This is a genomic window from Actinomadura vinacea (genome assembly GCF_039532545.1).
Classification (GTDB): domain Bacteria; phylum Actinomycetota; class Actinomycetes; order Streptosporangiales; family Streptosporangiaceae; genus Spirillospora; species Spirillospora vinacea.
This window is the reverse complement of the sequence record NZ_BAAARW010000002.1, coordinates 459348-553500: the sequence shown is the minus strand read 5'-3', so window position 1 is coordinate 553500 and position 94153 is coordinate 459348. Positions and strand designations below refer to the sequence as shown.

Annotated in this window: 91 protein-coding genes, 1 tRNA gene and 2 pseudogenes (1 of these 94 running past the window's edge); 41 read left to right on the top strand and 53 right to left on the bottom strand. The window is 72.9% G+C overall.

From position 1 onward, the window contains the following. From glpK to ABD340_RS04445, 5 genes are all read right to left on the bottom strand, one after another. Positions 1 to 1082 (bottom strand): glycerol kinase GlpK (glpK, locus tag ABD340_RS04465; RefSeq protein ID WP_344587132.1); only part of this gene is annotated, 1082 nt, incomplete at its 3' end. Positions 1083 to 1109: 27 nt separating this feature from the next. Beyond that, the gene (locus tag ABD340_RS04460) at positions 1110 to 1937 is read right to left on the bottom strand and encodes an MIP/aquaporin family protein (protein WP_344587131.1); all 828 of its coding nucleotides are present in this window, start codon (positions 1935 to 1937) and stop codon (positions 1110 to 1112) included. A gap of 275 nt (positions 1938 to 2212) precedes the next feature. Further along, a complete protein-coding gene (gene alc, locus ABD340_RS04455) occupies positions 2213 to 3370 on the bottom strand; it encodes an allantoicase (RefSeq protein WP_344587130.1) in 1158 nt (385 codons plus the stop codon). Between the two features lie 68 nt (positions 3371 to 3438). Continuing rightward, complete coding sequence (locus tag ABD340_RS04450) at positions 3439 to 5172, bottom strand: thiamine pyrophosphate-binding protein (RefSeq protein WP_344587129.1); 1734 nt, start codon at positions 5170 to 5172, stop codon at positions 3439 to 3441. Further along, positions 5169 to 5942 (bottom strand): cyclase family protein, encoded by a 774-nt coding sequence (locus tag ABD340_RS04445; protein WP_344587128.1) that lies wholly within the window; start codon positions 5940 to 5942, stop codon positions 5169 to 5171. The genes ABD340_RS04450 and ABD340_RS04445 overlap by 4 nt, the downstream gene beginning before the upstream one ends. Before the next feature lie 152 nt (positions 5943 to 6094). On the opposite strand from ABD340_RS04445, the gene ABD340_RS04440 reads away from it, so the two are divergent. Next, positions 6095 to 7264 carry a serine hydrolase domain-containing protein gene (locus tag ABD340_RS04440; protein WP_344587127.1) on the top strand — a complete coding sequence of 390 codons (1170 nt, stop codon included), beginning with the start codon at positions 6095 to 6097 and terminating at the stop codon, positions 7262 to 7264. Here ABD340_RS04440 and ABD340_RS04435 read toward each other — a convergent pair. Next, positions 7259 to 8167, bottom strand: coding sequence for a PaaX family transcriptional regulator (locus ABD340_RS04435; protein ID WP_344587126.1), 909 nt, complete (start codon positions 8165 to 8167; stop codon positions 7259 to 7261). The two genes, ABD340_RS04440 and ABD340_RS04435, sit on opposite strands and share 6 nt — an antisense overlap. A gap of 150 nt (positions 8168 to 8317) precedes the next feature. On the opposite strand from ABD340_RS04435, the gene ABD340_RS04430 reads away from it, so the two are divergent. The 8 genes from ABD340_RS04430 (at position 8318) to ABD340_RS04395 (ending at position 16606) form a co-directional block, all read left to right on the top strand. Further along, complete coding sequence (locus ABD340_RS04430; RefSeq protein WP_344587125.1) at positions 8318 to 9868, top strand: acyl-CoA synthetase; 1551 nt, start codon at positions 8318 to 8320, stop codon at positions 9866 to 9868. A 199-nt stretch (positions 9869 to 10067) separates the two neighbouring features. Then, on the top strand, positions 10068 to 11240 hold the full coding sequence (locus tag ABD340_RS04425) for an ABC transporter substrate-binding protein (protein WP_344587124.1): 1173 nt from the start codon (positions 10068 to 10070) through the stop codon (positions 11238 to 11240). A 4-nt stretch (positions 11241 to 11244) separates the two neighbouring features. Further along, on the top strand, positions 11245 to 12006 hold the full coding sequence (locus ABD340_RS04420; protein ID WP_344587123.1) for an ABC transporter ATP-binding protein: 762 nt from the start codon (positions 11245 to 11247) through the stop codon (positions 12004 to 12006). After that, a complete protein-coding gene (locus ABD340_RS04415; RefSeq protein ID WP_344587122.1) occupies positions 12003 to 12674 on the top strand; it encodes an ABC transporter ATP-binding protein in 672 nt (223 codons plus the stop codon). The genes ABD340_RS04420 and ABD340_RS04415 overlap by 4 nt, the downstream gene beginning before the upstream one ends. Further along, positions 12667 to 13527, top strand: coding sequence for a branched-chain amino acid ABC transporter permease (locus ABD340_RS04410; protein WP_344587121.1), 861 nt, complete (start codon positions 12667 to 12669; stop codon positions 13525 to 13527). Before ABD340_RS04415 ends, ABD340_RS04410 begins: the two co-directional genes overlap by 8 nt. Beyond that, on the top strand, positions 13524 to 14546 hold the full coding sequence (locus ABD340_RS04405; RefSeq protein ID WP_344587120.1) for a branched-chain amino acid ABC transporter permease: 1023 nt from the start codon (positions 13524 to 13526) through the stop codon (positions 14544 to 14546). Before ABD340_RS04410 ends, ABD340_RS04405 begins: the two co-directional genes overlap by 4 nt. 16 nt (positions 14547 to 14562) lie before the next feature. Then, on the top strand, positions 14563 to 15687 hold the full coding sequence (locus ABD340_RS04400) for a 5-methyltetrahydropteroyltriglutamate--homocysteine S-methyltransferase (protein ID WP_344587119.1): 1125 nt from the start codon (positions 14563 to 14565) through the stop codon (positions 15685 to 15687). A 76-nt stretch (positions 15688 to 15763) separates the two neighbouring features. Continuing rightward, positions 15764 to 16606, top strand: coding sequence for a siderophore-interacting protein (locus ABD340_RS04395; RefSeq protein ID WP_344587118.1), 843 nt, complete (start codon positions 15764 to 15766; stop codon positions 16604 to 16606). Between the two features lie 20 nt (positions 16607 to 16626). On the opposite strand, the gene ABD340_RS04390 is transcribed toward ABD340_RS04395, so the two are convergent. After that, positions 16627 to 17994, bottom strand: coding sequence for an ABC1 kinase family protein (locus tag ABD340_RS04390; protein ID WP_344587117.1), 1368 nt, complete (start codon positions 17992 to 17994; stop codon positions 16627 to 16629). 103 nt (positions 17995 to 18097) lie between these two features. Here ABD340_RS04390 and ABD340_RS04385 point away from each other — a divergent pair, with 103 nt between their 5' ends. Beyond that, positions 18098 to 18625: a PadR family transcriptional regulator gene (locus ABD340_RS04385; RefSeq protein ID WP_344587115.1), complete on the top strand. Its 528-nt coding sequence runs from the start codon at positions 18098 to 18100 to the stop codon at positions 18623 to 18625. A 28-nt stretch (positions 18626 to 18653) separates the two neighbouring features. Here ABD340_RS04385 and ABD340_RS04380 read toward each other — a convergent pair whose 3' ends face one another. The 13 genes from ABD340_RS04380 to ABD340_RS04320 all read right to left on the bottom strand — a co-directional run bounded on the left by ABD340_RS04380 (position 18654) and on the right by ABD340_RS04320 (position 30329). Continuing rightward, entirely contained in the window at positions 18654 to 19268 is a 615-nt protein-coding gene (locus ABD340_RS04380; RefSeq protein WP_344587114.1) for a QsdR family transcriptional regulator, read from the bottom strand. Positions 19269 to 19600: 332 nt separating this feature from the next. Continuing rightward, entirely contained in the window at positions 19601 to 20722 is a 1122-nt protein-coding gene (locus ABD340_RS04375) for a serine/threonine-protein kinase (protein WP_344587113.1), read from the bottom strand. A 114-nt stretch (positions 20723 to 20836) separates the two neighbouring features. Further along, positions 20837 to 21997: a 4-hydroxybenzoate 3-monooxygenase gene (locus ABD340_RS04370; RefSeq protein ID WP_344587112.1), complete on the bottom strand. Its 1161-nt coding sequence runs from the start codon at positions 21995 to 21997 to the stop codon at positions 20837 to 20839. 75 nt (positions 21998 to 22072) lie between these two features. Continuing rightward, entirely contained in the window at positions 22073 to 22924 is an 852-nt protein-coding gene (locus ABD340_RS04365) for an IclR family transcriptional regulator (RefSeq protein WP_344587111.1), read from the bottom strand. 14 nt (positions 22925 to 22938) lie between these two features. Further along, entirely contained in the window at positions 22939 to 23376 is a 438-nt protein-coding gene (pcaC, locus tag ABD340_RS04360; protein ID WP_344587110.1) for a 4-carboxymuconolactone decarboxylase, read from the bottom strand. Next, positions 23373 to 24140 (bottom strand): 3-oxoadipate enol-lactonase, encoded by a 768-nt coding sequence (gene pcaD, locus ABD340_RS04355; protein ID WP_344587109.1) that lies wholly within the window; start codon positions 24138 to 24140, stop codon positions 23373 to 23375. The genes pcaC and pcaD overlap by 4 nt, the downstream gene beginning before the upstream one ends. Further along, entirely contained in the window at positions 24137 to 25363 is a 1227-nt protein-coding gene (gene pcaB / locus ABD340_RS04350) for a 3-carboxy-cis,cis-muconate cycloisomerase (RefSeq protein ID WP_344587108.1), read from the bottom strand. Before pcaB ends, pcaD begins: the two co-directional genes overlap by 4 nt. Beyond that, entirely contained in the window at positions 25353 to 25901 is a 549-nt protein-coding gene (gene pcaG, locus ABD340_RS04345) for a protocatechuate 3,4-dioxygenase subunit alpha (protein ID WP_344587107.1), read from the bottom strand. Before pcaG ends, pcaB begins: the two co-directional genes overlap by 11 nt. Continuing rightward, positions 25901 to 26563 carry a protocatechuate 3,4-dioxygenase subunit beta gene (gene pcaH, locus ABD340_RS04340; RefSeq protein WP_344587106.1) on the bottom strand — a complete coding sequence of 221 codons (663 nt, stop codon included), beginning with the start codon at positions 26561 to 26563 and terminating at the stop codon, positions 25901 to 25903. The genes pcaG and pcaH overlap by 1 nt, the downstream gene beginning before the upstream one ends. Next, positions 26560 to 27243, bottom strand: coding sequence for a CoA transferase subunit B (locus ABD340_RS04335; RefSeq protein ID WP_344587105.1), 684 nt, complete (start codon positions 27241 to 27243; stop codon positions 26560 to 26562). The genes pcaH and ABD340_RS04335 overlap by 4 nt, the downstream gene beginning before the upstream one ends. Continuing rightward, positions 27243 to 28025: a CoA transferase subunit A gene (locus tag ABD340_RS04330; RefSeq protein ID WP_344587104.1), complete on the bottom strand. Its 783-nt coding sequence runs from the start codon at positions 28023 to 28025 to the stop codon at positions 27243 to 27245. Before ABD340_RS04330 ends, ABD340_RS04335 begins: the two co-directional genes overlap by 1 nt. Before the next feature lie 140 nt (positions 28026 to 28165). Further along, the gene (locus ABD340_RS04325) at positions 28166 to 29149 is read right to left on the bottom strand and encodes a sigma-70 family RNA polymerase sigma factor (RefSeq protein WP_344587103.1); all 984 of its coding nucleotides are present in this window, start codon (positions 29147 to 29149) and stop codon (positions 28166 to 28168) included. A 133-nt stretch (positions 29150 to 29282) separates the two neighbouring features. Beyond that, on the bottom strand, positions 29283 to 30329 hold the full coding sequence (locus ABD340_RS04320; protein WP_344587101.1) for an alcohol dehydrogenase catalytic domain-containing protein: 1047 nt from the start codon (positions 30327 to 30329) through the stop codon (positions 29283 to 29285). Between the two features lie 266 nt (positions 30330 to 30595). On the opposite strand from ABD340_RS04320, the gene ABD340_RS04315 reads away from it, so the two are divergent. The 3 genes from ABD340_RS04315 (at position 30596) to ABD340_RS04305 (ending at position 32876) form a co-directional block, all read left to right on the top strand. After that, entirely contained in the window at positions 30596 to 31150 is a 555-nt protein-coding gene (locus ABD340_RS04315) for a universal stress protein (protein WP_344587100.1), read from the top strand. Positions 31151 to 31266: 116 nt separating this feature from the next. After that, complete coding sequence (locus ABD340_RS04310) at positions 31267 to 31917, top strand: adenylate kinase family protein (protein WP_344587099.1); 651 nt, start codon at positions 31267 to 31269, stop codon at positions 31915 to 31917. 125 nt (positions 31918 to 32042) lie between these two features. After that, positions 32043 to 32876 carry a glutamate ABC transporter substrate-binding protein gene (locus ABD340_RS04305; protein WP_344587098.1) on the top strand — a complete coding sequence of 278 codons (834 nt, stop codon included), beginning with the start codon at positions 32043 to 32045 and terminating at the stop codon, positions 32874 to 32876. A 2-nt stretch (positions 32877 to 32878) separates the two neighbouring features. On the opposite strand, the gene ABD340_RS04300 is transcribed toward ABD340_RS04305, so the two are convergent. Continuing rightward, the gene (locus tag ABD340_RS04300) at positions 32879 to 33835 is read right to left on the bottom strand and encodes a LysR family transcriptional regulator (RefSeq protein WP_344587095.1); all 957 of its coding nucleotides are present in this window, start codon (positions 33833 to 33835) and stop codon (positions 32879 to 32881) included. 73 nt (positions 33836 to 33908) lie between these two features. On the opposite strand from ABD340_RS04300, the gene ABD340_RS04295 reads away from it, so the two are divergent. Continuing rightward, positions 33909 to 34091 (top strand): hypothetical protein, encoded by a 183-nt coding sequence (locus ABD340_RS04295; RefSeq protein ID WP_344587094.1) that lies wholly within the window; start codon positions 33909 to 33911, stop codon positions 34089 to 34091. Between the two features lie 41 nt (positions 34092 to 34132). On the opposite strand, the gene ABD340_RS04290 is transcribed toward ABD340_RS04295, so the two are convergent. The 5 genes from ABD340_RS04290 to ABD340_RS04270 form a co-directional block, all read right to left on the bottom strand. Beyond that, the gene (locus ABD340_RS04290) at positions 34133 to 35215 is read right to left on the bottom strand and encodes an acyl-CoA dehydrogenase family protein (RefSeq protein ID WP_344587093.1); all 1083 of its coding nucleotides are present in this window, start codon (positions 35213 to 35215) and stop codon (positions 34133 to 34135) included. Next, positions 35212 to 36402 (bottom strand): acyl-CoA dehydrogenase family protein, encoded by a 1191-nt coding sequence (locus tag ABD340_RS04285; RefSeq protein WP_344587092.1) that lies wholly within the window; start codon positions 36400 to 36402, stop codon positions 35212 to 35214. Before ABD340_RS04285 ends, ABD340_RS04290 begins: the two co-directional genes overlap by 4 nt. 295 nt (positions 36403 to 36697) lie before the next feature. Then, complete coding sequence (locus ABD340_RS04280; protein WP_344587090.1) at positions 36698 to 37999, bottom strand: M1 family metallopeptidase; 1302 nt, start codon at positions 37997 to 37999, stop codon at positions 36698 to 36700. A 17-nt stretch (positions 38000 to 38016) separates the two neighbouring features. Next, positions 38017 to 41928 carry a Pls/PosA family non-ribosomal peptide synthetase gene (locus tag ABD340_RS04275; RefSeq protein WP_344587088.1) on the bottom strand — a complete coding sequence of 1304 codons (3912 nt, stop codon included), beginning with the start codon at positions 41926 to 41928 and terminating at the stop codon, positions 38017 to 38019. 245 nt (positions 41929 to 42173) lie between these two features. Further along, positions 42174 to 43535: a M28 family peptidase gene (locus ABD340_RS04270; RefSeq protein ID WP_344587087.1), complete on the bottom strand. Its 1362-nt coding sequence runs from the start codon at positions 43533 to 43535 to the stop codon at positions 42174 to 42176. Positions 43536 to 43821: 286 nt separating this feature from the next. Here ABD340_RS04270 and ABD340_RS04265 point away from each other — a divergent pair, with 286 nt between their 5' ends. Then, on the top strand, positions 43822 to 44598 hold the full coding sequence (locus ABD340_RS04265) for an ATP-binding cassette domain-containing protein (protein WP_344587086.1): 777 nt from the start codon (positions 43822 to 43824) through the stop codon (positions 44596 to 44598). A gap of 172 nt (positions 44599 to 44770) precedes the next feature. Here the strand turns inward: ABD340_RS04265 and ABD340_RS04260 are convergent, their stop codons facing one another. The 3 genes from ABD340_RS04260 to ABD340_RS04250 form a co-directional block, all read right to left on the bottom strand. Beyond that, entirely contained in the window at positions 44771 to 46543 is a 1773-nt protein-coding gene (locus tag ABD340_RS04260) for an ankyrin repeat domain-containing protein (RefSeq protein ID WP_344587085.1), read from the bottom strand. A gap of 44 nt (positions 46544 to 46587) precedes the next feature. Further along, positions 46588 to 46659 (bottom strand) — tRNA-OTHER (locus ABD340_RS04255). A gap of 74 nt (positions 46660 to 46733) precedes the next feature. Then, positions 46734 to 46859 carry a hypothetical protein gene (locus ABD340_RS04250; RefSeq protein ID WP_344587084.1) on the bottom strand — a complete coding sequence of 42 codons (126 nt, stop codon included), beginning with the start codon at positions 46857 to 46859 and terminating at the stop codon, positions 46734 to 46736. 260 nt (positions 46860 to 47119) lie between these two features. Here ABD340_RS04250 and ABD340_RS04245 point away from each other — a divergent pair, with 260 nt between their 5' ends. The 6 genes from ABD340_RS04245 to ABD340_RS04220 all read left to right on the top strand — a co-directional run bounded on the left by ABD340_RS04245 (position 47120) and on the right by ABD340_RS04220 (position 54293). Beyond that, positions 47120 to 47710, top strand: coding sequence for a TetR/AcrR family transcriptional regulator (locus ABD340_RS04245; protein ID WP_344587082.1), 591 nt, complete (start codon positions 47120 to 47122; stop codon positions 47708 to 47710). 155 nt (positions 47711 to 47865) lie between these two features. After that, positions 47866 to 49425 (top strand): RtcB family protein, encoded by a 1560-nt coding sequence (locus ABD340_RS04240; protein ID WP_344587081.1) that lies wholly within the window; start codon positions 47866 to 47868, stop codon positions 49423 to 49425. A gap of 94 nt (positions 49426 to 49519) precedes the next feature. Continuing rightward, positions 49520 to 50704 (top strand): acyl-CoA dehydrogenase family protein, encoded by a 1185-nt coding sequence (locus tag ABD340_RS04235; RefSeq protein WP_344587080.1) that lies wholly within the window; start codon positions 49520 to 49522, stop codon positions 50702 to 50704. A 154-nt stretch (positions 50705 to 50858) separates the two neighbouring features. Next, positions 50859 to 52199, top strand: a complete 1341-nt coding sequence (locus ABD340_RS04230; RefSeq protein WP_344587079.1) for an MFS transporter — start codon at positions 50859 to 50861, stop codon at positions 52197 to 52199. A gap of 10 nt (positions 52200 to 52209) precedes the next feature. Further along, positions 52210 to 52932 carry a response regulator transcription factor gene (locus ABD340_RS04225; protein ID WP_344587077.1) on the top strand — a complete coding sequence of 241 codons (723 nt, stop codon included), beginning with the start codon at positions 52210 to 52212 and terminating at the stop codon, positions 52930 to 52932. Further along, the gene (locus tag ABD340_RS04220; RefSeq protein WP_344587076.1) at positions 52929 to 54293 is read left to right on the top strand and encodes a sensor histidine kinase; all 1365 of its coding nucleotides are present in this window, start codon (positions 52929 to 52931) and stop codon (positions 54291 to 54293) included. The genes ABD340_RS04225 and ABD340_RS04220 overlap by 4 nt, the downstream gene beginning before the upstream one ends. Positions 54294 to 54299: 6 nt before the next feature. Here the strand turns inward: ABD340_RS04220 and ABD340_RS04215 are convergent, their stop codons facing one another. Beyond that, complete coding sequence (locus tag ABD340_RS04215; protein ID WP_344587075.1) at positions 54300 to 55241, bottom strand: TAXI family TRAP transporter solute-binding subunit; 942 nt, start codon at positions 55239 to 55241, stop codon at positions 54300 to 54302. Between the two features lie 109 nt (positions 55242 to 55350). On the opposite strand from ABD340_RS04215, the gene ABD340_RS04210 reads away from it, so the two are divergent. Continuing rightward, a complete protein-coding gene (locus tag ABD340_RS04210) occupies positions 55351 to 55785 on the top strand; it encodes an SRPBCC family protein (protein WP_344587074.1) in 435 nt (144 codons plus the stop codon). Positions 55786 to 55825: 40 nt separating this feature from the next. Here the strand turns inward: ABD340_RS04210 and ABD340_RS04205 are convergent, their stop codons facing one another. Then, a complete protein-coding gene (locus ABD340_RS04205; protein ID WP_344587073.1) occupies positions 55826 to 56635 on the bottom strand; it encodes an enoyl-CoA hydratase/isomerase family protein in 810 nt (269 codons plus the stop codon). Positions 56636 to 56746: 111 nt separating this feature from the next. Then, positions 56747 to 57499: a gamma-glutamyl-gamma-aminobutyrate hydrolase family protein gene (locus ABD340_RS04200; RefSeq protein WP_344587072.1), complete on the bottom strand. Its 753-nt coding sequence runs from the start codon at positions 57497 to 57499 to the stop codon at positions 56747 to 56749. A 592-nt stretch (positions 57500 to 58091) separates the two neighbouring features. On the opposite strand from ABD340_RS04200, the gene ABD340_RS04195 reads away from it, so the two are divergent. Continuing rightward, positions 58092 to 59339 carry a globin domain-containing protein gene (locus ABD340_RS04195; protein ID WP_344587071.1) on the top strand — a complete coding sequence of 416 codons (1248 nt, stop codon included), beginning with the start codon at positions 58092 to 58094 and terminating at the stop codon, positions 59337 to 59339. Here the strand turns inward: ABD340_RS04195 and ABD340_RS04190 are convergent. The 6 genes and pseudogenes from ABD340_RS04190 to ABD340_RS04165 all read right to left on the bottom strand — a co-directional run bounded on the left by ABD340_RS04190 (position 59254) and on the right by ABD340_RS04165 (position 63847). Then, positions 59254 to 60063 carry a helix-turn-helix domain-containing protein gene (locus ABD340_RS04190; RefSeq protein ID WP_344587146.1) on the bottom strand — a complete coding sequence of 270 codons (810 nt, stop codon included), beginning with the start codon at positions 60061 to 60063 and terminating at the stop codon, positions 59254 to 59256. The genes ABD340_RS04195 and ABD340_RS04190 overlap by 86 nt on opposite strands. Positions 60064 to 60367: 304 nt before the next feature. Beyond that, positions 60368 to 60853, bottom strand: a complete 486-nt coding sequence (locus tag ABD340_RS04185) for a molybdopterin cofactor-binding domain-containing protein (RefSeq protein WP_344587070.1) — start codon at positions 60851 to 60853, stop codon at positions 60368 to 60370. Beyond that, positions 60850 to 61458, bottom strand: a complete 609-nt coding sequence (locus ABD340_RS04180; RefSeq protein ID WP_344587069.1) for a molybdopterin cofactor-binding domain-containing protein — start codon at positions 61456 to 61458, stop codon at positions 60850 to 60852. Before ABD340_RS04180 ends, ABD340_RS04185 begins: the two co-directional genes overlap by 4 nt. Before the next feature lie 37 nt (positions 61459 to 61495). Further along, complete coding sequence (locus tag ABD340_RS04175; RefSeq protein WP_344587067.1) at positions 61496 to 62779, bottom strand: cytochrome P450; 1284 nt, start codon at positions 62777 to 62779, stop codon at positions 61496 to 61498. 203 nt (positions 62780 to 62982) lie between these two features. Continuing rightward, positions 62983 to 63575, bottom strand: a pseudogene (locus tag ABD340_RS04170) (mycofactocin-coupled SDR family oxidoreductase); the annotation flags it as partial. Positions 63576 to 63649: 74 nt separating this feature from the next. After that, positions 63650 to 63847: a ferredoxin gene (locus tag ABD340_RS04165; RefSeq protein ID WP_344587066.1), complete on the bottom strand. Its 198-nt coding sequence runs from the start codon at positions 63845 to 63847 to the stop codon at positions 63650 to 63652. Positions 63848 to 64107: 260 nt separating this feature from the next. Here ABD340_RS04165 and ABD340_RS04160 point away from each other — a divergent pair, with 260 nt between their 5' ends. Both ABD340_RS04160 and ABD340_RS04155 read left to right on the top strand, forming a co-directional pair. Continuing rightward, complete coding sequence (locus ABD340_RS04160; protein ID WP_344587065.1) at positions 64108 to 64821, top strand: TetR/AcrR family transcriptional regulator; 714 nt, start codon at positions 64108 to 64110, stop codon at positions 64819 to 64821. Between the two features lie 130 nt (positions 64822 to 64951). After that, positions 64952 to 65605, top strand: coding sequence for a TolB-like translocation protein (locus ABD340_RS04155; RefSeq protein WP_344587064.1), 654 nt, complete (start codon positions 64952 to 64954; stop codon positions 65603 to 65605). 482 nt (positions 65606 to 66087) lie between these two features. Here the strand turns inward: ABD340_RS04155 and ABD340_RS04150 are convergent, their stop codons facing one another. The 6 genes from ABD340_RS04150 to ABD340_RS04125 form a co-directional block, all read right to left on the bottom strand. Beyond that, a complete protein-coding gene (locus ABD340_RS04150; RefSeq protein WP_344587063.1) occupies positions 66088 to 67503 on the bottom strand; it encodes an MFS transporter in 1416 nt (471 codons plus the stop codon). A 348-nt stretch (positions 67504 to 67851) separates the two neighbouring features. Next, a complete protein-coding gene (locus tag ABD340_RS04145) occupies positions 67852 to 69105 on the bottom strand; it encodes an ABC transporter substrate-binding protein (protein WP_344587062.1) in 1254 nt (417 codons plus the stop codon). Between the two features lie 2 nt (positions 69106 to 69107). Then, positions 69108 to 70094 (bottom strand): hypothetical protein, encoded by a 987-nt coding sequence (locus ABD340_RS04140; protein WP_344587060.1) that lies wholly within the window; start codon positions 70092 to 70094, stop codon positions 69108 to 69110. 432 nt (positions 70095 to 70526) lie between these two features. Further along, complete coding sequence (locus ABD340_RS04135) at positions 70527 to 71672, bottom strand: RNA polymerase sigma factor (protein WP_344587059.1); 1146 nt, start codon at positions 71670 to 71672, stop codon at positions 70527 to 70529. Positions 71673 to 71678: 6 nt separating this feature from the next. Next, positions 71679 to 72086 (bottom strand): YciI family protein, encoded by a 408-nt coding sequence (locus ABD340_RS04130; RefSeq protein WP_344587145.1) that lies wholly within the window; start codon positions 72084 to 72086, stop codon positions 71679 to 71681. 123 nt (positions 72087 to 72209) lie between these two features. Further along, positions 72210 to 72713: a pyridoxamine 5'-phosphate oxidase family protein gene (locus ABD340_RS04125; protein ID WP_344587058.1), complete on the bottom strand. Its 504-nt coding sequence runs from the start codon at positions 72711 to 72713 to the stop codon at positions 72210 to 72212. 266 nt (positions 72714 to 72979) lie between these two features. Between ABD340_RS04125 and ABD340_RS04120 the strand changes: the two genes are divergently transcribed. Both ABD340_RS04120 and ABD340_RS04115 read left to right on the top strand, forming a co-directional pair. Then, positions 72980 to 73486 (top strand): MFS transporter, encoded by a 507-nt coding sequence (locus ABD340_RS04120; protein WP_344587056.1) that lies wholly within the window; start codon positions 72980 to 72982, stop codon positions 73484 to 73486. 90 nt (positions 73487 to 73576) lie between these two features. Beyond that, positions 73577 to 73795, top strand: a complete 219-nt coding sequence (locus ABD340_RS04115) for a hypothetical protein (RefSeq protein WP_344587148.1) — start codon at positions 73577 to 73579, stop codon at positions 73793 to 73795. Positions 73796 to 73819: 24 nt separating this feature from the next. Here ABD340_RS04115 and ABD340_RS04110 read toward each other — a convergent pair whose 3' ends face one another. Both ABD340_RS04110 and ABD340_RS04105 read right to left on the bottom strand, forming a co-directional pair. Next, positions 73820 to 74554 (bottom strand): FadR/GntR family transcriptional regulator, encoded by a 735-nt coding sequence (locus ABD340_RS04110; protein ID WP_344587055.1) that lies wholly within the window; start codon positions 74552 to 74554, stop codon positions 73820 to 73822. A gap of 89 nt (positions 74555 to 74643) precedes the next feature. Next, complete coding sequence (locus ABD340_RS04105) at positions 74644 to 74784, bottom strand: hypothetical protein (RefSeq protein WP_344587054.1); 141 nt, start codon at positions 74782 to 74784, stop codon at positions 74644 to 74646. Positions 74785 to 74848: 64 nt separating this feature from the next. Here ABD340_RS04105 and ABD340_RS04100 point away from each other — a divergent pair, with 64 nt between their 5' ends. The 4 genes and pseudogenes from ABD340_RS04100 to ABD340_RS47875 all read left to right on the top strand — a co-directional run. Continuing rightward, positions 74849 to 75046 (top strand): hypothetical protein, encoded by a 198-nt coding sequence (locus ABD340_RS04100; RefSeq protein WP_344587053.1) that lies wholly within the window; start codon positions 74849 to 74851, stop codon positions 75044 to 75046. 129 nt (positions 75047 to 75175) lie between these two features. Continuing rightward, on the top strand, positions 75176 to 76363 hold the full coding sequence (locus ABD340_RS04095; protein WP_344587052.1) for an amidohydrolase family protein: 1188 nt from the start codon (positions 75176 to 75178) through the stop codon (positions 76361 to 76363). A 290-nt stretch (positions 76364 to 76653) separates the two neighbouring features. Continuing rightward, positions 76654 to 77703: an ABC transporter substrate-binding protein gene (locus ABD340_RS04090; RefSeq protein WP_344587050.1), complete on the top strand. Its 1050-nt coding sequence runs from the start codon at positions 76654 to 76656 to the stop codon at positions 77701 to 77703. A gap of 33 nt (positions 77704 to 77736) precedes the next feature. Next, positions 77737 to 78033 (top strand): annotated as a pseudogene (locus ABD340_RS47875) (ATP-binding cassette domain-containing protein); the annotation flags it as partial. A gap of 50 nt (positions 78034 to 78083) precedes the next feature. On the opposite strand, the gene ABD340_RS04085 reads toward ABD340_RS47875, so the two are convergent. Beyond that, a complete protein-coding gene (locus ABD340_RS04085) occupies positions 78084 to 78410 on the bottom strand; it encodes a hypothetical protein (RefSeq protein WP_344587048.1) in 327 nt (108 codons plus the stop codon). 302 nt (positions 78411 to 78712) lie between these two features. Between ABD340_RS04085 and ABD340_RS04080 the strand changes: the two genes are divergently transcribed. From ABD340_RS04080 to ABD340_RS04055, 6 genes are all read left to right on the top strand, one after another. After that, complete coding sequence (locus ABD340_RS04080) at positions 78713 to 79282, top strand: hypothetical protein (RefSeq protein ID WP_344587047.1); 570 nt, start codon at positions 78713 to 78715, stop codon at positions 79280 to 79282. Then, positions 79282 to 80058 carry an SDR family NAD(P)-dependent oxidoreductase gene (locus tag ABD340_RS04075; RefSeq protein WP_344587144.1) on the top strand — a complete coding sequence of 259 codons (777 nt, stop codon included), beginning with the start codon at positions 79282 to 79284 and terminating at the stop codon, positions 80056 to 80058. The genes ABD340_RS04080 and ABD340_RS04075 overlap by 1 nt, the downstream gene beginning before the upstream one ends. A gap of 712 nt (positions 80059 to 80770) precedes the next feature. Then, the gene (locus tag ABD340_RS04070) at positions 80771 to 82120 is read left to right on the top strand and encodes an FAD-dependent oxidoreductase (RefSeq protein WP_344587046.1); all 1350 of its coding nucleotides are present in this window, start codon (positions 80771 to 80773) and stop codon (positions 82118 to 82120) included. Positions 82121 to 82297: 177 nt separating this feature from the next. Then, complete coding sequence (locus ABD340_RS04065; RefSeq protein WP_344587045.1) at positions 82298 to 82687, top strand: PaaI family thioesterase; 390 nt, start codon at positions 82298 to 82300, stop codon at positions 82685 to 82687. Positions 82688 to 82755: 68 nt separating this feature from the next. Next, positions 82756 to 83841 carry a WD40/YVTN/BNR-like repeat-containing protein gene (locus tag ABD340_RS04060; protein WP_344587044.1) on the top strand — a complete coding sequence of 362 codons (1086 nt, stop codon included), beginning with the start codon at positions 82756 to 82758 and terminating at the stop codon, positions 83839 to 83841. Continuing rightward, complete coding sequence (locus ABD340_RS04055) at positions 83838 to 84122, top strand: ubiquitin-like small modifier protein 1 (RefSeq protein WP_344587043.1); 285 nt, start codon at positions 83838 to 83840, stop codon at positions 84120 to 84122. Before ABD340_RS04060 ends, ABD340_RS04055 begins: the two co-directional genes overlap by 4 nt. Positions 84123 to 84128: 6 nt before the next feature. Here ABD340_RS04055 and ABD340_RS04050 read toward each other — a convergent pair whose 3' ends face one another. After that, complete coding sequence (locus ABD340_RS04050; protein ID WP_344587042.1) at positions 84129 to 84845, bottom strand: dienelactone hydrolase family protein; 717 nt, start codon at positions 84843 to 84845, stop codon at positions 84129 to 84131. A gap of 73 nt (positions 84846 to 84918) precedes the next feature. Further along, positions 84919 to 85716 carry an FAD-dependent thymidylate synthase gene (thyX, locus tag ABD340_RS04045; RefSeq protein WP_344587041.1) on the bottom strand — a complete coding sequence of 266 codons (798 nt, stop codon included), beginning with the start codon at positions 85714 to 85716 and terminating at the stop codon, positions 84919 to 84921. Between the two features lie 142 nt (positions 85717 to 85858). Here thyX and ABD340_RS04040 point away from each other — a divergent pair, with 142 nt between their 5' ends. Genes ABD340_RS04040 through ABD340_RS04030 form a run of 3 tightly spaced genes read left to right on the top strand, consistent with a single transcriptional unit; the run spans position 85859 to position 89720 of the window. Beyond that, a complete protein-coding gene (locus tag ABD340_RS04040; protein ID WP_344587040.1) occupies positions 85859 to 86356 on the top strand; it encodes a hypothetical protein in 498 nt (165 codons plus the stop codon). Positions 86357 to 86361: 5 nt separating this feature from the next. Continuing rightward, positions 86362 to 88419 (top strand): molybdopterin-containing oxidoreductase family protein, encoded by a 2058-nt coding sequence (locus tag ABD340_RS04035; protein WP_425547311.1) that lies wholly within the window; start codon positions 86362 to 86364, stop codon positions 88417 to 88419. A gap of 47 nt (positions 88420 to 88466) precedes the next feature. Then, entirely contained in the window at positions 88467 to 89720 is a 1254-nt protein-coding gene (locus ABD340_RS04030) for a DUF1266 domain-containing protein (RefSeq protein ID WP_344587037.1), read from the top strand. Between the two features lie 18 nt (positions 89721 to 89738). On the opposite strand, the gene add is transcribed toward ABD340_RS04030, so the two are convergent. Beyond that, a complete protein-coding gene (add, locus tag ABD340_RS04025) occupies positions 89739 to 90770 on the bottom strand; it encodes an adenosine deaminase (RefSeq protein ID WP_344587036.1) in 1032 nt (343 codons plus the stop codon). 78 nt (positions 90771 to 90848) lie between these two features. Here add and ABD340_RS04020 point away from each other — a divergent pair, with 78 nt between their 5' ends. Further along, on the top strand, positions 90849 to 91829 hold the full coding sequence (locus ABD340_RS04020; protein ID WP_344587035.1) for a helix-turn-helix transcriptional regulator: 981 nt from the start codon (positions 90849 to 90851) through the stop codon (positions 91827 to 91829). A gap of 9 nt (positions 91830 to 91838) precedes the next feature. Here ABD340_RS04020 and ABD340_RS04015 read toward each other — a convergent pair whose 3' ends face one another. From ABD340_RS04015 to ABD340_RS04005, 3 genes are all read right to left on the bottom strand, one after another. Beyond that, entirely contained in the window at positions 91839 to 92798 is a 960-nt protein-coding gene (locus ABD340_RS04015) for an SDR family oxidoreductase (RefSeq protein WP_344587034.1), read from the bottom strand. Between the two features lie 74 nt (positions 92799 to 92872). Next, entirely contained in the window at positions 92873 to 93019 is a 147-nt protein-coding gene (locus tag ABD340_RS04010) for a GPGG-motif small membrane protein (protein ID WP_344587033.1), read from the bottom strand. A 79-nt stretch (positions 93020 to 93098) separates the two neighbouring features. Beyond that, positions 93099 to 94153, bottom strand: partial view of an anthranilate synthase component I gene (locus ABD340_RS04005; protein WP_344587032.1) — the 3' portion only. 1138 nt of this gene lie beyond the right edge of the window; 1055 of the gene's 2193 nt are visible here — the last part of the coding sequence; its start codon lies off the right edge, out of view; its stop codon occupies positions 93099 to 93101.

Genomic DNA, 94153 nt, shown 5'->3' with positions numbered 1-94153 from the left:
CAGTACGGCGCGAACAGCCCCGAGAACGCCGGCACGAAGTACACGCCGCCGTTGTCGTCGACCTCGCGCGCCAGCGTCTCGCTCTGCGCCGCGCCCGAGATGATCCCCAGCTGGTCGCGCAGCCACTGCACCGCCGACCCCGTCACGGCGATCGAGCCCTCCAGCGCGTACACCGGATCCTGGTCGCCGAACCGGTAGCAGACGGTGGTCAGCATCCCGGCCTTGGACCGCACCAGCTCGGTGCCGGTGTTGAGCAGCAGGAAGTTGCCCGTCCCGTAGGTGTTCTTGGCCTCGCCGGGCGCGAAGCACACCTGGCCCACGGTGGCGGCCTGCTGGTCGCCCAGGTCGCCGGACAGCGGCACCTCGCCGCGCAGCGGCCCGGACGCCCGGGTCACCCCGTACGGGTCGGGCGCCGACGACGGCCTGATCTCCGGCAGCATGGCGCGCGGGATGCCGAAGAACGACAGCAGCTGGTCGTCCCAGTCCAGGGTCTCCAGGTGCATCAGCATGGTGCGGCTGGCGTTGGTGACGTCGGTGACGTGCACGCCGCCGTCGACGCCGCCGGTCAGGTTCCACAGCACCCAGGTGTCGATGTTGCCGAAGAGCGCCTCGCCGCGCTCGGCGGCCTCCCGGACGCCCTCGACGTTCTCCAGGATCCACTGGATCTTCCCGCCGGAGAAGTAGGTGGCCGGCGGCAGGCCGGCCCGGTGCCGGATGATGAGGCCGCGCCCGTCCCGCTCCAGCGCGGCGGCGATCCGGTCGGTGCGGGTGTCCTGCCACACGATCGCGTTGTAGTACGGCCGGCCGGTGCTCCGGTTCCACACGACCGTGGTCTCGCGCTGGTTGGTGATGCCCAGTGCGGCCAGGTCGTGGTGGTGCAGGTTCGCCTGGTTGAGGGTGGTCTGGATGACGGCGCGGGTCCGCTCCCAGATCTCGGTGGGGTTGTGCTCCACCCACCCCGCCTGCGGCAGGATCTGCTCGTGCTCCAGCTGGTGCCGGGCGATCTCGTTGCCGCCGTGATCGAAGATCATGAACCGGGTGCTGGTCGTGCCCTGGTCGAGCGCTGCGACGAAGTCGGGCATCGGGCCACCCCTTTCTGCCGGGTCGGGTCAGGAGGCCGGGTCGTATTCCGGCTTGTGCTCGTCTTCGGGGCCCGCCGCCTCCTCCGGCGGCAGGTGGCGGCCGACCAGGAGCAGGTAGAGGCCCGCGCCGATCACGCCGCCGATCAGCGGCCCCGCGATCGGCACCCAGTAATAGGGATCGCCGTACTGGTCCCGCCACGCGCTGTCGTAGCCGGTGAGGTACTGGGCCAGCCGCGGGCCGAAGTCGCGGGCCGGGTTGATCGCGTAGCCGGCGTTGGTCCCCCACGCCATCCCGATCCCCACCACCAGCAGGCCGATCACGATCGGGGTGAGGTTGGCCAGCGGCGGGTTGTTGCGCAGGTCGGTGAGGGCCATCACGACGAACAGCAGGATCGCGGTGCCGATGATCTGGTCGCGGAACCCGCCCCACATGCTCACCGGCAGCACGCCGTTGCCCGGCAGGGTGGTGAAGACGCCCTGGGTCTTGAGCGTGTGCCCGGGGTCGGCCTTGGCCAGCACCTCGGTGTAGTTCCAGCGCACGATCAGCGCCGCCACGAACGCCCCGGCGAACTGCGCCAGGATGTACGGGGCCACCTTGACCCAGGGCAGCCGTTTGTACGCCGCCAGCGCGAGGGTCACGGCGGGGTTGATATGGCCGCCGCTGAGCCGGGCGGCGACGTACACCCCCATCGTGACGCCGATGCCCCACGCCCAGGCGATGCTGTCGTGGTCGCCGAGCTCTCCGGCCACGACCTGCGCGACCACTCCGACCCCGAACAGGATGAGGATCATCGTGCCGGCGAACTCCGCGGCCATCTCACGGACCAGCGGAGGAAATCCCAGTCGTTCCGCCATCTCTCCTCCTCGGCGGTCCGGCCGATCTCACGGCCGGATGGCGTCGGAACGCGCCGAGAAAGGGTCAGGTACGGTGTGGCGTCCCCGGCCCCCGCGAAGGTGCGCTCACCTCCGGGAACATGCCCCACGGCGTCGCCTTCCTAGCGGACCGTGACGATCTTTTTGCGGACCCGATGGACAGGGCCACACTCGGTGCCCGGAGAGTGACCGCAGGTAGCGGTGGGCGGCGCCGTCGCGGCAGGGCCGCCCACCCACCTGGGGCGTGGCTCGACCTGTCAGCGTCCCGTGAGCAGCGTGCGTACCGCGATCGCCGTGTCGTCGTCGACACCGGCCGCGGCGAGCGCGCGCTCGACCCCCGCGCCGTCCAGCAGCGGGCGGGCGGCGGCCACGCGCAGGGCGGCGGCCTGGGCCAGCCCCGCGTCCTCGGTCAGCACGGCCGCCGCGCGCGTGGCCGGCAGTGCGTCGTACCAGCGCAGCCCGACCCTCTCCCGCCCGCCGGCGGTCAGGTCCCCGTAGACGCGCAGCCGGGCGAATCCGCCGTCGGGGTAGACGTCGACCCGGATCTCGCGCACCGGCGCGGTGGGCGGCACCCGGTACACGTGCCGGGTGTCGGGCTGCAACCGGGTCCGCGGCAGCAACTCCGTGCCGCCGTCGCCGGTCAACCGGAACCAGCCGGGTGCGTTGCCCTTGAAGTGCGTCGTGTCGATCTCCACCTGGCGAACGATGCCCTCTTCGACCAGCCGCACGTTGACCCAGTCGTTGCCGCCGCCGCGGCGGCGCGCGGTCTCCCAGCCCTCGCCCATGACCCGGGCCTGGCCGGGCAGCAGCAGGTTGTTGGGGGCCGAGTAGAACCTGTTCGAGCAGTCGGTCACCACACCGCCGTTCTGCAGCGCGGCCAGGTCCAGCGGGATCCCGGCGAACCACCGCGGGTCTGGCAGCACCTCGCCGTGCACCCGGAGCCGCGCGACACCCCCGTCCGGGAAGATGTTCAGCCTCACGTGGGTGAACCGCTGCCCGGACGTCGCCGCGAACACGTTGCGCGTGTCGCCCGCGAGCGGTGAACGCGGCACGACCTCGACCCAGTCGGCCGCGGCCAGCTCCTCGGGCGAGGGGTAGCCGGCGACCGAGGCGGCCTCCACCGAGCACGCCTCCGGGTAGTTGCCGGTGAAGAACGCGGTGTCCACCACCACACCGCGGATGACGCCCGGCGTGCCCAGCCGGACGGTCGCCCAGTCGTGGCCGTGGTCCCGGCGGCGGCGCGTCTCCCAGCCGTCGTACACCTGGCCCTTGTGCCCGAAGGTGTGCGGGGTGAACACCGCGGGCTCGGGCTTGATCAGGTTCTCCCGTTCGGCGAAGAACTCGTCATTGGCGGCGACGACGCCGCCGCCCAGGTTTCGCGCGGCCAGATCGGGCAGTTCGGTGAAGTCGGTCATCGTCTCTCCTCGGTGGCCCGCGATCAGCGTGCCGCCGGTGATACTAGGTCACCTGCCGTGATAGGCGGCTAGTGGCCGCGGAACGCCTCTTCCAGCCACCATGACGGGGCGCCGGACGTCACCTTGGCGTCCACCACCATCGGACGGTCGCGCGGCCCGGCCAGCCAGTCGGCCACCGCGCCCAGGTCCTCGCGCTTGCGGACGGTGACCGCCCGGCAGCCGAAGCCCTGCCCGATCGCGGCGAGATCGGCGGGCGGGAAGGTGACGGTGCCGAGCGGGTGGCCGTCCGGGCCGAAGTGGTGCACCTCCGCGCCGTAGGCCTCGTCGTCGTAGACCACCACCAGCAGGCCCAGGCCCAGGCGCACCGCGGTCTCCAGCTCGGCGATCGACATCAGCGCGCCGCCGTCGCCGAGCGCGGCCACGGTGAGCCGGTCGGGACGGGCCAGCGCCGCGCCGATCGCGGTGGCCAGGCCGAGCCCGACCGACTGGAACGCCTGGGTGAACACCAGCCCGTCGGCGTCCGGGACGTCCAGGAACATCGCGGGATAGCCCATGAAGTTGCCGGAGTCGACGGCGACGGTGCGCTCGGCGGGCAGCAGGTCGTCCAGGGCGATCGACAGCGTGCGCGGGTCGAGCCGGGACCCGTCGGAGTCGTCGTCGTAGGGGTGGTCGCGCCAGCGGCGCTCGCGCGACAGCCGCTCCGCCAGGCCGGACGAGCGGTAGCCCGGGGAGGCGTGGTCGCGGGCCTCCAGCTCGGCCGCGGCGGCGCGGGCGGTCTCGGCCACGTCCCCGATCAGGCTGAGGTCGACGGTGCGGTGCGCGCCGAGCGCCTGCGGGTCCAGGTCGACCTGGACGACCGTGGCGCCCTTCCCGACCAGGGCGCCGTGCCTCAGCGTCCACATGTTCAGCGACGCGCCCCAGCCGACCAGCAGGTCCGCCCCGGCGATCAGCTCGGCGGCGGCCGGGGTGGCGAACCCGCCGCTGACGTCCAGGTCGTAGGGGTCGCCGAGGAACATCCCGCGGGCGACCGCCGAGGTGGCCAGCAGCGCGCCGCAGCGTTCGGCCAGGGCCCGCAGCGGTTCCCGGGCGCCGCTGAGCCGGGCGCCGCGCCCGGCGATGAACACCGGGCGCTCGGCCGCGGCCAGCGCGTCGGCCAGCCGCGAGATCGCGGCGGGCGACGGCACCGGCAGGAACGGCACCCGCGCGGGAGAAGCGAAGACGTCCCGCGGCGGCGCGGCGGCGGGCGTGGAGCGCACCGCCGGGCGGGGCACGGGACGGTCCACCGCCTCCGCGCCGGTGTAGGCGGCGGCCTGGACGTCCAGCGGGAGGCCGAGGACCACGGTGCGGCGCTCGGCCACGGCCGTGCGGCAGGCGCGGGCGACGTCGGCCAGCGCGGTGCGCGGCGAGTGCACCCGTTCGGGGACCGCGCCGACCCCCGCGGCCAGGGCCGCCTGGTCGACGCGGAAGTTGGAGCGCACCGCCCCCGCGGCGACCTCGCCGGTCAGCACCAGCAGCGGCGTGCGGCTCTTGGCCGCCTCGGTGATCCCGGTGAGCGCGTTGGTCAGCCCCGGTCCCTGGTGGACCGACAGCACGCCGAGCCCGCCGGAGACCCGCGCGTACGCGTCGGCCATCGTGGCGGCGCCGCCCTCGTGCCGGGCCGCGACGAACCGCGCGCCCCCGGCGATCAGGGCGTTGGTGACGTGGAAGTTGCCGCTGCCGACCACGCCGAAGACGGTGTCCGCGCCGAGCCGGACGAGCGCGGCGCCCACCGCCTCGGCGACGGTGGTCGCCCGCTCCGTCATCGTTCCACCAGCGCCAGGACGCGGGCGGGGCTGCCGGAGCCGCCGACGATGGGCAGCGGGGCGGCGACCAGGACCGCACCGCGCACCGGCAGCGCGTCGAGGTTGCGCAGCTGGGTGAGGCCGTACTTGCCCGCGCCCAGGAAGTAGGAGTGGCACGGGAAGGGCGGCTCGAAGGAGTGCGCGGCGCCCGCGTCGGTGCCCACGGTCTCCACCCCCAGCCCGATGATCGGCGTCTCCTGCGCCAGCCAGCGCGCGCATTCGGCGGAGATCCCCGGCGTGTGCGGGCCGTTCTCGTCGGCGTTGAGGAAGGTGTCCTGGTCGGCGCCGCGGGCGTCCCAGCCGGTGCGGTAGAGCAGCCAGCCGCCCTCGGGCAGCGGGCCGTGCCGCTCCTCCCACTCCCGCACGTGGTCGACCTGGAGCAGGAAGTCGTCGTCGGCGCTCACGTGCGCGGAGGCGTCCAGCACCACCGCGGGCGCCACCAGGCGGCGCGGCGCGACCTGCGAGACGTCCTCGCCGTCGCGGCCGGTGATCCAGTGCACCGGGGCGTCGAAGTGGGTGCCCACGTGCTCGCCGGTCCGGATGTCGTTCCAGTACCAGGCCGGACCGCGGTCGTCGTAGCGGCTGATCTCGCTCAGCGAGAACGGCACGGTGTTGGCGAACGGCTCGGGCAGCTGGAGGATCGGCGTCGACTCCGACAGCGGCGCGGTCAGGTCGACCACCTCCGCCGATCCGTCGGCGAGGGCGGCGAGCAGTTCGGCGAGCACGGACATCGGTGTTCCCTCCACGGGCACGGGGCGGCGCTGCCCCGAACGTACCGGGTGATCGTGTGCCCGGCCACAGAACCCGGCACGCGGATCGTCGCACACGCGCCTTCGCTCTCCGGAGTCATCCGCGCGCGACCTGGGCATGATCATCAGCACTGATGATCATGCCCGGGAGGTCCACGTTGCGCCGCAGAGCACTCGCCGCCGGAGCCGTCGCCGCCGCGACGGCTCTGGTCTTCAGTACCGCACCCGCCGTCCAGGCCGGTCCGCCGCCCGCCCCGCCGTCCAGGGCCACCATGGAGGCGACGCGGGGCTTCGACATGCTTCACCCGTCCCGGCACCCGGTGGTGCTGCGCGACGCGCCGCGCAGGCTGAACGTCACTTACACCCACAAAGGGCGGAAGCGCACGCTCGAACAGTTCCTCGCCACGACCGGCACCCAGGGGTTCGTCGTCCTCGACGCCGCCCGCGGCCAGGAGGTGGTCTTCGAACGCTACTCGCTGGCCGACCGCGACACCCGCTTCCAGTCGTGGTCGGTGGCCAAGTCGTTCACCTCCGCCGCGGTCGGCGTCGCGCTGGGCGAGGGTGCGATCGACTCCATCGCCGACCCGGTCACCAAGTACCTGCCGGAGCTGGCCGGGTCCGGCTTCGACGGCGTGTCCATCCGCGACCTGCTGCGGATGTCGTCCGGCATCGCCTGGAACGAGTACTTCGACGTGCCGCCCGTGCACGTCGCCGCCAGCCTCGGCTCGCCGCTTCCGGCCATGGCCAAGCTCCGCAAGCGCGCCTGGAAGCCGGGCAGCCGGTTCGAGTACACCTCGATGAACTCCTTCGTGCTGGCCTGGCTGGTCAGCCGGACCACCGGCGTCCCCTACCACCGGTACGTCGAGCAGAAGCTGTGGCAGCCCGCCGGCATGGAGGCGACCGTCCAACTGGGCAACGACTCCAACGGCAACAGCATGGGCTACTGCTGCTACTACGCCACCGACCGCGACTACGCCCGGTTCGGGCTGCTCTACCTGCGCGGCGGCAGGGCCGACGGGCGGCAGGTCGTACCCGAGTCGTGGGTGAGGGAGTCCACCCGGCCGTCGGCCTCCTTCAACAAGGACTACGGCCTGCACTGGTGGGTGGGCGAGAACGGTGATTTCATGGCCACCGGCCTGGCCGGGCAGCACATCTACGTCTCCCCCAAGCGCGAGGTGGTCATCGTGAAGTCGACGCTGGCGACGATCATCGGCGAGGACGAGACCGAAGCCGCGTTCCGCGCCGTGGCCGCGGAAGTGGCCCGCACCCGCGCGTCCTCAAGGCCGGGGGTCCCGCGGTCATGATGGCCCGCGTGCCGCGGGCCGCGCCGCCCCTGCCCGTTCCGGAGCCGCGAGCCGCGGGCAGGGCACCGGGACGTACTCGATGACCTCGTCGGCGACGGCCCTGGCGCCGCGCTCGTACCGCTCGCGCAGCCGGTGCAGCACCTCCTGGGCGCGCACCGCCGGCCACTCTTCCGGCAGGTGCTCGACCGGCAGCCGCGGGTCGACCCGGACCAGGCCGAGCCACTCGGTCATCATCCACAGGAAGCGGGCCAGGTCGTCGGGCGCGCCGGGAAGCGGCTCGGGACGGTCCCAGCGGTCCAGGAACGCGCGGTATCCGGCGGCCAGCCCGTCGAGGTCGAACGCGTCCCGGATCATCGCGCCCACGTCGGTCGGCTCCTCGGCGGTGCCGTGGAAGACCTTGACCCGTCCGGTGAGGCCGAGGTCCTCGCCGCCGGGCGCGATCACCTGGTCGACCCCGACCAGGGACGGGGCGATCCAGATGCCGTTGCCCAGCGGGCCGAAGCCCGCCCAGACCAGTCGGGAGCGCAGGTCGTGCCGCTGCCGCTGCCACGACTCCGGCATGGAGAACGACAGCACGGTCCAGCGGCCGTCCCAGTCGTCGTTGACCGCGCCGCGCCGCCACACCCGCGCCTCGCCGTCCAGCAGGATCCGCTCCGAGCGGCCGGTGAGCCCGAAGTGCATGCGGCGGCCCCGCCGGTGACGCGCCAGCAGCCCGCGGCCGGCCATCCGGGTGAGGGTCGAGCGGATCGCGTGCTCGCCCACCCCCAGGCGCCCGAAAACCTCGATGAAACTGCCGGAGAACACCGCGATGTCGCGCCTCAGGACGTAGTTTCCCAGAAAGGTCAGCATCAGCGACTGGGGCCGCGGGGACGGGGCGGGACGGTCCAAGGATTCGGCTCCCATGCGGTCAGGGTAAGGGCGTGGCAACGATGTTGTGCAGATTATTGACTGCTGCAATTAATCCGCCTATTTTCGCACTACTCCAGCCCCGCCCAGCACACCGGTCTCAGCCCGTTTCGCCCCGACTCCTGATCGTTGATCCAGGGAGCTCCGATGCACAACGAGGGACTCGGTTCCTGGCCCGCCCGCCGGGCCCGCAAGACGCCCCGCCGCACCGCCCTCGTCCACGACGGCCGGACCCTCGCCTACGCCGACCTTGACGAACGCGTCACCCGCCTGGCGCACGGTCTCCGCTCGCTCGGGGTGCGGCGCGGCGACCGGGTCGCCTACCTCGGCCCCAACCACCCCTCGTTCCTGGAGACGCTGTTCGCCGCCGGGGCGCTGGGCGCGGTGTTCGTTCCCCTGAACACCCGGCTGGCCGCGCCGGAGATCGCCTACCAGCTCGCCGACTCCGGCACCTCGGTGCTCGTCTGCGGGCCCGCGCACGCCGGGCTGGCGGACGAGCTGCGCGCCGGGGCGCCGGTCCGGTCCTTCGTCGCGGTGGACGGCGCGGGCGCACAGTACTTCCAGGACTACCAGGACCACCAGGACTACGAGGACCTGCTGGCCGGGGGCGCCGCCGACCGGATCGACGAGGCGGTCGGCCCGGACGACCTCTGCATGATCATGTACACGTCCGGTACCTCCGGGCGCCCCAAGGGCGCCATGCTCACCCACGGCAACATCATCTGGAACGCGGTCAACGTGCTCATCGACCACGACCTGGTCGCCGACGAGGTGGCGCTGGTGTCGGCGCCCCTGTTCCATACCGCCGGGCTGAACATGCTCACCCTGCCCGTGCTGCTCAAGGGCGGCCGGTGCGTGCTGGTCGCCGGGTTCGACCCCGAGGCCACCTTCGACCTGATCGAGAAGCACCGGGTCACGTTCATGTTCGGGGTGCCGACGATGTTCCAGCAGGTCGCCCGCTCACCCCGGTGGGAGGGCGCGGATCTGTCGTCGCTGCGCATCCTCACCTGCGGCGGCGCGCCCGTGCCGCCCACCCTCATCGCGGCCTACGGCGAGCGCGGGCTGACGTTCCTGCAGGGGTACGGCATGACCGAGGCCGCGCCCGGGGTGCTGTTCCTGGACGCCGAGCACGCCGAGAGCAAGGCCGGGTCGGCGGGCGTGCAGCACTTCTTCAGCGACGTGCGAGTGGTCGCGCCGGACGAGCCGGGGCTGCGTCCCACCGGGCCCGGCGAGATCGGCGAGGTCGTCGTCCGCGGCCCGCACGTGTTCCGCGGCTACTGGGGGCTGCCGGCGGAGAGCGCCGCGGCTTTCACCGACGGCTGGTTCCGCAGCGGCGACGCGGCCCGGGTCGACGAGGACGGGTACGCCCACATCGTCGACCGGATCAAGGACATGTTCATCTCCGGCGGGGAGAACGTCTACCCGGCCGAGGTGGAACACGCCCTGCTCACCCATCCCGACGTGCTGGAGTGCGCGGTCATCGGGGTGCCCGACGACGAGTGGGGCGAGGTCGGCCGCGCCGTCGTGGTGGCCCGTCCCGGCTCCGCGCCGACCGCCGAGGACCTGCTGGCCGCACTGGCCGGACGGCTGGCCGCCTACAAGATCCCCAAGTCGGTGGTGTTCACCGGAGCACTGCCCCGCAACGGTGCCGGCAAGCTGCTCAAGCAGCCGCTGCGCGCCGACTTCGGCAACCCCTGAGCAGGCCCGGATCCACCCCCGAATCCACGTCCGGACCGACCGAGAGAAGGTGCAGAGCACCGTGGGCAGAATCTTGACCGGGGTAGGGAGGGTGCCTAGATTCAGGAGGCGCCCGGTGAGCCGCGCCACTTCCCCGGAGGTAGCCGTGCGACGTCCCGCCCCCCGCCGATCCCGTGAGAGGGCGGCACCGCTCCGCGCGGTGGCGCTGGTCTCCGTCCCCCTCCTGCTCTCCCTCGCCGCCGCCTGCGGCGACTCCTCCGGGGGCGGCTCCGGCCCGATCAAGGTCGGGCTGATCACCTCGCTCACCGGCAACTACGCGCCGCTGGGCACCGAGGACAAGAAGGCGGTGGAGCTGGCCGTCGAGCAGTTCAACGCCAAGGGCGGGGTGCTCGGCCGCAAGATCGAGATCGTGTTCCGGGACGACAAGACCCAGCCCGACCAGGCGGTGCTCGCGCTCAACGCGATCAAGCGCGACGTCGACGCCGTGCTCGGCCCGGTGTTCTCCAACTCCGCGCTGGCCGCCGAGCCCATCGCGCAGCGCGACAAGATCCCCTACCTGTCGCTGGCGCCCGCCACCGAGCAGGTCAAGCCGATCAAGTCGTACGTGTTCGTCACCCCCGCGCTGTCGGCCATGTACGCCGAGCGCTACCTGCAGTACTTCCAGCACGAGAAGATCACCAAGATCGCGGTGGCGCACGACAGCAAGAGCGGCTATTCGGTGGCCGGGCACGAGTCCACCCTCCAGCTCGCCCCCAAGTACGGGGTGCGGGTGGTCAAGGACGAGTCGTACGAGACCACCACCGGCGACTTCAGCCCGATCTTCACCCGGATCAAGGACTCCGGGGCGCAGGCGTTCCTGTTCTGGGGCACCGGCGCGCCCGGCGTCACGGTCACCAAGCAGTACGTCGCGTCCGGTGTCAGAATCCCGCTGATGCTCACCGCGTCCCAGGCCAGCACGCTGTGGCTGAAGCCGGTGGGCGCGGCCGCCGAGGGCATCACCGTGCAGAGCGCGATCGGCGTGGTCGGCGACCATCTGCCGGCCGGCCCGCAGAAGCAGATCATCGACCAGCTGGCCGGGCCGTACAAGCGGAAGCACGGCTACGCCCCGCCGCAGTTCGCGCAGGACGGCTACAGCGCGGCGCTGCTGCTGTTCGAGGCGATCAAGAAGGCGGGCGGCACCGACGCCGCGAAGGTCCAGAAGGCGCTGGAGACCATGGACCTGGTCACGCCCAACGGCCGGTTCCGCTACTCCGCGACCGACCACTCCGGCCTGTCCCCCGAGTACATCTCGGTCAACACCGTCAAGAACGGCCAGTTCGTCCCCACCGACTGGGCCAAGGAGCAGCTGGCCAAGACCGTCGGCGGCGGGTGAGGGGGTGCTCCGGCTCGAAGGGGTCTCCCGCCACTTCGGCGGCGTCTACGCCGTCCGCGACGTCGACCTGACCGTCGGCCAGCGCGAGCTGCGCGGCATCATCGGCCCCAACGGCGCGGGCAAGTCCACGCTGTTCAACCTGATCGCCGGGCATCTGCGCCCCGACCAGGGGACGATCGCGCTGCGCGGCCGGCGGCTCGGGCGGCTGCCCGCGCACTCCCGGGCGGCGCTGGGCATCGCGATCGTCTTCCAGGCCGCCCGGGTGTTCCGCGGCATGTCGGTGCGCGAGAACGTCATGGTCGGCGCGCACGCCGGCACCCGCGCCGGGTTCTGGACGGCCGCGCTGCGGCTGCCCGGGCACTTCCGGGAGGAGCGGCTGATCCGCGCCAGGGCGGACGCGGCGCTGGCCAGGGTCGGCCTGTCCGGCTGGGCGGACCGTCCGGCCGAGTCGCTGCCGCTGGGCCAGCAGCGCTCGATGCAGCTGGCCCGCGCGCTGTGCGCCGAGCCCGAGCTGCTGCTGCTGGACGAGCCCGCCTCCGGGCTGCGCGCCGCCGAGCGGGAGGCGCTGGCCGACCTCATCGCCGAGCTCCGCCGGGCCGGGCTGACGATCATGCTGGTGGAGCACGATGTGGCGATGGTGACCCGGCTGGCCGACCGGATCACGGTGCTCGACCTGGGCCGGGTGATCGCCGACGGCGCCCCCGAGGAGATCCGGTCCGATCCGCGCGTCATCGCCGCCTACCTCGGCGAAGAGGTCGCCACGTGATCGAGGTCGAGGAGCTGACCGTCCGGTACGGGTCGGCCACCGCGCTGGACCGGGTGTCGCTCACCGTGCGCGAGGGCGAGATGGTCGCCCTGGTCGGCCCCAACGGCGCCGGGAAGTCCACGCTGGTCGACACCCTGTCGGGGATCGTGCCGCCCGCCTCGGGAACGGTCCGGGTCACCGGCCGGTTCGCGCACGTGCCCGAGGGCCGCCAGCTGTTCCCGGACCTGACCGTGGAGGACAACCTGCGGCTGGGCGCCTGGCGCGTCAAGGACCGCGACACCGCCGCGGTGTACGAGCTGCTGCCCGGCCTGAAACGGCTCCGGGACCGGCGCGGCGGCACCCTGTCGGGCGGCGAGCAGCAGATGGTCGCGGTCGGCCGGGCGCTGATGGCCCGGCCCGAGGTGATCGCGGTGGACGAGCTGTCGCTGGGCCTGGCGCCGCTGGTCATCGCCGATCTGGCCCGCCATCTGCGCGAGCTGAACGCCGAGCACGGCACCGCCGTGCTGCTGATCGAGCAGAACGCCCGGCTGGCCTTCGACCTGTGCTCGCGCGCATACGTCCTGGAGGCCGGGCGGATCGTCGCCGAGGGGCGCTCGGACGAGCTGGCCCGCAGCCCCGAGGTGGAGGGCGCCTACCTCGGCGGCCCCATCCAGGAGTCCCATGAGTGACTTTCTGAGTTACCTGATCAACGGGCTCGCGGTGGGCTGCGGGTTCGCGCTGATCGGCAGCGGGCTGGTGGCGATCCACCGGGTCACCCGGGTGGTCAACTTCGCCCAGGCCATGTTCGCCGTCGTCGCGGGGCTGAGCGCGTCCTCGTTCCTGGAGGCCGGCCTGCCGCACGGCGTCGCGGAGATCGCCGCGGTGGCGGTCGCGGTCGGGGCGGGGCTGCTGGTCGGGCTATTGGCGATCGGCCGGCCCGGCACCTCCCCGCTGTCCTCGCTCATCATCACGCTCGGCATCGGCATCCTCGCCTACGCCGTCGAGGTGATGATCTGGGGCGACCAGCCGCGCTCGTTCCCCGGGCTGCGCGGGTCGTTCACCATCGCGGGCGCGACCGTGCAGAAGCAGTACCTGCTGGTCATCGCGGTCACGGCGGTGACGTTCGCGGCGCTGGCGCTGTTCTTCGGCCGCACCTACGCGGGCAAGGGGCTGACCGCGTGCGCGTCCAACCCGTACGCGGCCCGGATCGTGGGCATCGACGTGCGGCGGATGGGGCTGCTGGCGTTCGGGCTCGGCGGCGCGCTGGGCGGCATCGCCGGGGTGCTGGTGACGCCGCTGCAGCCGATCTCGTTCGACTCGGACGTGACGCTCATCGTCAACGGGTTCGCCGCGGCCGTCTTCGGCGGGCTGCTGCGCCCCGGCGCGGCGCTGGCCGGCGGGCTGGTGCTGGGCGTGGCGGAGGCGATGGTGGCCGGGTACGGCAAGGCGTCCTACCAGATCGAGGTCGCGCTGGGCCTGATGCTCGCCATCATGATCTGGCAGGCCGTCCGCACTCCCGCGCTGCAGGAGGAAACCCCATGAGCGGAGGGCTGCCGGGCCTGCTGGCGCGGCTGCGCGGGCAGGGTGAGGAGGCCGGGATCCGGCTGCCGCACCTGGCGGGGCTGTTCGTGCTGACCATGGTGCTGTCGGCCACGCTCGGCGAGGGCCGGCTGTCGGTGTTCATCCTGCTGGGCCTGGCCGCGATGGTCACCGTCGGGGTGTCGCTGCTCATGGGGTACGCCGGGCAGGTGTCGCTCGGGCAGGCCGCCTTCTACGCGATCGGCGGCTACACCGCCGGGCTGACGAGCGTGCACGGGATGCCGCGGCTGCTCGGGCTGGCCGCGGCGCCGCTGGTGGCCGCCGCGTTCGCGGTCGTCATCGGGATCCCGCTGCTGCGGCTGCGCGGCCACCACCTGGCGTTCGCGACGCTGGCCACCCAGCTCATCCTCCTGTCGCTGGCGGGCGAGCTGGGCTTCCTCGGCGGCAGCATCGGCCTGCAGGGCATCCCGCGGCTGGGCGCGGGCTCGGCGGAGCTGGAGAGCGACCGCGGGTACGCGTTCATCACCTGGGCCGCGGTGGCGGTGGTGGTGCTGATCGCCCGCAACGTGATCGAGTCCCGGCAGGGACGGGGCCTGCGCGCGCTGGCGACCAGCGAGGTCGCGGCCGAGTCGGCGGGCGTGGCCGTGGGCCGCGCCAAGCTGGCGGTGTTCGCGCTGTCGGCGGCGTTCGCCGGGCTGGCCGGCGGCATCTACGCCTACTACGTGGGCTACATCGCGCCCGGCTCGTTCCCGGTGCTGCTGTCCATCGAGTACGTGGTGATGGCGGTCGTCGGGGGGCTGGGCACGATCTGGGGCGCGCTGGCCGGCGCCACCGCGATCACCCTGCTGGTCCAGCTGCTCAACAACGTCGGCACGATGGAGGGAATGCCGAGCTACGCGCCGAGCGTGCTGTCCTACGCGGTCTACTCGGTGCTGCTCATCGCCGCCGTGCTGTTCATGCCCGGCGGCCTGGTGCCGGCCGTGCGGGCCCGGTTGTCCTCCCGGGCATCGGGAGCCGCTTGAAACGAGAGGGAGCATCATGGCCCTGAGAGACACGCCGCCGTTCCGGGCGGACCACGTCGGGAGCCTCCTGCGGCCGCGGGAGCTGCTCAGCGCCCGCGCCGACCACGCGGACGGCAAGATCAAGGACGAGGAGCTGCGCCGGGCCGAGGACGAGGCGGTCCGTTCGGTGGTGGCGGCCCAGCGCGCGGCCGGGCTGCGGTCGGCCACCGACGGCGAGTTCCGGCGCACCTCGTGGCACATGGACTTCATCTACCGGCTGGGCGGGATCAGCCCCGCCGACGAGAAGATCAAGGTGCGGTTCCACAGCGGCAAGGGCGACATCGAGTTCACCAGCGCGGCGCTGCGGGTGCACGACCGGATCCGGCTCGAGGAGACCGTCTTCGCCGACGACTTCGCCTACCTGCGCGACCTGACCGAGGGGACGGGCGTCACGCCGAAGCTGACGATCCCCTCCCCCAACATGGTCCACTACCGGGGCGGCCCGGCCTCGATCGACACCTCGGTCTATCCGGACGTCGAGGAGTTCTGGTCGGACCTGGCCGCCGCGTACGCCGAGCAGGTCCGCCGGGTCGGCGAGCTCGGCTGCCGCTACCTGCAGTTCGACGACACCAGCCTGGCCTACCTCAACGACCCCGAGCAGCGCGCGATGATCAATGCGCGCGGGGACGACGCCGACCACCTGCACCTGCGCTACATCCAGCAGATCAACGGCGCGCTGGCCGGGCGGCCGGAGGGCATGCGGGTCACCACCCACATGTGCCGGGGCAACTTCCGCTCCGCGTGGACGGCGCAGGGCGGCTACGACTTCGTCGCCGAGGCGCTGTTCGGGGAGTTGCAGGTGGACGGGTTCTTCCTGGAGTTCGACGACGAGCGCTCGGGCGGGTTCGAGCCGCTGCGGTTCGTGCCGGAGGGGAAGACGGTCGTGCTCGGGCTGGTCACGACCAAGACCCCCGTCCTGGAGAGCAAGGACGAGCTCAAGCGCCGCATCGAGGAGGCGAGCCGGTTCGTGCCGGTGGAGCGGCTGTGCCTGTCGCCCCAGTGCGGCTTCTCCTCCACCGTCGAGGGCAACGAGCTCAGCTACGACCAGCAGATGGCCAAGCTGGCCCTGATCGTGGAGACCGCGGCGGAGATCTGGGGCTGAAACAAGATCGAGGATCTCGACAACACCACCCCCTGGGAGGTTAGGCTTACCTAATAACGCGTGATCGGAGGGACCTATGGCGAACGAGCCGGCGCGCAGGCGTCCGCTGAACACCGGCACGGTGCTGCGCACCGAGCGGCTGACCCCGCACATGATCCGGGTGGTGCTCGGCGGCGGGACCCTGGCGGGCTTCGGCGCGGGAGAGTACACCGACCACTACGTCAAGCTGCTCTTCCCGCAGCCGGGGGTGACCTACCCCGAGCCGTTCGACATGGAGACGATCCGCGCCGAGCTGCCGCGCGAGCAGTGGCCCGCCACCCGCACCTACACCGTGCGCGCCTGGGACCCCGAGGCGGTCGAGCTGACCATCGACTTCGTCTACCACGGGGACGAGGGCCTCGCCGGCCCCTGGGCCGCGGCCGCGCGGCCGGGCGACGTGCTGCGGTTCATGGGGCCGGGCGGGGCGTACGCGCCCAGCCCGGACGCGGACTGGCACCTGCTGGTGGGCGACGAGAGCGCGCTGCCGGCGATCGGGGCCTCGCTCGCACGCGTCCCGGAGGGCGCCCCGGTCCGGGTCCTGCTGGAGGTCGCGGGAGCGGAGGAGCGGCAGGACCTCCCCACCCCGGGCGACGCCGAGATCGTCTGGTTGCACCGCGACGGCGGCCAGGTCGGCGACGCCCTCGTGCCTGCGGTGCAGGGGCTGGAGTTCCCCAAGGGGGACGTGCACGCGTTCGTGCACGGCGAGGCGAACTTCGTGAAGCGGCTGCGCCGCCATCTGCGGGTCGAGCGCGGCCTGCCGATGGAGCGGCTGTCGATCTCCGGCTACTGGCGGCGCGGCCGGGACGAGGACGGCTGGCGGTCGTCCAAGCGCGAATGGAACCGCCAGGTGGAGGAGGAAGAGGCCAAGGCCCTGGCCTGACGGCGGCCGATCGCCACCGCTCAGGCGGTGGCCTCGCCCTCGGCCGGTCCGGGGAGGGCGCCGTCGGCGTCGCCCGCGGCGAAGCCGGGCAGCCAGCGCTCGGCCTCGGCGCGGAAGGCGCCCTCGGCCTCCAGCTGGCACAGCACGCCGCCGCAGCCGGTCAGCGCGCGGGTGACGGCCATGTACTGCGGCGGCACCCGCAGGTGCCGGGCCAGCCCGCCGGGCCGCATGTCGGTGGCGACGCCGAAGCCGCGGGCGGTCTCCTGGCGCATCCACTCGCGGGTGTAGCGGAACCGCTCGGTGGAGAACGGGAAGGCGTGCGCGGACACCAGCGCGGCCAGCTGCTCGGGGTCGACCTCGCCCTCGGGGGCCAGGAAGCCCTCCTCGCGCATCGCCTCGACCATCTCCTCGGGGGTGCCGAGCGTGCCGATCCGCAGCAGCCGCCCGATCGACCACTGCAGCTCGGCCGGGACGCGGGCGGCGCCGCCGAAGTCCATGACCCCGAGCCGGCCGTCGTCCAGCATCCGGAAGTTGCCCGGATGCGGATCGATGTGGATCATCTCGCAGCGCGCCGGGCCGGACAGCAGGAACCGGAACAGCAGCAGTCCCGCCCGGTCGCGCAGCTCCTGCGGGCCGTCGGCGATCACCTTGGACATCGGGGTGCCGTCCAGCCACTCGGTGACCAGCACGTGGCCCGACTGGGCCACCACGGCGGGAACGGCGAAGTCGGGGTCGCCGGCGTAGGCGGCGTGGAAGGCGGCCTGGGCGCGGGCCTCGTCGTCGTAGTCGAGCTCCTTCTCCAGGCGCCGCTTGAGGTCGGCCACGAGGGGCTTGACCTCGACGCCGGGGAACAGCGGGTTGATCATCCGGCTGAGCCGGGAGATCTGGTTGAAGTCGCTCATCAGGGCCTTGCCGGCGCCCGGATACTGCACCTTGACGGCGACGGTGCGGCCGTCGTGCCAGACCGCCTTGTGCACCTGGCCGATGGACGCCGCCGCGGCGGGCCGGTCGTCGAACTCGGCGAAGCGCTCCCGCCACTCCTTCCCCAGGCCCTCGGCCATGACCTTGTGCACGGTCACCGCCGGCATCGGCGGCGCGGCCTCCTGCAGCCTGGTGAGGCTGGCGCGGAAGGGTCCCGCCACCTCCTCGGGCAGCCCCGCCTCGAAGATCGACAGCAGCTGGCCGACCTTCATCGCGCCGCCCTTGAGCTCGCCGAGCACCCGGAAGAGCTGGTCGGCGGTGCGCCGCTGGACCTCCAGCGCCACGGTCTCGGCGGGCCGTCCGAAGGTGCGCTTGCCCAGGCCGAGCGCGGTCCGCCCGGCGAATCCCAGGGGGAGCGTGGCCAGCTTGGCACCACGCGTCACGGCACGGCGGGGGATTTCGCTCACGCATTCAGTACTACCAGCATTGGACGGCGTCCGTAAGTGCTCCGCGTTCACCTTCTGACATGTCACTAATGACATGTCATCATCGATAGATATACTTCGGAAAATGAGCCTTCGCCATGCCGTGCTGGGGCTGCTGGCCGAGCTTGACCGCGCCAGCGGCTACGACCTGCTGAAGACGTTCGAGATCTCCCTCGCCAACGTGTGGGTGGGCACCCAGAGCCAGATCTACGGCGAGCTCGGCAAGCTGACCGCCGACGGCTTCATCGAGGTCCTGGAGGAGGGGCCGCGCGGACGCAAGGCGTACGGGATCACCGAAGCCGGCCGGGCGGAGCTGCGGCAGTGGCTGCTGGAGACCGAGCCGCGCAACGTCCGCCGGGACGAGGCGCTTCTGCGGGTCTTCTTCCTCGGCCAGCTGGAGCCCGAGCAGGCCGTCGCATACCTGCGCAAGCAGGCCGAGCACGTGGGCGGCTGGGAGGAGGAACTGGACGGGGTCGAGCGGAGGGTCCCCTGGGACGACGGCAACCTGTCGAGCTACGGCCGGGTCGCGCTCGAATACGGCCGGCGCTACACCCAGATGCGCCGCGAGTGGCTGGAGTGGGCCGTCCAGCAGGTAGGGGAGCGGCAGCGCTGAACCGCCTCAGGCCGTGTCACGAACCGCCTCAGGCGGCGTCGCCGGACGGGCGCAGCAGCAACTCGATGACCTCCAGCGCGGTCTCGATCTCCGGCTCGCCGCCGCCCAGGTAGTGCGCGTACATGAAGGAGTCGGAGATCCGGACGATCGCCTGCGCCAGGGTGCGGGTGGGCAGCGCCACGCGCAGGGCGCCGCGGTCGATCTCCCGCTGCAGCTCGCGGGTGAGCAGCGCGATGGCGCGCTCCTCGACCGGCCCCGGCGTGGTGGCCAGCCGGACGAACAGCCTCGGCTCGCGCTCGGTGAACGCCTTGAGCGGCGCGGCGTCCACCACCGCCCGCATGAACCGGTCGAGCGCGTCGAGCAGCCGCTCTGGGCCGCTGCCGCGCACCTCGCGCAACGCGACCCGGTAGGTGGCCTCGGTCATCTCCGCCAGGACCGTTCCGAGCAGCTGCTCGCGCCCGCCGACCCAGCGGTAGAGGGTGGCGCGGCCGACCCCCAGTTCGGCCGCGAGCGCCGACATGTCGATCGGGTCGCCCGCCAGGTAGTGCGCGATGGCCGCGGCGACGGCCGCGTCCGGCCCTGCCGCGCGTCCGCCGCCGGCACTCCGGTCGCCTGTGACCGAGGCGCGTCGAACCCGACTCACCCGCAAAGCATCGCACAGTCCGGCGGGCTCGGCCGAGGGAAAAAGCAAAGGTCGCCCGGTGTGCAGGCTGCTTGACGGCGGCTCCGCACGCGGTCAGCACGGCCGTCAGCACGGCGCTTCCGGGGGACGCCAGCCGCGTCGCCAGCGCCCGCAGCGTGCCGAACTCGGTCCCGGAGTCCACGGCCAGCGACCGGCTGGCCGCCCGCAGGAAGGCGTCCAGCTTGAACGGGCTGGTCAGCGTGCCGGAGCTGACCGCCTTCTCGGCCAGTGCGCGGAGGAAGGCGTGCCCGGACGTACCGGAAAGGCCGGGCGGGAAACGCGGGAAAAGGCGGTCAGGCGAACGCGACGAAGGCGGCCGCGCCGACGACGGCCAGCGCCGCCACCACGGCGGCCGTCACCACGAGCCATCGCCGCCGGGACGGCGCGGGCGCGCCCACCGCGTCCCTGGCCCCGCCCGACCTCTCTTCGGTGCCCTCGGCGGCGCTCTCGTCCGTGTCCCGCACGCCGCCCTGCCCGGTGCCGGGCCCGGTGCCGCTGGAGGGCGACGGAAGCGAAGGCTGCGAGGACGGCGCCGCCCGCCGCGGCCCGCCGGCCGGTCCGTCCGGCAGGGACAGCAGGAGCCGCCCCGTCCGGGCGGTCTCGGTGAAGTCCAGCAGCCGGTGGCCGAGCGTCTCGGCGTCCGGACGCTCCCCGGGGTCCTTGGCCAGGCAGCCCTCGATCACCGACCACAGCGCCGCCGGCAGCCCCGCGACCGGCTCGGGTGCCTTGGTCAGGTGCGCGTTCATCACCGCGCCGAAATGCTCGCCGCGGAAAGGAACCCGGCCCGCGACCAGCTCGTACAGGGTGACCCCGGCCGCGTAGACGTCGGCGGCGGGCCCGAACGGATGCCCCTCCAGCGTCTCGGGCGCCAGGTAGGCGGGGGTCCCGGTGATCCGGCCCGCCGAGGTGACCGTGGTGTCGTCGAAGACCCGGGAGATGCCGAAGTCGGCCAGCCGCACCGGCCAGGAGGGGCGCTCGTGGTCGAGCAGCACGTTGGCGGGCTTGAGGTCGCGGTGCACCATGTCCGCGCCGTGCACCGCGGCCAGCGCCGCGCAGATCTGCGCCATCAGCCAGGCGGAATCGACGGGGGGCAGCTTCCCGCCGCGGCGCAGCCGGTAGCCGCGCAGGTCCTCACCGCGGACCAGGTCCATGACCAGCGCCAGCCGGTCCCCCTCGACGATCATGTCGTGCACCGCGACGATCCCCGGATGGCGCAGCCGGATCAGCGCGTTGCGTTCGCGCACGAACCGGGTGAGCGCCGCCGGATCCCCGGCCAGTTCCGGCCGCAGCAGCTTGATCGCGTACACATCGCCACTGGCATGGTCGTGGCCGCGCCACACCACGCCCATGCCGCCTTCGCCGATCGGCTCGTCCAAGCGGTACCGGCTGCCGAGCGGCGCCCCGTCCTCGCTCATCCCGCCCCCGCTCCAAGGTGATCGCGTGCCCCCGAAGATGCGGCACGGCTCCAGGGCCGCGCTGCCCGGCGCGCCCTGCGATCACGACATTAGGGGAATCGGGTCAACCCGAGGTCACGGTGCCGCGGGAAGGCCCACGTAATTCTCCGCGAACGAGGTCGCGGCGGCCTCGGAGGACACCACGTACTCCAGGTGCGAGCGCTGGAGGCGGCGGGCGAAGTCGTCGGCCGCCGGGTCGGCGTGCAGCAGCGTCGTCATCCAGTACGAGAAGTGCTCGGCCCGCCACACCCGGCGCAGGCAGGACGCGGAGTAGCCGTCCAGCGGCGCCTCCGAGCCGGAGGCGTAGCGCTCGGTGAACGCCGCGGCCAGCATGGTCACGTCCGACACCGCGAGGTTGAGGCCCTTGGCCCCGGTCGGCGGGACGATGTGCGCGGCGTCCCCGGCCAGGAACAGCCGGTCGTGCCGCATCGGCTCGGCCACGAAGCTGCGCATCGGGGTGATCGCCCTGTCGGTGATCGGGCCCTCGCGCAGCTCCCAGCCGTCGCCGGTGGCGAACCGGGCGGCCAGCTCGCTCCAGATCCGCGCGTCCGGCCAGGCGGCCAGGTCCTCGTCCGGCGCCACCTGGAGGTAGAGCCGGCTGACCTTGGACGAGCGCAGGCTGTGCAGGGCGAAGCCGCGGTCGTGGTTGGCGTAGATCAGCTCGTCGGTGGACGGCGGCACGTCGGCCAGCACGCCCAGCCAGGCGAACGGATAGTCCCGGACGAAGGTCCGCAGGCCCGGCACCGCCGGCCGGCTCACCCCGTGGAAGCCGTCGCACCCGGCGACGTAGTCGCACTCGAGCGTACGGGTGCGGCCGTCCTGGACGTAGGTGACGCCGGCCGCCGCCGGGTCGATCTCCACGACCCGCGCCTCGAACCGGACGTCGCCGCCGTCGGCCAGCCGGCGGGCGACCAGATCCTTGACGATCTCGGTCTGGGCGTAGACGGTCACCGTGCGGCCGGTCAGCCCGGTCAGCGGGATCCGGTGCCCGGTGCCGCCGAACCGCAGCTCCAGCCCGTGGTGCACCAGGCCCTCGCGGTCGAGCCGCTCCCCCACGCCGCTGCCGCGCAGCACGTCGGTGGTGCCCTGCTCCAGCATCCCGGCGCGCTGCCGGTGCTCGACGTACCGGCGGTCGCGGCTCTCCAGCACCACCGAGGCGATGCCCTGCCGGTGCAGGAGGTGCGACAGCAGCAGTCCCGCCGGCCCTCCGCCCACGATCGCGACCTGGGTGCGCATGGTGCCTCCTCCTGCTCCCGAGCTGCTCCCGGTCCGGGCTTGTCCCGAACGATCCTCGCGGGCATCGGCGCAGGCTCAGGGGCTGACTTTCCGTTCATCGGAAGGCAGGTCGTCGGGCCGGGGCCCCGGCTCCCCGCCCGAGCCGCCGCGCCAGTGCACGGCGACGTCCCTGGACAGCGCGCGGGCCGCGGTGGCCAGCGGCGGCAGCAGCCTGCGCATGTCGGCGCTGCGTGTCCGGGACACCAGCGACAGCGCCGCCACGACCGCGCCCCGGCCGTCCCGCACCGGCGCGGCCGCCGAAGCGGCCCCCGTCGTCATCTCGTCCCGGGTCAGCGCGAACCCGTTGCGGCGCACTTGCTCCAGGCAGCGGCGCAGCTCGCCGGGATCGGTGATGGTGCGGGCCGCGTGCCGGGGCAGGCCGGCGGCCAGGATCTCCTCTCGGACGTCCTCGGGCGCGTACGCCAGCAGCACCTTGCCCACGCCGGTGGTGTGCAGCGGGAGGGTGTTGCCGACCTGTGTGACCGTCGGCACCGACCGGGTGCCGCGCAGCCGCTCCACGAACAGCGCCCGGCCGTCGCGCAGCACGGCCAGTTGCACGTTGTCGTGCGTGGCCTCGTACAGGTCCTCCATGTGCGGCAGGGCCAGCTCGCGCAGCCCGGTGACGGCCGGGGCCTGGCTGCCGATCCGCCAGAGCCGGGTGCCGATGCGGTACGTGCCGTCCGGCACCCGTTCCAGGAAGCCGCCCGCCACCAGCTCGCCGACCAGGCGGTGCCCGGTGGCCAGCGGCAGCCCGGCGCGCCGGCAGATCTCGCTCAGGTTGAGCCGGACGCCGCCGAGCGCGAACGCGTCCAGGATCGCCATCACCTTGCCCGCCACGCTCGGCGGACGGCCGCGGCCCGGCATCCGGTCTGGCACCCGGTCTGGCACGCGCTCTGGCATCGTCACCCCGGTCCGGTCGGCCTCTGCTCCCCCGCGGCTTCTTCGTCCAGTTCGTCCAGCACCCGCTGCGCCACGGCGAAGGCCGAGTTCGCCGCGGGGACTCCACAATAGACGGCCGTCTGCAGCAGGACCTCTTTGATCTCGTCGGGGGTGAGGCCGTTGCGGAGCGCGGCACGCACGTGCATGGCCAGCTCGTCCAGGTGGCCCAGCGCGACCAGGGCGGTCAGGGTGACGCAGCTGCGGGTCCTGCGGTCCAGCCCCGGCCGGGTCCAGATCTCGCCCCAGGCGTACCGGGTGATCATGTCCTGGAAGTCGGCGGTGAACCCGGTGGTGCGGTCCCGGGCGCGGTCGACGTGGGCGTCGCCGAGCACCTCGCGGCGCACCTTCATGCCCTCGGCGTGCCGGTGCTCGTCACCGGTCCGGCGCGTCCGCTCGCTCACCGGGGCGATCCCTTCCAGGTGCGGTCCAGGTGCGCGGTGATCGCCGCGGCGACCGGCCCCGGCCGCTCGGCCACCGCCAGGTGCCCGGCGCCTTCCACGACGGTCAGTTCGGCGCCCGGGATTCCGGCGGCCAGCCGGTCGGCGTGGCCCTCCGGCGGGGTGGCCGCGTCCGCCGCGCCCGCGATCACCAGCGTGGGCGCGGAGATCTCGGGCAGCCGCGCGGTCGCGTCGAACAGCGCCAGGGCGTCGCAGCACGCCGCGTAGCCCTCGGGATCGGTCGCGCGCAGCATCCGCAGGTACGGCCCGCCGCCGGTGAAGCCCGGCGCGAACCACCGCTGCGCCGCCATCGCGGCCACCGGCCCGACACCCTCGCGGCGCACCAGTTCCGCCCGTTCCCACCACTGCTCCGGCGGGCCGAACCGCGGCGAGGTGCAGATCAGGACGAGGGCGCCGACGCGATCGGGGGCGTTGAGCGCCAGCGCGGTGCCGACCGCCCCGCCCATCGACACCCCGGCGTGGGCGGCCTGCCGGATCTCCAGCGCGTCCAGCAGCCCGGCGAGCGCCCCGGCGATGTTCTCCACGGTGAAGCCTTCGGCCGGGGTGGGCGATCCGCCGTGTCCCGGCAGGTCGTACCGGAGCACCCGCCACCGCTCCGCCAGCTGGGGCAGCACCGGGTCCCACAGCTCGATGCCGGTGCCCACGGACGGGCCGAGGACCACCACGGGCGCGTCGCCGGGGCCGTCGAGTCGATGGTGCAGGATCATGCTCCTCCGTTCTGTGGGCGGCCCGCCCGGCTCGCACGGTAGGCGGCGACGGCGCGGTCGGCGAGCTCGGGGGCAGCGCCCGGCCCGCCGGAGCCGTGCCCGTGCTCTTTGAGGATCTCCAGCAGGCCGGCGAGATTGGCGGCCATCCGCTCCGGGCGCACCTCCAGGCCCCCGGCCAGTTCCGCGGCCGTCTCCGCCGCGCCGCCGGTCAGCCGCAGGCACTCGCGCAGCGGCTGCCACTCGGCGTGCCACTCCCCCGCCGGCCGCTCGTGCGGCGCGGCCAGGGACGCCAGCAGCACCTGCGCGTACGCGGGCACCTGCAGCGCCGCCGAGCGGATCATCGTGGCCAGCGCCGGGTTCCGCTTGTGCGGCATCGCCGACGACCCGCCCCGGCCCGGTGCGGCGGGCTCGGCGACCTCGTCCACCTCGCTCTGCGCGAGCAGCACCACGTCGGTGGCGAACTTGCCGAGCGCCCCGGCGGCCAGCGCCAGCGCCGACCCAAGCTCGGCCACCGGCGTGCGGCGGGTGTGCCAGGGCGCGGCGGGACGGTCCAGCCCGGCCTCGTCGGCGAACACGTCCGGCAGGTCGAGGGCGTGCGCGCCGTACCCGTCGAGGGTGCCCGCCGCGCCGCCGAGCTGCGCGGGCAGCGGCACCGCGGCCAGCCGCTCCCGCGCCTCCAGCACGCCCAGCAGCCAGCCCCCCGCCTTCGCCCCGAACGTCGTGGGGACGGCCTGGCGGCCGAGCGTGCGGGCCGCGACCGGCGTGTCGCGGTACCGGGCCGCGAGCCCGGCCAGCGCGTCCATCGCCTGGTCGAGCCGGCCCAGGACGACGCGCCTGGCCCGGGTCGCGACGATCATGGCGGCGGTGTCGACGATGTCCTGGCTGGTCGCGCCGCGGTGCACATGCCCGCCCGCCGGGCCCGCCAGCTCGCGCAGCGCGGCGACCAGCGGCACCACCGGGTTGCCCGCGCCGCGCGCGCGGCGGGCCAGGTCGACCAGGTCGAACCGGTCCGGCACCGCCGCCCGCACGATCGCCGCGGCGGCCTCCTCGGGCACGATCCCCAGCCGGGCCTGCGCCCGGGCCAGCGCCGCCTCGGCGTCCAGCAGCGCCGCCAGGTAGGCCCGGTCACCGGTGGCCGCCTCGGCCTCCGTACCGGCCCGGACCGGCGACAGCAGCCCCGCGTCGGGCGAGACCACGGCGCCCGGCGAGACCTCAGACCGCAAGGAAGACCGTCTCCCGCTCGCCCTGGAGGCGGACGTCGAAACGGTACACGCCGTCCCCCTCACGCTCGGCGATCAGCGTATCGCGCCGCTCCCCCGGCACCTGGGCCAGCAGCGGGTCGGTGCCGTGCGCGGCGGTGTCCTCGGGGAAGTACAGCCGGGTGAACACCGGCTTGAGCAGGCCGCGGGCGAACACCAGCACCGCGATGTAGGGGGCGTCCGCGCCGACCGCGGCGGGCCTGAGCGTGCTGAACCAGTAACCGCCCGCGGCGTCGGTGGCGCACCGGCCGTAGCCGGAGAAGCCGTGCCCGTCGCGCACCAGCCCGCCCGGCCGCCGCGGGATCTCGCCCGAGCCGTCGGCCTGCCGGATCTCCACCAGCGCTTCGGGCACGGCATCGCCGGCGCCGTCCAGGATCCGGCCGCGCACCGTGATCGCGCCGGACCGCCAGCCGGGGACGAGCCGCGGGCCGGCCGCGTAGGGCAGCGCGTACCCGAAGAAGGGGCCGACGGTCTGCGAGGGCGTCGGGGAAAGCTCGGTCATCACGCCTCCACCGGGGTGTCGCCGAGCACGATGTCCCACTGGTAGCCCAGCGCCCACTCCGGCTCGGTGGTGTCCATGTCGAACCGGGCGACCAGGAGGTCTCGGTCCTGCTCGGGGACGGACTGCATGATCGGGTCGTAGGCGAACAGCGGGTCGCCCGGGAAGTACATCTGGGTGACCAGCCGCTGGGTGAACGCCGTGCCGAACACCGAGAAGTGGATGTGCGCGGGCCGCCAGGCGTTGGGATGGTTGCGCCACGGGTAGGCGCCCGGCTTGATCGTGACGAAGCGGTAGCGGCCCTCGTCGTCGGTGAGGCAGCGGCCCGCGCCGGTGAAGTTCGGGTCCAGCGGCGCGGGGTGCAGGTCACCGGCGTGCGCGTAGCGGCCCGCCGCGTTCGTCTGCCAGACCTCCACCAGCGTCCCGCGCACGGGGCGGCCCGCGCGGTCCAGCACGCGGCCGGCCACGATGATCCGCTCGCCTTGCGGCTCGCCCGCGTGCCGCCGGGTGAGGTCGGCGTCCAGCGGATGCAGTTCCTCGTGCCCGAACACCGGGGAGGTGAGTTCGACGCTGTCGGGCCCCAGCTTGGGCATCACCGGCTCCTGGGCGGGCGCCCGCAGCACGGTGCTCTTGTAGCGGGGATACAGGTACGGGGGGTGTGTCATGCCCGGGCCCCTTCTTCGTCGGTCTCCGCCGCGGCGCCGCCGGCGGCGGGCGCGATCTTCACTTCGGGTTCGGTACGGGCGCGGACCTCCTCGACCGGGACGCCCGGCGCGGTCTCCACCAGCAGCAGGCCCTCACCGGTCACCTCCAGCACGCCCAGCTCGGTGATGATCAGATCGACGCAGCCGGTCCCGGTCAGCGGCAGATCGCACTCGTTCACGATCTTCGGGGCGCCGTCCCGGCCGGTGTGGTTCATCACCACGATCACCCGGCCGGCCCCGTGCACCAGGTCCATCGCCCCGCCCATGCCCTTGATCATCTTGCCGGGCACCGACCAGTTGGCCAGGTCGCCGCGGGCCGAGACCTGCATGGCGCCCAGGACCGCGATGTCGATGTGGCCGCCGCGGATCATGCCGAACGACAGCGCGGAGTCGAAGCAGGCCGCCCCCGGCAGCACGGTGACCGTCTCCTTGCCGGCGTTGATCAGGTCGGGGTCGACCTCGTCCTCCGCCGGGTAGGGGCCCACGCCGAGCACGCCGTTCTCCGCGTGCAGCACGACCTCGCGCCCCGCCGGGACGTGCCCGGGGATCAGCGTCGGCAGCCCGATCCCGAGGTTGACGTAGGCGCCGTCGGGCAGCTCGGCCGCCGCGCGCGCCGCGATCTCGTCCCTGGACCAGGCCATCAGCCCTCCCCCGTCCCGCGCGCCGCGGGCGCGGACACCGTACGCCGCTCGATCGGCTTGTCCGCCGCCTGCTCCGGCGTCAACCGCACCACCCGCTGCACGAACACGCCGGGCAGGTGCACCGCGTCGGGGTCGAGGACGCCCGGCTCGACCAGCTCCTCGACCTCGGCCAGGGTGATCCGGCCGGCCATCGCGCACAGCGGGTTGAAGTTGCGGGCGGCCTTGTCGAACACCAGGTTGCCGTGCCGGTCGCCCCGGGCCGCGCGGACCAGGGCGAAGTCGGTGGTGATGCCCTCTTCCAGGACGTGCTCGCGGCCGCCGAACTCCCGCACCTCCTTGGCGGGCGAGGCCACCGCGACGCTGCCGTCGGGCGCGTACCGCCAGGGCAGCCCGCCCTGCGCGACCAGCGTGCCGACGCCCGCGGGCGTGTAGAACGCGGGGATCCCGGCGCCGCCGGCCCGCATCCGCTCGGCCAGCGTGCCCTGCGGCATCAGCTCGACCTCGAGCTCCCCGTTCAGGTACTGGCGGGCGAACTCCTTGTTGTCGCCGATGTAGGAGCCCATCGCCCGCGCGATCCGCCCGGCGCCCAGCAGCCGTCCCAGCCCGCGGCCGTCCAGCCCGCAGTTGTTGGAGACGACCGTCAGCCCGCCGGAGCCCCGGTCGTACAGGGCGTTGATGAGCACCGCCGGGACCCCGCAGAGCCCGAACCCGCCGACGGCCAGCGACGCCCCGTCGGCGATGTCGGCGACGGCCTCCGCCGCCGTGGCCACGACCTTGTCCATACCTGGGTGCGCCTCCCCTCCCGCCCCCGCGGCCTTGCCGCCCCGGGGAACTGGATCTCCCCCACCCTGGCACTCGTCACCCCCGCTGACAGGCCCGAGTTTCCGCCCAATGGAAACCTCGGCCGGCGGGCGCCGCGGGGTCAGGCGGGAGCGTTCTCCGGGAGGGCGAACTTCGGGAACAGCGTGGTATCGAAGAAGATCGACGCGCGGGTGATCCCGTCGGGGGTGATGGTGAGGACCTGGATCTGGTACGGGCGGTGCACACCGTCCTCATCGCGCTTGTACAGGCCGAACGCGGGCTGGCCGTTGGCCGCGGTCGGGACCAGGCGCAGGTCGCCGGGCTCGGGGCCGCACTGGGCGATGATGAGGCGGGCGATCGCGTCGCGGCCGACGAACCACTCGGGGAACGGCGGCATCTCCCAGACCGCGTCCTCCTTGAACAGCTCGACCAAGCCCTTGATGTCGGCGTTCTCGAACAGGGAGGCGTAGCGGTCGAGCAGCTCGCGCTGGCCGGGGTCGGCGGGCTCGACCAGCTCGTCCTCGCTGGGGGCGACCTTCTCGAGCTGGGCGCGGGCACGCTGCAGCGCGCTGTTGGCGGACGCGATGGAGATCTCCAGCAGCTCGGCGACCTCGGCCGCCTTCCACTTCAGGACGTCCCGCAGGATCAGCACGACGCGCTGGTTGGGCGGCAGGTGCTGGAGCGCGGCGACGAACGCCAGCCGGGTCGTCTCGCGGGAGGCCACGATGGTGGCGGGATCGGCGGCGTCGCCGCCGAGCACCGTGTCGGGGACGGGCTCCAGCCAGGGCACCTCGGGCGCGGCCACGACCGGGCGCTCGGGCTCGTCGCTGGGCGCGCCGAGGCCGGAGGGCATCGGCCGGTTGCCGCGCTGGTCGATCGCGGTCAGGCAGCAGTTGGTCGCGATCCGGTAGAGCCAGGTGCGCAGCGACGAGCGGCCCTCGAAGTTGCCGTAGGACCGCCAGGCCCGCAGGTAGGTCTCCTGCACCAGGTCCTCGGCGTCGTGGATGGAGCCGAGCATCCGGTAGCAGTGCGCCAGCAGCTCCCGCCGGTACGGGTCGGCGAGCCGCTGGAAGTCCTGTTCCTGCTCGATCGTGCTGTTCGCCATGGGTCGTCACCTTCGTCGGGGCGGCGGGCTGAGCCGTCCTCCGACGGTAAGCGACGCCACCGACAGAACTTGCGCGAAGCCACATCATAGGCCCTTGACCTGCGAAATCAGGGGCGGGCGGGCCGGCCGGGGTTCAGCGCGGAACGACCACCGTCATCCCGGCGGTGCCGCCCGTGCCCGTGCCCATGCCCGCCAGCGCCGCCGGGGCGTCCGCCAGCCCGACGATCCGGCCCACCAGTGCGTCGGGGCGCAGCGTCCCGGCCCGCACGAGCTCCAGCATCGGCCCGTAGGCGTGCGCGGCCATCCCGTGGCTGCCGAGGATCTCCAGTTCCAGCGCGATCACCCGTTCCATCGGCAGGTCCGCGCGGCCCGCCGCGGGCGGCAGCAGGCCGACCTGCACGTGCCGACCGCGGCGGCGCAGGCCCTCGACCGAGGCGCGGGCGGTGGCGGGACCGCCCAGCGCGTCCAGGGAGACGTGCGCCCCGCCGCCGGTGATCTCCCGGACGGCGGCCGCGGCGTCGCCGGAGGAGGCGTCCACGGCCGCCGCGGCGCCCAGTTCGCGGGCCAGGGCGAGGGCGCCTTCGGCGATGTCGACGGCCACGACCCTGGCCCCGGCCGCCACCGCGATCATGACGGCGGACAGGCCGACGCCGCCGCATCCGTGCACCGCGACCCACTCCCCCGGCGCCGCCCGGCCCCGGGCCAGGACGGCGCGGTAGGCGGTCGCGAACCGGCAGCCCAGCGCGGCGGCGGTGGGGTAAGGCGTCCCGTCCGGGAGTCCGACCAGGTTGACGTCCGCGGCGCCGATCGCCACCAGTTCGGCGAACGATCCCCAGTGGCTGAAGCCGGGCTGGGTCTGCTCCTCGCACACCTGCTGGTCGCCGGACGCGCAGGACGCGCACCGCCCGCACGCGCACACGAACGGCACCGTCACGCGGTCGCCGGGCCGCCATCGGGCGACGCCGTCGCCCACGGCCTCCACCACGCCGGCCAGCTCGTGCCCGGGCACGTGCGGGAACGCCCGGATGTCGGGATCGTGGCCCTGCCAGCCGTGCCAGTCGCTGCGGCACACGCCCGTGGCCTCGACCCGGATCACCGCGCCGCCCGCCGGGACGGGCGGATCCGGGACCTCCCTGACCTCCATCGGCCCGCCGAACGCCTCGTACACCACGGCCCGCATGATCACGCTCCCTTCCGGAGCGGCAACGCTAGCGCAGGCCGGGGCTCAGAACTCGAAGCCGCCCGGACGCCCGTTGCGGTCGGCCGGCAGCCCGGCCGGCGGCCCCCTTCCCGGCCCGTTTCCTCCCGGCTCGGGCATTCTTGCGGCCCTCCCCGTCCTAAGAAGGACCCAACCTGCCCCGAACAGCTGTGAAACTCTTCCGCCAGAGCGGGTATACCTGCACCCTGGAGTGCACACATCCGTGCACGTCCGGCTCGGGAGGGACAGTGAACGCGAGACCGGAGGGCGGCCCGCGCGTGGTGGTCGGGGTCGACGACTCCGCCGGGGCGCGGTGCGCGCTCTCCTGGGCCATCGGCGAGGCGCGGCTGCGCGGCCTGCCGCTCATGGTGGTGCACGCCGCCCCGCTGCCGCCGCACGTGTCGGCGGCGGGCCAGCTGGGCTGCGGGGTGACCGAGGCACTGCGCGCGGCCGGCGCCGAGTTGATCGCCCGGCAGTTGGAGGAGGTCGCGGGCGGCGCCCCGCACGGTGTGGAGATGACCGCGCTGGCGCTGGTCGGCGAGCCCGGCGCCACGCTGGTGCGGCTCTCCCGCGAGGACGACATCCTGGTCGTGGGAAGGGGGTCGCGCGGCCTGCTGTCCCGGTTGCTGAGACCCTCGGTGCGGCTGCACTGCGCGCGGCGGTCCAAGGCGACGTTCGTGTGCGTGCGGCCGCCCGTCCTCGACACGCTGCTGGAGTCATTGACGGCTCGGGAGGGGGCGCCCGCCCACGCCTCCGACCGTTCGAGGCTCCGCCGCCTCGGACGCCGCCCGCGCCACATCTGACCCTGCTGTCGTGCGGGCGCCGCGAGCACGGTGGCGCCCGCCTCGCCGCGGGCGGCCAGGGCCTCCAGGGGCTCCCCGGGTGCCGCCCCGGACCCCGGGCATGCGAAGGTTCGGTCATGCGCAAGTACGTCATCATCGGCGTGCAGGGCAGCGGCAAAGGGACCCAGTCGCTCCTGCTGGCCCGCGACCTGGACCTGGTCCACATCAGCGTGGGCGACATCTTCCGCTGGCACGTCCAGCATCACACCAAGCTGGGCGCCCAGGTCCGCCGGATCATGGCCGCGGGCAAGCTGGTCGGCGACGACCTGGTGGAGGGCGTGGTCAGGGGCAGGCTGGAGCAGCACGACTGGAACTTCGGCTTCGTCATCGACGGCTTCCCGCGCAACCGCAGGCAGGCCGAGTTCTTCCTGGAGAGCTACGACATCGACGGGGTCATCCACCTCGACCTTCCCGACACCGAGGTCCGCCGCCGGGTGCTGGCCCGGCGGCTGTGCTCGGGCTGCGGGATGGACTACAACCTCATCTTCGACCGTCCCGAGGCCGAGGGCCGCTGCGACGTGTGCGGCGGCGAGCTGGTCGCCCGCGAGGACGACACCGAGGAGGCCCTGGCCGAGCGGCTCCGCACCTACCACGAGAAGACCGACCCTGTGCTGGAGCTGTTCCGGCGCAAGGAGTACGTGGTGACCGTGGACGCCCGCGCCGACATCGGCACCGTCCAGCGGAACCTGCGCCGCGAGCTGGGCCTTCCACCGCCCGAGAAGCCCTGAGAAGCACCGCGCGGCCGCACCCGGGCGGCCGGGCCCGGCACCTGGCCGTTTGAGGTCACCTGGCCGCCCCTGGACGACGGCGGGCGTTCATCTCACGGCCGCCTGCGGCTGCTACCTGTAGCGCCGTGAGAAACGCCCTCCCCCTCGCGGGCCTCCTCGCCCGGGTCGCCGCCGTGGGCCTGCTCCTGGCGCTGCCGGGCTGCTCCGCCGCAGCGGGCTCGGACTCGATCGCAGGCCGGGACTCCCTCGTGGTCGGGGTCAAGGCCGACCAGCCGGGGCTCGGCCTGGCCGGGCCCGGCGGCACCTTCCGCGGTTTCGAGGTGGAGGTCGGCCGGTACATCGCCCGGCACATGGGCGCCTCCCGGGTCGGGTTCAAGGCGGTCACGTCCGAGAACCGGGAGCGGCTGCTGGACGCGGGAGAGGTCGACCTGGTGCTGGCGTCGTACTCGATCACCGCCGACCGGTCCACCAAGGTCACCTTCGGCGGCCCCTACTACGTGGCCCACCAGGACATCATGGTGCGCCGCGGCGACGACCGGATCCGGACCGTCCGCGACCTGGCCGGACGGCGGATGTGCCAGGCCGCGGGCTCGGTCTCCACCGAGCGCGTGATCGAGGGACTGGGGGTGCGCACCGGGCTCGTCCCCGCGCCCTCGTACGCCGCCTGCGTCGACCGGCTGCTCGACGGCGGCGTGGACGCGGTGTCGACCGGCGACCTGGTGCTGGCCGGGTTCGCGGCGCGGTCGCGGGCATCGCTGCGGATCGTGAACGCGCCGTTCACCGAGGAGCGATACGGCGTCGGGCTGCGCAAAGGCGACATCGACGGGTGCGAGGCGGTCAACAAGGCGATCACCGAGATGTACCAGACCGGGTCGGCGCAGCGGATGCTGCGGGTCTGGTTCGGCTCGACCGGCCTGCGGCTCACCGGCTCGGTGCCCGAATTCGAGGGCTGCTCGTAGGCTCAGCCGGCGGTCACGGCCCCCTCCCTGCCCGCCGGGACGGACAGCGCCGGGGACGCTTCGACGACCTCGCGCAGCGCCCGCAGGCCGTGCTGGACGAGCGGGTGGTCGCGGCCGCCGCGGCGGACGCAGGCCAGCACCCGCCGCACCGGCAGCGGGTCGCCCGTCAGCGGGACGCGCACCACCGGGCGCTCGGAGGAGATCTCGGCCAGCCGCGGGATCAGGGACACGCCCAGGCCGTGCCCGACCAGCGCGGAGATCGTCGGCCATTCGGTCGCGTAGTGCGCCACGCGCGGGTTGTAGCCCGAGGCGGCGCAGTAGGCCAGGATGCGCTCGTGGTGGTGGCAGGTGCCGCGCGCCGGGATGATCCACGGCTCGTCGGCGGCCTCGGCCAGCCGGACCGCGGGCCGCGCCGCCAGCCGGTGCCCGGCCGGGACGAGCAGGTCGTGCGGTTCCTCCACGAGCAGGTGCTGGTCGAAGCGGCCGTCGCCGGGCGGCGGCGCGTCCTCGTTGGGGTCGACCACGGCGATGTCGGCGTCGGTGGCCAGCAGCAGGTCGAAGCCGTCGGCGGTGCCGCACTCGCTCACCTGGACGGTCAGCCCCGGACGGTCGGCGCGCAGCCGGGCGGCGGCCGGGGCGAGCAGCCCCACCACAGCCGTGGCGAAGCCGCACATGCGCAGCAGGCCCGCCTCGCCCGCCCGGTGCGACTCCAGCGCGGCCTGGGCCTCCTCCCAGCGGGCCAGCAGCGCGTCGGCGTGCTCGACGACCACGTAGGCGGCAGAGGTGAGCCGGATACCGCGGCCGCGCGGCTCCACCAGGGGCACGCGCAGTTCCCTGGCCAGTTCGCGCAGGTGGTGGGAGACGGCGGAGGGGGTCAGGTGGAGTACCTCCGCTGCGGCGGTGACCGTGCCGTACTGGTGGACGGCCCGCAGCACCTGGAGGCGGCGCAGATCGATCATGCAATAGTTTTTCACATATGACTGCGGAAATGTGAAATGGACTAGAACGCTCGCGGGGCCGCAGACTGCCTTCATGACCTCCACCGAGACCTCCACCGGGAAGATCGTCTCCAGCCACCCGACCAGCGACGGCGTCGTCGTCTGGAGCCGCTGCGCCTGCGGGCGGCTGCGCATGACGCTGGTCCCCTACGACCCCTCGCCGGACGGCGGCGGGCGGCGGCTCACCGCGGGCGCCCGCTGCCCGGTGTGCGGCTGAGCGGGCACTGAGCGGGCACCGGCCGCCTCCACCCGGCACGGTCAGGCGGGCGGCAGGTCCACCAGCGCGGCCAGGGCCGCACGGTGGCGGTCGGGGGTGCCGAGCGCGATCGCGGAACTCTTGGCCCGCTTCAGGTAAAGGTGCGCCGGATGCTCCCAGGTGAAGCCGATACCGCCGTGCATCTGGACGCACTCCTCGGCGGCCTTCACCGCGACGGCCGAGCAGTGCGCCTGCGCGACCACCACGGCGACGGCGGTGTCGGCGTCGCCGGTCGCGGCGCACACGGCGGCGTGGCGGGCCACCGCGCGGGCCTGCGTGATCGAGGTCCACAGGTCGGCGAGGCGGTGCTTGAGCCCCTGGTACGAGCCGACCGGGCGGCCGAACTGGTAGCGGGTCTTCAGGTACCCCACGGTGGTGTCCAGGCACCGCTCGGCCAGGCCGAGCTGCTCGGACGCCAGCATCGCGGCGCCGATCGTCAGCGCCGAACGTACCGCGGCCTCCGCCTCGGCACCGGCCGCCACCGGCCGTGCGGGGGCGTCCGACAGCGTCAGGTCGCACAGCCGCCGGGTCATGTCCAGCGAGGTGACCGGAGCGCGCACGGCGTCGGCGGCGTCCACCGCGTACAGGCCGCCGGAGGCGGGGACCAGCAGGACGTCGGCGGCCTCCCCGCCGGCGACGCCCGCGACCTCCCCGGTGAGCCGCCCGCCCGCCGCGCGCACCGTCCCGCCGAGCGGGGCGTCCGGCGCGGTGCCGAGCGGGACGGCCGGCACCGCGATCCGCTCGCCCGCGGCCACGGCCGGGAGCAGTTCGCGGTCGCCGGCGGCGCTCAGCGCGGCGACGGCCAGCACCGAGGAGCCCAGGTACGGCACCGGCGCGACGGCGCGGCCCAGCTCCTCCATGACCACGGCGGTCTCCCGCCAGGTGGCGCCCGCGCCGCCGAGGTCCTCGGGGACGGGCAGCCCGGTGACGCCCATCCGGGCGAGCGCCGTCCAGAGCGCGGCGTCGTAGGGGTCGTCCTTCTCGGTGCCGGCGAGCACGTCGGCCCACCCGCACCGGTCGTCGAGCAGTTCCCGGACGCCGGCGCGCAGGTCGTTCTCGATCTCGCTGTAGAGGAGGTCGTTCACTTGGGCAGATCCTTCCACGCCACGTCCTTGTCCACCCGGATCTCGCCGGGCAGGCCCAGGACCCGCTCGGCGATGATGTTGCGCAGGATCTCCGAGGTGCCGCCCTCGATGGAGTTGCCCTTGGCGCGCAGGTAGCGGTAGCCGGGCGAGCGGCGGGTGAAGTCGACCTCGGCGGGACGGCGCATCGTCCAGTCGTCGTAGCGCAGCCCGTCCTCGCCGAGGATCTCCAGCTCCAGCCCGGCGATCTCCTGGTTGAGCCGGGCGAAGGCCAGCTTGGCGGCCGAGCCCTCCGGCCCGGGGGCGCCGGCGGCCAGCGCCTGCCGCAGCCGGGCGCCGGTGAGGCGCGCCGCCTCGGCCTCCACCCACAGCCGCAGCAGCGCGTCGTGCAGGCCGGGGGTGCGCAGCTCGGGACGGTCCCGCCACAGCGCGGCGACCACGCCGATCATGCCGCCCTCGCGCGGGGAGGCGCCGCCGCCGATGGCGACCCGCTCGTTCATCAGCGTGGTCGTCGAGACCTTCCAGCCGTCGCCGACCGCGCCGAGCCGGTGCTCGTCGGGGATCCGCACGTCGGTCAGGAACACCTCGTTGAACTCGGCCTCGCCGGTGATCTGCCGCAGCGGCCGGACCTCGACGCCGGGGGCGCGCATGTCGCAGGCGAAATAGGTCATGCCGCGGTGCTTGGGCACGTCGGGGTCGGTGCGGGTGACCAGCAGCGCCCAGCGGGCCTCGTGCGCCATCGACGTCCAGACCTTCTGCCCGTTGACGATCCAGGCGTCGCCGTCGGGCACGGCGCGGGTGCCGAGCGCGGCCAGGTCGGAGCCGGCGCCGGGCTCGCTGAACAGCTGGCACCAGATCTCCTCGCCCGTCCACAGCGGGCGCAGGAACCGCTCGCGCTGCTCGTCGGTGCCGGCGGCCAGGATGGTCGGCGCGGCCATGCCGAGCCCGATGCCGTTGCGCTCGGGGTCGTTGCGCGGCGCGCCGGCCGCGGCGAACGCGGCGTCCACGGCCGGCTGCAGCTCGCGCGGGGCGCCGAGGCCGCCGAGCCCCTCGGGATAGTGCACCCAGGCGAGCCCGGCGTCGAACCTGGCGCGCAGGAACTCCAGCGGCTCCGCGGCGGCGGGGTCGTGGCCGGCGAGGAACTCCCGGACCCGCCGGTCCAGGTCTCCGGCGTCGGGTGCTGTGCTCACAGGGCGGAACCTCCGCGGGACGGGTCGGCGGCGGGCCGCCGGACGACGGGACATGCCAACCGGTCGGTGAGCACTCCCACCCTAGAAATCCCGCGGGAGGCCGTCAACGGCGTCCCCCGGCGCGGGCGTGCGGCACCCGGTACCGTGCTGTCGATCCGCACGGCGGCGGGCAGGGTTCGTCCGCGGGAGCGGCGAGGTCTGCCCGGTGGCGCGGCGGCACCGGCTGTCGACGCTGGTGCTGGACATCGAGCCCGACGGGACCTTCGCCCCCTGCTGAAAGCCCCGTGCTGAAAACTCAGGGCAGGCGGGGCAGCGGGCGACGGTGCACCCAGGCGGTCATCAGCTCGCGGACGGGCACGAGCGCGTGCGCCTGGGCGAACAGGATGAAGCGTTCGGTCGTCACCGAGCCGTACCGGTTCTGGGCCGTCCAGGCCCGCAGCATCGGGAAGAAGCGCGCGTCGCCCATCGTGCGCCGCAGGGCGTGCAGCGCGAGCGCGCCGCGCTTGTAGACCCGGTCGTCGAAGATCCGGCGCGCGCCCGGGTCGGACAGCACCAGGTCCTGCGGGCGCCGGGCGACGCGGCCGTGCCAGCGCGCCGCGTGGGCGTCGGCCGGCTCGCCGCCGGAGGACTCCGACCAGAGCCACTCGGCGTAGGTGGCGAAGCCCTCGTGCAGCCAGATGTCGCGCCAGTCCGCCAGCGTCAGGCTGTTGCCGAACCACTGGTGCGCCAGCTCGTGCGCGACCAGCCGCTCCTCGCCGCGGGCGCCGTCGGCGTGGTTGGTCCCGAAGATCGACATGCCCTGCGCCTCGACCGGGATCTCCAGCTCGTCGCCGGTGACCACGATCGTGTACGCGGGGAAGGGGTACGGGCCGAACAGCTCGGTGAACCGCTCGATCATCTCGCCCTGGCGGCCGAAGTCGTGCCGGACGCGGCGCTCGGCGTCGGCCGGGAACACCAGCCGCTGCGGCACCGGCGCCCCCGGCACCTCGACGCTGCGGTAGCGGCCGATCTGAACGCCGGCGAGGTAGGGCGCCATCGGCTCGTCCTGCTCGTACACCCAGGTGGTGGTGGCCCCGGACGACCGGCGGCCGGCCGGCCTGCCGGTGGCGACGACGTGGTACGCCGACCCGGTCGTCACCGAGATCCGGTGGCGCGCCTTGTCCTGGACGCGGTCGTTGCAGGGGAACCAGGACGGCGCGCCGGTCGGCTGGGAGGCGACCAGCGACCCGTCGGTCAGCTGCTCCCAGCCCAGCCCGCCCCACGGGCTCGACAGCGGCCGCGGGTTGCCGGAGTAGCGGATCTCGACGGTGCTCGGTTCCCCCGCAGGCAGCCGCCTGGCCGGGGTGAGGTGGAGCTTGTCGCGGCGCTGCCGGAACCGGGCGGCGCGCCCGTCCACCAGCGCCTTCCCGATCCGGAACGGCCCCAGGTCCAGTTCCAGCCGGTCCAGCGGGACGCGCGGCACGATCTCCAGCCGCGCGGCGCCCGCGAGCCGGTTGGGCCCGACGCGGTAGTCCAGGTCCAGGTCGTAGAACGTGACGCGGTACTCGTCGCTGCCGCGCTCGGGGAAGTAGGAAGGCCGGTCGCCGGTCTCGCTCATGCCTCGGTCACGCCGGGTCAGGTCCTCTTTCTCGTCCAGGCCGCGACCGGGTTGCCGAGCCATGCGGTACGGGCGGGCAGCTGCTCGCCCCGCATCACCAGGGAGGCGGGCCCGACCGTGGCGTCCTCCCCCACCGTGGCGGCGGGCAGCACGACGCCGTTCGAGCCTAGCGTCGCGCCGCGCTCCAGCACGACCGAATCCACGCTCATGATCCGGTCGTGGAAGAGATGGGTCTGCAGGACGCAGCCCTCGTTGACGCTCACGCCGTCGCCGAGCCGCACCAGGTCCGCCTCAGGCAGCCAGTACGTCGCGCACCACACCCCGCGGCCGACGCGCGCGCCGAGCGAGCGCAGCCACACGTTGAACGGCGCGGTGCCCGGCCACGCCTCGGCGAACCAGGGCACGGCGAGCAGCTCGACGAAGTTGTCGGCCAGCTCGTTGCGCCAGATGAACGCGCTCCACAGCGGCCGCTCCCCGGCCCGGATCCGGCCGACCAGCGCCCATTTGGCCGCGGTCGTGACCGCGGCCGCGACGGCGCCCGCGCCGGCCAGGACGGCGCCGCCCAGGAGCGCCGCGACGCCGAAGCCGTACGCCGCGGCCAGCGCCTCCACGGCGGCGGCCGCGAGCACCCCGACCGCGACCGTGGCCATGGCGGGCACGATCCGGCAGGCCTCGACGGCGGCGCGGGCGGCCTTCAGCCTGCGCGGCGGCCGGTAGGTGCGGGACTGGTCGCCGGCCCCGGCGGCGCGGTGCAGCCGCACCGGCGGCATGCCCAGGTAGGACGCCCCCGCCTTGGCCTTCTTGGGCGCGGCCGACAGCACGCCGATCAGCCCTCCCTTGGGCACCTTCCGCCCGGGGGCGGCCATCCCCGAGTTGCCCAGGAAGGCCCGCTTGCCGATGCGGGCGCGGGCGATCCGCATGCGGCCGCCGCCCAGCTCGTAGGGGGCGACCATGGTGTCGTCGGCGAGGAAGGCCCCGTCGGCGACCGAGGTCATGGTCGGCAGGGCCAGCACGGTGGACGCCTCGACGTCGCGGCCCACCCGCATGCCCAGCGCGCGCAGCCAGGCGGGGGTGAGGATGCTGGCGTACAGCGGGAACAGCCAGACCCGGGCCATCGCCATCAGCCGGCTCGTCGCCCACGCCTGCCACGCCCGGCGGCTGTGCACGGGATGGTCGCCCTCGTCGAGGCCGAGGGCGAGCGACCGGACGCACAGGAAGGTCAGGGCGGCGAAGGAGAGCATCGCGGCGATGGTGGCCGGCGGCACGGCGAGCAGCGCGGCGCCGAGCGCTTGCGGGAGGGTCGCGGTCCCGTCCAGGAAGGCGGCGAGGACGGCGAGCCCGGGCAGGGCCGCGATCAGCGGGAGGGCGCCGAGCAGGACGGCCGAGGCGCCGTAGGCCAGCGACCAGCCGCGCCGGCGCTGCGGCCGGGCGGTGGGGTGGGCGCGCGCCTTGCCGCGGCGCACGGCGGGCGCGCCAGCCCAGCGCTGCCCGCCGGGCACCCGTCCGGTGACCGCCGCCCCCGGGGCGACCTGGGCGTTCTTGCCGATGCGTGCGCCGGGGAAAAGGACGGCACGGGCTCCGACGGTGGCGCCGGCGCCGACCCGGATCACGCCGATGTGCAGCACGTCGCCGTCCAGCCAGTGGCCGGTCAGGTCGACCTCGGGCTCGATCGCGGCCTCCCGTCCGAGCCGGAGCATGCCGGTGACGGGCGGCGGGGAGTGCAGGTCCACCTCCTTGTCGACGCGGGCGCCGAGCGCGCGGGCGTAGAGGGCGAACCACGGCGCGCCCGACAGTTCGGCCGCGCCGAGCCGCCGCGCGATCTGCTCGGCCGTCCACAGCCGCAGGTGGACCGAGCCGCCGCGCGGGTAGGAGCCGGGGCGCAGCCCGCGCAGAAGCAGGCGCGCGGCGACGGCCGACAGGGTCATCCGCCCGGCCGGGGTCACGAACAGCAGCGCCCCCGTCAGGACCCACCACCAGGAGACCACGGGCGCCCAGGGCGGTCCGGCGAGGTTGTTGAAGGCGGCGAGGCCGACGACCCAGCGCATCGCGCCGAGCGTGAGCAGCGGCCCCATGAGGACGGTCTGCAGGAGGGCGGCGCGGCGCGGGACCGGACGGACCTCGCGCTCCACGGCCACGGGCTCCTGCGGCGCGGTGCCGTTCTGAGGGCCGTTCTCGGGCACGCCCAGGTGGGCGGCCAGGCCGCGAAGCGTCGGGTGCTCGTAGACGTCGCCGACCGCGACCGTCGGGAAGTGCGGGCGCAGCGCGGACACCAGTCGGGCGGCGCCCAGGCTGCTTCCGCCCAGGGCGAAGAAGTCGGCGTCAGGGCCGGCCGGCGCCTCGCCGAGGATCTCGGCCCAGCGCTCGGCCAGCCACTGCTCGGCCGCCGTCAGCGCTTCCGCCGGGCCCGTGTCGCCGCCGGCGCCCCCGCCCGCGTCGCCGCCGGGCGGCGGCCACGGCAGGGCGTCGCGGTCGACCTTGCCGGAGATCCGGGTCGGCAGCGTGTCCACGACCGCGAGCCTGGGCACCAGCGCGGCGGGCAGCGCCCGGCCCAGCCGCTCGCGCGCGGCGTCCCGGTCGAAGGCCTCGTCCGCGACGACGTAGCCGACGAGCAGCGGGTGCCCGGCCGCGGTCGTCCGGACGGCCGCGGCGGCGCCGGTCACGCCCGGCAGCGCCTGCAGCGCCGCGTCGACCTCGCCCAGCTCGATCCGGCGCCCGCCGAGCTTGACCTGCTCGTCGGCCCGTCCGACGAAGACCAGGCCGGCGCGGTCGGCGCGGACCAGGTCGCCGCTGCGGTACGCGCGGTCCCAGCCGAGCGCGGGCAGCGGCGCGTACTTCTCGGCGTCCTTGACCGGGTCGAGGTAGCGGGCCAGCCCGACGCCGCCGATGACCAGTTCGCCGGTCCCGCCGACCGGGACGGGCTCCCCGGCGGCATCGACGACGGCCAGGTCCCAGCCGTCCAGGGGGAGGCCGATGCGGACCGGCCCGGGCCCGCCCAGCGGCGCGGCGCAGGCGACGACGGTGGCCTCGGTGGGGCCGTAGGTGTTCCAGACGGTCCGGTCGGGCCCGGCGAGTCGCTCGGCCAGCCCGGCCGGGCACGCCTCGCCGCCGAAGATCAGCAGCCGGATGCCCGCCAGCGTCTCCACCGGCCACAGCGCGGCCAGCGTCGGCACCGTCGAGACGACCGTGATGCCGCGCCCGGCCAGCCAGGGCCCCAGGTCCATGCCGGTGCGCACCAGCGAGCGCGGCGCGGGGACCAGGCAGGCGCCGCCGCGCCAGGCCAGCCACATCTCCTCGCAGGAGGCGTCGAACGCCACCGACAGCCCCGCCAGCACCCGGTCGGACGGGTCCGCCGGGAACAGCCGCGCCTCGGCGTCGGCGAACGCGGCCGCGCTGCGATGGGTCACCGCCACGCCCTTGGGCCGTCCCGTCGAGCCGGAGGTGAAGATGATCCACGCGTCGTCGTCCGGGCCGGGGCGCCCGGTGGCGCCGCCGGGCTCGCGGTGCATGACGACCTCGCGGCCCTCCCCGATGACCGCGCACACCTCCGCCTCGCCGAACACCAGCGCGGCGCGCTCCTCGGGGTCGTCGGCGTCGACGGGCACGTACGCGGCGCCGGAGGTCAGGACGGCCAGGATCGCCACGTACAGGTCCACGGTGCCCGAGGGCACCCGGACGCCGACCCGGTCGCCGCGGCCGATCCCGGCCTGCTCCAGCTCCTTGGCCAGCTGCTCGGCCTCGGCGCGCAGGCCGGTGTAGTCCAGGACGGTCGTGCCGTCGTCGAGGGCGGGCGCGCAGGGATGGCGCAGGGCCGTCGCGTCCAGGACGTCCAGGAGGGTCCGCGCCGGGGGCGGCCCGCCGCGCGATCGGAAGACCGCGCGATCGGGCGGGGCCGGAACCGGACACGAGTCATGACGCACGCCTTGCCGCAAGCCCTGATGCAAGCTATCCCCCGAGTCCGGGCGGTCGGGCGGCCCCCTGCCGTCGCAGCACCGAGCCGCACCGTCCCCTGCCATGGGAAGGCTTCCGGAATCGGTGTCCGCATGCCGCACGAAGGCGCGCTCGGCGCGCCACAAACGCAATACCCTACTCGAAGCGGGCAAACGCGAGCGCCGCCCGGGGACCGGAACGGTCGCCGGGCGACGCCTCTTCTGTCCGGCTTGTGCCGGGGCCGGGGCTACTTCTGGCGCGCCACCTCGTAGGCGGCGCAGCCGATCAATTCCAGCGACACCTGAAGCCGCTGGAGGCTGATGTTCTTGGCGATGGTGTCCTCGGGCGTGTGGTAGATCGGCTCGAGCTGGCTGGGCGCCTCGCCGCCCCGCCAGCTGAAGTTGCCCGCCGCGATGCCGCGCTCGTGGAACGCCTCGTGGTCGCTGGAGCCGCGGGCGACGGGGCCCTCGGCCTGGTCGGCGTACCCGAGCCGCTCGGCGGCGGCGTTGACGGCGGCGGTGGTGGTGTTGTCGCCGCCGTCCACCGACAGCAGCCAGTACGTTCCCGCGGGCGGGTGGCTGGTGGCGACCATGTCGTTCTGGAAGCACCCGGTGATGCGGGCGACGCCGGCGTCGTCGAGCTGCTTGACGTAGTGCCGGGCGCCGATGAGGCCGTACTCCTCCGAGCCCCACAGGCAGATGCGGATGTCCTGCTGGGTCGGCAGCCGCTTGAGGACGCGGGCCAGTTCCAGGCACAGCACGGTGCCGCTGCCGTCGTCGTTGGCGCCGGGCGAGCCGGGCACGCTGTCGTAGTGCGCGCTGACGATCACGGCTTTGCCGCCCGGGTTGGGCAGCGTCGCCTTCCGGCTCGCCAGCACGTTGTAGGAGGTCAGCCCGGAGTGGTGGGTGACCTTGAACGACAGCCTGCGGGCGCCAGCACGGATCCGCGCGCCGTGGTACTCGGCCAGGCCGAGCACCGGGACGGAGACGTTCTCGTTCAGCGTGGGCGTGAACGTGGCGGCCTTGCGCTCGGGGAAGGCCGCCGTCCGCACGTTGGCGATGAGCACCGCCTTGGCGCCCCGGGCGACGGCGGCCTTGACCTGCTCGGTCTCCTTGCCGGTGACCCGGTCGAACAGCGCCAGCCGTCCCTTCAGGTCGGCGGTGACCTCGGTGACGGCGCCGAGGTCGACCACCTGGCCCTCGGCGGAGGCGACGGCGGCCTGCGGGGAGGCGCTGCTCTGCCAGCGCGGCTCGCCCTTGGCGCGGATATCGGCGAGGTGCCTGTCCGCCACCGGGAACGGCTGCAGCTCGACCTTGTAGCCGAGGTCGCGCAGTACTCCGGCGATGTAGCGGGCGGCACGGTGCTCGGACTCGGTGCCGGCGATGCGCCAGCCGATCTCGTCGCTGAGGACCTTCAGGTGCCGCAGCGCGCGGCGGGCGTCGACGCGGGCCACCACGGCCTTGTCGCCGGTGGTCAGGGACGGCGGGCGCAGCGCGCCCGGCCGCTGGCGGGTCGCCGCGGCGGCGGTGCCGGGCAGCAGGCCGACGGTCGCGAATCCGGCGAAGGCCGCGGCTCCGGCCAGTAGGTCGCGGCGTTGGACCTCGGGCATGTAGATCTCCTCGAGCTCGGGCAGGTAGCCGCGACCGCCCGGCCCGGATCGCGAGCGCGGCGGCGGGCGTCGGCCACCGCGGTGAACTGATCCCCCGTTCGCCGCGAACCTACGGAATCGCCGGATATGTCGACAAGATTCCCTAACACCGCAATCGAAACGTGATCATGAAACCCGCCGCCCGGACCGCCCGGCCGACCCGTTGATCAACGCCGCGCCGCTCGGTATCGTGAACGCCCCCAGTGATGCGGATCACACTTTCCGCGGCCGCGTGGAAGGGAGGCCGATGGGCATGATCACCGCCGACGGGCTCCGCGCGACCGGCGTCACGGTCCGGTACCGAAAAGGCACGGCCGCCCTGACGGCCCTGGACGGCGTCTCGCTGACCGCCCCGCCCGGCCTGGTCACCGGGCTGATCGGCCCCGCCGGCGCAGGCAAGACCGCGCTCCTGGACGTCGTCTCCGGGCTGCGCCGCCCCGCGCACGGCACCGTCCGCCTCGACGCCGACGACCTCACCGGCAGGCCGGCGCACGCCCGCGCCCGGCTCGGAGTCGCCCGCACCTTCCAGCGGCCGCGGGCGTTCGGGTCGCTGACCGTCCGGCAGAACGTCCAGGTGGCCGCGGAGGCCCACGCGATGACGCGCCCGACGGCGGGCCGGAACGTCCGCGACCGGAGGCGGCGGCGCCGGGACGCGCGGCGGGAGGCGGGCCGTACCGCGGACGCCCTGCTGGACCGTGTCGGCATCGGCCGCCACGCCGACGACTCCCCCGAGCGGCTGCCGGCCGGGGTGGTGCGGCTCATGGAACTGGCCCGGGCGCTGGCGACACGCCCGCGGCTGCTGCTGCTCGACGACCCGTCCGCCGACCTGCCCGAGGCCGAGTCGCGCGCGCTGGAGGTGCTGCTGCGCGACCTGGCGGCCGAGGGGGTGGCCGTCCTGCTCGCCGAACGGGAACTCGAGCGGGTGATGGGCGTGTGCGACGAGCTGTACGTCCTGGAGTCCGGCCGGACGGTGGCCTCGGGACCGCCCTTCCAGGTGCGCGCCGACCTGCGCGTCCCGGCCTAGGCCTGTCTCGACGTGGCCTCAGGTGCCGCGCGAATGCGTTACCTGGCCGGTGGGGCGACGCCGGAGGCGAGCGTCACCGGGCAGATCGCGAAGCGATGCCGCGCTCGCACCAAGCACGGTCAGGGTGCGAGCCGCCAGGCGAGCCCTTGGGCCGGGATTGCAAAAACACAGCCTAGTACTCCATCAGCTCGGGATGCTCGGCCTCGACGCGATCCTCCAGGAATTGCAGGTCGGCGCGCCTGGCCCGGTGGATGAGCCGCGGGATGGTGGTCTCCTCGTCGTCGAGGAGGTCGATGCGGGCGCCGGCGTCCAGCAGCGCACGGATGAGCTCGACCGACCCGTCGAGCTCGATGGCCTTGTGCAGCGCCGTCCGGGGAGCCGGAGGCACGTTCCCCCGCACCTGGTCCTCGGCCTCGAGGTCCAGGCCCGCCTTCAGCAGCCGGGGCAGCAGCGGTTCGAAGTCGACCAGGTGGAGCAGGTGCAGCAGCGTGCGCCCGGCATCGTCGCGCACGTGCGGGTCGATGCCCAGGTCCAGGAGCCGGATCACTCCTGCGGTGTCGCCGTGGTGGGCGCGGTCGAACAGCTCCTGCCGCTGCTCGCGCAGCGCCTTGGGCAGCCTGCCCTTCCCGGTGCGCCACGCCCGTCGTACGGCGAAGCAGCCGCCGACGTCGCCGCCCAGGACTTCGAGGGCCTTCTCGCGCTGCTGCTCCTCCGGGCTGTGCGGAATCGCGAGAACACCGTCCTGGAAACGGACCTCGTGCCACTCGCCGCGGCAGCGGACCCGTACCGGAGCGGGCGCCTCTGGCCCTGGCGGCCCCCACGGCAGGTCGTCCCGCCCGGACCGGGCCTCGCGGGCCGGGAACAGGGCGTCGTGGACGAGCGGATGCAGCCACTCCGGCGGGACGCGGCCGGCGCGCAGCAGGTCGATGTCGGGCGGGCGCCGCCAGACCGCCTCCGCCAGGACCTCGGCGGTGCCCAGCTCCTCCTCCACCTCGTAGTAGCCGTCGAACTCCACGACGTCCACGCGCAGGCCGCGGTCGCCATCGTGGTCGAACAGGACGGCCGAGTGCTCCGTCCACGGGATCTGGAAGCGGCCGCCGCCCAGGCGCCGCATCTCCTCCTCGAGCCGGGTCAGGGCCAGCGGCATCCGCGCGAGCTGGTCGAGCGGCCCGACGGTGTACCACTTGCGGAACTCCTCCGACCGGGGCCCGGGCGGGAGCAGTTCGATGCCGGCTGCGGCGAGCGCGGCCTCGACCTCGCCGCTCTCGTGCAGCATCGTGACCCATTCGGCGTGCCCGGCGGGGTCGCCGCGGCCCGGATCGGCGGCGGGCAGGTCCCCGGCGGCGCGGGGCGTGCCGTCGGCGTTGAGGAACGGGACCCGTTCCGCGTCGCCGCCGCAGCGTTCGCGCAGCTCGGCGGTGCGGCGGTCGTCCCACAGATGCCTGGCCTCGGTCCAGGACTGGACGACGCCGCGCCAGAAGCCGGTGTGCGTGTAGTCGGTGCAGATGTGCGTGTCGTCCCGCACGATCGGGCCGAAGCGCAGCGCCATCCGCTGCGTCGCCTGGAACAGCCACTGGTGCGGGGTGACGTACAGCCGGGGCGCGTCCTTGCCGCGCAGGCCGTAGTCGTTCAGGACGAGCGTCTGGCCGGGCGTGAGCGTGGTGCGCGTCGGGCCGACCCTGGGGGCGTGCCAGCGCACCAGGTCGGGCACCAGGTGGCTCAGGTCGTCCTCGACCGCGGCCGCGACCTCGGCGCCGTGCTCGGCGGCGATCCCGTCCAGGTCGAAGGTCACATCGAGGCCGGCGGCGGCGCAGGCGCCGCGCCAGTCGCCGGCCTGGCGGCGCTCGGCGGCCTGTTCGATCATCCAGCGCGGGACGGCGAAGCGGCGGATCCGGCGCAGCCGCGCCGCCTGCTCGGGACGGTGCCCGGGGAACCCCTGCGGCAACGGCGCCCCCGTCCGATCGAATTCCGCTCCGTTGAAGTAGGCGGCAAGGCCGGTCGGATTCGAACCGACGTCCTCCAGCCCGCTGCAAGGCGCGACGACCGCTGCGCTACAGCCTTGCCTGGCCCGGAGTATAACGATCACCGGTGGTCCCGCGCCGGCGAACGCCTCAAGACCGAGATGTCGCGGAAAGTCACCAGGTGTCGATCCAGCGCCGCGGCCCGTCGCCCGCACCGGCCGGCGGCGGGGCCTCCGCGAAGGCGGCGGTGATCCAGCGGCGGGTGTCGGCGGGGTCGATGACGTCGTCCAGCTCGAACACGGAGGCGGCGTTGCCGGCCGAAGTGCCGCACGGTCGCGGTCCGCTCCGCCGTTCCGCGGAGGCGCCCGCCCCGGGCGTCCCCGCCCCTGCTTGCCATCCCGGGCCGAACGCCGTTCAGTCCCGGGTGGCCCGCACGGCCTGTTGAGCGTTCGACAGTCGTCGTCGGCCACGCCCCGGAGGATAATGACCGGGGGGCGGCCCGGCGGTCGTCCCGGACGCGTGAAGACCCGCCTTCAGCCCCGACACCTGGAGGAACACCGATGAGCACCGCTCGCCCTTCGCACCGCGACGCCCTGCTGGACGCCGCGGCCGAGCAGATCGTCCAGCGCGGTTACCGGGGCGTCCGGATGCGGGACGTGGCCGCGGCCGTCGGGGTGAGCCGGCAGACCGTCTACAACGAGTTCGGCGACAAGTGGGGCATGGCGCAGGCGGTGGTGCTGCGCGACAACGAGCGCTACCTGGAGGGCATCAACCGCCTGCTGTCCGAGCACGACGACGTGTACGCGGCGGTCGAGGCGGCGGTGCTGTTCACGCTGGAGACCGCGGCCGACGACCCGATCACGAAGGCGGTCCTGACCGGCGCGGGCGGCGACGAGCTGCTGCCGCTGCTGACCACCCGGGCCGAGCCGGTGCTGTTCACCGCCAGCGCCCGCATCGTCGAGCACGCGCTGCAGCAGTGGCCGGAAATGGAGCGCGACGAGCTCACCGAGATCGCCGACGCCGCGGTGCGGCTGACGACGAGCCACTGCATGCTGCCGGCGGAGCCGCCGGAGCGGGTGGCGCGGTTCATCGCCCGGCTGGTCACCCGCTATCTGGGGACCTCCACGGGCGCCGGCACCGGCGAGTCCTGAGCCGAGGCGCGGAAAACCGCTGGCCCGGCCGGTGCGGGCGGCGCTACTCTCGTCCCCACCTCGCGGCTGCTGAACCGGAGGCCCACGGCGGGTCCATCCCCGTCCACTTCTTCATGCCCTCAGGCCGTTCATCAGCAGCGAAGGACATCCCTCTCATGCACGCACGCCAAGACCACCGTCTGGAACGCCTCGACGACCACTGGCTCCGCCTGCCCAACCGCTGGAACATCCCCGTCGAGATCTGCGCGGGTCCCGACGTCCCGCTCGAGCCGGCGGCCGTCGACGAGGTGCTCGCCGTCCTGGAGACCGCCGACACCCTCCAGCGGCTCGCCGAAGCCACGCCCGGCTACGACGGCGCCGAGCCGCGCATCACCCGGGTCGCCCTCACACCCGACTTCCACAAGGGCGCGGGCATCCCGATCGGCACGGTCGTCGAGACCCGCCACGCCCTGCTGCCCCAGGCCGTCGGGAACGACATCAACTGCGGCATGCGCCTGGAGGTCACCTCCCTGGACGTGGACGCGGTCAGGCCGCACCTGGACGCCCTCGAACGCAGGCTGCGCCACCTGTTCTTCGAGGGCGGCCGTGCGATCGCGCTGACGCCCGTCCAGCGGGAGGCGCTGCTGCGCGACGGCCTGCCCGGGCTGCTGCTGGCCGGCGGCCCGGCCCGCTGGGCGGGGCTCGAGCCCGACGATGCCGACGACGCCGTGGACCGCGTCCACGCCTCGGGGTTCCCGGCGGGCACGGCCGAGGCGTTCGCCGACTGGATCGGCAGCGCGGGCGCCGCGTCCGGGGAGGCCAGCAACGACGGGATCATCGGCGGCATCGGCGGCGGGAACCACTTCGTCGAGCTGCAGTACGTGGCGCGGGTGCACGACGCCGCGGCGGCGCACGCGTGGGGGCTGGCTCCGGGCAGGGTGGTGACGATGGCGCACAGCGGGTCGCTGTCGCTGGGCCACCAGGCCAACGGCACCGCGCTGGAGCGGCTCCGCGCGGGCTGGCCCGCCGGGCTGCCGCGCCCGCGCAACGGGATCATGCCGTTCCTGCCGGACGGCCGGCCGGAGGCCGGGGCGGCCCGGCGGCGCTACCTGGACGCCTTCGCCAACGCCGCCAACTTCGCGCTCGGGAACCGCTTCTTCCTGTCGCTGACGATGCGCGCGGGGCTGGCGGCCGAGTGCGGCGGGGCGTCCGCCCGGCTCCTGTACGACGCGCCGCACAACCTGTTCTGGCAGGACGGCCTGTTCGGCCCGGACGGCGGGGACGGTTCCGGCCGTGTCGTGCACCGGAAGGGCGCGACCCCGGCGGGCGGGCACGCCGACACCGAGGGCGGCCCGTTCGCGATGTGGGGCGAGCCGGTGATCGTCCCGGGGTCGATGGGGGCGGCCAGTTTCGTGCTGCGCGGGCAGGGCAGCGGGCGGACGCTCGGCAGCGCCTGCCACGGGGCGGGCCGCCGGGTGCCGCGCGGCGCGTCGGCGCGGGCGGACGACGCGGAGCTGGAGGCTTTCCTGCGGGAGTTCCGCGTGGTGACGCCGCTGGACCACCGCGACCCGGTGGTGGCGCGCCGGGCGGACGTGCTGGCGGCCTGGCGGCGCGACCTCAAGCAGGAGGCGCCGTGGGCCTACAAGGACATCGGCCCGGTGGTGTCGGCGCTGGCCGGGGGCGGGGTCGCCGCGCCGGTCGCCGAGCTGCGCCCGCTGCTGACGGTCAAGGGCTGATCATCCGCCCGTGTCAGCATGCACTTACAGGTGGGCTACGGTAGGGCCGCCAGGACCGTTCAGAGGTGCGTTCAAAGGTACGCGGGAGGCGCGCGTGGACTTCGACCTGCCGGAGAGCGCGATCGCGGTGCGCGAGGGCGTGCGGGCGATCGCCGGGAAGTACGGCCAGGACTACTGGGACGAGTGCGACACCGGCAAGCGGTGGCCCGAGGAGGTCTGGCGGGAGCTGGTGCAGGGCGGCTGGCACAGCCTGGCGATCCCCGAGGAGCACGGCGGCGCCGGTCAGGGCCTGCTGGAGCTGGCGGTGGCGCTGGAGAGCCTGGCCGCGGGCGGGGCGGGCGGCGCCGCCTCGTTCATGTACCTGCTCACTCCCGCCTTCGGCGGTCTCACGATCGACCGGCACGGCACCGAGGAGCAGAAGCGCGAGTTCCTGCCCGCGATCGCCGCCGGCCGGTTGGAGACCTGCTTCGCCATCACCGAGCCGGACGCGGGCAGCAACGCCATCGAGATCACCACCCGGGCCCGCCGCGAGCCCGGCGGCGACTTCCTGGTCGGCGGCCAGAAGATCTGGATCTCCGGGGTGGAGCGGGCCGACTTCATGGTGCTGGTCGCCCGGACGGTCCCGGCCGCCGAGGCCCGGCCGCGCACCGCCGGGTTCACCGTGCTGCTGGTGGACGTCAAGGAGGCGGTGGCGGACGGCACCCTCGCCTACCGGCCGATCCCCAAGCTGGGCACCAACACCGTCGCCTCCAGCATGGTCTTCCTGGACGAGGTCCGGGTGCCCGCCGACCGCGTCCTCGGCCAGGTCGACCAGGGCTTCGCCGTCCTGTGGGACATCCTCAACCCGGAGCGGATCCTGGCGGCGGCCGGGGGCGTGGGCTCGGGCGAGCTGGTGCTGGAGATCGCCTGCTCGTACGCGCGCGAGCGGGCGCCCTTCGGCAAGCCCATCGGGGCCAACCAGGGCGTCGCGTTCCCGCTGGCCAAGGTCAAGGCGCAGCTGGAGCTGGCCCGGCTGATGACCTACAAGGCCGCCTGGCTCTGGGACCGGGGGCGGCCGTGCGGCTCGGAGGCCAACATCGCCAAGCTGACCGCCTCCGACGCCGCCTGGCAGGCGGCCGACCGCGCGTTCCAGACGCACGGCGGCATGGCCTACTCGCTGGAGTACCCGGTGGCACGGATGTTCCGGGACGCCCGCATCGCCAAGAACATCCCGGTCGCCGAGGAGATGGTGCTGGCCCACATCGCCCAGCACGAGCTGGGGCTGCCCAAGTCGTACTGAACGGGCGCCCCTTCCCGCCGCCCGCACGGCGGAAACGGCAGGCCTTCGTTTCCGCCGTGTTAAGCGGACGTTAGAAATCGGGCCCTCCCTCTTTACGGGGGCCTGGTTGCCGGAGAGGCTCCCACCTGCAACGACTCCCGCAGGAGGTCTCCCCGTGACGACTCAGGCACCCCCGGCGCGCACCCCGTGGAAGGCGGTGCTCGGCGGTTCGGTCGGCAACATGGTGGAGTGGTACGACTGGTTCGTCTACGCCAGCTTCGCCACCTACTTCGCCGCCTCGTTCTTCCCCAAGGGCGATCCGACCGCCCAGCTGCTCAACACCGCCGGAATCTTCGCCGTCGGGTTCTTCATGCGTCCGGTCGGCGGCTGGCTGCTCGGCCGGTACGCCGACCGCAAGGGCCGCAAGGCGGCGCTGACGCTCACCGTGACGCTGATGTCGGGCAGCGCGCTGCTGATCGCGATCGCCCCGACCTACGACTCGGTCGGCTACTTCGGCGCCGCGGTGCTGCTGGTCGCCCGGCTCATGCAGGGCCTGTCGGTGGGCGGCGAGTACGCCGCCAGCGCCACCTACCTCACCGAGGCCACCCCGCCGGGCAAGCGCGGGTTCGCCTCCAGCTTCCAGTACGTGTCGATGACCGCGGGCCAGCTCGTCGGCCTGGGCCTGCAGATCGTCCTGCAGCGCACGATGTCGGAGGAGGCGCTGAACTCCTACGGCTGGCGGATCCCGTTCATCATCGGCGCCCTCGCCGCCGCCGTGGTGTTCTACCTGCGCCGCAACCTGCTGGAGACCGAGGCCTACGACGAGGAGGCCGGGGACGGCGCCGGGCACGCCCGCGGCGAGCGCGGCACGCTGCGCCAGCTGATGGTCTACAAGCGGGAGGCCGCGCTGGTCATCGCGCTGACCATGGGCGGCACGCTGGCGTACTACACCTACACCACCTACCTGACCAAGTACCTGTCCAACACCGCCGGGCTGGAGAAGTCGACCGCGACGCTGGTGAGCTTCTGCGCGCTGTTCATCTTCATGTGCGTCCAGCCGCTGGCCGGGGCGCTGTCGGACCGGATCGGCCGCCGCCCGCTGCTGATCACCTTCGGGGTCGGCGCGACCCTGGGCACGGTGCCGCTGATGACCGCGCTGTCGGGGGTGAACGGGTTCGCCGGGGCGCTCGCCCTGTCGCTGCTCGGGCTGATCATCGTCACCGGCTACACCTCGATCAACGCGGTGGTGAAGGCGGAGATGTTCCCCACCCACGTGCGGGCGCTGGGGGTGGCGCTGCCGTACGCGATCGCCAACGCGCTGTTCGGCGGGTCCGCCGAGTACGTCGCGCTGTGGTTCAAGAAGGCCGACATCGAGTCCGGGTACTACTGGTACGTCGCGGGCTGCGCCGCGGTGTCGCTGGTGGTGTACCTGTTCATGCGGGAGACCCGGGACGCGGCGCTGACCCGCAGGGAGCGCGGCCGGCACGCCGCCGATCCGGTCACCGCGCGCGTCTAACCTGGGCGCCATGCGCGTTCTCCTGGTCGAAGACGACGACCGGCTCGCCGGGGCGCTCACGACCGCGCTGGCCCGTCACGGGCACGAGGTCGAACGGGCCCGCCTGGCCGTCGACGCCCTCCGCCTGGCGGGGGGCGTCGACTTCGTGCTGCTCGACCTGGGCCTGCCGGACATGGACGGGCTGGAGGCGCTGCGCCGGGTGCGCAGGGTGTCGGTGGTGCCGATCATCGTGGTGACGGCCCGCACCGGGGAGCGGGACGTGCTGCGCGGGCTGCGCTCGGGCGCCGACGACTACCTGGTCAAGCCGTTCCGCACGGCGGAGCTGATGGCGCGGATGGAGGCGGTGGCCCGGCGCGGCACCCGCCCGCTGCCTGTGCGCGACCAGGTGGTCGCGGTCGGGGACGTCCGGATCGACCTGGAGACCCGGCGGGTCACGGTCGCCGGGCGGCCGGTGCCGCTGACCCGGCGGGAGTTCGACGTGCTGGCGCTGCTGGCGCGGGAGCCGGGGGTGGTGCGCAGCCGCGAGGAGATCCTGGACGCGGTGTGGGGCGATCCGCTGCTGGCCGCGTCGCGCTCGCTGGACGTGCACGTGGCGGGCCTGCGCGCGAAGACGTCCCGGCCGGGCCTGGTGGAGACGCTGCGCGGCACCGGCTACCGCCTGGGCCGCCTTGCCGCCCCCGGTCCCGGCCCCGATCCCGGGGACGGCGGGCCGGAGGGCTCCGGGGCACCATGAGACGGCGGCTGGTCACGACGTTCGCCGCGCTGATAGTCCTGGTGATCGCGGGCCTGGCGGTGCCGCTGGGCCTGGCCTACTCCTCCCACCGCACCGGGCGGCTGCTGCTGGACCGGCGCGCCGACGCGACCCGGTTCGCCGAGCTGGCCGACCAGTCGGTCCGGGAGGGCGACCTGTCCGGGCTGTCGGCCGAGATCTCCCGCTACGCCCAGCTGTACGGCGCGGCGGTGCGCGTCCGCGACCGGGACGGGACCGTCTTGGCCGAGGCCGGCGCGATAACGGGCGACGACGGGGCCGCGACCCGGCTGGCGCTGTCGGGCCGCACCACCGAGGACCTGCCCGCGGTGACCCCGTTCGGGCCCGGCACCGTGCTGATCGCCGAACCCGCGGGACGGGACGCCCAGCTGTCGGGCACGGTGCTGCTGCGCGCCCCGACCGACCACGCCCGCCGCGACGTGGGGCTGGTGTGGGGCGTCCTGGCGCTGGGCGCGCTGGCCGCGCTGGCCTGCTCGACGCTGGCCGCGCGCGGGCTGGCTCGGTGGATCCTGCGCCCGGTGACCGAGCTGGACCGCACGACCCGGGCGCTGGCCGGAGGCCACATGCAGGCCCGCGTCGGCCCGGACGTGGGCCCGTCGGAGCTGCGGCGGCTCAGGGAGCGGTTCAACGCGATGGCCGACGCCGTCTCCGCCGCCCTGGAGCGGCAGCGGGCGTTCGTCGCGGACGCCTCGCACGAGCTGCGCACCCCGCTGACCGTGCTGTCGCTGCGCCTGGAGAACCTCCAGCCGCATCTGGAGCGGGCGGGCGCGGCCGAGTACGAGGAGGCGCTGGCCGAGGTGGACCGGCTGGCCGCGCTCGTCGAGGACCTGCTCGCCCTGGCCAGGGTCGAGGCGGGCGCGGTCGTCCGGGACGTGGAGGTGGTGGCCGAGCTGCGGCCGCGGCTGGCGGCCTGGCGGGAGGTCTTCGCCGCCAAGGGGCTGACCCTGGTGACCGAGCTGCCGGAGTCCGCGCAGGTGACCGCGGTGCCGGACGCGGTCGCCCGGATCGCCGACATCGCCCTGGACAACGCGCACAAGTTCGTGCCCGCGGGCGGGACGGTGACGGTCCGGCTGGACGGCCGGGTGCTGCGGATCGCCGACGACGGCCCCGGCCTGACCGCGGCCGAGCGGGCCGAGGCACCGGGCCGGTTCTGGCGGTCCGGCGGGCACGCCAACGTCCCGGGCAGCGGCCTGGGCCTGGCGATCGCCGCGGAGCTGGCCGGCCGGTCGGGCGCGACCTTCGAGCTTCTCCCGAACGAGCCGCGCGGGCTCGCCGTCCGGCTGACCCTGCCCGGCGGCGACGGCGACGGCGCCCCCAGGCTGTAGGGGCCCTCAGCCGTAGACGGAGCGGTAGTAGCGGGCGGCTCCCGGGTGGAGCGGCACCGAGCCGGTGCCGATGGCGTACCGCTCGTCGAGCCTGCCGCCAGGGGCGTCGGGCGCCTGGAGCCGCTCCCGGCTGGAGAACAGGATCCGGGTGACCGAACGCACGTCCTCCGTCCCCATGGCGTCGCGGCAGACCAGGTAGCTGGGCGTCCCCACCGTGAGGACCCGGGCGGCCAGGCCGTACGAGCGGGCCGGGACGGACGCCTCCTCGTACATCGGCCCGTGCGCGCGGCGCAGCGGCCCCACCAGCTCGTCCAGGGCGATCAGCCGGATCGGCGTCACGCGGCGGAAGGCCTCCAGCGCGGGGGTGGGCACCCCGCCCGACCAGAAGAACGCCTCGATCTCACCGCGCCGCAGGGCGCCGAGCGACTCGTGCAGGCCCCGCCGGACGATGTGCGGGCGGCGGGCGCCCCGGCCGGTGGCGGCCACGGCCAGGATGCGCTCGGCGGTGACGGCCGTCCCGGACCCCTCGCCGCCGATCGACACGGTACGGCCCGCCAGATCGGCGGGGGCGGTGACCTGCGAGTCCGCCCGCACGATGAGGTGGACGTAGTTCATGTACAGGCGGGCGAGCGCGGCGACGGGCAGCCGCCGGGCCCGCACCGCGTCCTCGGCGCTGTCTGCCAGCGCGAACCCGAGGTCGGCACGGCCCTCGGCGAGCAGGGTCAGATTCGCCACGCTGGCGGCGGTCGGGATGACCCGGACCGCGAAGCCGTGCCCGCGCAACTCGGCCGCGAGCCGGGCGCCGAGCGCCTCGTACGGGCCGCCCGGCCCGCCGGTGGCGAGCCTCAGCACGCCCTTCCCGCCGCCGGACGCGCATCCGGCCGCCGCCGCGGGCGCGAGCGCCGACAGCGCGGCGGCGCGCAGCAGGGTCCGGCGTGACGGGGCCATCACCGCAGGCTACCCATCCGGGAGTGTTGCCCGGATCACAGCGAGGGCGCAGCATTGGAATGATGATCTCCCACCCCCGTCCCGCCCCTCAGCGCCGAGGAGACCCCCCATGCCCCAGCCTTACGCCAGCGCCGTGCTCAACGCCTCCGCCGACGACGTGTGGGCCTACCTGCGCGACTTCGGCAACCTCGCCGAATGGATGCCGGGCGTGCAGACCGGCATGATCGAGGACGGCGGCCCCGCCGACCGGATCGGCTGCGTGCGCCGGCTGATCGGCCCGGGCGACTCGGTGTTCCGGGAGCGGCTCAGCACCCTGGACGACGCCGGCCGCGGCTACGCCTACGAGATCCTCGAATGCCCGCTTCCGGTGCGCGACGCCCGGGGCCGGATCCGGGTGGCGCCGGTGACCGAGACCGGGCAGGCGTTCGTGGAGTGGTCCGGCGAGTTCACCGCGGACGCCGCCGACCGGGAGGCGATGGAGAAGACCTTCGCCAAGGGCATCTACGCCACCGGCCTCGGCGCCCTCCGCAAGCGCTTCGGCTGACCCGCTCCGGCCGCCCGGCCGTCCGGGCCCGCGGCCGGGGTCAGGTGAACCTCGGCGGGCGCTTCTCGCGGACGGCCGCGACGCCCTCGCGCACGTCCGGGCCCGTGAAGCCGAGGAACTCCAGCGCCAGCGACGCGTCGAAGGACGGGCCCGCCATCCGCAGCCAGTTGTTGAGCGCGTGCTTGGTGTGGCGGATCGCCTCGGCGGCGCCCGCGGCCAGGCGGCCCGCCACCTCCAGCGCCCGCTCGTGCACCTCGCCGTCGTCCACGCACAGGCTGACCAGGCCGATCCGCTCGGCCTCCGCACCGGTCAGGGTGTCGCACAGCAGCAGGTAGTACTTGGCCTTGGCCATCCCGCACAGCAGCGGCCAGACGATCGCGGCGTGGTCGCCCGCCGCCACCCCGAGCCGGGTGTGCCCATCGATGATCTTCGCGGTGCGGCCCGCCACCGAGATGTCGGCCAGCAGCGCCACCGCCAGCCCCGCCCCCACCGCCGGGCCCTGGATCGCGCTGACCACCGGCTTGGAGCAGTTGATCACGTTCATCACGATGTCGCGGGCCTCGCGCATGATCCGGGCGCGGGCGGCGTGGTCGGCCATCATCTCCTCGATCATGGCCAGATCGCCGCCGGCGGAGAACGCGGTGCCCTCGCCGCGCACCAGCACCGCGCGCACCCGGTCGTCGGCGTCCACGTCCCGCCAGATCTCCGCCAGCTCGCCGTGCCCGGCGGCGTCGACGGCGTTGAGCCTGCCCGGCGTGCTCAGCGTTATCCGCAGCACGCCGGGCCCCGCCCAGTCGAGCTTCAGCCGTTCGTAGGCTCCGTACCGGCCGCCCAGGACATCCCCGCTCATGCCGTGTCTCCCGCTCGCCTCATGCCGCCCACTCGCCTCATGCCGCGCGCAATCGTCGCACAGCGGAGGCCGTGGCCTCGACGCCGGCGAAGCGGTGCGGGGCGCCCCGCGTCAGCGCCCGCCGGCCTCGGCCACCAGCGCCTCGAACAGCCGGCGGTCGTCGCCCTCCTCCGGGTGCCACTGCACGCCCAGGCCGAACCGGTGCCCCTGCAGCTCGACGCCCTCCACCACGTGGTCGTCGGCTCGCGCCACCGGCGTCAGCCCCTTGCCCAGGCGGTGCACCGCCTGGTGGTGGTAGGTGGGCACCTCGGCCGAGTCCCCCATGATCTTGCCCAGTGCGCTGGTCGGGTCGATCTGCACCCGGTGGTGGCCGATCATCCCGAACTCGGGGGCGTGCCCCTCGTGCCCGACCGCCTCCGGCAGGTGCTGGATGAGCGAGCCCCCGCGCGCCACGTTCAGCACCTGCATGCCCCGGCAGACCGCCAGGAACGGCAGGTCGGCCTCGATCGCCGCGCGGACCAGCGCCAGCTCGAACCGGTCGCGCTGCGGCTGCGGCGGCCCCGTCTCGTGGTGCCGGCCGGCCCCGTACAGGTCTGGGTCGACGTCGCCGCCGCCGGCGAACACGATCCCGTCCAGCCGGGCGACCAGCGCGTCCACGCCGCGCAGGCCGGCGGTGGGCGGCACCATGACCGGGAAGCCGCCCGCACGCTCCACCGCGCGCACGTACGGCACGGGCAGCAGGGCGGCCTCCCGCACCCACACGCCCCAGCGGGCCGGTTCCAGATAGGTCGTAATGCCGATCAGCGGTGGAGTCTGGGCGGCGTCGCCGGGGCCGCCCGTAGCCCCTCGGGTCGCCTCTCGCATGCCTGTGTCCTCCCGTAGTGCGCTGGCCACGGCTCGGTTCCGAGGTGCGGTGGTCGCACCGCCTTCGCGGGTCATCATGACGTATGGCCCGACTTTCGGACCGGCCCTCCCCCGGCCTTGTCCCGGCCAGCTTGCCGCAAGCCCTTGACGCGCGCAGGCCGAAGGGCGTGGATCGCGGACCGTGGCCGGCCCCTCCCCTCCCGGTGTCCGGGACATCGACCCGCCACGACCGATGAATCCGAAAATCTTCCCCAAGGGTAGAGAATTTTGCACCACGGCGACAGGGGCAAGTCATCGCGGGACATGTAACGCTCGACACCCCATTCAGCCGCCCATTCACGGCCTTTATCGGCGTTTGATCAACGACAGCGTCGATACCGACGAGTATTCTTCGCCCGATCAAATCGGGACTCGTCACAGAGAATCCGGAATCAATCACCCAGGGTGATAGTGAGGTGATCCTTCCCTCGAACCTGTTGAGGACCAGGAACTTCTGGTGCGAGAATCTCAGCGAGCCGGGCACCCCGCACGCGCCGGAACCAGCGGAACCCGCGAGCCGATGACCGTAAAGGCCGGGAGGCGAGCTTGGCGAATGTCCTGGGAACCGCGCATCATCAAAGAAAGCTTTACCTGGCTCGAACCGATCGCCGATGACGCGATCGCCTATTTCTACGGCCGATTGTTCGCCGCCGAGCCACGGCTGCGGGCGCTCTTCCCGCCCGCCATGGACCTCCAGCGCGACCGGCTCTTCCGGGCCCTCACCGCGATCGTGTGGAGCATGGACAACCCGGGCGCGCTGGCCGACCGGCTCGGCCGGCTCGGCCGCGACCACCGCCGGTACGGGGTGCTGCCCGAGCACTACCCCGCCGTCGGCGCCGCGCTGATCGCCACGCTCCGCCGGTTCGGCGGCGCCGCCTGGACGCCCGAGGCCGAGGCCGCCTGGACCGCCGCCTACCGCACCGCCGCCGAGATCATGATCGCCGCCGCCGAGCGGGACGCCGCGCACGCCCCGCCCTGGTGGGTCGCCGAGGTCACCGGGCACGACCGCCGCGCCGACGACCTGGCCGTGCTCACCCTGCGGCCGGCCCGCCCGCTCCCGTTCGAGGCCGGCCAGTACGTCACCGTCCAGGTGGCGCGCTGGCCGCGGATCTGGCGGCCCTACTCCATCGCCGGGGCGCCCCGTCCCGACGGCACGCTCCGGCTGCACGTGCGCGCGGTACCGGGCGGCTGGGTCAGCGGGGCGCTGGTCCGGCACACCCGGCCCGGGCAGACGGTGCTGCTCGGCCCGGCGGCCGGCACCATGACCCTGGATCCCGGATCCCGCCGCGACCTGCTGCTGATCGCCGGCGGCACCGGGCTGGCCCCGCTCAAGGCCCTGGCCGAGCGGGTCGCGCTGTCCGGCCGCGACCGCGGCGTCCACCTGGTGGTCGCCGCCCGCACCGGGACCGGCCTCTACGACATGCCCGACCTGCTGGACCTCGCGGCCGCCTACCCGCGGCTGCGGATCACCACCGTGATCTCCGACGACCCCGACCACGACGGCCTGCGCGGCACCCCGCCAGGCGTCCTCGACCGGCTCCCGGCCCCGGACGAGCACGAGATCTACGTCGCCGGCCCCACCGAGATGATCAGAAGCACGGTGGCCGCCCTGCAGCGGCTCGGCGTCCCGCCCGCGCGCGTCCACCACGACCTGCTGGAGGCCGAGCACCTGGAGGTCAAGATCCCCGAAACCGAGCCCGCCGACGCCGAGCCGGTCACCAGCCCGCACGCTCCCGCAGAAACGCCTTCGTCTGCGGATCGGCCGGATAGAAGGACTCGATGGCCAACTCCGCCACCGTGATGTCCACGGGCGTGCCGAAGGTGGCGATCGTGCTGAAGAACGACAACTCCCGGTCGCCGTCCCGGATCCGCAGCGGCACCACGACCTCGTCCCCCGACGGCCGGGGAACGGGGTCGGCCCGCGGTTCGGCGGCGTCCGGATAGTCGCGCAGCTCGCGGTAGAGCTGCGCCAGCGCCGGATCGGCGGTCAGGGCGACATGGCGGCGCACCCGCTCGATCATGTGCGCCCGCCACTCGGCCAGGTTGACGATGTTCCGGGCCATGCCGCTCGGATGCATGCTCAGCCGCAGCACGTTCAGCGGCGGCTCCAGCAGCTCCGGCGGCGCGCCCGCCATGAAGATCGCCGCCGCCGCGTTGGCGTCGATCAGGTTCCAGAACCGGTCGACCACCACCGCCGGGTACGGCTCGTGCCCCTCCAGCACCTGCTTCAGCGCCGCCCGCACCGAGTCCATCCGCGGCTCGGCGATCGGCGTCTCGGCGTACACCGGCGCGTACCCGGCCGCGACCAGCAGCAGGTTGCGGTCGCGCAGCGGCACGTCGAGATGCTCGGCCAGCCGCAGCACCATCTCCCGGCTGGGCGCGGACCGGCCGGTCTCCACGAAGCTGAGGTGCCGGGTCGAGACGTCGGCGTCGGAGGACAGCTCCAGCTGGCTGAGCCGGCGCCGCTGCCGCCAGGCCCGCAACTGCTCGCCGACCGGCCGTACGTCGCTGAGTGAGGTCGTCATCGTCGTCACGAGGCCGACGCTATCCGGGCCCGGTCACAGCGGCGATGACCTCTCAGGTAATCAACCGGCCCTCTTCCGGTGGTCGGTATGGCCGCGGGATCGAGGCTCCGCGGCTCGTTGATCATGATGATGCGGGCGGTGCCGCCCGGAACGGGGTCGCCTACCGGCCCCGTCGATGCGGTGCCGGCGGGGCCGCTGCACGCGGCCGTGATCAGCACCGCGGCACAGGCCGCGACCGTTGCCTGGAAACGTCTTGTTCGGGTCACCGTCGGCCTCACATCAGCGGTTCGGGGCTACTGCCGATTCACAGTTCTTCGGGGTGGGCCGGCGGTGCGCCGATCGCGCCGCCCTCGCCGACGCCCTTGTGGCCTCCGGGGCCCGGGCCGGGGATCTCGAGGTGGCCGTACTCGATCGAGGGCACTTCGGTGGTGGTCGGGAGCAGGTAGTCCATGAACGTGGTGGCGAGGGGGTTGCCGTCGTCGTCGTGGGCGAGGTGTTCCAGCAGGGCGCCGCCGATGCCCTGGACGGTCCCGCCGGCGATCTGCCCCTCGACGACGTTCGGGTTGATCATCGGTCCGGCCGACTGTCCCGGCGGCAACGCCTCCGGCCGGAAGTAGGCCGGCTCCGCCAGTTCGGCGTGGTCGATTCCGGCGGACGGTGTTCCGCGCACGTGGGCGCGGGCGCGGGCGAGTTCGATGTCGCCCTCCACCGCCTCCAGGCGATGGGCGGCCAGCGCCACGATCTTCTCCCGCAGGATGCGGGCGGTCTCGGTGACCGCGCCGGCCGTCATGGATCCGCTTCGGCTGCCGCCGGTCCCCGCGCCGAAAGAGGTGATCGCGGGCCGTCGCCCGAGAACGCCATCCGGGTCCTGCCGTGCTCGTGGCGCGCCTGGCCCGCCGCCATCAGGTTCTCGCGCCGGTCCTCGATCCACTTGATCGCGACGGGGACCTTGCGCGCGGCCAGCATGACGCACATCTCCTCCCGCTGCGGGACGACCTTCTGGCCGAAGCCGCCGCCGGTGTCGCGCATGATGACCCTGACCGAGTGCTCAGGCAGCCCCAGGAGCCGTGAGCAGAACGCGCGCACCTCGTCCGAGGCCAGCGGCTGCCAGACCATGCCCGCGTCCCGGCCGAGCGAGGTGTACCACTGCTCCCGCACGTCCGGATTGAGGTCCCCGGCCAGGAACACCGCCTGCACCCCGGGCAGCTCCAGCGCCTGCGAGGTGTCGACGCGCGTGACGCGCGCCCGCGCGATGGGGCTCCGCACGAAGCAGGCGTGGAGCATCCCCGGCCGCGAGATGTCGTCCACGAAGGTGCCGTGCCCGGTCAGCAGGCGGCCGTCCTCCACTCGCTGGACCCGGGCGCCCGCGTAGCGGGCCGCGGCGGTCTCGGTCATGGACCTCGTTCTTTCGAGCTGGCAGGGAGGAGACCGCTCAGTCCCAGACCACGGGTAGCGAGTGGACCCCGAAGATGACCATGTCGGTGCGGAGCGGGATCTCGGTGGCGGGGACGGCGAGCCGCAGGCTCGGCAGGCGCGTGAACAGTTCGGCGAGTCCGATGCGCAGCTCGACGCGGGCGAGCTGCTGGCCCAGGCATTGGTGGACGCCGTGGCCGAAGCCCAGGTGCGGGGACCGGGGCCGGGTGAGGTCGAGCCGCTCGGGCGCGGACCAGCGCGCGGCGTCGCGGTTGGCGGTGGGGACCGAGACCAGGACGGTGGCGCCGGCCGGGATGGTGACACCGGCGACGGTCAGGTCCTCGGTGGCGATCCGGCGCGGTCCGGTGTGGACGATGGACAGGTAGCGCATCAGCTCTTCGACCGCGTTGTCGATCAGGGCGGGGTCGGCGCGCAGCGCGGCGAGCTGGTCGGGATGCTCCAGCAGCGCGAAGGTGCTCAACGCGAGCATGTTGGCGGTGGTCTCGTGTCCGGCGCCGAGCAGCGTGAGGCCGATGTCGACCAGCTCCGCGTCCGACAGGGGCGGGTCGGCGGCGAGGTCGCCGCGGATGAGACCGGAGAGCAGGTCGTCCCCGGGGTTCTCCCGCTTGGCGGCCACCAGCGTGCGCATGAACTCCAGCAGCCCGGCTCCCGCCCGTGCCTGCTCCTCCGCGGTGTTGCCGGTGTTGAGGGTGATCGCGCTGCGTTCCTGGAACTCCGCCCGGTCCCCGTAGGCGACACCGAGCAGTTCGCAGATCACCAGGGAGGGCAGGGGCAGCGCGAAGTCCGCGACCAGGTCGGCCCGGGTGCCCGCGGCGCGCATGGCCTCGATGAGCTCGACGGCGATCTCCTGGACCCGGGTCTCCAGGGCCTTCATGCGGCGCACGGTGAACTGGCTGATCAGCAGCCGCCGCAGCCGGGTGTGCTCGGGCGGGTCCATGAAGATGAACATGCCGTCCCCGCGCTCGCCCTCCTGGACCGGGCAGCCGGACGGCCCCTCGGCCACCTGCTCCGGTGTCAGGTTGAAGGAGCTGGTGCGCCGGATCACGTCGGAGCTGAACCGGACGTCGGACAGGACCGCGCGGGCCTCGTCGTAACCGCTGATCACCCACAGGTCCGCACCGTTGCGCAGCCGGATCTTCGAGACCGGCCCGTCCTCCCGCAGCCGCTCCCGCGCCGCCGGCGGGTCGAACGGGCAGCCCGGCCGCCGCTCGACCTGCTCGGGCGGGAAGGGGCGCTGCCCGATGATGGAGGCGGGGCGGTTGGCTTGTTTCGCGGTGCTCATCAATTTCCCTTCGGCAGAAAGAAAGACGACCTTCTGATTCAGCTGTCGACCGCGCTCGCAAGAAGAGCGTCTTTCCAGGGCTCGGTCATCGCCGGGCGCGAGATCGGCGCGAAGTCCTCGGCAGTGGGATTCTCCAGGTCCGGCCGGAACGCTCGATAGGTCCGGTCGTTCATCAGCATCGGCGTGTTGACCTGGGTGGGATGCACGGTGTTGACGCGGATGCCGTACTGCCCGAGTTCCAGGGCCAGCGTCCGCAGCAGCCCCACCACCCCGTGTTTCGCCGCGATGTAGTGACCGATGTGCTGGGCCCCTCGGAGGCCGCCGACCGAACTGGTCAGCACGATCGCGCCTCCGCGGCCGCCCTTGATGATGTGCGGAATCGCCGCCTTGACGCTGTGCCACACTCCGGTGAGGTTGATGTCAATGGTGCCTGCCAGACCTCCTCCTTCATCGTCTGCATGAGGTCGCCCGTGGCGCCGATGCCCGCGTTGGCCACGACGATGTCCAGCCGGTTCAGCTGCGCGACTCCTTCGTCCACGGCGGCCTTCAGTGCGCCGTGATCGCGCACGTCGGCCTGCGCGGCGACGGTCCGGCGGCCCTGCTTCTCGACCAGCGAGACGGTCTCGGCCAGGTCGTCCGGTGTGGGCATGGAGAACAGGACGCCCTCGACCTGCCGGCAGATGTCGACCGCGATGATGTCCGCGCCCTCCCCGCCCAGCTGTACCGCGTGGCTGCGCCCCTGGCCGCGCGCCGCCCCGGTGATGAAGGCGACCTTGTCCTCGACTCGTCCGGGCATCGCTACCTCGTTCCTGGTGCCGCACCGACATGGCTGCACGACTGATTTGGTCGGTTCGATCGATATGCGGCGCGTCAGTCGTCGCTGATCGCGATCGCGGCGGCGGGGCACAGCGCCTCGGCTTCCCTGGCGGCCTTCCACTGTGACCGCGATGGCCTGCGATCCAGCACTTCGACGATCCCGTCGTCCGCTCGCTGGTCGAACACCTCGGGAGCGGCCAATGCGCACTGCCCGGAGCCGACGCACCTTTCCCGGTCGGCCTCGATCTCCACGGTCACCACCTTCCTTTCGAGCGGTGCTCCTGTTCCCTTCATTTAAGAAGGTCTTCTTGCTTCTATCACAGGGAACTCAGCAGAGGAAGATCTGAGAAGATGCCGAGTAGGCCGGCTGGGCCGCGCACGGACCTTCGCGCGGCGACGCGCCGCTACCATCGCGGGCAGGACGAGATCGACTCGCACGGTGCCGCGTGCGCCCGGTCTCGCCTGCTGTGGACGACGCGGTACCGCCGTGCGGACGACAGGAAGACGATCACATGGACGCCAACACTCCGCTGCGCCGGCCTCGGCAGGCCGCGCGCCGGTCGACCGTCTCGCGGCGAGAGCAGGCCGATGCCACGCGCGTGCTGCTGCTGCGCACGGCCGAACGGCTCTACGCCGAGTACGGCCTCTCGGAGGTCTCCAACCGGCAGATCGTCGAAGCGGCGGGCCAGGGCAACAACTCCGCCCTGGCCTACTACTTCGGCTCCCGCGCCGAGCTCATCCGCGCCATCGCGAGTTTCCACGGCGAACCCATCGCGCGCCGCATCCAGCAACTGGTAGAGGAAGCACGCGACTCCACCGATCCCCGCGACCACATCGCCAGTCTCGTGCTGCCCTACACCGAGCACCTCGCCGAGCTCGGCCACCCGACCTGGTACGCGCGTTTCACCGCCCAGATCTGCGCCGACCCGACACTGGGCCCCGACGAGCTCGCCGCTCCCATGCAGGCTCCGCTGTTCCGGAAGGCGATCGTCTCGGTCCGGTCGCAAGCCCCCAGGCTTTCACCGAAGGTGGCGGCGCTGCGCAGCCAGAGCATGCGGCTCGTGGTCATTCACACCTGCGCCGAGCACGAACGCGCGGCGGCCTTCACGGGCCGGTCGGCGGACTGGACGATGATGGGTGACGCCCTCGTCGACATCGTCACCGGCATGCTCCTCGCCCCGCCCCACAGCCGCCCCACCCGACGGCGCCGTCCAAGCACCTCATGAGGCGGCACTGCATGACCGCACGGGCTCGTTCCTGACGAGCCTTGATTCCTTGACGGTTGACTCGGGACGATGCTACACAGTCGTTCAACATAAGCCGTGGGGCGCCACCAACGACGCGTGGCGCCCAACCTTGCCGACCGCGGGGACGCCGGCCGAGTCCCGAGCGCCCCCCGAAGAGGAATACGTCCTCGTCGACCGCGGTCTGCCACTTCGTCCGGACGCGATCACGGTCGGCGAGCTGCGGGGCTTCTCCGGCAGCGGACGCGAGGTCACCTACATCGCATACCCGGCCAAATCCTCCAACATCGACGTCTTCGCCGCCGACCTGCGCACCGGCAAGGCCCGCCGGCCCACCGCCCACCCCGAGTACGTCGACCCGGTCGACATCTCACCCGACGACAAATGGACGGTCGCGATGGACACCCGCGGCAGCGACCGGCTGATGTTCCTGGCCGGCATGCGCGGCATCCCGCCCATCACCGACCAGATCACCGCAATCTCGGCCGCCCGCAACAACGGGACGCGCCGGTTCTTCCAGCCCTACCTCATCGACCGGTTCGGCGACCGCGGCTCCTACGCGGGCCAGCGGATCAACGCCGCGGGCGATGGCAGCCCCGGCGGCACCAACGACCCCGCATGGAACGGCCGAGCCGATCCCAAATGGTCACCCGACGGCACCCGCATCGCCTACTGGCAGGCGCTGACCGTCCCACCCGCCTGCGGCGGCCACAACCCGCTGCCCTGCCATCCCTCCACCGCCCTCGGCGTCCGGACGAACGCATGATGATCGCCCACCTCACCAGCCGCAGGGCACCTACACCCTGGACGGCAGGAAGTCCGGCTCGGCCACGGTCACCATCACCGAGAACAGCACCCGCACCGCCATCACCTACCACGACTACTCCGACGACGGCGCTCTCGTCATCAACGGCACCGAGAGCGTGACGGTGCAGCATTTCTGCCGTGACGGGGTCCCGAGGAGAACGATGACGATCTGTTGCTGGATGGCTCGTGGCCGAAAGCACCCCCAACACGACGGCCACGACCTCGACGTCGAGACCGAGGAGTAGGACCGGAGCCCATCTTTGCTGGGCCTTGACGACTCTCGGCCGCCGTCGCGGCGTGGCTGACCTTGTCCGGACCTTGCCGTCCTGTCGCCGCAGCAACCGGCACGACTGCCGGCACGGCCACCGTGAACCTGCCGCAAACACAGCCCCGATCCGGGTTCAGAGCGTCGCGAGGAGTCTCGACCTGACGTTCAGCGAGTCAACCGACCACTTCCTCGGACGAGGAGGCAGGCATGGGGATACGCCAAGCGATCACTCCTGCGGCCGTGAGTCCTGTGATGGCGAGAAGGCTGCTGGTGAGGAACGGGTCGGTGCCCTTCAAGGCGGGGGCGAACCCGATGCCGACGTAGAGGGTGATCCCGGTGGAGCCTCCGAGTTGGTCAGCGGCTCGCTGGACGCCGGATGCGATACCGGCGTCGTTCTCGGTGGCCCCGGTCACCGCGGCGTACTGCAGGCCGACCAGCCCGAAACCCATGCCGGCGGCGATGAGCAGCATCGCCGGGATCATCGCGAGGGCATTGGCTTCAAGGTGTGCGGCGAGGGCGATGGCGGCCATGGCCGAAACCGTGAAGCCGATCCCGGCCAGGGCACAGATCTGAGCGCCCCAACGTCCGAGCAACTGCGGAACGAAGATCGACGCCGCGATGAGAGCCACGGCCAAGGGCAACATCATCAGGCCCGCTCCGAGCGGGCTCAGCCCCAGCCGATCCTGCAGGTAGTAGGTGAACAGCAGGAAGGATGTGGACAGTGCTGCGCTCAGGAGAGCGGTCGCAAGGTTCGCCAGCACCCGGGGCCGGCTGCGAAAGAACCCGAGCGGGACGAGTGGGTCGGCCGCGTGACGCTCGACCATGACGAACACGATCCCGGCGATCACCGCGCCGGACAGTGCCGCGGGCGGTAGCCACGCAAGCGCGCGGTCTTCCTCTCCCGCCTCGACGATCCCGAGGGTGAACAGCAGCGGAGCCGCGGTCAGCAGAAGCGCTCCGGGCAGGTCCAGCGGGGTGCGCTCGACCGGCGGATCCGCCGGGACGAGAAGGATCACCGCGCAGAGCACGAGCAGGATGAACGGCACGGACACCAGGAAGATCCACCGCCATCCGAACAGTTCGGTGATGATCCCGGAGAGCACGAAGCCCAGGACCAGGCCGCAGCTGGCCACCGCCGCCCATAGGCTCAGCGCTCGCGACCGGCGCGGCCCCTCCGGGAACATGAGCACGATCACCGCCATCGCCGCCGGCAACGCGATGGCTTCTCCGGCTCCCTGCAGCAGTCTCGCCGCGACGAGCGCGGGGAACGACGGAGCCAGCCCGGCCAGCAGCGACGCGGCCCCGAAGACCGCCGTGCCGAGCAGGAGGACGCGGCGCCTGCCGAGTACGTCACCGAGCCGGCCGCCGAGCATCAGCAGCCCGCCGCCGGTGATGGTGTATCCGACGACCACCCAGGTCAGCTGCCGGCCGTTCGCGCCGAAGCCGGCCCCGATCGAGGGCAAGGCGACGTTGACCACGGTCACGTCGACCGCGATGAGGAATTGCAGCATGGCCATGCAGCACAGCACCAGCCACGCCCGCACCGGGGACGAGGAGTTCCGGCGCGAAGAGAGAATGTCTGGAAGCACTTGGACGCTCCGTTGCTCGGAAGGAGAATTCCGGGCAGCACAAAGGTGCCGCTCCGGTTCGACCACGAAGCGACGGAACGTTCAGCAGAAGTGAGAGGAACGCTCCGCCGCTAGCGGAGCGTCCTTGTCACAGCGGCGGCAGCGGATGAAGCACCGGACATGAGCCCGATCCTAACGGAGCCGTTGGCAGGCGGGCGGTTGCGGACTGCCGGTGAAGGCATCCGACGGGCAGTTCCTCAGGTGGCCGGGTTGGAGGCGGGTGCCCCGCCGAACAGAGCCGCCGCAGTCTGACACATGCCGTCCGCGGCCGCCCATTTCGCGGCCAGGGACGCCGGCTCTGGTCAGGAGTCAGGAAGGGAAGCGAGTCGTTCGGCGAACCTGGTCGAGGGCGGTCAGGATGCTGTCGAGGCGACCGTCCTTGGGGTCGGCGACGAACTCCAGGACGGCGTGGTCGAACGCCGCCGCCATGACGGTCGGCATGGAGTCGGAGGCGTCGAAGCGTACGGTCTGCGCGCTCGTGAGAGTCTGGGCGATGCGCTGGGAGAGCCGGTCAGGGTAGTGATCGGGCGGGACGGCGCGGTTGAGCGAGAACGCACCGCTGCCCGCTCGTTTGATCCAGATCTCCTGGGCGTGGGCGGTCGTGAGGTAGGAGATGAGCCTGCGGGCCGCGGGAGTGTCGCGGAACACACCGAGGACGTCGCCGCCGATCTCGACCGCCCGGCGGCCGGGGAAGGGGATGAAGTCGTAGTCGCGGCCCGCCTGCGGGCGACTCGCGGCCTGGCCGTAGAAGCCGGTGACGAAGGAGCCCGCGTGTTCGAGGAGGCATCCCGGCGGATCGGTGAACATCGGTGCTCCGGCCTGACCGTAGCCGGTGAGCAGGATGCCCTTGGTGCCGCCGCGGGCGCCGCCGACGACCGAGCCGAACGCCCGCCAGGCGTTCCGTACCGGCTCGGAGGTCCACGGCAGGCGTCCGGAGACCCAGGCGTCGTAGACCTCCGGGCCGGACTCGTGCAGCAGGATGTCCTCGATCCAGTCGGTGCCCGGCCAGCCCGAGTTGGACGTGTCGGCAAAGCCGAGGCACCAGGGGCGGGCACCGGTCGCGGCCGTGGCCTTGGCGAGGTCGTCCCAGCTTCGAGGCGGTGCGGTGAGCCGGTCTCGAAGCCCGGACGGGATCGTTCGCGGGTTGTACCAGATGAGGCTCTTCACCGTCGCCTTGACGACGATTCCGTACGGACGACGACCGCCGTCCGGCCCGGCGGCGGTGGTCAGACCGTTGTCGGTACCTTGCGGAACGCCGCTGATGGGACGCAGGTCGCCGCCGGCCGCATAGCGGCGGAGGTCGCCGATGTTGGCCAGCACGGCCGTGTCCGGCGGGTGGCCGTCGTGCAGTTCGCTGGCCAGCACCGCACGGGCGTCCCGGGTGCCGGTGTAGTCGACGTGGATGCCGGTGCGCTTCTCGAAGTCGGCCAGCACCGCCCGGAACGAGGCCTCCTCTTCCCCGGTCCAGGAGCCGAGCACGGAGACGTTCGTGTCCGAGCCGGAGCCGCCGCAGCCGGCGAGGACGAAACCGCAGAGCAGCAGGAGAGCCGTCAGAAGTCGCACGATCATCCCCGGTACTCGCGAAGCCGGAGCACGAAGCCCATCGCGGCCAGGCCCGCCACCGCAAGGGTCAGCAGCGGCAGCCCCACGGTCAGGCCATCGGTGTCCCCGGCGTCCGCGAGCCGGGCCGTGAGCGGCCGGCGCGCACGGTCGGCCGCCGCGACGTTCAACCCGCCGGTCAGGTCGGCGCTACGGCCCGCCCTCAGCGCACCGGCACCGGAGTCGGCCATGGCGATCTGGGTCTGCCAGACGCGGTCGAGGGCGGACAGTTCCTTGTCGTAGGCGTGGGCGAAGGCACGTTGGGTCTGGACGAGCGTGACCGTCGTCCATATGACCAGCACGGACAGCACGACGCAGGCGGTCAGGAGCGGCACGTTGAGAACGCGTCGGAATCGCCGGGCCATCGAAACCTGCGCGTATCCCAGCGCCGCCATGAGCACGACCCCGACCGCAATGGGGGCGATCACGACACCTGTGCCGGTCCAGGCGGAATGGCGCCGCTCTTCGATGGCCTGCCGGTCCCGCCGGGCGATCTCGTCGATCCTGGCCAGCAGCCCACCGTCACCGTGCAGCAGATCGGAGGCGTAGCTCAGATACGCGAAACCGAGCTCCTCCATTCCTTGCCGGTATGTGGCATCGGCCTGTTCCACAAGCCCCTGATATGTGACGACCTGAGCGTTCACCGCGCGCAGCAGGTCGCGGCCGGTGGCGCCACCGCGGTCGATCGCGGCCATGCTCGCGAGGCTTTGTCCGGCCGTCGTGAGGTCGTCCCGAAACCGCTGACCAGGGCCGATGAGTTTGGCCGCCCCGGAACGAAAGCTCTGCCATGCGGCCCGGTCGGCATCCGACAACGCGGCACGGGCGGCACGGGCGCTGACATATGCGGGAACGCCTCGCTCCCGTGCCGTTGTCACCGCCCCCTGGCCGCCCACCGAGACAATCGTTGCGACCAGCCAGAACAGCAATGCCAGCACTACGACCAGAGCCATCACCGACCAGAGCCAACGCGGTGTACTCCATTTCCGCGGAACCGCTCGAACAGCGAGTGACACGCAAGTCACAGTAGACCAAGAATCCGCCGTCGATCAGGTTCCGGTCGGGCCGGTTTCGGCCCCAGAACCCAGAAGCCACGGCGAGCCGCCAAGTGGGCGGTTGAGATCGCCGCTGAGGCTTACGCTTCAACCGGGGTCCCCCGGCGGCGTCCATCTCCTTCGAGGGTGAGCCCCGGTCGGTGTCCGGTGTACACACCCGCAGCAATGTTAGGGCCGGAGAGGACCGGCACAGGGTTGAATGCTAGGCGCCATGCATGCGAGGGCTCGCTGAGAATCAATGCGTACCACCTAAATGGTCGAAGTCGCGACGTCTGTTCACAGGCCCGTCCCGGTGTCCGTTGGGGTTTCCTTGTGAACACCGGTATGCCGTACTCACGGCCGCAGCAGTTGCCGCACCCGTGCTGCCTCGCGGGTGAGGTGGTCTCGCTCCGGCACGCTGGTCGCTGCGCGGGAGGCCTCGGCATACAGCTCGGCGGCGTGCTCGAGGTCACCGGCCCGTTCCTGCAGATATGCCGTCACCGCGGTGTAGCGGGGCAGGTCGGGGTCCACCTCAGCCAGCGCCGCCAGGCCGGCCCGCGGTCCGTCGGCCTCGCCGACGGCCACCGCGCGGTTGAGGCGCGCCACCGGGCTGTCGGTGAGGAGCAGCAGTTCGTCGTACCACTCCACGATCTGCACCCAGTCCGTCTCGGAGGTGCTCGGGGCGTCCGCGTGCAGGGCGGCGATCGCGCCCTGCGCCTGGTATTCGCCCAGCCGGTCGCGGGCCAGCGCGGCCTGCAGAATCGTCACCCCCTCGGTGATCAGCCCGGTGTCCCAGCGCGATCTGTCCTGCTCAGCAAGCGGCACCAGGCGGCCTCCGGGGCCGGTGCGAGACTCGCGGCGCGCATGGTGCAGCAGCATGAGCGCGAGCAGCCCCGCGACCTCGGGCTCGTCGGTCAGGGCGACGAGGTGGCGGGTGAGGCGGATCGCCTCGGCCGCCAGGTCGACGTCCCCGCCATACCCCTCGTTGAACACGAGGTAGAGCACGCGCAGCACGGTGGCGACGTCACCGGGCCGGTTGAACCCGACGGATGAGACGGTCCGCTTGGCCCTGCTGATGCGCTGGGCCATGGTCGCCTCCGGCACGAGGTAGGCCTGCGCGATCTGCCGCGTGGTCAGGCCGCCGACCGCGCGCAGCGTGAGCGCGACGGCCGACGCCGGTGTCAGGGACGGGTGCGCGCACAGGAAGTACAGCTGGAGCGTGTCGTCCGCCATCTCGGCCGGGCCGGGCACGGGCTCGCTCTCGACGAGCACCTCGCGGTGCCGTCGGGAGGTATCGGCGCGGGCCGCGTCGAGGAACTTACGCCAGGCCACGGTGACCAGCCAGCCCTTGGGGTCCCGCGGCGGGTCGTCCGGCCACACGCGCACTGCCTCTACCAAGGCGTCCTGCACGGCATCCTCGGCCGCCGCGAAGTCTGCTCCGCGACGGACGAGGATGCCGATGACACTGGGGGTAAGGCTCCGCAGCAGTGCCTCGTCCACCGTGCGTCACTCCGTGACGGTCGGATGCGCGGCCAGGAACGGTCGCACCTCGAGCCACTCGTGGATCGGCTTTCCACCCGCCCCCGGAGCCGCGGACAGCTCGCCGGCCAGTTCGAGGGCCCGCTCGTAGGTCTCGACGTCGATCACCATCCAGCCGGCGATCAGGTCCTTGGTCTCCGCGAACGGGCCGTCGGTGACCGGCGGCCGCCCCTCGCCGTCGTAGCGGACGAACGTGCCCTCCGGGGAGAGCGCCTGGCTGTCGACGAACTCGCCGGTGGCCTCGAGCCGAGCGGCGAAGTCCTGCATGTACCGCACGTGGGCCGACACCTCCTCCGGCGTCCACCGGTCCATCGGCACGTCGTTGACCGATGCCGGCGCGCCCCGGTAGTGCTTGAGCAGCAGGTACTTGGCCATCATGTTCTCCTTGGTGCGGTACGGCCCATTGTGGCCGTGTTCAATGCAGGGACGGAGCCGCGCGCGGGTTCTCGACATCCCACCGAGAAATTTCCTGGCGGACTTTCCAAGCCTCCGCGGCGCTCAGGCGCGCTGACGCTCGTCCCGCTGCCGGACCAACTCCTCCACCGCGCTCGGCAGAGTCGTCTCGAAGTCGATCAACTTCGCCCACGTCGGGGTCACGACGATCCGGACCATGCCGTCGTAGAGCGAACGCACCCCCGCCTCCCACTCGACCCGTTGCTCGGGCGTCATCTCGTAGGTGCCGCTCGCCTCGAGGTACTCGTCCGGGATGCCCTCAACGACGTCCAGCTCGGCCCGACCGCGGATGAGAAGGATCTTGGGCGGGTGCACCTCGGTGTCGATCGTCAGGGCGACCGCCGGGTTCTTGCGCAGGGCCGGGAGCTTCGGGGCGTTCTTCGCAGTGCACATGACGATCTCCGAGCCGTTCCAGGTGAACCCGATCGGAACATTGCGGGGTGTGCCGTCCTTGGCGACGTAGGCCAAGCGGGTCAGGTCGCGGGCCAACAGTTCTTGGCTGATCGGTCGGTTCAGAACCTCGGTGATCTCGTTCGGTCGCACGGTCATCCCTCCGCTTGTCGTTTTCTTGGTCCGCGAAGCGGCTCCGGCAGGTCGCGGGTCGGCCGCGACGGACCGTCAGCTGATCTGCTCCGTCAGTTCGACGATGATCCCCTCCGGCCCGCGAACGTAACAGAGCCGATAGCTGCCCTCGTAGCGCTCAAGCTCCCCCACAAGCCCCGCGCCGCGGGCTCGCAGGCCGGCGCGACGTCTTCGACGAAGGCGACATGACGGATGGCAGGTGTATTCGCCGGCGCCGGCCATGGTCCGACGTCGTGGGCGCGATCCACCCACCGGCCCTCGACAAGCCCGCGCGGCAGACTCTCGTCACCGACGATGGTGCGGCCGGACCAGCTCACGAATGCCGCCATGCTCAACAACGTGATCATCAACTCAGAGAGGGCCTGAGGTACGTGGCGCGAACGCCGTGCTTGCTCGGCCCTCTCGCGCTGATGACCATCACCGGAACCATCGTGTTCGAGTGGAGCGTGATGCTGCCGCTGTTGGCAAAAGAAGCGTTCGATGGCGACGCCGAGACATTCACCGCGATGGGTCTAGGAGCGGTCCTCGGCGGGTTGAGCACGGCGAGCAGGGTCCGCACGTCAGGAACCGCCATGGTGATCGCCGCGGCCATGCTCTCCACATTGATGATGTTCGCCGCTGCGGTACCGGCACTGTGGTCGGCACTGGCTTTGATCTTCGTGATCGGCGGCCTGACCGTCGTGCCGCGATCGGCGCGCCGGTCGTCGGCTGGCCGGCGGAAGTCACCAGTGCGCGGATGACGTTCGGCATCAGCGGGCTTTGCTGCATTGCGTGCGGCCGGGCCGGGGCGGCCGTGCTCCGCGCCGGCCGCCGGGAACGGTGATCACGTCGTGCGGCCGGCGCGGTGCGGGCAAGGCGTCGTAGACCACCCCGAGCGTGGCCGTCCGCACGCACTGGCCGTCGTCGAGACGTGGGGCCGCGAGAAGGGCGCCGTGGTCACGGTGACCGACACGAACCTGAGCAGCCCCATCTCCGTCCTCCTCGTGGGAAATCCGGACGGGTACCAGCGGGAGGCGGTCATCCTGCGCGAGACGCTGAAGTCCGGTTAGCTTCTGGTCAGGGGCCAGGCGCCGTCAGCGCCATTCGATCAGGCTGTTCATGCTCTGGTAGGCCTCGTAGTAGGCGGCCACGTTCCTGATGTGCTCGGCCATCTGGTTGTGGGCCTTCCTCGGGTGCCCGCCCATGATCGCCTTGGCGACCAGGGCGTGGTCGGCGTCGAAGGTCTGGCGGATGTCCCGCGGGTCGGCGGCGCCCGCCAGGATGTGGTGGCTCACGATCAAGCCCGCGGTCCGGAACGTCAGTTCGAGGACGCGGTTGCCCGCGAGCGTGCCCAGGACCGAGTGGAAGTAGCTGTGGTGCTTGAAGAACTCCGGGGAATCGGTCTCGGCGGCGTCGAGGAAGGGCTCCAGCGCCTTGCGGGCGGTGGCTCGGTCGGAGTTGCGCGCGGCGAGCTCGGCGAGCATGGACTCCATCAGCACCCAGGAGTCGAACAGCTCGCTGTAGGTGGCGCCGGCGAGGTGGTAGTAGAGGGTGGCGGTCTTGCCGAGGTTGCCGGGGTCGATGCTGCCGACGACGGGACCGCCGCCAGGGCCGGGGCGGATGCTGATGAGCCCCTGGACCTCCAGCAGGCGCAGACCTTCCCGCAGTGACTGGCGGCTGACGCCGTAGCACTCGAGCATGGCCGGCTCGGCCGGCATGCGGTCCCCGGTGCGCAGCCCCTGCTCCACCATGTCGTGGACGATGTCGCGCGCCACGGACTCGGAGGTCTTGAGCAGCCGGGTGGCGGCGTCGCCGACCACGATATCCATGCAGCCCCGCGAAAGGCGGGCGATGGCCGTCGCGGGCTCAGGTGCAGACAAGCTTTACCTCAATTCCTCATGATTGCCTTCCCAGCTAATCACCACGGCGACGTCCCGCCGTCGACACTCCACAGCGCACCGGTGATCCCCGCGCCGACCTCGCCGGCGATGGCCGGTCCGAGCCCCTCGGCGGCGCCGGTGACCACTGCGACCCGCTCGGTCAGAGAGCCGTCCGTCATCTCCGCTCCTCCATCGCGCGCCCACCGATTCTCTGCTTAATCTCATGAGGAATACCCCGCTTCGGTGGCTTTGCACAAGAGCCGGGCGGACCACCCCGCCCTCTCGGCGAGCGTCATGGACGGCGGTCTCGGCCAAGATCTTCTGCGGCGTCACGGCGGCGAGCCGCACGAGCTCGTCGGGGCCGCGCTCGCCGGGCCCGGGGCCGGCTTCACGGCCGGCGCGGTGCTCAGCGTCGACGGCGGCCGGGCGACCATGCGCTGACCGGCGATCCGTGACCCACGACACAGGAATCCTCATGAGAGTATTGACCTATTCCTCATGAGAGATTAGCGTCTCTACCACGCAAACGCTAAGGTCAGCAGTGGACAGCGGTCGTCGGAAAGGCCACCCATGGCGTCTGTAATCAGTGAAATCAAGATCATCGACACCGACACCCATGTGGTCGAGCCGCCGGATCTGTGGACCTCGCGGATTCCGGCGAAGTACGGCGACCAGATCCCGCATGTGCGCTGGGACGACGAGAACGGCGAAGAGGCGTGGTTCGTCTCCGGCGAGCGGATGGCCGCCGTGGGTGCGCCCGCGATGGCCGGCTGGGTCGAGTACCCGCCCCACCATCCGCGGCGCTGGCGCGACATCGACCCGGTCATGTACGACGCGAAAGCCCGCGCCGCCCACATGGACCAGTACGGCATCCAGGCGCAGGTCCTCTACCCGAACGTCGCGCTCTTCGATGCCAGACGGCTCCTGGAGATGGACGACGAGGAACTGCAACTGGGCTGCATCCGTGCCTACAACGACTATCAGGTGGAGTGGGGTTCGGACGCGCCAGGCCGTTTCGTCGCGATGGCGTCGCTGCCTTTCTGGGATCTCCAGGCCACCCTGGCGGAGATGACCCGCGTCAGGGAGCTCGGCCACCGCGGAATCATCTTCACCCAGGACCCCGCGGCTTTCGGTCTCCCCCAGCTCACCGACCGCCACTGGGACCCGATGTGGGCGGCCGCCCAGGAAATGGGCATGCCGGTCAACTTCCATATCGCGTCCGGCGATCTGTCGCTGATGGGGGCCGGCCACCCGGACAACGGCGAACGCGCCAATTACGCCTCGATGGGCGTCTCGTTCTTCATGGGGAACGCGCGGACGATCGCGCAGCTCGTCTGCGGCGGGATCTGCCACCGGTTTCCGGAACTGGACTTCGTCTCGGTCGAGAGCGGCGTCGGCTGGATCCCCTACGCGCTGGACGCCCTCGACTGGCAGTGGAAGAACTGCGGCGTCGCCCTGGAGCACCCGGAGTACGAGCTGCTGCCCAGCGAGTACTTCAAGCGGCAGATCTACGGCTGCTTCTGGTTCGAGGACCACGGCGTCCGGCACGCCATCGACCGGCTCGGCCCGGACCACATCCTCTACGAGACCGACTTCCCGCACCCGACCAGCATGTCCCCGGGCCCGGCGACCACCGCGGTGGCGCCGGACGAGTACCTTGAGACCACCTTCGGCGATCTTCCGGACGAGACGCTCCGCAAGATCCTGCACGACAACGCCGCCCGCCTCTACGGCATCGGGGCGGCCACCGCGTCCTGAGACCGGCCCGGCCCCACCCCGGCCGGGCACGACCCGCGCTCAACGACCGCCGCGACCACACGACCGCGGCGGCGAAGAGGCCGCCCCTCGGCCCCGTCCGCTCCACGGCGCAGAACGCCCGCATGCCCTTCCAGCCCCCTCGCGGGCGTACGGCGAGGGGGACCCGATCCACAGGTTCGCGCGCGGCGTGCCGCGTGCTCGTCCGCCACGCCTGTCCTGCCACCCCACTTGGATGACCCCGTCCCTGCCCGGCTCCGCCCGCGGCAGGACGTCACGGGGAGGAGATCGCAATGATCAAAGATGTCCACCGCCGCCGGTTCCTCAGCGGCATCGCGCTGACGGTGACCGCCGTCCTGCCGGCGGCGGCCTGCGCCGCGGGCCCGGTCGAAGTGAAGTCCAAGGGGCCGGTCGCCGGCTCGTGGGACAAGGTGGTGAGCGCGGCCGAGAAGGAGGGCCGCGTCACGATCTACTCCAGCCAGGGCACGGACCAGCTGGAAGACCTCAAGGCGCGGTTCGAGAAGAAGTACCCGAAGATCAAGGTGATGGTGGTCCGCGGGATCGACGCCGACATGACGCCCAAGGTGGAGGCCGAGCGCAAGACCGGCAAGGGCATCGCCGACATCCTCACCATCGCCAGCCTCAACTGGGTCAAGACGAACAAGGACCTCTACGAGGCGCCGCGCGGGCCGTCGTTCGACGCCCCGGCGTACAGCAAGGCGACCTCGGTGCCTGAGGGCACCTACTTCCTCACCAACGCGGCGATCCTGACGTTCGGGTGGAACACCAAGCGGTACCCGGCCGGGATCAAGGACTATTCCGACCTGCTGAACCCCCAGCTCGCCGGCGGGAAGATCGGCGTCATCAAGCCCGCCACGTCCGCCGCCGTGGACTTCTACCTCTATCTGAAGGAGACGTACGGAGAGGACTTCGTGCGCAAGCTGGGCGCCCAGCGCCCACGCATCTACCCGAGCTCGCTGCCGATGGCCCAGGCGCTGACCTCCGGCGAGATCGCCGCGGCCGCCTTCGTCCAGCCGCTCGTCGACGAGAAGAAGACCGGCGCGCCCGTCGACTGGGGGCTGCCGAAGCAGGCGTGGGGCTCGATGTTCTGGGGCATGGCGCTCAAGTCGTCCCCCCACCCCAACGCCGCCCAGGTGCTCGCCGACTTCATGATCGGCCAGCAGGGCCAGGAGGCGATCGCCCGGAAGAACGCGTCGGTGCTGCGGAACATACCGGGCACCGTCGCGACCATGGGGCAGGTCCGCAAGCAGGAGCTCTCGCAGCTCACTCCCGACAAGGTCAAGGCGTTCCAGGAGGAGTGGAACGAGCAATATGGGGCCTAGGACCAGGAAGCCGACTGGAATCGGGGTCACGGCGTGCCTTACGTGAGCGCCGAAGGCCTGACGAAGACCTTCAAGGGAAGACCGCCCGTCACGGTCATCGAAGGGCTGGAGCTGGAGATCGAGGAGGGCGAGTTCCTCGTCCTGCTCACCACGCTGCGCTGCCTGGCGGGCCTGGAGACGCCGTCGGCCGGCCGCATCTCCCTGGGCGGGCAAACGGTGTTCGACACGGGCCGCCGGATCAACCGGCAGCCCGCGCAGCTCAGCGGCGGCCAGCAGCATCGGGTGGCGCTCGCCCGCGGCCTGGTCGCCCGCCCCGACCTGGTCCTGTTCGACGAACCGCTCAGCAACCTGGACGCCCGGCTGCGCGACTCTCTGCGGGCCTACCTGCTGCACGCGAAGCTGCGCTTCACCGCGGTCTTCGTGACCCACGACCAGTCCGAGGCGCTGGCGCTCGGGGACCGGCTCGCCATCATGCGCGGCGGGACGATCGACCAGTTCGACACCCCGAAGCAGGTCTTCGAGCAGCCCGCGACCGGGTACGTCGCCGATTTCGTGGGCATGTCGAACCGGCTGGCGTTCGAACGCCGCGACGGAGCGTGGACCTGCGCGGGCGTGCCGGCCGAAGGCGAGTCGCCGACGGCCCGCGGCTCGCTCGGCTCGCCCGGCCGGATCGTGGCCCGGCCGCGCCCCGAGGACCTCGTCCTCACGCCGGAGGACGAGGCGCCGCGGCTCGGCATGACATACCTGACCGGCCGCGTCCTCGACTCCGGCTACCTGGACGTGACCGTCGTCGTCGCACCGGCCGAAGGGACGCCCCGATCGCGGCCGACCGGCTGCGGGCCCGCCTGCCGCTGGGTGACGGCGGCGGCTGGGCGGAGGGGCTCGCCGCCGGGCGGGGGATCCGGATCGGCTTCCGCCCCTCCGACGCGAAGTTCTTCGAGGACGAGGGAGACGGGTGGCCCGGGTCCGCCGCCCCGTCCGCGGAGCCCAGTCCCGAACCCGTGGACGCATGATGGCGATACGCACCGAACCGGCACAGAAGAGCCCCGCCGTCATCATCGTGCTGCCGACGGGGTTCGTCGCCGCGCCCCTGCTGCTGCGCGGACGCCGGCACCGGATCGTCCACACGCTGCTGGACATCATCGTGGCGCTGCCGCTCGGCATCCCGGCCGTGGTCTTCGGCGCCGGCTTCCTGCTCACCTACACCAGCCCGCCGATGATCCTCTACGGCTCCCGCTGGGTGATCGTCCTGGTCTACGTGACGCTGATGCTGCCGTTCGCGACCCGCATGCTGCTGTCGGGCATGATCGCGCAGGGCACCGCCTACGTCGAGGCGTCCCGGGTCAGCGGCGCCGGCTCCCTGGCCACCGACGCCCACGGTCGCCGCGATCGCGCTGGTCATGACCGCCGTCACCACAGCGGGCGTGGTCGCCGCGATGGCCGCCGGCGACAAGCTCTGAAAGCAGGGATGACATTGAAGATCGGCATGTCGGCGTATGACGACCAGGTGTGGGGCAAGGGCTGCCTGGCCGACGAACGAGACGCCCTTGCCGGCGCCGCCGAAAGGATCGGCCTGTGATGCCGCTGGACGGCCGGAGGGCCCTGATCACCGGGGCGGGGAGCGGCATCGGCCGCGCGTCCGCGCTGCGCCTCGCGCAGGCCGGCGCCGCTGTGGCCGTCGTGGACGTGCGCGAGGAGGCCGCCGCGAAGGTGGCGGCCGAGATCAAGGACGCCGGTCACCGGGCGATCGACCTGACGTGCGACGTGCGTGACGAACCGGCCGTGCAGGAGGCGGTGACGGCCGCGGCGGACGCCTTCGGCGGGCTCGACACGGTCGTGGCCGCCGCCGGGATCGCTCTCTCCGGAACCACCCACACGATGGACCTGGAGCATTGGGAGCTCGTGCTCGGCGTGAACCTCACCGGGACGTTCCTCGTGATCAAGCACGCCCTCCCCCACCTCGTCCGCGGCGGCGGCACGATCACCACGATCGGGTCGGTGGCCTCACTCGTCGCCGCCGGGCGGTCGGCGGGCTACGACGCCTCCAAGGGCGGCGTCCTCCAACTGACCCGAGCGGTGGCGGTCGAGTACGCCGATCGCGGTGTCCGGGCCAACTGCGTCTGCCCCGGTGTCGTCGCGACCGGCCTGGCCGCGAACAGCCGTTCCGTCGCCGAGGAAGCGCGGATCAGCCGAACGTCCGCGGCACCCAAATCGAAACTGCGGGTCGAGGTTCCCATCGGACGCAAGGCCGACCCGTCGGAAATGGCAGCGGTCGTGGCGTTCCTCTGCTCGGACGACGCGTCCTTCATCACGGGTGCCGCCATCGCCGCGGACGGCGGCTTCACCGCCGTCTGATGTTTTGGTGATCGGTATTCGACGGCGCTCGAGTGGAATCGTGTGCGCGCCGGGCGGCCGACGCCCGCGCCCCGTCGTCAGCATTCGTGTCCCCGCAACGTCAACGCGTCGATATTCGGAGGTGCTTGCGGTGAGTGATAATCGGCAGTCGCTGCCCATGGACGAACGAGGCCGGCGGAGCAACTACCCCGGCCAGGATGGATAGACCGATACCGTGGGCGATTCGACCACGGATGGAACGTGCAGCGCGAGCAGACCTTCGCCGCACAGAAGCAGAAGGCATCGTGCCGCCGGAAATCCAGCTCGGAGATGTGGCGTTCTTCCTCGACGGAACACGGATCGGAAAAGGGGAGGTCGCACGCACGAGACCCTTGATGTCGGGTGCAACACCGGCACGCCTGTGTCCAGCCTCTATGAGGGAAGATTCGCTTACTCGGGCAAAATCGAGTCGATCACCATCGAATCGTCGCGAGTCCAGCCTCTGCACGACCTCAGTTCCCGGGCGGAGCGCGTGGCGGAAGACACGATCGAGGACGACTCCCATTGACAGAGGCGCCGTCTACTTCCGCGGAACGCGGTGGGGCGGAGACGCGGATCTCCCTCTCCCCCCTCGGACACCCGTTCGGGCGCGCGTGCCCGAGCCCGTGACCGCCCCCGCCGCACGAACTGTAGGAATACTTCTGTTGCAATTGGTCGAGAAAGGATCCGACAGATGAGTGGAACCGCCCGGAACGCGCACGTGGATCTGCTGGTGATCGGCGGCGGGATGGCCGGTCTTTCGGCCGCCGCCCGAACGGCCGACGGCGGCGGATCGGTCGTGCTGGTGGAGAAGGGGGAGACCACCGGCGGTTCCGCGCGGTTCGCCGGCTTCGCCTGGACGGCTCCCACCCTTGACGAGATGCGCCGGGTGAATCCGGACGGCGATCCGGAGCTCGCGGCGGCGTTGCTGGACGGCTTCCCCGAGGGGATCGACTGGATCCGCTCCCTCGGCGTCGAGTGCAAACCGGCCGTTCCGGTCCTCGGCTACGGGCGAGGCCATCAATTCGACACCGACCACTACCTCGACAGCTGCGAGCGGCTGATCCGCGACCGCGGCGGCGAGGTCCTCACCGGCACCGAGACGCGTGCGCTGCTGGTCGAGGACGGCGCGGTCAAGGGTGCGGAGTGTGTGCGGCCAGACGGATCGGTCCGCCGGATCGAGGCAGGGCAGACCCTGTTGGCGACCGGTGGTTTCCAGGGGGACAGCGATCTTCTGGCGCGGCACATCCATGCCCAGGCTCCCGACATGGAGCTGCGCGCGAATCCGTACAGCCGAGGTGACGGGCTCCGGCTCGGCCTCGCCGCCGGCGGCGCGTTCGGGAAGGAGGACGCCGGCTTCTACGGGCACTTGATGCCCTGGGGCGTGCCGTTGAACGACTCGTCCCGGTTCGTCGACCTCGCGCTCTACTACAGCGAGCACGCCCTCCTGTTCAACATCGAAGGGGAACGCTTCGTCGACGAGACCGTCGGGGACCACCTGAATACGATCGCGCTGGTCGAGCAGCCGCAGGCACGCGGCCTGCTGATCGCCGACGCCCGCGTGCGGCGAGAGTGGATCACCACGCCCTACGTCGAGGGGACACCCGCGATCGACAAGCTCGAACTCTGCCGTCGCGCGGGGGCCCGCGTGGCGGTCGCCGGCGACCTGGCGGAGTTCGATCTGATACCGGAGGAATGGGGCTACCCCGGAGCGAAGATCCGGGACCGCATCGAGCAGTTCAACCTCCGCGCCGCCCACGGCGAGGACATCACCCCGCCCCGGGCTCTGGACCGGAAGCCCATCAACGAACCGCCGTTCTATGTGATCGAGACCGCACCGGCGATCACCTACACCTTCGGCGGCCTGCTCATCGACCGTGCGGCTCGCGTGCTGTCCGAGCACGGCGACGCAGTGCCCGGTCTCCTCGCGGCAGGGGCGGACGCGGGAGGCCTCTACCGGCGCGCCTACGCCGGGGGGCTCGCGCCGGCGCTGGTGTTCGGCCTGACGGCCGCCAAGACCGCGCTCACCGAGAAGACCGGCTGAGCGGTTCGGCATCGACACGCCGGCCCGAGCCGTGAGCACGAACCCGAACTCCGAGCCGGCCGCGAAGACGAACGGGAACACCTTTCGCCGGTCGCAGAAGAATGACCTCCCGCGTAATGGACGCGAGGGCGTCCGGCTCGCCAGGGTGACAAGCCGCGCCCGCAGAGAGGAAGTGCCGTGACCGACCGACTCGTCGACGCCATGCCCTTCGCCCGCGACTTGGGCGTCGAACTCGACACCGCCGGGCCGGAGGAGGTGACCGGCCGCCTGGCCTGGGCTCCGGAGCGCTGCACCGCGGGCGGGGTCATGCACGGCGGGGCGCTGATGACGCTGGCCGACAGCCTCGGCGCGCTGTGCGCCTTCCTCAACCTGCCCGCCGGGGCCTCCACCACGACGCTGGAGTCCAAGACCAATTTCTTCCGCGGCGTCCGGGACGGCGAGGTGCGCGGAGTGTCCCGGCCCCTGCACACCGGGCGCCGCTTCATCGTCGTGCAGACCGACCTGAGCGACGGCCAGGGCCGCCGCGTGGCCCAGGTGACCCAGACGCAGGCGGTCCTCAGCGACTGACCTCTCGCGACCAGGGGGAATACCATGGGAGGTTCGCACCGGAGCACCGGCTCATCCCGGGAGGCACCATGGACGACGTCGTACTGATCATCGGCACCCGCAAGGGACTGTTCACCGCCCGGAGCCGCGCCGGCGGCTGGGAGGTCGACCCGGTGCGGTTCACCTCGACACCGGTGACGGCCGCCGCGTTCGACCCCGCCGCCGGGAGCCGGATCCTGGCCGCGGTCAACAGCCCCTTCTGGGGCGTGTCGCTGGTGGTCTCGGACGATCACGGCCGTACCTGGAGCGAGCCCGGCGAGGCGGACGAGGACGCGCCGATCGCGTTCCCGGAGACCGCGGGCGCGGCCCTCAAGGACATCTGGCAGCTGCGCTTCTCCCCCACCGAGCCCGGTGTCGTCTACGCGGGGGTGGAGCCCGCGGCGCTGTTCCGCTCCGAGGACGGCGGGCGCACCTTCGCGCTCGTCCAGGGCCTCTGGGACCATCCCCACCGGCCGACCTGGCACCCGGGGGGCGGCGGCCTGTGCCTGCACACCGTCCTGCCGCACCCGAGCGACCCGCGCATGCTGACGGTCGCGATCTCAACCGGAGGCGTCTACCGCTCCGCCGACGGCGGCGCCAGCTGGGAGCCGCGCAACAAGGGGATCCAGGTCGACTTCATCCCGGAGGATCCCTTTCCCGAGTACGGCCAGTGCGTGCACAAGGTCGACGCGCATCCGGCCAGCCCCGACCGCTATTTCCTCCAGCACCACGGCGGCGTCTACCGCAGCGACGACGGCACCGGCTCCTGGACGCGCATCGACGCGGGCCTGCCGGGCGACTTCGGTTTCCCCATCGCGGTATCGCCGACCAGGCCCGGCACGGTCTACGTCATCCCGCTGACGGCCGACATCGACCGCAGCCCGGCCGGCCACCGCTACCAGGTGTGCCGTTCCGACGACGCCGGGGCCACCTGGACGGCCCACACCAAGGGCCTGCCCGACGAGCCGTGCCACGCCAGCGTGCTGCGCGACGCGTTCTGCACCGACCAGGGCACCGGCCTCTACTTCGGCACCCGCGACGGCTGCGTCTACGCCAGCCGCGACGAGGGCGAGTCCTGGACGGAGGTCGTCCGGCACCTGCCCGACGTGCTGTGCGTGCGGGCGGCCGTCCTGTGAACGTCACGGTGCGTCTCCCGGGCGTGCTCCGCGACATCGCGGGCGCGGGGGCGGCGGTCCCGGTGCGGGTGCCCGCCGGCGCCACCGTCCGCGACGCCCTGGACGCCCTGGCCCGCGACCTGCCCGCCGTGGAGCGCCGGGTCCGGGACGAGTGCGGCGCGCTCCGCCCGCACGTCAACGTGTTCCTCGGCAACACCAATATCCGCGATCTCGCGCTGCTGGCCACGCCGCTGGCGCCCGGCGCGGAGGTCTATGTGCTGCCGGCCGTTTCCGGCGGTTGACCGCCTTTACGTTGTAGATCCCATGTGGGCGTCGAAGAAGGCGAAGATGCGCCGCCATCCGTCGGCGGCGTTGTCCCGGCCCTTGCCGTGCCCCATGACGATCTTGGAGATCGCGCCCATCGGCGCCGGCAGCCGTCCCGCGGTCAGGAAGCTGTGCCCGGCGCCGGGGTACTCCTTCACGTCATGCGGGACGTCCAGCGCTGTCAGGGCTCGTTCGAGCTTCCCGGCCGCGCCCGACAGCGAACGGTCGAGGCCGCCGTAGCTGGCCACGATCGGGCAGGCGCCGTCCAGGACCTTCAGCGGGTCGCGAGGCAGGATGCCGTAGTTCACCGCCGCGGCCTGGAAGTCGTACCGGGCCGCCGCCACCAGCGCGAACCCGCCGCCCATGCAGAAGCCGGCCACGCCGACCCGTCCGGTGCAGTCGTCCCGGTCGGCGAGCCAGGCGCGCGCGCCCTCGATGTGGTCGAACATCGGACCGCGCCGGGTGAACAGCTGCCGCATCGCGGTGCGGACGCAGCGCAGCCACGGCGCGCCTCTGTAGAAGTCGGGCAGGAGCGCCAGGTAGCCGCGGGATGCGAAGCGGTCGGCCTGGGCGCGCATGTCCTCGTTGGCGCCCAGCGCCTCGAACACTACGACCACGGCGGGCCAGGGCCCCTCGCCCTCGGGGACGGCGAGATAGGCGGGAAGCTCCTGGGCCCCCGCGGGAACGGTGATGTCCGGCATGCGACCCAGCCTCGCCGCCCTCCGGGCCGCACGCCCAGACCCGAACGGGTGTGACCCGCGTCTCAGCGGCCGGTCAGACCTTGCGCCACTTGGGGACCCAGGCGCCGTCCTCGACCTCGTAGTCGCCGAACAGCGCGGGGGCCTCACGCCGCATCACCTCGCCCACCCGGCCGAACAGCAGCCGGATCTCCTCCTCGGCGCCGGGGGCGGTGCGGTTCTCGATGATGTGCCGCAGGGTGCGGACGTTGGCCGTCCACACCAGCCCGGTGCCGACACCCTCGGGCGCGAAGCGGCGCATGAACGAGGTCTTGTGCTTCTTCTCCTTGAACAGCACGCCCTCGTCGTCGAGCCCGAAGTGCCCGGCCATCCAGCCCTGGAACTCCTCCATCTGCTCCAGCATCGCGGTGGCGCGCTTCATCAGCTCGGCGTCCTCGCGGGCCCATTCGGGGAACCAGAACGGGATGTCCTGGAGCCGCACGAACCGCAGCGACTCCTGGGAGATCGCGACGCCCGGGCGGTGCCGGACCAGCTCGTGGGTCAGCACCCGGCTGACGTTGTGCAGCACGAAGCTGAAGCTGACGTGCTCCAGCACCGACCCGTGCATGCTGCGCAGGATGTTCTCCAGGTACTGGTCCTGGTCGGTGCGGATCTTGGTCACGTTGGGGTTGAGGCCGGGCTCCCAGGAGCGGTAGCACAGCCGCCCGGCGAACTCGGCGAGGTTCTGCGGGTCGTTCAGCTCGGCGTCCAGCTCGCCGCGGTCGAGCCGGCCCAGCCAGGACTCCCCGCCGACGTCCCGCAGGTATCGGGCGACCTCGTCGTAGTCCAGCTCAGGCCGCGCGACGAGGTACACCTCTGGCTCGACGCTCTTCACTCGTTCGTCCCCCCACGGATCCCGTTTCGGTCGTCCCCTAGGAAATCAGGTCGCGGACGTGATCGCGACCTTGTCATGGGTGTCATCGGATGACACTCATGATGGTATTGGCACACTGAAGGCTCGGGACGGGAGGTCATGGGTGAGCGCGACTTGGGAGGTGCCGGTGCGCGGGCCGCACCGGCCCCGGCCGATCAGGTTCCTGGAGCTGCACGAGAGCGCGGGGTGGCGGCTGAAGGTGTACGGGATCGCCTCCGAAGGCGGGCGACCCCCGGCCGAGCTGGTCGAGGCGGCGCTGAAGGCCGTTCCGGACGTGCTGCCCGCGCCGGCGGCCCGGCGCGGCGGGCCGGGCTCCGACCGGTACGGGCTGGGCTTCGTCGTCGTCCATTCGGCGGCCGACTTCAGCTTCGTCCTCTACGACTGGTGGGCCGGGGAGAACGAGATCCACCAGCGCCTCCACTCGGGCCCTCTCGACACCCCCTCCGACCTCGCGCCGCACCCGACCCCGGCGGTCTTCTGCGTCTGGGAGGGGGCCGTGGTCGACCACGAGCGGCGGGCCTGGCTGCGGCACGTGCTGGCCCGGCCGGACGGCCCGGACGTGGCGGGCTATCTCGGCGACCGGTTCGAGGGCGATCTTTGAAGGAGCTGAAGGTCCTCGGCGCCTGCCCCCTGGACTGCCCCGACGGCTGCTCGTGGGTGGTCACCGTGCGGGACGGCGCGGCGGTCGGGCTGCGCGGCAACCCCGACCACCCGTACACGCGGGGCGCGCTGTGCACCAAGGTCAACCGCTGGCTGGAGCACGCGGCCCAGCCGGACCGGATCCTGTACCCGCTGCGCCGCGCGGGCCGCAAGGGCGAGGGCCGGTTCGAGCGGATCACCTGGGACGAGGCGCTCGACGAGATCGCGGCCCGGCTGGGCCGGATCGTCGGGGAGCACGGCGGCGAGGCGGTCTGGCCGTACTGGGGCACCGGCACGCTCGGCTACGTCCAGGGGCTGGAGGGCCAGGCGGGCCGGCGGCTGTTCAACCTGATCGGCGCGTCCGGGCACGACGCCAACATCTGCTCGGCGGCGGGCATCACCGGGCTGACGTACACGATCGGGTCGGCCGGCGGCATGGATCCCGAGGACCTCGCGCACGCGCGGCTGATCATCCTGTGGGGCACCAACCCGCTGACCAGCGGCCACCACATCTGGAGGTTCGTGCAGGCGGCGCGCCGGGAGGGCGCGCACGTGGTGGCGATCGACCCGGTGCTGACCCGTACCGCGGCGCAGGCCGACGAGCATCTGGCGCCGCTGCCGGGCACGGACGCGGCGCTGGCGCTGGGGCTGCTCAACGTCGTCGTCGGCCGCGGCGCGCAGGACGAGGACTTCCTGGAGCGGCGCACCCTGGGCTGGCCGGAGTTCCGGGCCCGGATCGCCGAGTTCCCGCCGGCCCGCGCGGCGGAGATCTGCGGGGTGCCCGAGGAGCGGATCGTGGCGCTCGGCGAGCGGATCGCGCGGACCCGGCCGACCGCGATCCGGGCCACGCAGGGGCTGCAGCGGCACGCGGGCGGCGGTTCGGCCCTGCGGACGCTGGCGTGCGTCCCGGGCGTGACCGGGGACTGGGGGCGGCTGGGCGGCGGGCTGGTGTTCTCCACCTCCGGCCACATCAAGCTGAACCGCCGGGCGCTGTACCGCGACGACCTGCGGCCCGGCGGCCCGGGCTTCCGCCGCGTGCTGTCGATGAGCCGGCTGGGCGAGGGCCTGCTGGAGGTGGACGACCCGCCGGTCAAGGCGCTGTTCGTGATCGCCGCGAATCCGGCGGGCAGCACGCCGCACCAGAACAAGGTGCGGGCGGGGCTGGCCCGCGAGGACCTGTTCACCGTGGTGCTCGAGCGGTTCCCGACCGACACCACCGACTACGCCGACATCGTGCTGCCCGCGACGATGCAGCACGAGCACGCCGACCTGCACGAGGGCTACGGGCACTTGTACCTGGCCTGGAACGAGCCGGCCGTCGCGCCGCCCGGCGAGTGCCTGCCGACGACCGAGACGTTCCGGCGGCTGGCGCGGCGGATGGGCCTGGACGATCCGGCCCTGCAGGAGTCCGACGAGCGGCTGGCCGAGCAGGCGCTGTCGTCCGGCCACCCGTATCTGGAGGGGATCACCCTCGACCGGCTGCGCGAGGAGGGGTTCGTCCGGCTGGCGGTGCCCGACCCGTTCGTGCCGTACGCCGAGGGGTTCCCCACGCCGTCGGGACGGCTGGAGTTCGTGTCCGGGCGCGCCGCGGGCGCCGGGCTCGACCCGGTCGCCGGGCACGCCCCGCCCGCCGAGGTCACCGATCCGGGGCGCGCCGCGGCCTACCCGATCGCGTTGATCTCGGCGGCCTCGCACCACTTCCTCAACACGCAGTTCGGCAGCAACGCCGAGCTGCGCCGCCGGTCCGGGAACGGCCCGGCGCTGCGGATGCATCCGGACGACGCGGCGGCGCGCGGCCTGGAGAGCGGGCGGCGGGTCAGGGTCCGCAACGACCGGGGCGCGTTCGAGGCGGTGCTGGAGGTGACCGACCGGGTGCGGCCCGGCGTCGCGGCGACGACGAAGGGGCACTGGGCGAAGTTCTCCGGCGGCGCCAACGCCAACGCCGTGGTGGACGAGCGCGACACCGACCTGGGCGGCGGGCCGACCTTCCACGACACCCGCGTGGAGGTGGAACCGGTTGCCTGATCCCCCGCGTCAAGATCTTCCGTAGCGGTTCGGCGGCGGAGGAGCGGATGACGATGCGGGCGGAGCTCGATCGGGCCAGGAAGTACGAGCGGCAGGGCAGACCCGACCGGGCCGCCGTCGCGTACGCGGAGGTGGCCGGGGCGCTGGAGGCGGCGGGGGACTGGGCCTCGGCGGTCGCGGTGCGGGGGCGGCACGCCCGAGCGCTCCAGGACGCGGGCCGCACCGACGAGGCGATGCGGGTCCTGGCGCACGCCGATCACGCCGCCGCGGGCCTTCCGCCGCACGACGCCGGGGCGCGCGCCGTCCTGGACGGCCAGGCGGCGCACGTGCTGGCGGGCGCGGGCCGGCCGGCGGAGGCGCGGCGCCGGGCGATGGCCGCGGTGGGCGGGTTCCGGTCCGTCCAGGACCACAAGCGCGCCGACCGCGCCGCGCTGCACGCCGCCCGGCTGGCGGTGAAGGAGCTGGGGCATCGCGCGGCCGTCCCGGCGATCCGCGAGCTGATGGCCGGGGTCGACCCGGCGGGCGACGCCCGCCGCCAGATCTCCGTGCTGCTGGCCGAGGCCGAGCGGCGCCCCGACCGGGACCACGACATCCTCGTCACCGACCCGGACGCGCCGTCGTGGGGGCGGCTGGCCGCGGCCCTGGCGGTGGGCGCGCATCTGGCGGTCGGGAACGGGGTCGCCTGGAACCTGGCCGACGGCCGGGACGAGGACCCGGCCGACAACCGGGAACGGCTCGCCGAAAGCTGGGGCGTCACCGACGACGCGAGCTGGCGCGAGCAGATGGACGCGCTGCTGGTCGCCGAGAACAGCGACCCGGCGGTCCAGGTCGTGCTGGACCGCCGGCGCCGGGGCGACGACGAGTACGCCTGGCAGGAGGCCATCGCCGTGTGGTGCGGTGAGAAGGACATCTCGGCCGAGACCACGACCGCGCTGATCAAGCTGTCCACCCGCATCCTGCGGTACGAGGCGCGCTTCAAGGCGGACGAGGTGCTGCCCCCGGACGGCCGGATCGGCAGCGTGTTCGGGTACGACTTCGGCCGCGCGGTCAACATGGCCCGCTGGGGCCGCAACGCCGGATACTGCGACGCCGAGGAGGCCGAGAAGGACGTGCTGCTCGCCGCTGACCGGGCCCGCCGGATGTACGTCTCGTGGGCGGACTTCTCCGCCGGGTACACGCTGGGCCGGATGCTGCGGTTCGACGACGACGAGTTCGGCCGGTGGTACGCACGGTCGGTCGCCGTCCACCGCATCCTGACCGACGATCCCGGCAGCCCCTGGCGCAAGCTCGCCTGGGGCTGACCGGGGACCCGGGGGAAGTCAGGTGGCGAGCAGGGCGTCGATGTCGGCGGTGATCGCCCGCTTGCCCTTCTCGTCCAGCGAGGAGGCGGTCACGGCATTGCGGGCGAGGGCGGCCAGTTCCTCACGGCCCAGCCCGAAGGTGTCGGCCACGACGCGGTACTCGCCGGTCAGCGTGGTGTCGAACATGGGCGGGTCGTCGCTGTTGAGCGTGACGAACAGCCCCTCCGCCAGCATCGTCGGCAGCGGGTGCGAGGCGACGTCGGGGATCTGGCCGGTGCACACGTTGGAGGTGGGGCACACCTCCAAGGGGATCTGCGTCTCGCGCAGGTGCGCGACCAGCTTCGGGTCCTGGACGCAGCTGAGGCCGTGCCCGATCCGCTCGGCGCCCAACTCTTCGACGGCCTCCCAGATCGTCTCCGGCCCGGTCATCTCACCCGCGTGCGGGAGGCTGCGCAGGCCGGCGGCGCGGGCGGCCCGGAAGGCGTCCCGGATCGCCTCGGTGTGGCCCGCGCGGGCCTGCTCGAGGCCGCCCAGCCCGAACCCGACCAGCGCCTCGGGCGGGTGGTTCAGGGCCTGGTCGAGGGTGCCGCCGATGATGTCTCCGGGCAGGCCGGCGGGGATGTCGAAGATGTAGGCCATCTGGACGCCGTGCTGTTCGCGCGCCTGCCGGGCGGCCGTGTCCAGCGCCTCGGTGACCGCGGCGGGCGCCATCCCGACCAGCCGGTGGGAGTGCGGGGTGACGGTCAGCTCGACGTACCGCGCGTTCTGCGCGGCGAGGTCGCGGGCGGTGCCGAGCACCAGGGTGGCGACGTCCTCCGGGTCCCGGACCAGGGCGTTGACCGCCTGGTAGACCTCGATGAAGTGGGGGAAGTCGCGGAAGCGGTAGAAGTCGCGCAGCTCCGCCTCGGAGGCCGGGACGGGGCCGTCCGGGTGCCGGCGGGCCAGTTCCAGGACCGTGGGGACCGAGGCCGAGCCGACCAGGTGGACGTGCAGCTCCACCTTCGGCAGGGCGTCGATGAACTCGTGCACGGGCTTGATCGTTTGAGTCACGCGGCGACGCTACAGTCGCCGTTCACCACAAGACGGCAAACTCGGGGTTATCTAACAGAAGAATGTCAGAATGGCGGTATGCGTGCGTCCCGGCTGATCTCCCTGGTGCTCCTGCTGCAGTCGCGGGAGCGCATGACGGCCGCCGAACTGGCCCGTGAGCTGGAGGTCTCCGAGCGCACCGTGTACCGGGACGTGGAGGCGCTGTCGGCGGCGGGCGTCCCGGTGTACGCCGAGCAGGGCCGCAGCGGCGGCTACCGGCTCGTCGGCGGTTACCGCACCCGGCTGACCGGGCTCAGCCGGGAGGAGGCCGAGGCGCTGTTCCTGGCCGGGCTGCCCGGCCCGGCCGAGGACATGGGCCTGGCCGACGCCGTGGCCGCGGCGGAGTTGAAGGTGCTCGCCGCGCTGCCGCCCGCGCTGCGGGACGCCCCCGAGCGCGCCGGGCAGCGCTTCCACCTGGACGCCCCCGGCTGGTTCGGCCGGTCGGGCCCGCCGCCGGTGCTGCGCGAGCTCGCCCAGGCCGTGTGGCGGGACGAGACCGTCCGATTCCGCTACCGCCGCGACCGCGATCGCGAGGTCGAGCGGACGGCCGAGCCGTACGGCCTCGTCCTCAAGAACGGCACCTGGTACCTGATCGCCCGGGTCGCCGACCGGCACCGGGACGGCCACCGCACCTACCGGGTCGACCGCATCACCGGCCTGGTCCCGGCCGGCGGGCGCTTCGACCGCGACGAGGCCTTCGACCTGCCCGGCTACTGGTCGGTCCAGGCGGAGGCGTTCCTGCGGGCGATGCTGCGCGAGGAGATCACGGTGCGGATCAGCCCGGCGGGCCTGCGGACGCTGCGGTACGCGGTGGAGCCGTACGCGGCGCGGCAGGCCATGGCCAAGGCCGGGGAGCCCGACGCCGACGGCTGGGTAGTCACCACCCTGCCGGTCGAGTCCCCCGACGTCGCCTGCTCCGAGCTGCTGCGGCTGGGCGCGGACATCGAGGTCCTCGACCCGCCGGAGCTGCGCGACCGGATCGCCGGGACCGCCGCGCGCATCGCCGCCCTCTACCGCTAGGCGGAGCGGCTAGCGGTATCCGGTGACGTCGGCGGGCTTGCCCGCCCACTGGACCTCTTCGATGTAGCGCCAGGCGTCCGGGCGGCTCCCGTCGGCGTCGGTGAAGCCGTACACCTGGGCCAGCCCGCCGCTGGACAGCGACCTGCCGTTCCAGCGGGCGCGGTCGGGGTCGGCGGCCAGGGCCGCGACGGCCCGTCCGACGAAGGCGGGCGATTCGGAGATGGCGAAGTGCCCGGCGATGCGGGTGCCCTCCAGCCAGTTGTCCTCGGTGACGCCGTAGTTCTCCAGCATCGCCTCGGACCTGAGCCAGCCGGGGGTCAGCGAGACCGCCGTGCAGCCGTGCTCCTTGATCTCCTCCGAGAGGGCCAGGCCCATGCGGATCACCGCCCACTTGGCGATGTCGTAGAAGAAGCCGGTCTCCCAGCGGTACGCGGCGTTGCTCTCGGCGGTGCCGTCGGTCATCTCGACGACCAGCCCGCCCGGGTTCCTGATCAGCAGCGGGAGGGCGCGGTGGCTGGTGATGGCGTGGGAGTCCAGCGCCAGCCGGAACATCCGGAGGCCGTCCTCCAGCGGCAGGTCCCACAGCTTTCTGCGGAACTTGATCAGGTGGTCGGCGCCCCAGATGTCGTTGACCAGGACGTCCAGGCGCCCGTGGTCGGCGTCGATCCGCTCCACCAGGCGTTCGACCTGGGCGGGGTCGAGGTGGTCCACCGGCACGGCGATGCCCTCGCCGCCCGCGGCGGTGACCAGCTCGGCGGTCTCCTCGATGGTCTCGGGACGGTTCACCTCCGAGCGCCGCTCCCGGGTCGTGCGCCCGGTCGCGTAGACGGTCGCCCCGGCCGCGCCCAGTTCCACGGCGATGCCGCGCCCGGCGGCGCGGGTGGCCCCCGCGACCAGGGCGACCGTACCGGCCAGAGGCTTCTCGGCGCGGGCGGCCCCGGTGGTGTCGTCGGTCGTGTTCTCGCTCATGGGACGATGTTCGCAGCGAAACCTGACAGCCCGCGTCAGGTTTTCCGGCGAGCCGTGACGTTCCCGCGGTCCGGTCAGCCGAAGATGCTGATGCCGCCCGGTCCGACCAGGAAGCCCAGCACGATGAGCACGATCCCGAAGATCAGCTCGCGCCGCGCGACGATGACATAGATACCGGCGACGATCAGGGCCACCGCGATGATCCACAGCAAGGTGAGCATGGTCGCGGGGTCCCCGCCCCCGCGACCACCAAACGACTCCTTCGAGATGGATGTCCGAAATTGCCTCTTTGTTGCGGTTTTATGGGCTGGGGACGGCCTCCCTGCACAGCCGCAGCACGTTCGCCACGATCCGGTGCCCCGCCCGCCCGGTCGCGGTCAGGATCGACTCGGGATGGAACTGCACCGCCCAGCGCCGCCGCGCCGGGTCCTCGATGGCCATCACCACGTCCCCGGTCAGCGCGGTGACCTGGAATCCCGTCACCCGGTCCGGCGTGGCGTGGAGAGAGTGGTAGCGGGCGGCGGTGAACTCGTCCGGCAGCCCCTCGAACAGCGCCCCGCCCGCCACCTTGACCCGTCCCGGCTTGCCGTGCGACGGCTCGGGCAGCAGCGCCAGCCCGCCGCCCGCGTGCTCGACCATCGCCTGGAGCCCCAGGCACACCCCGAAGACGGGCAGCGCGCGCTCGTCGAGCGCGTCCAGCAGCGCACCGGTGGCGAAGTCGTCGGGACGGCCCGGCCCGGGCGACAGCACGACCAGGTCGGGCGCGTACTCGTCCAGCATCCCCACCGGGAAGCCGTGCCGCAGCGTGACCACGTCGGCGCCCTGCTGGCGGAAGTAGTCGGCGAGGGTGTTGACGAAGGAGTCCTCGTGGTCCACCACCAGGACCTTCAGGCCCTCCCCCGCACGCTCCCCCTCCACCTCGGGCGGCCCGGCCTGCGCGGCCTCACCGCCGCCCTGGGCCGTCTCCGCCTGGGACTGGGCCAGCGCCTGGAGCAGCGCACTCGCCTTGAGGTGGGTCTCCCGCTCCTCCTCGTCGGGGTCGGAGTCGTACAGCAGCGTCGCCCCGGCCCGGACGGTCGCCACCCCGTCCCGGATCTGCGCGGTGCGGAGCGTGAGCCCGGTGTTCATCGACCCGTCGAAGCCGACGCACCCGACCGCTCCGCCGTACCAGCGGCGCGGCGTGTCCTCGTGGTCCTCGATGAACTGCATCGCCCACGTCTTGGGCGCTCCGGTGACCGTGACCGCCCACATGTGGGTGAGGAAGGCGTCCAGCGCGTCGAACCCGGGCCGCAGCCGCCCCTCGATGTGGTCGACGGTGTGGATCAGCCGCGAGTACAGCTCGATCTGCCGCCGCC

What these genes read in the sequence shown, in the direction of transcription:
- ABD340_RS04460 (WP_344587131.1), bottom strand. Translation starts at nt 1,937, where the DNA reads ATGGCGGAACGACTGGGATTTCCTCCGCTGGTCCGTGAGATGGCCGCG.
- alc (WP_344587130.1), bottom strand. Translation starts at nt 3,370, where the DNA reads ATGACCGACTTCACCGAACTGCCCGATCTGGCCGCGCGAAACCTGGGC.
- ABD340_RS04450 (WP_344587129.1), bottom strand. Translation starts at nt 5,172, where the DNA reads ATGACGGAGCGGGCGACCACCGTCGCCGAGGCGGTGGGCGCCGCGCTC.
- ABD340_RS04445 (WP_344587128.1), bottom strand. Translation starts at nt 5,942, where the DNA reads ATGTCCGTGCTCGCCGAACTGCTCGCCGCCCTCGCCGACGGATCGGCG.
- ABD340_RS04440 (WP_344587127.1), top strand. Translation starts at nt 6,095, where the DNA reads ATGATCATGCCCGGGAGGTCCACGTTGCGCCGCAGAGCACTCGCCGCC.
- ABD340_RS04435 (WP_344587126.1), bottom strand. Translation starts at nt 8,167, where the DNA reads ATGGGAGCCGAATCCTTGGACCGTCCCGCCCCGTCCCCGCGGCCCCAG.
- ABD340_RS04430 (WP_344587125.1), top strand. Translation starts at nt 8,318, where the DNA reads ATGCACAACGAGGGACTCGGTTCCTGGCCCGCCCGCCGGGCCCGCAAG.
- ABD340_RS04410 (WP_344587121.1), top strand. Translation starts at nt 12,667, where the DNA reads ATGAGTGACTTTCTGAGTTACCTGATCAACGGGCTCGCGGTGGGCTGC.
- ABD340_RS04405 (WP_344587120.1), top strand. Translation starts at nt 13,524, where the DNA reads ATGAGCGGAGGGCTGCCGGGCCTGCTGGCGCGGCTGCGCGGGCAGGGT.
- ABD340_RS04400 (WP_344587119.1), top strand. Translation starts at nt 14,563, where the DNA reads ATGGCCCTGAGAGACACGCCGCCGTTCCGGGCGGACCACGTCGGGAGC.
- ABD340_RS04395 (WP_344587118.1), top strand. Translation starts at nt 15,764, where the DNA reads ATGGCGAACGAGCCGGCGCGCAGGCGTCCGCTGAACACCGGCACGGTG.
- ABD340_RS04385 (WP_344587115.1), top strand. Translation starts at nt 18,098, where the DNA reads ATGAGCCTTCGCCATGCCGTGCTGGGGCTGCTGGCCGAGCTTGACCGC.
- ABD340_RS04375 (WP_344587113.1), bottom strand. Translation starts at nt 20,722, where the DNA reads ATGAGCGAGGACGGGGCGCCGCTCGGCAGCCGGTACCGCTTGGACGAG.
- ABD340_RS04370 (WP_344587112.1), bottom strand. Translation starts at nt 21,997, where the DNA reads ATGCGCACCCAGGTCGCGATCGTGGGCGGAGGGCCGGCGGGACTGCTG.
- pcaD (WP_344587109.1), bottom strand. Translation starts at nt 24,140, where the DNA reads ATGATCCTGCACCATCGACTCGACGGCCCCGGCGACGCGCCCGTGGTG.
- pcaG (WP_344587107.1), bottom strand. Translation starts at nt 25,901, where the DNA reads ATGACCGAGCTTTCCCCGACGCCCTCGCAGACCGTCGGCCCCTTCTTC.
- pcaH (WP_344587106.1), bottom strand. Translation starts at nt 26,563, where the DNA reads ATGACACACCCCCCGTACCTGTATCCCCGCTACAAGAGCACCGTGCTG.
- ABD340_RS04335 (WP_344587105.1), bottom strand. Translation starts at nt 27,243, where the DNA reads ATGGCCTGGTCCAGGGACGAGATCGCGGCGCGCGCGGCGGCCGAGCTG.
- ABD340_RS04330 (WP_344587104.1), bottom strand. Translation starts at nt 28,025, where the DNA reads ATGGACAAGGTCGTGGCCACGGCGGCGGAGGCCGTCGCCGACATCGCC.
- ABD340_RS04325 (WP_344587103.1), bottom strand. Translation starts at nt 29,149, where the DNA reads ATGGCGAACAGCACGATCGAGCAGGAACAGGACTTCCAGCGGCTCGCC.
- ABD340_RS04320 (WP_344587101.1), bottom strand. Translation starts at nt 30,329, where the DNA reads ATGCGGGCCGTGGTGTACGAGGCGTTCGGCGGGCCGATGGAGGTCAGG.
- ABD340_RS04310 (WP_344587099.1), top strand. Translation starts at nt 31,267, where the DNA reads ATGCGCAAGTACGTCATCATCGGCGTGCAGGGCAGCGGCAAAGGGACC.
- ABD340_RS04300 (WP_344587095.1), bottom strand. Translation starts at nt 33,835, where the DNA reads ATGATCGATCTGCGCCGCCTCCAGGTGCTGCGGGCCGTCCACCAGTAC.
- ABD340_RS04295 (WP_344587094.1), top strand. Translation starts at nt 33,909, where the DNA reads ATGACCTCCACCGAGACCTCCACCGGGAAGATCGTCTCCAGCCACCCG.
- ABD340_RS04280 (WP_344587090.1), bottom strand. Translation starts at nt 37,999, where the DNA reads ATGAGCGAGACCGGCGACCGGCCTTCCTACTTCCCCGAGCGCGGCAGC.
- ABD340_RS04270 (WP_344587087.1), bottom strand. Translation starts at nt 43,535, where the DNA reads ATGCCCGAGGTCCAACGCCGCGACCTACTGGCCGGAGCCGCGGCCTTC.
- ABD340_RS04265 (WP_344587086.1), top strand. Translation starts at nt 43,822, where the DNA reads ATGGGCATGATCACCGCCGACGGGCTCCGCGCGACCGGCGTCACGGTC.
- ABD340_RS04245 (WP_344587082.1), top strand. Translation starts at nt 47,120, where the DNA reads ATGAGCACCGCTCGCCCTTCGCACCGCGACGCCCTGCTGGACGCCGCG.
- ABD340_RS04240 (WP_344587081.1), top strand. Translation starts at nt 47,866, where the DNA reads ATGCACGCACGCCAAGACCACCGTCTGGAACGCCTCGACGACCACTGG.
- ABD340_RS04225 (WP_344587077.1), top strand. Translation starts at nt 52,210, where the DNA reads ATGCGCGTTCTCCTGGTCGAAGACGACGACCGGCTCGCCGGGGCGCTC.
- ABD340_RS04220 (WP_344587076.1), top strand. Translation starts at nt 52,929, where the DNA reads ATGAGACGGCGGCTGGTCACGACGTTCGCCGCGCTGATAGTCCTGGTG.
- ABD340_RS04215 (WP_344587075.1), bottom strand. Translation starts at nt 55,241, where the DNA reads ATGGCCCCGTCACGCCGGACCCTGCTGCGCGCCGCCGCGCTGTCGGCG.
- ABD340_RS04210 (WP_344587074.1), top strand. Translation starts at nt 55,351, where the DNA reads ATGCCCCAGCCTTACGCCAGCGCCGTGCTCAACGCCTCCGCCGACGAC.
- ABD340_RS04205 (WP_344587073.1), bottom strand. Translation starts at nt 56,635, where the DNA reads ATGAGCGGGGATGTCCTGGGCGGCCGGTACGGAGCCTACGAACGGCTG.
- ABD340_RS04200 (WP_344587072.1), bottom strand. Translation starts at nt 57,499, where the DNA reads ATGCGAGAGGCGACCCGAGGGGCTACGGGCGGCCCCGGCGACGCCGCC.
- ABD340_RS04195 (WP_344587071.1), top strand. Translation starts at nt 58,092, where the DNA reads ATGTCCTGGGAACCGCGCATCATCAAAGAAAGCTTTACCTGGCTCGAA.
- ABD340_RS04190 (WP_344587146.1), bottom strand. Translation starts at nt 60,063, where the DNA reads ATGACGACCTCACTCAGCGACGTACGGCCGGTCGGCGAGCAGTTGCGG.
- ABD340_RS04185 (WP_344587070.1), bottom strand. Translation starts at nt 60,853, where the DNA reads ATGACGGCCGGCGCGGTCACCGAGACCGCCCGCATCCTGCGGGAGAAG.
- ABD340_RS04180 (WP_344587069.1), bottom strand. Translation starts at nt 61,458, where the DNA reads ATGACCGAGACCGCCGCGGCCCGCTACGCGGGCGCCCGGGTCCAGCGA.
- ABD340_RS04175 (WP_344587067.1), bottom strand. Translation starts at nt 62,779, where the DNA reads ATGAGCACCGCGAAACAAGCCAACCGCCCCGCCTCCATCATCGGGCAG.
- ABD340_RS04160 (WP_344587065.1), top strand. Translation starts at nt 64,108, where the DNA reads ATGGACGCCAACACTCCGCTGCGCCGGCCTCGGCAGGCCGCGCGCCGG.
- ABD340_RS04130 (WP_344587145.1), bottom strand. Translation starts at nt 72,086, where the DNA reads ATGGCCAAGTACCTGCTGCTCAAGCACTACCGGGGCGCGCCGGCATCG.
- ABD340_RS04125 (WP_344587058.1), bottom strand. Translation starts at nt 72,713, where the DNA reads ATGACCGTGCGACCGAACGAGATCACCGAGGTTCTGAACCGACCGATC.
- ABD340_RS04110 (WP_344587055.1), bottom strand. Translation starts at nt 74,554, where the DNA reads ATGGATATCGTGGTCGGCGACGCCGCCACCCGGCTGCTCAAGACCTCC.
- ABD340_RS04105 (WP_344587054.1), bottom strand. Translation starts at nt 74,784, where the DNA reads ATGACGGACGGCTCTCTGACCGAGCGGGTCGCAGTGGTCACCGGCGCC.
- ABD340_RS04095 (WP_344587052.1), top strand. Translation starts at nt 75,176, where the DNA reads ATGGCGTCTGTAATCAGTGAAATCAAGATCATCGACACCGACACCCAT.
- ABD340_RS04090 (WP_344587050.1), top strand. Translation starts at nt 76,654, where the DNA reads ATGATCAAAGATGTCCACCGCCGCCGGTTCCTCAGCGGCATCGCGCTG.
- ABD340_RS04080 (WP_344587047.1), top strand. Translation starts at nt 78,713, where the DNA reads ATGATGGCGATACGCACCGAACCGGCACAGAAGAGCCCCGCCGTCATC.
- ABD340_RS04075 (WP_344587144.1), top strand. Translation starts at nt 79,282, where the DNA reads ATGCCGCTGGACGGCCGGAGGGCCCTGATCACCGGGGCGGGGAGCGGC.
- ABD340_RS04070 (WP_344587046.1), top strand. Translation starts at nt 80,771, where the DNA reads ATGAGTGGAACCGCCCGGAACGCGCACGTGGATCTGCTGGTGATCGGC.
- ABD340_RS04060 (WP_344587044.1), top strand. Translation starts at nt 82,756, where the DNA reads ATGGACGACGTCGTACTGATCATCGGCACCCGCAAGGGACTGTTCACC.
- ABD340_RS04050 (WP_344587042.1), bottom strand. Translation starts at nt 84,845, where the DNA reads ATGCCGGACATCACCGTTCCCGCGGGGGCCCAGGAGCTTCCCGCCTAT.
- ABD340_RS04030 (WP_344587037.1), top strand. Translation starts at nt 88,467, where the DNA reads ATGACGATGCGGGCGGAGCTCGATCGGGCCAGGAAGTACGAGCGGCAG.
- ABD340_RS04020 (WP_344587035.1), top strand. Translation starts at nt 90,849, where the DNA reads ATGCGTGCGTCCCGGCTGATCTCCCTGGTGCTCCTGCTGCAGTCGCGG.
- ABD340_RS04015 (WP_344587034.1), bottom strand. Translation starts at nt 92,798, where the DNA reads ATGAGCGAGAACACGACCGACGACACCACCGGGGCCGCCCGCGCCGAG.
- ABD340_RS04010 (WP_344587033.1), bottom strand. Translation starts at nt 93,019, where the DNA reads ATGCTCACCTTGCTGTGGATCATCGCGGTGGCCCTGATCGTCGCCGGT.